At 39.7% G+C, this 115,343-nt stretch carries 103 protein-coding genes, 1 other RNA gene, 2 pseudogenes and 2 riboswitches (1 of these 108 running past the window's edge); of the genes and pseudogenes, 34 read left to right on the forward strand and 72 right to left on the reverse strand.

Annotated elements, in window-relative coordinates:
- Nucleotides 1-151: 151 nt before the first annotated feature.
- Nucleotides 152-348: non-coding RNA, 6S RNA (ssrS, locus tag HHO41_RS02495), on the reverse strand.
- A 180-nt stretch (nt 349-528) separates the two neighbouring features.
- Here ssrS and HHO41_RS02500 point away from each other — a divergent pair.
- Together HHO41_RS02500 and HHO41_RS02505 are read left to right on the forward strand one after the other, a co-directional pair.
- Complete coding sequence (locus tag HHO41_RS02500; RefSeq protein WP_169095268.1) at nt 529-1,560, forward strand: LLM class flavin-dependent oxidoreductase; 1,032 nt, start codon at nt 529-531, stop codon at nt 1,558-1,560.
- Nucleotides 1,557-2,180 carry a DapH/DapD/GlmU-related protein gene (locus HHO41_RS02505; RefSeq protein WP_169095269.1) on the forward strand — a complete coding sequence of 208 codons (624 nt, stop codon included), beginning with the start codon at nt 1,557-1,559 and terminating at the stop codon, nt 2,178-2,180. The genes HHO41_RS02500 and HHO41_RS02505 overlap by 4 nt, the downstream gene beginning before the upstream one ends.
- 66 nt (nt 2,181-2,246) lie before the next feature.
- On the opposite strand, the gene crcB (HHO41_RS02510) is transcribed toward HHO41_RS02505, so the two are convergent.
- The 5 genes from crcB (HHO41_RS02510) to gltB form a co-directional block, all read right to left on the reverse strand.
- Nucleotides 2,247-2,606: a fluoride efflux transporter CrcB gene (gene crcB, locus HHO41_RS02510; protein ID WP_169095270.1), complete on the reverse strand. Its 360-nt coding sequence runs from the start codon at nt 2,604-2,606 to the stop codon at nt 2,247-2,249.
- Nucleotides 2,606-2,992, reverse strand: coding sequence for a fluoride efflux transporter CrcB (gene crcB / locus HHO41_RS02515; protein ID WP_169095271.1), 387 nt, complete (start codon nt 2,990-2,992; stop codon nt 2,606-2,608). The genes crcB (HHO41_RS02510) and crcB (HHO41_RS02515) overlap by 1 nt, the downstream gene beginning before the upstream one ends.
- Nucleotides 2,993-3,218: 226 nt before the next feature.
- A complete protein-coding gene (locus tag HHO41_RS02520) occupies nt 3,219-3,497 on the reverse strand; it encodes a hypothetical protein (RefSeq protein WP_211171013.1) in 279 nt (92 codons plus the stop codon).
- 139 nt (nt 3,498-3,636) lie between these two features.
- Nucleotides 3,637-5,121 (reverse strand): glutamate synthase subunit beta, encoded by a 1,485-nt coding sequence (locus HHO41_RS02525; protein ID WP_169095273.1) that lies wholly within the window; start codon nt 5,119-5,121, stop codon nt 3,637-3,639.
- Nucleotides 5,122-5,137: 16 nt separating this feature from the next.
- Nucleotides 5,138-9,703, reverse strand: coding sequence for a glutamate synthase large subunit (gltB, locus tag HHO41_RS02530; RefSeq protein ID WP_169095274.1), 4,566 nt, complete (start codon nt 9,701-9,703; stop codon nt 5,138-5,140).
- 122 nt (nt 9,704-9,825) lie between these two features.
- On the opposite strand from gltB, the gene gltC reads away from it, so the two are divergent.
- Nucleotides 9,826-10,728: a glutamate biosynthesis transcriptional regulator GltC gene (gltC, locus tag HHO41_RS02535; protein WP_169095275.1), complete on the forward strand. Its 903-nt coding sequence runs from the start codon at nt 9,826-9,828 to the stop codon at nt 10,726-10,728.
- A gap of 188 nt (nt 10,729-10,916) precedes the next feature.
- Entirely contained in the window at nt 10,917-11,897 is a 981-nt protein-coding gene (locus HHO41_RS02540; RefSeq protein ID WP_211171014.1) for an NAD(P)H-dependent flavin oxidoreductase, read from the forward strand.
- A gap of 57 nt (nt 11,898-11,954) precedes the next feature.
- On the opposite strand, the gene HHO41_RS02545 is transcribed toward HHO41_RS02540, so the two are convergent.
- Nucleotides 11,955-12,737: an NRDE family protein gene (locus HHO41_RS02545; protein WP_348981211.1), complete on the reverse strand. Its 783-nt coding sequence runs from the start codon at nt 12,735-12,737 to the stop codon at nt 11,955-11,957.
- A 143-nt stretch (nt 12,738-12,880) separates the two neighbouring features.
- Here HHO41_RS02545 and HHO41_RS02550 point away from each other — a divergent pair, with 143 nt between their 5' ends.
- Nucleotides 12,881-13,147 (forward strand): hypothetical protein, encoded by a 267-nt coding sequence (locus HHO41_RS02550; protein ID WP_169095277.1) that lies wholly within the window; start codon nt 12,881-12,883, stop codon nt 13,145-13,147.
- A gap of 61 nt (nt 13,148-13,208) precedes the next feature.
- Here the strand turns inward: HHO41_RS02550 and HHO41_RS02555 are convergent, their stop codons facing one another.
- From HHO41_RS02555 to thiW, 7 genes are all read right to left on the reverse strand, one after another.
- The gene (locus tag HHO41_RS02555; RefSeq protein WP_169095599.1) at nt 13,209-13,661 is read right to left on the reverse strand and encodes a flavin reductase family protein; all 453 of its coding nucleotides are present in this window, start codon (nt 13,659-13,661) and stop codon (nt 13,209-13,211) included.
- A gap of 81 nt (nt 13,662-13,742) precedes the next feature.
- Nucleotides 13,743-14,756 (reverse strand): ABC transporter substrate-binding protein, encoded by a 1,014-nt coding sequence (locus HHO41_RS02560; protein ID WP_169095278.1) that lies wholly within the window; start codon nt 14,754-14,756, stop codon nt 13,743-13,745.
- Nucleotides 14,757-14,758: 2 nt separating this feature from the next.
- Nucleotides 14,759-15,505, reverse strand: coding sequence for an ABC transporter permease (locus HHO41_RS02565; protein ID WP_169095279.1), 747 nt, complete (start codon nt 15,503-15,505; stop codon nt 14,759-14,761).
- A complete protein-coding gene (locus HHO41_RS02570; RefSeq protein ID WP_248278346.1) occupies nt 15,502-16,284 on the reverse strand; it encodes an ABC transporter ATP-binding protein in 783 nt (260 codons plus the stop codon). The genes HHO41_RS02565 and HHO41_RS02570 overlap by 4 nt, the downstream gene beginning before the upstream one ends.
- The gene (gene tenA / locus HHO41_RS02575; protein ID WP_169095281.1) at nt 16,277-16,951 is read right to left on the reverse strand and encodes a thiaminase II; all 675 of its coding nucleotides are present in this window, start codon (nt 16,949-16,951) and stop codon (nt 16,277-16,279) included. Before tenA ends, HHO41_RS02570 begins: the two co-directional genes overlap by 8 nt.
- Entirely contained in the window at nt 16,941-18,248 is a 1,308-nt protein-coding gene (locus HHO41_RS02580) for an acetylornithine deacetylase (RefSeq protein WP_169095282.1), read from the reverse strand. Before HHO41_RS02580 ends, tenA begins: the two co-directional genes overlap by 11 nt.
- A 33-nt stretch (nt 18,249-18,281) precedes the next feature.
- Nucleotides 18,282-18,800 carry an energy coupling factor transporter S component ThiW gene (gene thiW, locus HHO41_RS02585; RefSeq protein WP_169095283.1) on the reverse strand — a complete coding sequence of 173 codons (519 nt, stop codon included), beginning with the start codon at nt 18,798-18,800 and terminating at the stop codon, nt 18,282-18,284.
- A 102-nt stretch (nt 18,801-18,902) separates the two neighbouring features.
- Nucleotides 18,903-19,012: riboswitch (TPP riboswitch) on the reverse strand.
- A gap of 177 nt (nt 19,013-19,189) precedes the next feature.
- Here thiW and HHO41_RS02590 point away from each other — a divergent pair.
- From HHO41_RS02590 to HHO41_RS02605, 4 genes are read left to right on the forward strand one after another with little or no spacing between them, the layout of a single operon-like run.
- Nucleotides 19,190-20,785 (forward strand): spore germination protein, encoded by a 1,596-nt coding sequence (locus HHO41_RS02590; protein WP_169095284.1) that lies wholly within the window; start codon nt 19,190-19,192, stop codon nt 20,783-20,785.
- A gap of 28 nt (nt 20,786-20,813) precedes the next feature.
- Nucleotides 20,814-22,010 (forward strand): Ger(x)C family spore germination protein, encoded by a 1,197-nt coding sequence (locus tag HHO41_RS02595; protein WP_169095285.1) that lies wholly within the window; start codon nt 20,814-20,816, stop codon nt 22,008-22,010.
- 2 nt (nt 22,011-22,012) lie between these two features.
- Nucleotides 22,013-22,246: a hypothetical protein gene (locus tag HHO41_RS02600; protein ID WP_169095286.1), complete on the forward strand. Its 234-nt coding sequence runs from the start codon at nt 22,013-22,015 to the stop codon at nt 22,244-22,246.
- A 16-nt stretch (nt 22,247-22,262) separates the two neighbouring features.
- Complete coding sequence (locus HHO41_RS02605) at nt 22,263-23,387, forward strand: endospore germination permease (RefSeq protein ID WP_169095287.1); 1,125 nt, start codon at nt 22,263-22,265, stop codon at nt 23,385-23,387.
- Between the two features lie 24 nt (nt 23,388-23,411).
- On the opposite strand, the gene HHO41_RS02610 is transcribed toward HHO41_RS02605, so the two are convergent.
- Nucleotides 23,412-23,909 (reverse strand): competence protein ComK, encoded by a 498-nt coding sequence (locus HHO41_RS02610; RefSeq protein WP_169095288.1) that lies wholly within the window; start codon nt 23,907-23,909, stop codon nt 23,412-23,414.
- A gap of 432 nt (nt 23,910-24,341) precedes the next feature.
- Here HHO41_RS02610 and HHO41_RS02615 point away from each other — a divergent pair, with 432 nt between their 5' ends.
- Nucleotides 24,342-25,601 (forward strand): cation:dicarboxylate symporter family transporter, encoded by a 1,260-nt coding sequence (locus HHO41_RS02615; protein WP_169095601.1) that lies wholly within the window; start codon nt 24,342-24,344, stop codon nt 25,599-25,601.
- Between the two features lie 31 nt (nt 25,602-25,632).
- On the opposite strand, the gene HHO41_RS02620 is transcribed toward HHO41_RS02615, so the two are convergent.
- Nucleotides 25,633-26,529, reverse strand: coding sequence for a mechanosensitive ion channel family protein (locus tag HHO41_RS02620; protein WP_348981216.1), 897 nt, complete (start codon nt 26,527-26,529; stop codon nt 25,633-25,635).
- A gap of 320 nt (nt 26,530-26,849) precedes the next feature.
- Here HHO41_RS02620 and qoxA point away from each other — a divergent pair, with 320 nt between their 5' ends.
- From qoxA to HHO41_RS02645, 5 genes are all read left to right on the forward strand, one after another.
- Nucleotides 26,850-27,824 carry a cytochrome aa3 quinol oxidase subunit II gene (qoxA, locus tag HHO41_RS02625; RefSeq protein ID WP_169095290.1) on the forward strand — a complete coding sequence of 325 codons (975 nt, stop codon included), beginning with the start codon at nt 26,850-26,852 and terminating at the stop codon, nt 27,822-27,824.
- Complete coding sequence (gene qoxB / locus HHO41_RS02630; protein ID WP_169095291.1) at nt 27,814-29,793, forward strand: cytochrome aa3 quinol oxidase subunit I; 1,980 nt, start codon at nt 27,814-27,816, stop codon at nt 29,791-29,793. The genes qoxA and qoxB overlap by 11 nt, the downstream gene beginning before the upstream one ends.
- Nucleotides 29,783-30,388 carry a cytochrome aa3 quinol oxidase subunit III gene (qoxC, locus tag HHO41_RS02635; RefSeq protein ID WP_169095292.1) on the forward strand — a complete coding sequence of 202 codons (606 nt, stop codon included), beginning with the start codon at nt 29,783-29,785 and terminating at the stop codon, nt 30,386-30,388. Before qoxB ends, qoxC begins: the two co-directional genes overlap by 11 nt.
- A 1-nt stretch (nt 30,389) precedes the next feature.
- A complete protein-coding gene (gene qoxD / locus HHO41_RS02640; RefSeq protein WP_169095293.1) occupies nt 30,390-30,689 on the forward strand; it encodes a cytochrome aa3 quinol oxidase subunit IV in 300 nt (99 codons plus the stop codon).
- Nucleotides 30,690-30,902: 213 nt separating this feature from the next.
- Nucleotides 30,903-31,175 (forward strand): hypothetical protein, encoded by a 273-nt coding sequence (locus HHO41_RS02645; RefSeq protein ID WP_169095294.1) that lies wholly within the window; start codon nt 30,903-30,905, stop codon nt 31,173-31,175.
- Between the two features lie 12 nt (nt 31,176-31,187).
- Here the strand turns inward: HHO41_RS02645 and HHO41_RS02650 are convergent, their stop codons facing one another.
- Nucleotides 31,188-31,934, reverse strand: a complete 747-nt coding sequence (locus HHO41_RS02650; RefSeq protein WP_169095295.1) for a Cof-type HAD-IIB family hydrolase — start codon at nt 31,932-31,934, stop codon at nt 31,188-31,190.
- Nucleotides 31,935-32,207: 273 nt separating this feature from the next.
- Here HHO41_RS02650 and HHO41_RS02655 point away from each other — a divergent pair, with 273 nt between their 5' ends.
- From HHO41_RS02655 to HHO41_RS02665, 3 genes are all read left to right on the forward strand, one after another.
- Nucleotides 32,208-34,034 (forward strand): hypothetical protein, encoded by a 1,827-nt coding sequence (locus HHO41_RS02655; protein ID WP_169095296.1) that lies wholly within the window; start codon nt 32,208-32,210, stop codon nt 34,032-34,034.
- A gap of 26 nt (nt 34,035-34,060) precedes the next feature.
- Nucleotides 34,061-35,449 (forward strand): LPXTG cell wall anchor domain-containing protein, encoded by a 1,389-nt coding sequence (locus tag HHO41_RS02660; RefSeq protein WP_169095297.1) that lies wholly within the window; start codon nt 34,061-34,063, stop codon nt 35,447-35,449.
- Between the two features lie 92 nt (nt 35,450-35,541).
- Nucleotides 35,542-36,165, forward strand: coding sequence for a class D sortase (locus tag HHO41_RS02665; protein WP_169095298.1), 624 nt, complete (start codon nt 35,542-35,544; stop codon nt 36,163-36,165).
- A 26-nt stretch (nt 36,166-36,191) separates the two neighbouring features.
- On the opposite strand, the gene HHO41_RS02670 is transcribed toward HHO41_RS02665, so the two are convergent.
- The 6 genes from HHO41_RS02670 to HHO41_RS02695 all read right to left on the reverse strand — a co-directional run bounded on the left by HHO41_RS02670 (nt 36,192) and on the right by HHO41_RS02695 (nt 42,353).
- Nucleotides 36,192-36,953 carry a GTP cyclohydrolase II gene (locus HHO41_RS02670; RefSeq protein WP_169095299.1) on the reverse strand — a complete coding sequence of 254 codons (762 nt, stop codon included), beginning with the start codon at nt 36,951-36,953 and terminating at the stop codon, nt 36,192-36,194.
- A gap of 91 nt (nt 36,954-37,044) precedes the next feature.
- On the reverse strand, nt 37,045-38,139 hold the full coding sequence (locus HHO41_RS02675; protein WP_169095300.1) for an FAD-dependent monooxygenase: 1,095 nt from the start codon (nt 38,137-38,139) through the stop codon (nt 37,045-37,047).
- A gap of 171 nt (nt 38,140-38,310) precedes the next feature.
- Nucleotides 38,311-39,408, reverse strand: coding sequence for a GerAB/ArcD/ProY family transporter (locus tag HHO41_RS02680; protein ID WP_169095301.1), 1,098 nt, complete (start codon nt 39,406-39,408; stop codon nt 38,311-38,313).
- On the reverse strand, nt 39,405-39,626 hold the full coding sequence (locus HHO41_RS02685) for a hypothetical protein (RefSeq protein WP_169095302.1): 222 nt from the start codon (nt 39,624-39,626) through the stop codon (nt 39,405-39,407). Before HHO41_RS02685 ends, HHO41_RS02680 begins: the two co-directional genes overlap by 4 nt.
- 4 nt (nt 39,627-39,630) lie before the next feature.
- A complete protein-coding gene (locus HHO41_RS02690) occupies nt 39,631-40,788 on the reverse strand; it encodes a Ger(x)C family spore germination protein (protein ID WP_169095303.1) in 1,158 nt (385 codons plus the stop codon).
- Nucleotides 40,785-42,353, reverse strand: a complete 1,569-nt coding sequence (locus HHO41_RS02695) for a spore germination protein (protein ID WP_169095304.1) — start codon at nt 42,351-42,353, stop codon at nt 40,785-40,787. Before HHO41_RS02695 ends, HHO41_RS02690 begins: the two co-directional genes overlap by 4 nt.
- 147 nt (nt 42,354-42,500) lie before the next feature.
- Here HHO41_RS02695 and HHO41_RS02700 point away from each other — a divergent pair, with 147 nt between their 5' ends.
- From HHO41_RS02700 to HHO41_RS22790, 7 genes and pseudogenes are all read left to right on the forward strand, one after another.
- Nucleotides 42,501-44,168: a glutamine--tRNA ligase/YqeY domain fusion protein gene (locus HHO41_RS02700; RefSeq protein ID WP_169095305.1), complete on the forward strand. Its 1,668-nt coding sequence runs from the start codon at nt 42,501-42,503 to the stop codon at nt 44,166-44,168.
- A 115-nt stretch (nt 44,169-44,283) separates the two neighbouring features.
- Nucleotides 44,284-45,072: a formate/nitrite transporter family protein gene (locus HHO41_RS02705; RefSeq protein WP_169095306.1), complete on the forward strand. Its 789-nt coding sequence runs from the start codon at nt 44,284-44,286 to the stop codon at nt 45,070-45,072.
- Nucleotides 45,073-45,142: 70 nt separating this feature from the next.
- Nucleotides 45,143-46,135 carry an NADPH:quinone oxidoreductase family protein gene (locus HHO41_RS02710; protein ID WP_169095307.1) on the forward strand — a complete coding sequence of 331 codons (993 nt, stop codon included), beginning with the start codon at nt 45,143-45,145 and terminating at the stop codon, nt 46,133-46,135.
- Nucleotides 46,136-46,307: 172 nt separating this feature from the next.
- Nucleotides 46,308-49,007 (forward strand): DUF4084 domain-containing protein, encoded by a 2,700-nt coding sequence (locus HHO41_RS02715; RefSeq protein ID WP_169095308.1) that lies wholly within the window; start codon nt 46,308-46,310, stop codon nt 49,005-49,007.
- A gap of 1 nt (nt 49,008) precedes the next feature.
- A complete protein-coding gene (gene desB, locus HHO41_RS02720; RefSeq protein WP_169095309.1) occupies nt 49,009-50,103 on the forward strand; it encodes a Delta(10) desaturase DesB in 1,095 nt (364 codons plus the stop codon).
- Nucleotides 50,104-50,337: 234 nt separating this feature from the next.
- Nucleotides 50,338-50,826 (forward strand): annotated as a pseudogene (locus HHO41_RS22785) (MCP four helix bundle domain-containing protein); the annotation flags it as partial.
- Between the two features lie 807 nt (nt 50,827-51,633).
- A pseudogene (locus tag HHO41_RS22790) lies at nt 51,634-52,473 on the forward strand (methyl-accepting chemotaxis protein); the annotation flags it as partial.
- 33 nt (nt 52,474-52,506) lie between these two features.
- Here HHO41_RS22790 and HHO41_RS02730 read toward each other — a convergent pair.
- From HHO41_RS02730 to HHO41_RS02845, 24 genes are all read right to left on the reverse strand, one after another.
- Nucleotides 52,507-53,238: an ABC transporter ATP-binding protein gene (locus tag HHO41_RS02730; RefSeq protein ID WP_169095311.1), complete on the reverse strand. Its 732-nt coding sequence runs from the start codon at nt 53,236-53,238 to the stop codon at nt 52,507-52,509.
- Nucleotides 53,235-54,005, reverse strand: a complete 771-nt coding sequence (locus HHO41_RS02735; protein WP_169095312.1) for an ABC transporter permease — start codon at nt 54,003-54,005, stop codon at nt 53,235-53,237. The genes HHO41_RS02730 and HHO41_RS02735 overlap by 4 nt, the downstream gene beginning before the upstream one ends.
- Nucleotides 54,002-54,292, reverse strand: a complete 291-nt coding sequence (locus HHO41_RS02740; RefSeq protein ID WP_169095313.1) for a thiamine-binding protein — start codon at nt 54,290-54,292, stop codon at nt 54,002-54,004. Before HHO41_RS02740 ends, HHO41_RS02735 begins: the two co-directional genes overlap by 4 nt.
- A 12-nt stretch (nt 54,293-54,304) precedes the next feature.
- The gene (locus HHO41_RS02745) at nt 54,305-55,309 is read right to left on the reverse strand and encodes an ABC transporter substrate-binding protein (protein WP_169095314.1); all 1,005 of its coding nucleotides are present in this window, start codon (nt 55,307-55,309) and stop codon (nt 54,305-54,307) included.
- 107 nt (nt 55,310-55,416) lie between these two features.
- A riboswitch (TPP riboswitch) is annotated at nt 55,417-55,525 on the reverse strand.
- Between the two features lie 81 nt (nt 55,526-55,606).
- The gene (locus HHO41_RS02750; protein ID WP_169095315.1) at nt 55,607-55,843 is read right to left on the reverse strand and encodes a group-specific protein; all 237 of its coding nucleotides are present in this window, start codon (nt 55,841-55,843) and stop codon (nt 55,607-55,609) included.
- Nucleotides 55,844-55,946: 103 nt separating this feature from the next.
- Nucleotides 55,947-57,890, reverse strand: coding sequence for a lipoteichoic acid synthase (ltaS, locus tag HHO41_RS02755; RefSeq protein WP_169095316.1), 1,944 nt, complete (start codon nt 57,888-57,890; stop codon nt 55,947-55,949).
- Between the two features lie 301 nt (nt 57,891-58,191).
- The gene (locus tag HHO41_RS02760) at nt 58,192-58,494 is read right to left on the reverse strand and encodes a hypothetical protein (RefSeq protein ID WP_169095317.1); all 303 of its coding nucleotides are present in this window, start codon (nt 58,492-58,494) and stop codon (nt 58,192-58,194) included.
- 171 nt (nt 58,495-58,665) lie between these two features.
- Nucleotides 58,666-59,289, reverse strand: a complete 624-nt coding sequence (locus tag HHO41_RS02765) for a CAP domain-containing protein (RefSeq protein ID WP_169095318.1) — start codon at nt 59,287-59,289, stop codon at nt 58,666-58,668.
- A 171-nt stretch (nt 59,290-59,460) separates the two neighbouring features.
- Nucleotides 59,461-60,219 carry a sirohydrochlorin chelatase gene (locus tag HHO41_RS02770; protein WP_169095319.1) on the reverse strand — a complete coding sequence of 253 codons (759 nt, stop codon included), beginning with the start codon at nt 60,217-60,219 and terminating at the stop codon, nt 59,461-59,463.
- Between the two features lie 22 nt (nt 60,220-60,241).
- Nucleotides 60,242-60,844 carry an adenylyl-sulfate kinase gene (gene cysC, locus HHO41_RS02775; protein WP_169095320.1) on the reverse strand — a complete coding sequence of 201 codons (603 nt, stop codon included), beginning with the start codon at nt 60,842-60,844 and terminating at the stop codon, nt 60,242-60,244.
- 20 nt (nt 60,845-60,864) lie between these two features.
- Nucleotides 60,865-62,013 carry a sulfate adenylyltransferase gene (sat, locus tag HHO41_RS02780; protein ID WP_169095321.1) on the reverse strand — a complete coding sequence of 383 codons (1,149 nt, stop codon included), beginning with the start codon at nt 62,011-62,013 and terminating at the stop codon, nt 60,865-60,867.
- A gap of 106 nt (nt 62,014-62,119) precedes the next feature.
- Nucleotides 62,120-63,196, reverse strand: coding sequence for an inorganic phosphate transporter (locus HHO41_RS02785; protein WP_169095603.1), 1,077 nt, complete (start codon nt 63,194-63,196; stop codon nt 62,120-62,122).
- Between the two features lie 16 nt (nt 63,197-63,212).
- Nucleotides 63,213-63,878, reverse strand: a complete 666-nt coding sequence (locus tag HHO41_RS02790; RefSeq protein WP_248278354.1) for a phosphoadenylyl-sulfate reductase — start codon at nt 63,876-63,878, stop codon at nt 63,213-63,215.
- 233 nt (nt 63,879-64,111) lie between these two features.
- Complete coding sequence (locus tag HHO41_RS02795) at nt 64,112-64,510, reverse strand: RDD family protein (RefSeq protein ID WP_169095322.1); 399 nt, start codon at nt 64,508-64,510, stop codon at nt 64,112-64,114.
- Nucleotides 64,511-64,660: 150 nt separating this feature from the next.
- The gene (locus HHO41_RS02800) at nt 64,661-65,452 is read right to left on the reverse strand and encodes an ABC transporter ATP-binding protein (protein ID WP_169095323.1); all 792 of its coding nucleotides are present in this window, start codon (nt 65,450-65,452) and stop codon (nt 64,661-64,663) included.
- A gap of 378 nt (nt 65,453-65,830) precedes the next feature.
- Entirely contained in the window at nt 65,831-65,989 is a 159-nt protein-coding gene (locus HHO41_RS02805) for a hypothetical protein (protein WP_169095324.1), read from the reverse strand.
- A 193-nt stretch (nt 65,990-66,182) separates the two neighbouring features.
- Complete coding sequence (locus HHO41_RS02810) at nt 66,183-66,557, reverse strand: group I truncated hemoglobin (RefSeq protein WP_169095325.1); 375 nt, start codon at nt 66,555-66,557, stop codon at nt 66,183-66,185.
- Nucleotides 66,558-66,569: 12 nt separating this feature from the next.
- Nucleotides 66,570-66,764 carry a hypothetical protein gene (locus tag HHO41_RS02815; protein WP_169095326.1) on the reverse strand — a complete coding sequence of 65 codons (195 nt, stop codon included), beginning with the start codon at nt 66,762-66,764 and terminating at the stop codon, nt 66,570-66,572.
- A 61-nt stretch (nt 66,765-66,825) separates the two neighbouring features.
- On the reverse strand, nt 66,826-67,329 hold the full coding sequence (locus HHO41_RS02820) for a QcrA and Rieske domain-containing protein (protein WP_169095327.1): 504 nt from the start codon (nt 67,327-67,329) through the stop codon (nt 66,826-66,828).
- On the reverse strand, nt 67,326-67,895 hold the full coding sequence (locus HHO41_RS02825) for a 4Fe-4S dicluster domain-containing protein (RefSeq protein ID WP_169095328.1): 570 nt from the start codon (nt 67,893-67,895) through the stop codon (nt 67,326-67,328). Before HHO41_RS02825 ends, HHO41_RS02820 begins: the two co-directional genes overlap by 4 nt.
- A 15-nt stretch (nt 67,896-67,910) precedes the next feature.
- Nucleotides 67,911-70,046, reverse strand: coding sequence for a formate dehydrogenase subunit alpha (gene fdhF, locus HHO41_RS02830; RefSeq protein ID WP_169095329.1), 2,136 nt, complete (start codon nt 70,044-70,046; stop codon nt 67,911-67,913).
- Nucleotides 70,024-71,166 carry an MFS transporter gene (locus HHO41_RS02835; RefSeq protein WP_169095330.1) on the reverse strand — a complete coding sequence of 381 codons (1,143 nt, stop codon included), beginning with the start codon at nt 71,164-71,166 and terminating at the stop codon, nt 70,024-70,026. Before HHO41_RS02835 ends, fdhF begins: the two co-directional genes overlap by 23 nt.
- Nucleotides 71,167-71,555: 389 nt before the next feature.
- A complete protein-coding gene (locus HHO41_RS02840; protein ID WP_169095331.1) occupies nt 71,556-73,340 on the reverse strand; it encodes a TIGR04190 family B12-binding domain/radical SAM domain protein in 1,785 nt (594 codons plus the stop codon).
- A gap of 423 nt (nt 73,341-73,763) precedes the next feature.
- The gene (locus tag HHO41_RS02845; protein WP_211171016.1) at nt 73,764-75,350 is read right to left on the reverse strand and encodes a class I adenylate-forming enzyme family protein; all 1,587 of its coding nucleotides are present in this window, start codon (nt 75,348-75,350) and stop codon (nt 73,764-73,766) included.
- 270 nt (nt 75,351-75,620) lie between these two features.
- Here HHO41_RS02845 and HHO41_RS02850 point away from each other — a divergent pair, with 270 nt between their 5' ends.
- Nucleotides 75,621-76,688 carry a hypothetical protein gene (locus HHO41_RS02850; RefSeq protein WP_169095332.1) on the forward strand — a complete coding sequence of 356 codons (1,068 nt, stop codon included), beginning with the start codon at nt 75,621-75,623 and terminating at the stop codon, nt 76,686-76,688.
- A gap of 647 nt (nt 76,689-77,335) precedes the next feature.
- Here the strand turns inward: HHO41_RS02850 and HHO41_RS22690 are convergent.
- Nucleotides 77,336-78,313 (reverse strand): DUF3231 family protein, encoded by a 978-nt coding sequence (locus tag HHO41_RS22690; protein WP_348981217.1) that lies wholly within the window; start codon nt 78,311-78,313, stop codon nt 77,336-77,338.
- Nucleotides 78,314-78,419: 106 nt separating this feature from the next.
- Here HHO41_RS22690 and HHO41_RS02860 point away from each other — a divergent pair, with 106 nt between their 5' ends.
- Nucleotides 78,420-79,238 (forward strand): GDSL-type esterase/lipase family protein, encoded by an 819-nt coding sequence (locus tag HHO41_RS02860; protein ID WP_169095333.1) that lies wholly within the window; start codon nt 78,420-78,422, stop codon nt 79,236-79,238.
- A 285-nt stretch (nt 79,239-79,523) separates the two neighbouring features.
- Here the strand turns inward: HHO41_RS02860 and HHO41_RS02865 are convergent, their stop codons facing one another.
- Nucleotides 79,524-82,724, reverse strand: a complete 3,201-nt coding sequence (locus HHO41_RS02865) for a DEAD/DEAH box helicase (protein ID WP_169095334.1) — start codon at nt 82,722-82,724, stop codon at nt 79,524-79,526.
- Nucleotides 82,725-82,970: 246 nt separating this feature from the next.
- Here HHO41_RS02865 and HHO41_RS02870 point away from each other — a divergent pair, with 246 nt between their 5' ends.
- Both HHO41_RS02870 and HHO41_RS02875 read left to right on the forward strand, forming a co-directional pair.
- Complete coding sequence (locus tag HHO41_RS02870) at nt 82,971-83,588, forward strand: RraA family protein (RefSeq protein ID WP_169095335.1); 618 nt, start codon at nt 82,971-82,973, stop codon at nt 83,586-83,588.
- Nucleotides 83,589-83,665: 77 nt separating this feature from the next.
- Nucleotides 83,666-84,643, forward strand: a complete 978-nt coding sequence (locus HHO41_RS02875) for an MBL fold metallo-hydrolase (RefSeq protein WP_169095336.1) — start codon at nt 83,666-83,668, stop codon at nt 84,641-84,643.
- Nucleotides 84,644-84,698: 55 nt separating this feature from the next.
- On the opposite strand, the gene HHO41_RS02880 is transcribed toward HHO41_RS02875, so the two are convergent.
- Nucleotides 84,699-85,148, reverse strand: a complete 450-nt coding sequence (locus tag HHO41_RS02880) for a branched-chain amino acid aminotransferase (RefSeq protein ID WP_169095337.1) — start codon at nt 85,146-85,148, stop codon at nt 84,699-84,701.
- Nucleotides 85,149-85,312: 164 nt separating this feature from the next.
- Here HHO41_RS02880 and HHO41_RS02885 point away from each other — a divergent pair, with 164 nt between their 5' ends.
- Nucleotides 85,313-85,948 carry a pentapeptide repeat-containing protein gene (locus HHO41_RS02885; RefSeq protein WP_169095338.1) on the forward strand — a complete coding sequence of 212 codons (636 nt, stop codon included), beginning with the start codon at nt 85,313-85,315 and terminating at the stop codon, nt 85,946-85,948.
- Between the two features lie 74 nt (nt 85,949-86,022).
- Here HHO41_RS02885 and HHO41_RS02890 read toward each other — a convergent pair whose 3' ends face one another.
- The 14 genes from HHO41_RS02890 to HHO41_RS02955 all read right to left on the reverse strand — a co-directional run bounded on the left by HHO41_RS02890 (nt 86,023) and on the right by HHO41_RS02955 (nt 99,062).
- On the reverse strand, nt 86,023-86,799 hold the full coding sequence (locus HHO41_RS02890) for a TSUP family transporter (protein ID WP_169095339.1): 777 nt from the start codon (nt 86,797-86,799) through the stop codon (nt 86,023-86,025).
- A 67-nt stretch (nt 86,800-86,866) separates the two neighbouring features.
- Nucleotides 86,867-87,994 carry an MBL fold metallo-hydrolase gene (locus HHO41_RS02895; protein ID WP_481747082.1) on the reverse strand — a complete coding sequence of 376 codons (1,128 nt, stop codon included), beginning with the start codon at nt 87,992-87,994 and terminating at the stop codon, nt 86,867-86,869.
- Nucleotides 87,995-88,062: 68 nt separating this feature from the next.
- Entirely contained in the window at nt 88,063-88,458 is a 396-nt protein-coding gene (locus tag HHO41_RS02900) for a DsrE/DsrF/DrsH-like family protein (protein WP_169095341.1), read from the reverse strand.
- A gap of 1 nt (nt 88,459) precedes the next feature.
- Nucleotides 88,460-89,056: a sulfurtransferase TusA family protein gene (locus HHO41_RS02905; protein WP_169095342.1), complete on the reverse strand. Its 597-nt coding sequence runs from the start codon at nt 89,054-89,056 to the stop codon at nt 88,460-88,462.
- A gap of 50 nt (nt 89,057-89,106) precedes the next feature.
- Nucleotides 89,107-89,403 carry a rhodanese-like domain-containing protein gene (locus tag HHO41_RS02910; RefSeq protein ID WP_169095343.1) on the reverse strand — a complete coding sequence of 99 codons (297 nt, stop codon included), beginning with the start codon at nt 89,401-89,403 and terminating at the stop codon, nt 89,107-89,109.
- 171 nt (nt 89,404-89,574) lie between these two features.
- Nucleotides 89,575-90,216: a 3-oxoacid CoA-transferase subunit B gene (locus HHO41_RS02915; RefSeq protein WP_169095344.1), complete on the reverse strand. Its 642-nt coding sequence runs from the start codon at nt 90,214-90,216 to the stop codon at nt 89,575-89,577.
- A 40-nt stretch (nt 90,217-90,256) separates the two neighbouring features.
- Entirely contained in the window at nt 90,257-90,958 is a 702-nt protein-coding gene (locus HHO41_RS02920; RefSeq protein WP_169095345.1) for a CoA transferase subunit A, read from the reverse strand.
- Between the two features lie 219 nt (nt 90,959-91,177).
- Nucleotides 91,178-92,722 (reverse strand): acyl-CoA carboxylase subunit beta, encoded by a 1,545-nt coding sequence (locus tag HHO41_RS02925; protein WP_169095346.1) that lies wholly within the window; start codon nt 92,720-92,722, stop codon nt 91,178-91,180.
- 89 nt (nt 92,723-92,811) lie between these two features.
- Nucleotides 92,812-93,594: an enoyl-CoA hydratase gene (locus HHO41_RS02930; protein WP_169095347.1), complete on the reverse strand. Its 783-nt coding sequence runs from the start codon at nt 93,592-93,594 to the stop codon at nt 92,812-92,814.
- Nucleotides 93,595-93,621: 27 nt separating this feature from the next.
- Entirely contained in the window at nt 93,622-94,527 is a 906-nt protein-coding gene (locus HHO41_RS02935) for a hydroxymethylglutaryl-CoA lyase (RefSeq protein ID WP_169095348.1), read from the reverse strand.
- A gap of 39 nt (nt 94,528-94,566) precedes the next feature.
- Nucleotides 94,567-94,782, reverse strand: coding sequence for an acetyl-CoA carboxylase biotin carboxyl carrier protein subunit (locus tag HHO41_RS02940; protein ID WP_169095349.1), 216 nt, complete (start codon nt 94,780-94,782; stop codon nt 94,567-94,569).
- A 12-nt stretch (nt 94,783-94,794) separates the two neighbouring features.
- Entirely contained in the window at nt 94,795-96,162 is a 1,368-nt protein-coding gene (locus tag HHO41_RS02945; RefSeq protein ID WP_169095350.1) for an acetyl-CoA carboxylase biotin carboxylase subunit, read from the reverse strand.
- A 22-nt stretch (nt 96,163-96,184) separates the two neighbouring features.
- On the reverse strand, nt 96,185-97,828 hold the full coding sequence (locus HHO41_RS02950; RefSeq protein WP_169095351.1) for an AMP-binding protein: 1,644 nt from the start codon (nt 97,826-97,828) through the stop codon (nt 96,185-96,187).
- 94 nt (nt 97,829-97,922) lie between these two features.
- Nucleotides 97,923-99,062, reverse strand: a complete 1,140-nt coding sequence (locus HHO41_RS02955) for an acyl-CoA dehydrogenase (RefSeq protein WP_169095352.1) — start codon at nt 99,060-99,062, stop codon at nt 97,923-97,925.
- Between the two features lie 302 nt (nt 99,063-99,364).
- Here HHO41_RS02955 and HHO41_RS02960 point away from each other — a divergent pair, with 302 nt between their 5' ends.
- The gene (locus HHO41_RS02960) at nt 99,365-101,188 is read left to right on the forward strand and encodes a helix-turn-helix domain-containing protein (protein ID WP_169095353.1); all 1,824 of its coding nucleotides are present in this window, start codon (nt 99,365-99,367) and stop codon (nt 101,186-101,188) included.
- Nucleotides 101,189-101,239: 51 nt separating this feature from the next.
- Here HHO41_RS02960 and HHO41_RS02965 read toward each other — a convergent pair whose 3' ends face one another.
- Nucleotides 101,240-102,688 (reverse strand): tryptophanase, encoded by a 1,449-nt coding sequence (locus tag HHO41_RS02965; protein WP_169095354.1) that lies wholly within the window; start codon nt 102,686-102,688, stop codon nt 101,240-101,242.
- Between the two features lie 236 nt (nt 102,689-102,924).
- Nucleotides 102,925-103,293, reverse strand: coding sequence for a 2Fe-2S iron-sulfur cluster-binding protein (locus HHO41_RS02970; RefSeq protein ID WP_169095355.1), 369 nt, complete (start codon nt 103,291-103,293; stop codon nt 102,925-102,927).
- Nucleotides 103,294-103,458: 165 nt separating this feature from the next.
- Here HHO41_RS02970 and HHO41_RS02975 point away from each other — a divergent pair, with 165 nt between their 5' ends.
- Nucleotides 103,459-103,923, forward strand: coding sequence for a hypothetical protein (locus tag HHO41_RS02975; RefSeq protein ID WP_169095356.1), 465 nt, complete (start codon nt 103,459-103,461; stop codon nt 103,921-103,923).
- Nucleotides 103,924-104,186: 263 nt separating this feature from the next.
- Here HHO41_RS02975 and HHO41_RS02980 read toward each other — a convergent pair whose 3' ends face one another.
- From HHO41_RS02980 to HHO41_RS02990, 3 genes are all read right to left on the reverse strand, one after another.
- Nucleotides 104,187-105,035 (reverse strand): family 1 encapsulin nanocompartment shell protein, encoded by an 849-nt coding sequence (locus HHO41_RS02980; RefSeq protein ID WP_169095357.1) that lies wholly within the window; start codon nt 105,033-105,035, stop codon nt 104,187-104,189.
- 16 nt (nt 105,036-105,051) lie between these two features.
- Nucleotides 105,052-105,687 carry an IMEF encapsulin system ferritin-like cargo protein gene (locus HHO41_RS02985; RefSeq protein ID WP_169095358.1) on the reverse strand — a complete coding sequence of 212 codons (636 nt, stop codon included), beginning with the start codon at nt 105,685-105,687 and terminating at the stop codon, nt 105,052-105,054.
- Nucleotides 105,688-105,816: 129 nt separating this feature from the next.
- A complete protein-coding gene (locus HHO41_RS02990) occupies nt 105,817-107,037 on the reverse strand; it encodes an MFS transporter (protein WP_169095359.1) in 1,221 nt (406 codons plus the stop codon).
- A 329-nt stretch (nt 107,038-107,366) separates the two neighbouring features.
- Here HHO41_RS02990 and HHO41_RS02995 point away from each other — a divergent pair, with 329 nt between their 5' ends.
- Together HHO41_RS02995 and HHO41_RS03000 are read left to right on the forward strand one after the other, a co-directional pair.
- Complete coding sequence (locus HHO41_RS02995; protein WP_211171025.1) at nt 107,367-108,560, forward strand: TIGR04053 family radical SAM/SPASM domain-containing protein; 1,194 nt, start codon at nt 107,367-107,369, stop codon at nt 108,558-108,560.
- Nucleotides 108,561-108,808: 248 nt separating this feature from the next.
- Nucleotides 108,809-110,038 (forward strand): NAD(P)/FAD-dependent oxidoreductase, encoded by a 1,230-nt coding sequence (locus HHO41_RS03000; RefSeq protein ID WP_169095360.1) that lies wholly within the window; start codon nt 108,809-108,811, stop codon nt 110,036-110,038.
- Nucleotides 110,039-110,121: 83 nt separating this feature from the next.
- On the opposite strand, the gene selB is transcribed toward HHO41_RS03000, so the two are convergent.
- The 3 genes in view from selB to HHO41_RS03015 are tightly spaced (at most 55 nt apart) and all read right to left on the reverse strand, a layout consistent with a single transcriptional unit that may run on beyond the window.
- Nucleotides 110,122-111,978 (reverse strand): selenocysteine-specific translation elongation factor, encoded by a 1,857-nt coding sequence (selB, locus tag HHO41_RS03005; RefSeq protein ID WP_211171026.1) that lies wholly within the window; start codon nt 111,976-111,978, stop codon nt 110,122-110,124.
- Between the two features lie 55 nt (nt 111,979-112,033).
- Entirely contained in the window at nt 112,034-115,171 is a 3,138-nt protein-coding gene (locus tag HHO41_RS03010; protein WP_169095362.1) for an AAA family ATPase, read from the reverse strand.
- 1 nt (nt 115,172) lies between these two features.
- Nucleotides 115,173-115,343, reverse strand: partial view of an exonuclease SbcCD subunit D gene (locus HHO41_RS03015; RefSeq protein ID WP_169095363.1) — the final stretch only. Its footprint extends 972 nt past the window's final position; only the last 171 of its 1,143 coding nucleotides appear in the window; the start codon falls outside the window, past its right edge; its stop codon occupies nt 115,173-115,175.

The raw sequence follows: 115,343 nt of genomic DNA on the forward strand, positions 1-115,343 counted from the left end.
CGCTCTTTTGTTTACCCATATCCATTCCCCTAAGGATTTATACGAACAGTGTATCGAACAGTTATCCACAAGTCGAGAATTTTATAATTTCCTAAACAATAAAAAAACCAGGTTCCTTCATCAGGAATCTGGTTTGATTGTTTTATAAAAGGTACAAGCCACCTTTGCCGTAACTTTATTAAGAAAGTTTTAAACCACCACTCCTCAAAGTGGGTGTTCTCAGATACCTAATCCGTATGTCCTCCCTGTCATATAGACGAAGGCTTGTCGGAGGGGCACCGATGTTAAACTCCCTAACCAAGTATAAAGGTTAAAACTTTATTATCGTTACGAACAACGTAGCTTATGGTCTTATATTACATAAATACTACGCGCGAGTCAATTACAACTACTGGAATTTTTCGTATATCATTAACAATTTTTCAAATTTTGTCTATTGCCTTTTGAGCATATTTTTATGTGAACAGAATTCGTTTGGTTACAATATATTTATCCAACATTAATACATCAAGAAAGAAGCTGACGTAAATGGAACAATCAAATATTACTCATATACGTAAACCACTAAGTTCAGTACCGTATTCGGTGTTGGACCTTGCACCCATTATCGAAGGAAATAAAGCACAACATGCGTTAAAAAACACATTAGATTTAGCACAACATGCTGAAAAATGGGGTTATCGACGATATTGGCTTGCAGAACACCACAATATGCCGGGTATCGCAAGTTCAGCAACCGCCGTTGTGATTGGTCATGTAGCAAGTGGTACATCTGAAATTCGCGTCGGCTCAGGCGGAATCATGCTCCCAAACCACGCAAGTCTTGTCATCGCAGAACAGTTCGGGACTCTCGAATCATTATTTCCAGGTCGAATCGATCTAGGTCTTGGTCGGGCACCTGGGACAGATCAACTAACGGCACATGCATTAAGACGCAATCTTAACCATGATGATTTCCAACAACAATTAGCTGAGTTGCGCGGTTATTTTAATGCCAACACAAAGAAAGCAGTGCGAGCGATTCCGGGTGAAGGATTGGATATTCCGATTTGGTTGTTAGGCTCAAGCGGCTACAGCGCCAGATTAGCTGGACAACTCGGGCTTCCGTTTGCCTTCGCGAGCCATTTCTCACCTGAATATACGGTGCCAGCTTTGGAATTATATCGTAAAAGCTTTAAACCTTCTGAAGTTCTCACCGAACCATACGCAATAGTTGGTTTAAATATCGTTGCTGCTGATACAGATGAACAAGCTCGCATACTAGCTAGTTCAATGCAACAGCAATTCCTTAACTTGATTCGTAATCAACCAGCTAAATTAGCTTCACCGATTGAAAACATTGAGGAAATTACGACAGATTATGAAAAATCACTCCTGCAAGAGCGACTTGCCACTTCCATTATCGGTGGTCCGAAAACTGTCAAAGCTAGTCTTGGAGCGTTTCTAAACCAAACAGGTGCAAATGAAATAATGGTGAATGCGCAGATTTTTGACCACCAGGCACGGCTACGCTCTTATGAAATCGTTGCAAATATAATGAAAGAGAAGAACAATACATGAAAAATAATGATATTTTAAAGCAATTAAATCAATCTAAAAAGAAGACGTTAACAAAGGCCTTTATTCAAGGACGAATCAAAGCAATTGATTTTGGTAAGGACTGTCAGGTTATTGATATGGGTGAAGGCGGAATTGTCATCGGCGACTGGGAAGAGATTAAACTCGCACTAGAAACCTTTTCAGATGTGATTGAAAAGGTTCATATCGAAAATGACCGTCGCAATTCGTTAATTAATCTATTAGACACAAAGGATATAAACGCCCGAATCGAGCCAGGTGCTGTCATTCGTGAAGGTGTGAAAATTGGGGATGCTGCTGTCGTAATGATGGGTGCCTGTGTTAATATCGGTGTCTCAATTGGCTCAAAAACGCTGATTGACATGAACGCTGTTATTGGTGGGGGTGCTCAAATTGGAGCGGGCTGCCATATCGGTGCTGGAGTAGTGATTAAAGGAGTGATTTCCTCTCCTGATGCAGAACCAGTTGTTATTGGTGATGGAGTTATTATCGGACCTAATGCGGTGATTATGGAGAATGTGGTAATTGGTGATGGTGCGGTAATTCGTGCAGGAGCTATTGTTTCAAAAAATATCGGTGAAGGAGAAGTTTTTCCTAAATAAAATAATAAAGCTGGACACATGACCTAGCTGTGACCAGCTTTCCTTTCGATCCCTCTTAAATAATTATTATATTTGAAAACCTAAAAGTGCTGCTATAGCACCAGTAACAACTGATGTACAAACATATGTAATGACTAGACCTATCTTTCGATTTAGAACTAATGAAATCGTCTCATACCCAAACGTTGAGAAAGTTGTAAATGCCCCACAAAAGCCTACCCCGCCAAAATACCAAGCCCACTCAGGTAATTGGTGATTCAGTTCAAAATTAGCTAAAAGACCTAATAGAAACGACCCTGAAATATTTATTAGCCATGTACTAAGCGGAAATGGCTGTTTTAATTTCACGTGCTGCTGAAATTGTAGTCCAATCCAATACCGCAATGCGGCACCAATTGAACCCCCTAAACCAATCAACCAGATCATTAGGCCTCACCACCTTCCCTTCTCGTTAGCAGAGCTGTTTTCCAGCCAAAGAAAGTAAATAACAGCCCGATGAAAATGGACCCAAGTACATAAAGGACTGCCACCGAAGTCATTCCAGAATGTATTAACTTAATCGTTTCGACTGAGAAGGTCGAAAAAGTCGTAAACGACCCAAGAAAGCCTGTTCCTGCTAATAATACAATATTTGTTGGAATATTTTTTTTCATTGCTGCAGTGGTTAGGAGCCAACCAAGTGCGAAACAGCCAATGATATTAATCACGAAAGTCCCAGTCGGAAAGCTGCTATCCGTCATTAACCATTTCCCGATTCCAAAGCGACTTATACTACCTAAAAATCCGCCGATCATCACAATCAATATCTTCATAACTTCACCTTATGTATGATTAAAATTTTTCTTTCACTCATGATAAGAGTTTACATGAAATTTTCCCATTTCGTAAAGCTACTGGCATTAGAAAATGAATGCCGCTTGGCTCCTGGAATTGGCAGAAGCTAAGGCGACATTCATTTCTGATTCTTATTTTTGCCGATTATAAATTAGACAATTGTCCAAACAACCGCATATTTCATGACCTGACAGAATCCAGCGATTAGGATTCTTTTTTGTCATCACGATTGTAGCCCCAATAACCCTGTCCTGGATAAAAACCGCCTTGACCATGATGATAGCCCATTCCTGGATAGTATCCGCCATGACCGTGATGATAACCCATTCCTGGATAATATCCGCCATGACCGTGGTGATAGCCGTGTCCTGGATAATAACCCCCGTGACCGTGATGGTAGCCACCTTGGCCGCCGAAGCCACCTTGACCACCAAATCCGCCTTGGCCACCGAATCCTCCACCAAACATTTGTCTTTTTTCCATATCCATCCACCTCCTATTTCCGATATACAATACTATATGTGGATAATAAAAAGTGGAGTGGTTACTTGTCCTTATTAAAAATAATATTTTGAAAAAGAAAAAGAAGGGATAGCAAACACCCTTCTTCTAAAAACATAAATTAAGGCAAATTCGAGCTGCCCATTAAATAGCGGTCAACTTCACGTGCAACTTCGCGACCTTCGTTAATGGCCCAAACGATTAGACTTTGTCCACGTCGAACGTCTCCAGCTGCAAACACACCTTCTACATTCGTTGTAAATTTACCGTATTGAGCTCTTACTTTATTATTCACTGTTTCAACTTCAAACTGTGTTAATAGTTGTTGCTCTGATCCTTCAAAGCCGATGGCAATCAACACCAATTGTGCTGGCCACACCTTTTCAGTTCCTGGAAGTTCGGTGAAGACGGCTTTGCCATTTTCATCAAAGGATTTCTCCATTTGAATCGTATGCAACTCCTTCACATGACCGTTTTCATCAGCGACAATTTTCTTCGTTTGGATACAGTATTGACGAGGATCCCCGCCAAAAGCTGCTTCCGCCTCTTTATGAGCGTAATCAATTGTAAATACTTGCGGTTGCTCAGGCCACATATTATCAGCATTACGGGAGCCAGGTAGCTTAGGATGCTTTCCGAATTGAACAACGCTATTACAGCCTTGACGTACCGCCGTTGCCATACAGTCTGCACCTGTATCACCGCCTCCAATGACAATAACATCCTTGCCATTCGCATCGATATATTGACCGTCTTCAAAATTAGAATCTAGTAAGCTTTTTGTTGCCTGAGTTAAATAATCCATCGCAAAATGAATGCCTTCAGCTGAACGACCTTCCAATACTAAGTCACGTTGCTTTTGGGCACCGATTGCCAAAATAACGGCATCATATTGTGCTTGTAACTCAGCGGCTGTAACATCCTTACCCACTTCTGTGTTTGGAACGAAGTGAATTTCTTCCTCAGCTAATAATTCAATCCGGCGCTGCACGACATCTTTATCCAACTTCATATTTGGAATTCCGTACATAAGCAAGCCACCGAACCGGTCATCCTTTTCATAAACCGTAACGCTGTGGCCAGCTTGATTTAATTGATCAGCCGCTGCTAATCCCGCGGGACCTGAACCGATCACTGCCACTTTTTTGCCTGTCCGAACCGCTGGAACTCGTGGTGTAATCCATCCTTCAGCAAAACCTTTATCGATAATGGCACGTTCAATATTCTTAATGGCTACTGCTGGTTCATTTGTTAAGTTAACAGTACAAGAACCTTCACAAGGTGCCGGACATACTCTACCTGTAAATTCTGGAAAATTATTTGTCTTTGAAAGACGTTCTAATGCTTCTTGCCATCTGCCTTTAAATACTAAATCATTCCACTCTGGAATAAGATTGTGCAGTGGACAACCTGAGGTTAAACCATTTAGCTCCATACCCATGTGGCAGAAAGGAGTCCCGCAATCCATACAGCGGGCCCCTTGTCTCATTAATGCGTCATCGGAGAAAGGTGCAGAGTATTCATTCCAATCGCTTACACGTGTTTTTGGATTGCGTTCCTTTGCCTCTTCACGAACAAACTCCATAAATCCGGTTGCTTTTCCCATCTTCCTCTCCCCTTCCTTAATTTCCTACTGTTTCCAGTAATTCTTTTTCATTTGAAGGGGCTTTCTGTTCACTTACATTTGCTTCAAATGCTTTCATTACTGCCTCTTCACTCGTTAATCCGCTCTGCTTTTGTTTCTGAATTTGCTGGATCATTCGTTTGTAATCCTTTGGAATAATCTTCAAGAACTTACCGACAAAATCATCCCAGTTATTCAAGACATCATTAGCCAATGGACTACCTGTATATTGATGATGCTTTAGCACCAATTGCTTTAATTCAGTGATTTCCTGCGCGTCAGTTAAAGCTTCGAATTCAATCATCTCTTGATTACAAAGTTTTTTCGTAGCTTCATGGTCGTCTGATAATAGGTAAGCAATTCCGCCTGACATACCCGCAGCAAAGTTTTTACCAATCGGGCCAAGTACTACGGCATGACCACCAGTCATATATTCACAGCCATGATCTCCTACACCTTCGACAACCGCATCAGCACCACTGTTTCGAACACAGAAGCGTTCACCTGCAAGACCGTTGAAATATGCTTCACCACTTGTTGCACCGTATAGAGCAATATTTCCAGCGATTACGTTCTCTGCTGAATCTAGAGCAAGTTCCGCTTTTGCTGAAACAATAATTTTCCCGCCAGATAGGCCTTTACCGACGTAATCGTTGGCATCTCCTGTTAGGTACATCGTCATCCCATTTGGAATAAATGCGCCAAAGCTTTGACCTGCAGAACCGGTAAAACGAAGCGTAATGGTATCTTCAGGCAATCCATCAAGGCCATATTTTTTGGAAATTTCACTTCCGACAATCGTACCTACAACACGATCAATATTTTTAATAGATAGAGACATATCAACCTTATCTTTGTTAAGAAGTGCCGCTTGAACAGCTGGTAAAATCTCACGCATATCCAATGATTTCTCAATTTTATGATCCTGTGGCGAGCTGAATGTACGGTTTCCTTCTGGTTGTACTAATAATGTAGTTAAATCAAGGTATTTCGCCTTCCAATGATTTTGCGCACGTTCGCTCACCTTTAGTACATCAGTACGTCCAACCATTTCTTCAACTGTTCTAAAGCCTAACTCAGCCATCATTTCTCTTACTTCCTGAGCGACAAATGTGAAGTAATTAACGATATAATCAGGGTCACCAACGAATTTTTTACGTAATTCTGGGTTTTGCGTTGCTACCCCAACCGGACAAGTATCCAGATGACAAGCACGCATCATGACACAACCAAGGACTACAAGCGGAGCCGTTGCAAATCCAAATTCCTCAGCACCGAGTAATGCTGCCATGACAACATCGCGACCAGTCATTAATTTACCATCCGTCTCAAGAACAACCCGATCACGCAAGCCGTTAAGCATGAGCGTTTGATGAGCTTCGGCTAAACCTAGCTCCCAAGGCATACCAGTATGTTTGATACTTGTTTTTGGTGAAGCTCCTGTACCACCATCATAACCACTGATGACAATAACATCTGCCGCACCCTTTGCGACACCGGCTGCGATTGTTCCCACACCTGCTTTTGAAACAAGCTTGACGCTAATGCGAGCATCGCGATTAGCATTTTTCATATCATGGATTAATTGAGCTAAATCTTCAATTGAATAAATATCGTGATGCGGTGGCGGTGAAATTAAGCCTACTCCCGGCGTAGAGCCGCGTACCTCAGCAACCCAAGGATATACTTTATTTCCAGGGAGCTGTCCCCCCTCACCAGGCTTTGCACCTTGTGCCATTTTAATTTGAATCTCATTGGCATTCACTAAGTAATGACTTTTAACGCCGAAACGACCAGAAGCAATTTGTTTGATGGCACTGCGACGAGAATCACCATTTGCATCAGGGATGTATCGGGCAGGATTTTCGCCACCTTCACCGCTATTGCTTTTTGCTCCAATTCGATTCATCGCAATTGCCAATGCCTCATGTGCTTCTTGGCTGATAGAGCCAAATGACATGGCACCAGTCTTAAAGCGATGCAGGATCGATTCGACTGATTCTACCTCTTCAACAGATACAGGTTGACGATCTTCACTAAATGTAAATAAATTTCGTAAAAAGCCCATACGCTCTTCGTTAGCTGCATTTGAGAACTGTTTATAGATTTGATAATCATTTTTACGAGTAGATAATTGTAATGTGTGTATCGTTGTTGGATTGAAAGCATGATGCTCTCCGTTTTTACGCCATTGGAACTCACTACCTGAATCAAGCGTTTCATCCACATTTGCTGTATAGGCTTCTTCATGGCGCAAGCTGGCTTCCTTGGCGATTACGTCTAAATCGATACCGCCGATTTGAGAAGCTGTGCCAGAGAAATATTGTTCAATCAAATCATAGCCAAGTCCAACCGCTTCAAAAATCTGCGCACCACGATAGCTCTGTACCGTAGAAATTCCCATTTTAGACATCACCTTTACAACGCCTTCAGTGATTGCCTTCATATATTTTTCAGCTGCATCCCTGTAGCTTAAAGAAAGAATTCCGTCTTTAATTGCTTTTTTATAAACTTCAAACACGAGATAAGGATTAATGGCATCGACCCCGTAACCTAACAATGCTGCAAAATGATGAACCTCACGTGTTTCACCAGATTCAACAATAATGCTCACTTCGGTTCTGCTGCCGCGACGGACCAAATGCTGGTGCAGCGCACTAGCAGCAAGTAAAACTGGAATTGCCACCTTTTGTGTGTCCATATTTCGATCTGATAAAATTAGTAATTTGACTCCGTCAACAATTGCTTGCTCTGCTTCTTCACAAATTTCGACTAGTCTTTGTTTTAAATTACCAGTGAATAAGCTTTCTATTGTCCGACTAGTGAAATTCTCTGTAAATCCAGTTTTAAGCTGATCAAGTTGATCATTTGACAATACAAATGAATCTAATTCGATCCGACGTGCATTTTCTTCATTCGGGTGAAGCAGATTCCCCTCCGCACCTAATAGGGTTGATGTCGAAGTGACGATGTGCTCACGAATGGCGTCAATTGGCGGATTTGTTACCTGTGCAAATGATTGTTTAAAATAATTAAACAGTGATTGCGGACGTTCAGACAATACCGCAAGTGGAGTATCTGTACCCATCGAACCAAGCGGATCTTTCCCTTCAGTCACGACTGGAATTAAATATTTGTTAATATCCTCATGGGTATAACCAAAGGCCTTTTTGCGAACCCGTAATGTCGGTAACGGCTCAAGATTACTTTCATTGAATTCATTGTTTAATTTTACAAGATGTTGATCAAGCCATTGTTGGTATGGTTTAGCATTTGCCATTTCTGATTTTATTTCTTCATCAGCAATGATTCGGCCTTGTTCCAAATCAATCAATAGCATTTTTCCTGGGCTTAGACGTTCTTTATATAGAACGTTTTTCTCTTCAACATCAACTACCCCTACTTCTGAAGAAAGAATAATATAGTCATCTTTCGTCACATAGTAACGAGCCGGACGAAGACCGTTTCGATCTAAAATTGCCCCAATTTGCTTTCCATTCGTGAATGAAATCGCTGTTGGACCATCCCATGGTTCCATTAGCGAACTGTGATATTGATAGAACGCTCTTTTCTCCTCAGAAATATGTGGATTCTCAGTCCATGGCTCAGGAATTAACATCATTGCTGTATGAGCTGGTGAACGACCTGCTAGAACGAAAAATTCAAACGCATTATCTAGCATCGATGAATCACTTCCTGTTGTATCTAAAACCGGAAGTACTTTATGCAAATCATTGCCGAATGCCTCTGATACAAATTGCTGCTCACGTGCTTTCATCCAATTGATATTTCCACGAAGCGTATTAATTTCACCATTATGAATCAAATAGCGATTCGGATGGGCTCTTTCCCAGCTTGGAAATGTATTCGTGCTAAAGCGAGAATGCACTAAAGAAAATGCTGAAACAAATGCCTCATCTTGAAGATCAAGATAAAATTCATCAACTTGATCAGGAGTTAACAAACCTTTATAAACGATTGTTTGTGAAGAAAGGCTTGCAAAGTAAAGTCGAGCTTCTCTTTCTTGTGCAAAAAATTCTACTTGCTTGCGAATGACATATAATTTACGTTCAAACGCTAATTCATCAATAAGATCTGGATTGGCACCAATAAAAACTTGTCGAATAAACGGTTGACTCTCTTTTCCGACTGTTCCAAGTTTTTCGACATTTACAGGCACATCTCTCCAACCAAGTACCGTCTGACCTTCAAATGCAACGAGATTATTAATATAATCTTCTATATCATTTCGCGATTGAACATCATTAGTAAAGAAGATCATTCCAACACCGTAACGTCCCTTTACAGGTAAGCTAAGCTCCGGACATGCTTTTCTAAAAAATTCATCAGGGATTTGAACCATGATTCCCGCGCCATCTCCAGTAAGCGGATCGCTACCTTGACCACCGCGATGATCCAACTTACAGAGCATTTGTAATCCCTTTTTGACAATATCGTGCGAAGCTTTTCCTTTAATATTTGCATACAATCCGATTCCACATGCATCGTGTTCAAAATCCGGACGGTAGAGACCCTGTGCAATTGGAAGTTGATTAAACGACATTTTTTTCTCCCCCGTTTCACTTTTTGTTTCCTAAAACAATACTATCTGTTAAGATTGATATTAACAATATATAATTTCGATAGAATTGTTCTCAAAACGATATATATGATGAGGTGTAGGTAATGGAAGTTCGACAATTACGCTATTTTTGCGAGGTTGCAAATCGGGAACATGTATCAGAAGCCGCGCAATTTCTACATATTGCGCAATCGGCGATTAGTAGACAAATCACCAATTTAGAAACAGAACTTGGAGTTCAATTGTTTGAAAAGGATGGACGAAATGTTAAATTAACGCCAGCAGGACGGCTTTTTTTGGAGCATGCCGAAATTGCATTGAAATCTATTGATTATGCTAAAAAACAGATAGATGAATATTTAGATCCCGAAAGAGGAACAATCAAAATTGGCTTTCCTACTAGTCTTGCCAGTCATTTTTTACCTACAGTTATTTCCGCGTTTAAAGAGCGCTACGAAAATGTCGGCTTTCAATTAAGACAGGGATCTTATCGTTTCTTAATTGATGCGGTTAAGAATAGAGAGATTGATATTGCGTTTTTAGGGCCAGTTCCCCTAGACGATGCAGATGTCGAAGGGCATGTATTGTTTACCGAAACCATTTCTGCCCTTGTTCCGATTAATCATCACCTTGCTAAACGCCAAAAGCTGCGTTTAAACGAGTTGCGATACGATGAATTTGTGCTTTTTCCAGAGGGGATGATTTTACACAATATTGTTATAGATGCCTGTAAGCAAGCTGGTTTCACACCGCGAACCTCAACAATTGGCGAGGATTTAGACGCCATTAAAGGATTGGTTTCTGCGGGCATGGGTGTTGCGTTGCTACCAAAGAGCACCATCTTCGATTCCACACCGCCACTTACTGTAAAAATACCAATTACCTCCCCTACGGTGAAACGTACGGTAGGGTTAATCGTTCCGAAGAAACGCGAGCTTGCTCCATCAGAGAAAGTATTTTTTGACTTTGTAAAAAAGTTTTATTACCAACTTGAGCAATACAGATAGTTATATAGAAAGAAACCGTTTTCAAAAAGGACTCATTTTCCTCACAAAAAATTTTTTGACATTCCGTAATCTGTGTCGATTTATGGTATAATGTTTATGTTACCAAGTTTTAGTACCTGGTAATAGTTGGGGCTTGCTTTTGAGTTCAAAACCAATTATGTTCAAAGGAAGTATACCAATTATTATTTTTGAAAAGGGGTATTATGTTGAACTTTCCACAACTAACAATAGGACATATGACGCCAAAAGTTCCAATTATGCAAGGCGGTATGGGGATTGGCATTTCTTTAAGCGGCTTATCTGCTGCAGTTGCCAATGCAGGCGGTATCGGGATTATTTCCGGAACTGGTATTTCTGTAGATGAAATGCGTTACCATATTCGTCGTGCACGAGAACTTACTAATGGCCAAGGATATATAGGTGTAAATGTTTTGTTCGCTATGAACGATTTTGCAGATAAAATGAAGGCAGCAATCGAAGAAAAAGTTGATTTCATTATTTCCGGCGCTGGAATCTCAAGGGATATGTACGCATGGGGTCGTGAAGCAGGTATTCCTGTACTTTCGATTGTTTCTTCAGGTAAGTTAGCACGAATCTCTGAAAAACTTGGAGCTGCTGCTGTTGTGGTGGAAGGCTTTGAGGCTGGTGGACACTTAGGCACAGACCGTCCAATGTTTGATATTCTTCCAGAGGTCGTAGAAGCGGTAAAGATTCCTGTCATTGCTGCTGGTGGAATTTTAACAGGTGCGGATATTAAGAAGGCAATTGATATGGGAGCAGCGGGTGTCCAAATGGGTACACGTTTCGTTGCATCCGTTGAATGCGATGCGCCTCAAGTGTTCAAACAGCGCTATCTTGATGCAACCGAAGAAGACATTGTTCTTGTAAAAACAACGGTTGGCTATCAAGGACGTGCATTAATTAACCAGTTCACAGATTCTATCAGTGATAACAAAAAGGTTAGAGTCAAAAAATGTATCGACTGTTTAAAGAGCTGTTCACATCGCTTCTGTACACTTGATTCACTTGTCACTTCTGTTGGCGGTGATGTCGAGCATGGTCTTGTATTTGCTGGAGCACGCGTTGCTGAGATTCACGATATTCTCCCAGTCCAAACGATTATCGAAAATCTTACAGCTGAATATGATGCTGCTGCACAAACTGCATAATTCCAAATATGAACAAAAATCCAATTCCTGTTGATGTGGAATTGGATTTATTTACGTTCACTTATATTTAACAGTGAATGTCTGTTCAATTATTCTTTCTTTTGCATAAACTTTTTCTTTAAACTCGATTTCAGCATCAGTCATTTTCAAGATAGTCGAACTCCGAGTTCCGTAATTCTCCGATTGGATAAACAGAGCTGAAAGCACACGCTCCCATTCGAGTGTTACACCAGTTTTCGGGAGCTCGATATCAGGTGCTTCGTCAGCATTTTGCAATAATGCAAACAATTCCTCATCAAAATTGTCACCACCTGTGCTGATTATTTTTTGTAAACCAGCCTTTCCAATTTTGACCTTAGGCCATTCTGTATTTAGCAAATGATTACTTAGGCCGTACACTCCTGGTTGAAGCTCGTGAATTTCATTCTCAATATTAGCATAATAAAATAACTGATTAGCATCTCCAACTAACAGATTAAAGCCTGGATAATCATCCTTATTTTTAGCAACTGATTCTAAATAGTTTTGTGGAGGGAACTCCTCTTTTAGAAAATTGCCGACCAGCTCACCGCGCGACCGATTCCCGTCAGTTATTTCACTTGGGTCTCGATAATTCGTTAACGCCGCAAATTTTCCCGATTTAGTAATCCCCATCCAAGTTCCCATTTGTTTTAAATCTCTACCAGCGAGAATATCAGGATGGTCCTCCCAAAACTGGGCAGGCGCAGTTGGTCTTGCGTAAAATTCATCCCGATTGGCAGCAACAATCAGTTTATATTTCGGATCGACCTGATAAGCAAATAGGATTAAACACAAAACAATCACAACTCTCTTGTTCATTTTATTATGTTTTCTTTTTTTACTCGCGATTTTTGTCCACTACATAGTTTGAAGCCTTTTGTGACATGATAAAGCTATCATAGCAAAATCCAGCTTGAATCGCATTTTTTTGGTTTCATCCAAGACACTGGAGGTTTTTTCGAATGGGTAGAGAACCGAAATACTCTAATTTGAATACTGAGGAAAAACAACATGAGTTTTTGACGACGGAGGAATTTCCTGAGGGTCCATATGGCTCACCGGTTGGAGTAAATAATCCCGTCGAGAATAAATCAACACCATGGCAAGATGGTCAGCAATTTTTTAGCGCATTTACTTATGAAAATCGGAACTTACACCAAGACTTGCCACGCCAATACCCTGGTGCTCATCCGACTCATGATGATAAGAATAGTGAGGTTGATTCATAAAAATTGGGCACTTAAGAGGAAACATATTATCCTCTTAAGTGCCCTCATCCCAATACCCCCCCTATCGATATTGCCCGTTCACATATAAGAGTGGCTCACCCTCATCGACCACTGCCAAATCCGCAACCTTGCCGATAAACAAAGTGTGATCGCCTTCAACATGCGTATTGACGACCTCACAGACAACCTGCGCCAACGCTCCATCAAGCACCGGTTGCCCACTAAACCGGCTAAACTCCACATCTCGTTTATCTTTGATTTGCCCAGCAAAAATCATCGAGAGTTCTTGCTGATTGCTTGCTAAAATATTGACTACATATTTTTGACTTTGTTTTATTTTAGCGAGCATTTGCGACCTTTCACCAATAGATACAACAACTAGCATCGGATTAAGCGACACAGACATAAACGCATTTGCCGTCATCCCATGAACCTGCCCGTCCACTTCCGTTGTGATTACCGTAACGCCGGTTGCAAATTTCCCCATTGCCTTTCTGAACGAACGCTCATCCATCACAAGACAACCTCCCGTCTATTGAGTAAACCACCAACGTCATTAGGAAAGTCAGATTACAAAAACCATTCTCGTATATGATTATTCTGCCAGATTGACAAACATGTCATCGATTGCAGGGGATTTCTTAATGACACCCTTTTCTTTGAACCAATCAGCTGATTTTTGCCATGACTCTTTTGTTTGGCTTCCAAAGCCAGCTTCTGATTCCATTTTCGGAAGCAAGATTTCGAGGCTCTCCTTCTCGATTTTTTCATCTAATGGATAGTTCGCTTCGTCTTGATATTTCAACAGAATCGCCAATGCCTCATCTGGATTTTTCTTCGTAAATTCATAACCTTTTGTTGCCGCACGCCAGAAGGCTTTAATCTCATCTTGTTGATTTTTCCATGTCTTATCACCAGTAACCGCCACTAATTCATAAAAACTAGGGACACCGTAGTCAGTGGGATCAAAATAATCGACTTTGCTTCCCTTCGCATTTAAAATCGGTACTTCATGGTTCACATAGGCGCCAATCACCGCATCAGTTTTCTTTGTCGCAAGCGATGGTACCAATTCAAAACCAACATCAACTAATTTCACTTGATCAGGGTTACCACCATCATGCTTTATCATCTCAGCAAGGTAGACTTCGTTTAACGGAGTTCCAGGATAACCAACCGTTTTACCTTCTAGGTCTTTAGGCGTTTTTATTGAGCTGTCCTTTAGATAAACTACCGAATTTAGCGGAGAACGGACAATCGCACCAATCGATTTAACCGGTACCCCTTCGTTTGTACGCGCCATAATTACATCAGGTTGGTAATAAAGACCAATCGTGATTTTTCCTGCTGCTGCAAGATTCAGCGGATCGGTTGGATTTGCTGGAAACTGGATGTTTACCTTCAGGCCTTCTTCTTTAAAATAACCCTTTTCCTCCGCTACATATAAGAAACTGTGAACGGCATTTGGATACCAATCTAGCATAATATCAATTTGCGAAAGATCTTCAGACTTTCCAGCCTTAGTCCCGCCATTTTGCTGTTTCGCTCCACATGCTGTCATTACTAATACCAACAGTAACGAAACGCTTACTATCATCCATTTTTTCATGTCTACTTCCTCCATCTAAATGATCTTTTTTCGATTAAAATGACAATTAAAAACAACCCAATTCCAAGCAGTGATAAGAGGATGATTGGCGCAAAAACACCAGCACCATCAAACTGCGTCATCATTCGTCTGCTAAAATATCCAAGTCCAGCTTGAGCACCGAGCCACTCACCAATCGCCGCACCAATGACACTTAACGGGAAGGCCACCTTCAAGCCTGAATAAAAGAAAGGCAGTGCTGAAGGGATATCCAGTTTTAGAAAAATATCCTTTTTCTTTGCCCCCATCGTCAGCATCAGTTCACGTAACTCTTTATTGCTCGACCTTAAGCCATCGAAAGTATTGACGGCGATAGGAAAAAAAGTGATCAGGACGGTGACGACGACCTTGCTCCAGATTGAATAACCAAACCAAAGCACAAAGATGGGCGCCAAAGCAATGGTCGGTATCGTTTGTGACACAATCATCAACGGGTAAACAGCACGTTCAATCGTTTTACTGGCATGCATCCACACACTTAAGCCCACACCAAGCACAATTGAAATACCAAGTCCAATCACAACGATCAGTAATGTAGCCGGCAAGTGATCAAATAAAAGCGTCGAGCGCAGCACCCATAGCTTATTCGCAATTTCTGACGGCGCCGGCAAAATATAGGGCATGGCCATCAATCTCGCACCAATCTCCCAACAGAATACTAATACTAAAATCAACAAACTTGGGGCGAGATACGAACTTCGAGCTTTCATTGCCCCACCTTCAATCTCAATTGATCCAGTAAATATTCTTTCAACGATATTAACTCCGGCTTATGTAAATCTTTCAATGTACGTGGTCGATTCAACGGTACAGAAATTTCCTCCAATTGAGCACCCTGTGTATTTGTAAACACCAGAATTCGATCGGACAAAAATAGCGCTTCGTCCACATCATGAGTTATAAAAAGCACTGTCTTTTTTCGCTTTTCCCATTGGAATAGAAGCCATTCTTGCATCGAGAGTCTTGTTATTGCATCCAAGGCGCTGAACGGTTCATCCAGTAGTAGTACATTACTACCAGTTAATATGGTTCGTAAAAACGAAACCCGTTGTCGCATTCCACCAGATAAATCACTTGGATGGTAATCCCCTACTTTTGCCAACCCAAATTCATCAAGGAGTGGAAGGATCTGTTTTTCTGCGACTTCCTTTTTAATTCCCTTTAATTCCAACGGTAACATTGCATTCTCAACAATCGTCCGCCACGGCATCAGCAAATCCTGCTGTGGCATATAGCCCACTTGACCTAGCCGGTTCTTGTGTATCTGACCGTTTATCAACACATCCCCTTTCTCTGACTCTTCCAAGCCGGAGATAAGTCTAAATAATGTGCTTTTCCCACAGCCACTAGGTCCTATTACACTGACAAACTCCTTGTCAAATATATCGAGATTAAAATCAGTTAAAATTTTCGTCCGCTCCCGTTTTGAGCCGGTTTCATAGCTGAAGCTCACATTCGTAAACTGCACAGCAAGATTTTGTTTACACATCGGTTGGCCACATCGTTTCATTCCAGGCCATATCCCAGAACATGAATTCATAACGAGTAGTATTAAGGAAAATCTCTTCTAACCGAACTAGTTCCTGTGCCGATTTTCCAATAGTCAACTCATCAAGTAAGTCAATACACCAAGTTGCTAGTGTTCCGAACTCATCTGAAGCGTAATTATTAATCCATTCGCCATATAGCTCATGCGCACTTGCTCCAGGAATTTCACTAAGTTCCTTGCCTATCTCCCAATAACTCCACATACAAGGAAGGAGTGCTGCAACGAGTTCAGCCAACGTTCCATTGTTAGCAACATGGAGCATATAATGAGAGTAAGCTAAAGTGATAGGCGAAGGTTTGGCCTCCTCTAGCTCGCTTGCACTAATACCAAATTTTTCAGCATAAGAGCGGTGCAACGCCATTTCTTCATTTAATGTTGAATCAAGCAATCTCGCAAATTTTGCCATCGTTTCAACATCAGGCGCTTTGACTGCTCCAAGCGCAAATAATTTTGCATAATCAATTAAGTATAAGTAGTCTTGTATCATGTAGAAACGAAACTTTGATTGCTCCATTGTCCCATCACCCATTCCTTTTACGAAAGGATGGGCATGATTTTGGCGCCAAATCGGTTTTAATTTTTCATATAAGCGTTCACTAAACTTCATCTCTTGTCACCTCTTTTGGTGTATGGCACCACTCATAAATGAATTTCACCATAACCTTTGTAAAATCAAGCAGTTGCTTAATCCTTACTTGTTCGTTCATGCGATGAGCATTATCCAAATCACCTGGACCATAAATCGCAGCCGGGATACCAGCTGCTCCAAACCAGCCCCCATCGGTAACTGATGGTGAAACCGTAAGTTTTGCCTGTTCAGATGTAACTGCAGCATGTGAATTAGCGAGCAATTGAACAGCAGCATGTTGTGGGTCCAATTCTAATGATGGAAAAATTTCACCGCGGTCTTCAATCATCGACCGTCCCCCCCACTTGAAACTAGGTGGATTTTCCCTTAACCAAAAATCTCCATCACATACCCGCAAAATATGTTCCTCGATTTCCTTTGTAATTTGTTCATGATGCTCGTTCGGATAATAATGCACTGTAATCCATAAGCGACATTCATCAGCAATAAACGCTGCATGTCTTCCTCCTTCAATAACCGCTGGATTGATTGTATTCGTTCCAGGAATAAAGCCAGGATAACTTTTTGTGATTGCCCAATGCCGCTCCAAATCCTGAAGGCCACCGATGATTTTCATCATTTTTTCAATCGCACTTGCAGCCATTAATCCACCGCCAGCATGAATCATATTTCTCCTTGTGGCATCATGATAGGATTGCTTGCTTTTTACTGTAATCCAGCCTGTTATGACACCACCTTGACCTTGAATTTCCAGATCACTCGTATCCACAACAACAGCAAAATCAGCCGTAAACCCACGCTCGCAACATTGCAATGTTCCAGCCTCACCAACTTCTTCACCAATTACCGACTGGAACAAAAGGTTTCCTGGTAACTCCACTCCTGCTTCAAGCAATAACCGAATCGCAAATAATGCACCCGCAAGTCCGCCCTTCATGTCGCTTGCGCCCCTGCCAATAATCGCACCATCCTTCACAACGGGTGTGAATGGATCGCTTTTCCACTCCTCTTCCTCACCAACTTCAGCCACATCAACGTGTCCATTAATAATCAAGCTCTTATACTGATCAGGATTAGTTCCTGTTAAGGTCCCTACTACATTCGGATCATTTGGATAGACATCCCACATATCGATGGAAAAACCTAATTCTGTTAGATATTTTGTGATATAGGTTTGAGCCTCAACTGTATTGCGAGCAGGTGGAGCGGGCGTCTTATAAGAGATTAATTTCTTCACTAACTCGATTATTTCATCTTGACGATGTTCAACCATATCTAATAGCCCTTGCAACTCTTGATTGGCTATTGGCCCCATTGAATTCACTCCTTCAAAAATATATCTAGATTGTTAATCTTTTTTTGGAACCCTTGCTTCTAATAAGGTCTGTGCTGTTACAGGATTTTTCATAAAAATCTTTAAGAGTAAATACCCTAGCGATGCGCCAACGAAGGAACTTAAAATAAACGCTGGAATGAATCCGAATAATGTAGCTTCTTTTCCTAAAAACAGCACTGAGATTGGATAACATAACATAGCCCCAAGGATACCCGTGCCGAATACTTCACCAACGTAAGCAAACAATACTTTTCCTGATTTTTCAAATAAAATGGCAGCCAAAAAAGCACCAACAATGCTGCCAGGAAAAGCAAAAACGGAACCTGTTCCCATGATGTTCCGCAAAATTGAAACAGACAAGGCTTGCGCCACCGCATAATACGGCCCAAGCATGACAGCGGATAGAACATTAATAAAATGCTGAATCGGAAACACTTTAATGACCCCTAGTGGGATAAAAAAGACGTGACTAGTCAGTGTTCCTATGGCAACCAACATCGCTGAAAGTGTAAGTTTCTGAGTTTTACGCAAAAAAATAACCTCCCTGTATTTACACACTGGGAGGCAGAACAAACTCTGCAAATTGGAGTCCAAATAAAAAACAGACTCCAGCATGAGGAATCTGTAAATGTATACAAAATGAATACACTTCCCTACGCTGGTATTACCCAGATCAAGTTTAAGGGTCAAAGAAATGGATCTTTATCTCAGCCGGCCAACCCCCGGCACCCCCAGTGTGAAATGATTTAATATTCAATTTATAACTACCTTAACATAATTTCTACATCTTTCAAGTGTTTTCTACTAATCTTGATAAAATTCGCTTGGAAAACATTACTGTAAAAGCCAAAAATTTAGCATGATTTTTTAAATTGAGGGAATTCCTATTATAAAGAGAACTCGAAAGGAATATTGCTCGAATGCGAAGGTTTCGAAAAATCGTAAAACCCACTAAACTAAAAAGTCCCATACAAGAGGATGAAACAGTTTTAGCTGATTCTGTTGATTCTGTTGATTCGATTGAGTCTACAAATCTGCTTTCTGGTATATTTGATCAAGATTTACAACACATCAAAAAAACATTTGAAAAGAGCTCGGATATCATCATTAGGGAATTTCGTATTGGTATGGGGAAGAAAATCAAATCTGCCGTTATCTATACAGATGGTTTAGCTGATTCAATGATGATTCAACATTTTATTTTGACATCATTGATGAACGAGCCTTTTGAAGTTCACTCACTTGATGAAGGTGTTCGTTCAACAAAAATCATTGATTGGATTGAAAAATGTCGACTAACCATTGGGGCGATTTCAGAAATACAAAATTTTGACCAACTCTTTAATGCGGTTCTTTCAGGAAATACCGTCATCTTAATTGAAGGCTGTAAAGATGCCATTTCCGCTTCGACGATTGGATGGGAGGACCGCGGTGTCACAGAGCCGGCATCACAAACAGTTGTCCGTGGTCCTCGTGAAGGCTTTTCTGAAAACTTTCGAACAAACACTGCGTTGATTCGGCGAAAAATAGGCGATCCAAATCTCTTATGTGAAACGAAAAAAATTGGCAGAGTCACCAAAACTAATATTGCTGTGATGTATATTAACGGAATTGTTAACGACAAGATTGTCGAAGAGGTACATCGTCGCTTAGATAAAATTGATATTGATGGAATACTTGAGAGTGGCTATATTGAAGAATTAATCCAGGATGAAACATATACACCCTTTCCGACCATTTATAATACAGAACGACCTGATGTGGTTGCTGGCTGTTTATTAGAAGGTCGGGTTGCAATCATTGTGGACGGCACTCCGTTTGTTTTAATTGTTCCAGCGTTGTTTATTCAAAGCTTTCAAGTGGCAGAGGACTACTATCAGCGTGCTGATATCGCCACCTTATTAAGAATACTGCGAATCATCTGTTTTTTAATCGCCTTGGTTGGACCTTCCTTCTATATTGCGGTAACTACGTATCATCAAGAAATGCTGCCGACCCAATTACTCATAAGCTTGGCAGCTCAACGTGAGGGTGTTCCATTTCCTGCCTTCGTTGAAGCCATCATGATGGAAGTAACCTTTGAAATTCTTCGTGAAGCTGGAATCAGAATGCCTAGAGCAGTTGGTCAAGCGGTATCTATTGTTGGGGCATTAGTACTTGGTCAAGCTGCGGTTGAAGCAGGAATTGTTTCCGCTTCGATGGTCATTGTCGTCTCAATTACAGCGATAGCAAACTTTGTATTTCCTGCTTATAATATGGCCATTTCAGTTCGGATGTTACGATTTGGGATGATGGCGTTAGCTGCTTCTTTTGGTTTATATGGAGTCACGCTAGGTTTATTAGCTCTCCTGTTACATTTAAATAGCCTTAGATCTTTTGGAATTCCTTATATGGCGCCATTTGGACCTTTTATTTTAGAGGATCAACGTGACACGTTATTCAGAGTACCCCATTGGAAAATGCTTTCTAGGCCGCGCTTGATAAACCAGAAAAACATGAAACGGCAACAGGACTAATCGATTGAAAAGGAAAGGAACGAAATGAATGAAGAAATTGTTATTTTTCTTGATCTTTATTCCTTGCCTTCTGATGGTTACAGGATGCTGGAACCGACGGGAATTAAACGAACTCGCTTTAGTAGTCGCAATGTCAATCGATAAATGTGAAGAAGGGTATGTAATCACCGCACAGGTTGTTGAGCCAAATGAAGTCGCCTCTCAAAAAGGTGGAAGCGGACGCTCACCCGTCACTACCTATACCGAGAAGGGAAAATATATTTTTGAAGCCATTCGCCGCATGACAACGGTTAGCCCCCGCAAGCTTTATTTTTCCCATCTACAAATGCTTGTCGTTGGCGAGGAAATAGCGAGAGAGGGAATCAGTAAACCGTTAGAGTTGTTGACACGCGATCCGGAATTTCGAAAGGATTTTTATATTGCAGTTGCGAAAGGTGTAAAGGGTAATGAGATTCTCGAGAATCTAACGTCCATCGAAAAAATTCCAGCTAACAAGCTCCATTCTTCACTGGAAACTTCAGAAAAAGCATGGGCCCCGACCATTGCGGTCCAAATGGATGAATTAGTTAATGATTTGACAAGTGAAGGAAAGAATGCAGTTCTGACTGGTATCACGATAAGAGGAAATGTAAACAAAGCCGCCTCAATGGAAAATGTAACGAGAATCGAGCCTTATGCCCGGCTTAAATATAAAGATATTGCTGTCTTCAAAAAGGATAAATTAATTGGCTGGCTCAATGAGAAGGAAAGTAAGGGCTATAACTATATTACTGACAATGTCACCAATACAGTTGGTGATGTTCCTTGTCTAGAAGATGAAAAACTTGTGGTAGAGATTATTCGCTCTAAATCAAAAATTTCCGGAAAAGTTATCAATGGAAAGCCAAAAATAAATGTCGATATATTTGCTGAGGCTAACGTTGGCGAAGTAGCCTGTAATATTGATTTAACAAAACCTGAAACGATTCGTAAACTAGAAAAATCCGTCAATCAAGTTAACGTCAATATTCTCCAAACATCTATAAAAAAAGCGCAAAAACTAGGTGTGGACATATATGGATTCGGGGAAGTCATCCACCGTGCAGACCCAAAAGCCTGGAGAACACTTAAAAAGGATTGGAATAGCCACTTTATTGAATTAGATGTTAATATCCATTCAAATATCAAAATAAGACGGACTGGCGTTTCAAATGAATCATTTATCAATAAGATTAGAGGAGAATAAAATTGATCCCATCAGCCGGTATTCTTATCATTAGTTTGCTGATTGCTTGGTTTGAAATCCCAAAGCTAAAACAGGATAAGGCAACAAAAGAGATGATTGTGTTTTGCTTTTTCCTTATTAGTGGTACGGTATTAAGTATTTTATCTGCGCTAAGGATAACCATTCCAAACCCTGTTAATTGGCTCATTTTCCTATTTGAGCCCGTTAGCAAATGGATTGAACGCCTACTTACATAAGAAAGGAGGATTCGCAGTGATTGAACAAGGAAAAATATCCAACCTCCAATTATCGGTAATCATCATCGCATACACAATTGGTACTTCGATTATTACCGTTCCGACAATCACATCTACTTTTTCCAAACAGGATGGGTGGCTTTCATCGATTTTATCATTAGGCTGTGGCGTTCTACTGGTACTTCTTTATGGTTACATGTCAGAGCGTTATCCCCAAATAACACTTACACAATTGTCTGAACAAATTTTAGGAAAGTGGATTGGCGGAGCAGTTTCAATCCTTTTCTTTATATTTTATTTATTCATTACTTCAATATTTGTCCGTATTTCAGGTGACTTGATTACCACGCATATTTTACCTGAAACACCGATTCAAGCAATCGAGATATTATTTTTATTTGTAATTATCATGGCAGTAAGATTGGGACTTGAGCCAATTGCTAGGACAACAGAAATGCTCTTCCCCCATATCTTTATGTTAATTTTATTCGCTATCTTGTTTCTGCTCCCCCATATAAAGATTGTAAATCTTACACCCTTTTTAGAATTTGGTATGAAGCCTGTACTACATGGGACCTTCGATATTCTTGGGGCACCTTATTTAAATTTATTTGTAATTTTAATGATAACTCCTTTTATAAATAAACCTAAAAGGGTTAAACTGAATTTTGTTTTATCGACTATTATCGGCGGAATAATCATCATTATTATCACTACACTATCCATTGCTGTACTTAGCGCACCTGTTACTTCGAGATTAAACTATTCACCATATATGCTTGCGCAAAAAATTGACATTGGGAATTTCATACAAAGAATTGAAATTGTTGCTGGGGCATTTATTTTTATCACGCTATATTTAAAAGCCGTCATTAGTTTTTATGCTATGGTATTAAGTATTGCACAAACATTTCGATTAAAGAATTATAAAATACTGACATTGCCGCTTGGAATGATCGTCCAAGTTCTATCAACGCTCCAATTCTCCAATATCATAGATTTTCATTACTTTGTACGATCTTATTGGACATTGATATCAGCCGTAATGGGATTATTTTTTCCACTCATGTTGTTATCGGTTGATATTGCAAAATCAAAATTAAGAAAAAATAAACAAAATGAAGTCTCCAAACCTCTTTAAGCATCAAAAAAAAGAAAACCCAGTCTAAGACCAGATTTTCGATTTTGTAGCTGCTTTTCTCATCCTTTCTTCTGTGACATATCTCAGTTGGGATGCTCGCTGCCATTTTCTTTCAAATCGATCCTTTTTCATGGCCAAAGTAATGGTTTGACCAGTTTTTGTATAGACTATGGTGTTCTTTTTTTCCATTGCTTCAAAGTTCCGAATATGTTTGACAGAAAACCAAATACAGTCTAAGCGATGTGGAGAAAAGCTCGGAAACATGTAGAGATCTAATGGCGCGTAGATTACTAGAGGTAGCATACTAATATTTCCTAACACAGATCGCGCACCCTCACTTGCTCCCTTTAAGCTAGAGCAGTAAAAACGCAAGCTCGTATCGACAATATCAACCGGACTCATTCTTACCGAAAAATCTTGATCACACTCTATAATCATTGAGTATGGACGATTGTAATCATCGATTTTCCCCTTAATACAAACAGTATTTTCATTGATTACATATTTTTCCCTACACTTCAAATAATTAGTCCCCCTACCTTAAATGTTATATTCCAATCATAAAATAAAAGGAGTATACTAATCATAGTTGGCCTCATGTCCAACTTACCAACCCCTTAGGACCAGTTTTCCAGACGAGTTCCTAAGGGTTTAATTTTGGCACGACCCACTCAACAATACACCACCACCTAATAAATATTAATATTTCCAAATAAATTATAAATTTCCTATAAATAGGTTTATCCATCCAACAATAATTTTCTAAAATAATACAAAAACATATGAAGATTTATTTACAATTTAATCGAATTGTACAAAAAGGCAATTTCTTCTGAATTATTTTATTTATTCGTTTCTTGAATTTTGCCAATTCTTGCATTTGAAAATTGTCCATTTTCTGATAGGATATATTTTTGTAGAATAATAAAATAATAACAAAAGGAAGTGATAATGATGAAAAAGTACGGATTAGCCATTCAGATTTTTATTGGCTTACTTTTAGGTATTGCCGTAGGTGCCGTTTTCTATGGAAATCCTGCAGTTCAAACCTACTTGCAGCCAATCGGCGATATATTCCTCCGCTTAATTAAAATGATTGTGATTCCAATCGTCGTTGCGAGTATTATTGTCGGAGTTGCCGGAACTGGTGACATGAAGAAGCTCGGAAAGCTTGGTGGCAAAACAATTCTTTACTTCGAAATTGTTACAACCATCGCCATTGTCGTTGGATTATTATCAGCGAATATCTTCAAACCTGGTAGTGGCGTTGATATGTCCGAGTTAACCAAAACTGATATCACAAAATATGTTGAGACCACTGAGACTACAGCACAACATAGCTTTGTAGATACTTTTGTCAACATTGTGCCAACGAATATTTTCCAAGCACTGATGAATGGTGAAATGCTTGCCATTATTTTCTTTTCCGTTTTATTTGGGATCGGAATTGCTGCAATTGGAGAAAAAGGAAAACCAGTGTTGAATTTCTTTAAGGGCACTGCTGATGCAATGTTTTATGTTACGAACCAAATTATGAAATTTGCTCCATTCGGGGTTTTTGCTTTAATCGGGGTTACCGTTTCTAAATTTGGCGTCACATCACTTATTCCTCTTGGAAAACTTATTTTAGTTGTTTATGGAACAATGTTATTTTTTGTTTTCGTTGTACTAGGAGGAATCGCAAAAATGCATGGAATAGCCTTTTTTAGCATGTTAAAGATGTTAAAAGATGAGTTAATCCTTTCATTCAGTACCGCAAGTTCTGAAACCGTCCTACCAAAATTAATTGAAAAAATGGAAACCTTTGGTTGTCCAAAATCAATTACTTCTTTCGTAATACCTACCGGATATTCCTTTAATCTTGATGGATCTACCTTGTATCAAGCATTAGCAGCAATCTTTATTGCGCAAATGTACGGAATTCATCTGCCGATTACAGAACAAATTACCCTTATGTTAGTGTTAATGCTTACCTCAAAGGGAATTGCAGGTGTACCAGGCGTTTCATTCGTCGTTTTACTAGCTACACTTGGCACAGTCGGCATTCCCGTTGAAGGTCTTGCTTTCATTGCTGGTATTGACCGTATTCTTGACATGGGACGAACAGCTGTTAACGTTGTCGGGAACTCATTATCTGCTGCAGTCATCTCAAAATGGGAAGGCGAATTCAGACCTCAAAAAGCGATTGTTCATGATGTGGAAAAAGTATCATAACAAAATAAAAAAGCTGCCACGTGCAGCTTTTTTATTTTGTATATGACTTTTCATGCTCTGGTTGACTTTGCAAGACAATCTGTTGCGCAGGCATGAGGATATTGTGATCATGCATTTTTTGCGCTAGCAGCTCCTTTGTTTCACGCGCCGCCATGATGTAATTGACATCATTAACGGAAGCTGTGATCGAGAATTTATACCCAATCGGGCTTGCATCCAATGAATGTAGGCCATAAAATTGATACGGTTCCCGATACTCCCCTGTTATTGGATCAATTAACAAATAATCCTTATGCCGTTCATTTAATTCATCACATACCGCTAATAATAACTGTTTTACCTTACCCGGGTCTTCATTAAATGAGACAATCAGACTTTCAAATACTCGCCTCATATTGACTGATCCATTGACAAGTTTGCGAATTTCGCCATTAGAAATGGTAACTAGTTTTCCATTTAACAAGCGAATTTTGACCACTCGAAAGCCTAATTCTTCTACCGTTCCACCCTCTTGCTCATCATTGATATTGATAAAATCCCCTTTTTGAATGGTGCGTTCAAAAATAATAAACATTCCGCTCAGCAAATCATTAATAACCTTTTGTGCCCCAAAACCAACAACCGCAGCAATGATTCCTCCAGCCATAATAAAGTCTTTTAAATTACTTACAAACGGCTGTATCGCAGCAAATAAAATCACAAAAAACAGCACATAATTAGCGGTGTTTCTTACGACACTTTCGATCGTATTCTCTTTCTTTTCATCGATAATATTGGTCCGCTTGAATAATTGATGAAGGGAAAATCGCAACAATCGAATCACAAAATAGGAAGTGATACCAGTCAAAAATATTGAAGCAAAATAATCCTTTACAGTACCCCAATCTATTTCAAAGAACTCCAGTAATTTATCAGTCCAAATGTCCACTATCAATAATTCCTCTCCCATTGTTATTTATTATAAAAATTATAACGCTTTTTGAATTAAACATGGTCAATTTTCAGATTAAATACCTCTTTTTATCATGATTTATGTAGCAAAAAAACCCTACATATCCAAATATATTTTAAAGTGACCTTCGTCACAAATTAGTCATATTTTGTTCACTTTTCGTCCTTTTTTACCTAGTTTTTTATGTTATCATCATACATATGTTGTTAATAATAATTATTGAATAATAATTAATTGAATTTAAGATTTTGAATTGTTTTAAATTAATTTTTCACAAGATCGAAAGGAGAAGAACAATGAAATCCGCGAAACGCATTACCCTGACATTGCTCACCATCATTTCTTTGCTATTAATGAGTGGGTGTGAAAAACTGGTTGTATTTGACCCTCAAGGTCCTGTAGCTCGGGACATTTTAGATTTAATCAACTGGTCCCTTATCTTTATGTTATTGGTTGTTGTCGTTGTATTTGCCCTATTCGGTTACATCGTTTGGAAATATCGTGAGAAAGAGAGCAATAAGGACTATACTCCTCCAGAAGAGCATGGAAGTACCTTACTGGAAATTATTTGGACTGCCATCCCTATTGTGATCGTTATTGCCTTAACGATTCCAACTGTGAAAACAATCTACGCCCTTGAAAAGGTTCCTGAAGGGTATGAAGAAAAAGAGCCTTTAGTTATTCATGTTACATCTGCCGATTGGAAATGGATCTTTAGTTATCCAGAACAAGAAATTGAAACAGTAAACTACGTAAACATTCCTGAAGATCGACCTGTTCAATTTAAACTGACCTCTGCAGGAACAATGCAATCATTCTGGATTCCTGCCCTTGCTGGTCAAAAATACACAATGAACAAAATGGAAACACAAATGTATGTTGTCGCTGATCATCCAGGCTCATACTTTGGCCGCAACACAAATTTTAACGGACGAGGATACGCCGAAATGGAATTTGAGGTATTGGCGCAGACAGAAAAAGACTTTAACAACTGGGTCAAGGATGTAAAAAAGACTGCACCAAAGCTTACAGAATCTAAATACGAAAAACTATTAGAGCCAACCCATTTAGGCAGACAAACCTACTCTAATTCACACTTAGAATGGGTGAATCACGCTGATATGGACTCTAAAACCTATACAAATCCTGAACTCTATAAAACACATGGCTACCAGGGTGAAATCTTTAAAGAAGAAGAAGGTTCAAAAGACGGAACTGAAACTAAAACTGAAATGAACCATGGTAATGGAGGTGAACAGAATGGACATTAATTGGAAAGAATTTTTCATGCTGAATGGAGATCCATTAATTATAGGATCACAGATTGCTATTTTACTATCAATGCTTGGTATTGTAGCTGGGATAACTTATTTAAAAAAATGGCGATGGTTATGGACTGAATGGATTACAACTGTTGATCATAAGAAAATTGGGATTATGTATATCCTCGCTGGTGTATTAATGTTTTTCCGCGGTGGTGTTGATGGGTTACTTATGAAAGCCCAAACCTCACAACCTGAAATGCAATTTTTAGATGCTCAGCACTACAATGAAATTTTCACCACACATGGTGTGATTATGATTTTATTTGCAGCAATGCCGCTATTAGTCGGGATTATGAACGTCATTATACCGCTGCAAATTGGCGCACGGGATGTTGCCTTTCCCCAACTAAATGCATTAAGCTTTTGGCTTTTCTTCGTCGGGGCAATGCTGTTTAATATTTCCTTTGTTGTCGGTGGGTCTCCAGATGCCGGTTGGACTTCTTATTTTCCGCTTGCCGGAAAGGAGTTTACACCGGGAATCGGGAACAATTATTATGCCATTGCCTTGCAAATAGCCGGTATCGGAACATTAATGACCGGTATTAACTTTATCGTAACAATTTTAAAAATGAGAACAAAAGGTATGACGTTAATGCGGATGCCGATGTTCACCTGGACATCCTTTATCGCTTCAGTGATCATTGTAGCTTCATTCCCAATTTTCACCGTAGCCCTTGCATTAATGACCTTTGACCGTATTTTTGGAACACATTTCTTTACCCTCGCTGGTGGCGGGATGGATATGCTTTGGGCGAATTTGTTCTGGTTATGGGGTCACCCGGAAGTATACATTGTCGTCCTCCCTGCTTTCGGGATGTTTTCAGAGGTAATCTCCACATTCTCACGCAAAACCTTATATGGTTATAAATCAATGGTTGTTTCAATAGTTGCCATCGCCGTACTAAGTATGCTTGTGTGGGTTCATCATTTCTATACGATGGGTGCAGGTCCTGGAGTTAACTCTGTATTCTCAATTACCACGATGATGATTGCGATTCCAACCGGGGTAAAAGTTTTCAATTGGCTTTTCACAATGAGAAATGGACGGATCAAATTTACAACAGCCATGCTTTGGGCACTAGCGTTTGTACCGTGCTTTATCATCGGTGGAGTTACTGGTGTCATGCTTGCAATGGGTGCTGCCGATTATCAATATCATAATACCCTATTTCTTGTAGCCCATTTCCACTATGTCCTCATACCTGGCGTTGTGTTCGCTGTATTTGCAGGATTGTATTACTGGTGGCCAAAAATGTTCGGCTTCATGTTAAATGAAAAAATCGGTAAGTGGCATTTCTGGTTATTTGTGGTTGGTTTTAATGTAACGTTTATGCCAATGTTCTTCCTTGGTTTGGATGGCGCTGTCCGTCGTGCCTACACCTATTCAGCAGAATCAGGTTTTGCTCCATTATTCTTAGTTTCAGCAATTGGCTCGATTATCCTTGCGGCAGGCTTTGCTGCTTTAGTTTACAACATATACTGGAGCGCCCGATTTGCTGACCGCAATATCTCATCTGACCCTTGGAATGCCCGCACACTTGAATGGGCAACAGCCTCTCCGGTTCAGCATTATAACTTTGCGATTCAACCGGAAGTTAATACGCTCGATGCATTTTGGAATATGAAGAAAAATGCCATCGACATGCATTACAATGAGAAAGATTACAAAGAGATTCATATGCCGAGCAACACTGGCTTACCGTTTATTATGAGTGTCATCTTTGGTGTCGCAGGCTTCTTCCTTGTGTTTGAATGGAAAATTGCTGCAGCAGTTGCAACGATTGGTATTTTCGCTTGTCTAATTGCTCGCTCGTTTGATTACAACGACGGCTATCATGTATCTGTCGATGAAATCATTAAAACTGAGGGTGCTTGGAAAAAGGTTGATGAAGAGGTGAAAAATCATGTCAGCTAAACTAGATGCTACATTGCCATTAGAATATCAAACAGAGCAAAATCGCTTAAACATCTTTGGCTTCTGGATTTTCTTAGGTGCTGAAATTATCCTATTCGCTACCCTATTCGCCGTTTACGGCGTATTAGGTGAGCGTTATGCAGGTGGACCAACACCACAAGAAATCTTTGTTTTAAAAGACATTATGATTGAAACCATTCTGTTATTGACTAGCAGTTTTACTTGTGGTCTTGCAATCTATGAAATGCGTCGCGCTAATCTGAAGGGCTTGCTTACTTGGTTAGTCATTACATTATTGCTTGGTGGCGGATTTATCTATATGGAAATCTCCGAGTTCGTACATTACGTGGGTGAAGGAGCAACAATGCAAACGAGCGCCTTCCTTTCTAGCTTTTTTGTCCTTCTCGGCACACATGGTGCGCACGTTTCTTTAGGTATCGGTTGGGCGCTTCTTATCATCATCCAGCTTTTACATCGGGGGCTAACTCCTGTTACAGCTCGGAAAGTGTTTATCATCGGTTTATATTGGCATTTTCTTGATGTCGTCTGGATTTTCATTTTCACATTCGTTTATTTAGCAAGGATGGTGGCTTAACATGGAAAAGAATGCACATCGATTTCCGATCAATCATGTTCTCGGCTTTTTGACGTCTTTGTTCTTAACATTTGCGGCAGTGTTTTTGGCGTTTGAAACCTCACTCCCTGTTAAAACCATCATCTGGGTTATCGGTTCGTTGGCTGTGATTCAAGCTTGTCTACAGCTATATATGTTCATGCACATGAATGAAGGCGAAGACGGAAAAGCAAATGTCATTAATATCGCTTATGCCTTTTTCATCGCCATCGTCACCGTTGTTGGCTCCATCTGGGTCATGTCATTTGGACATATGATGTAAAAATAAAAAAGCAGTAAACTTCAGTGATGAAATTTACTGCTTTTTCTTATAGTTTTAGTGTAATTGTGGCAAAAATATGGAATCGGCAAATAAAATAGGTAAATTGGCAAATTAGCTGGTAGAATTGGCAAATAAACTGGCGAAGTCGGCAAATAACGCAAAAGCTGCTGATTGATCAATCAAATTATTCATGAAAGGAAGCATGTTACAGCTATGTTGATCTCTATCCTTTATACTTTTCTCGTTGGAATTCCCCTCATCATCATTTTTATGTACACTAACGACCTACTTTTTGGAGAAAAGCGTGACAAACAGCTCAAAAAACTTGAGAAACGCTTTGCCAAGCAAAGTGTCATAAAAATCGAAGTTCTTGATCACGAACCGAAAAAATTCACCATTTTTCAAGTAAAAACCAAAGCAGGTACTGAGAAAATTAAGATGAAACCAGGCTACAAAATCATCAAGTTAGTAAAAAAGAAAAAATAATTACTTTACTACTTATTTCAGAACCCACTTACGAATCGCAACAGCGACACCATCATCCATATTAGTCGTCGTCACCCAATCGGCTTTCTTTTTCACATCGTCCTGAGCATTGCCCATCGCAATGCCTAGTCCTGCTGCTTCAATCATCGGTAAGTCATTTAAACTGTCACCGATTGCCATTACTTGATTCATACCGATATTGAGGCGCTCGCAGACAACTTCAACTCCGTGTGCCTTATTAACACCCTTCAAATTGATTTCAATGTTAATCGGGCTAGAATTACTTAATTCAAACAAATCATTCTTTCTTTGCAAGTGGTCTAGAATTGTTGCGCGAACTTCATCATCTGCAATTTCATATCCAAACTTTAACCAGGTGTGATTGGCAATATTAGCTGGCATTTCTCTGCGCCAAACGCGATCGGTAGCCGTGGCCCAATAATGGACACTGTACTCTTTAGCCAATTGGAACATCCAGTTGATATGTTCAGCATCGAGGACTTTGCGCTGGATAAGCTCCCCATTTTCACCCCAAACCTCACTGCCATTAACGGTAACATGATAAGATTTCAACTGTAAATCCTTCACATAATCGCGAGATGTGATAATAGATCTGCCTGTGCTACAAATAACATGAACACCATTAGCTTGAGCAGTTGTAATCACTTCCCTGTTTGCTTCAGATACCTCACCTTTCTCATTTAACAACGTTCCATCCATATCTAAAGCGATAAGCTTAATTTCAGTTTGACTATTCATATGTAATGATCTCCAATCGTATTCAAGATGTCTGCAACTGCTTTAATATTATCATTCCCCGTTCAGAACCACAGCTAAGAAGCATTACCCATTCCTTTTTTAAATAACATTTACAATTTTTCACAAAAAAATTAAAATATTACCATTCTGATGCTAGTAAACTATTTTTTCTATTGAAAATTGTCAGTTTTTTTATTAGACTTGTAACCGAAGTGATTAATGTCACATTCCGACATATACCTTCTTTATTTTAGCGAAAGGAGGTGAAAAAGGATGAAAAAACGGATTTTTTACGTTTTGTCTAGTTTGTTAATCTTTACGGCACCTTCAATGGTTCAAGCTGAAGAAAATGGCGACACTCTCACTAACGAAAAAACGAATTCTTCTCATCAATCTTTATTAGGCATACATACACTTACAAATTTATTAGATGGATTAGGAAGTCTATTAGTGAAAGATTCTGAGCCAACAGCTTCTGAACAAGAGAATCAAACTGAAACAGTCCAAGAGGCTTTACCAGTTGCTGAAACCTTAGAAACTGCGATAGCACCAGTTGAATCAGCTCATCAAGCTGTTACAAAGGACGATCAAACTCTTGTTAACAGCACTGAGGTTGTTGCTGAAAATGTAACAACTACTGATGCTCCAGTACCTGAAGAACAAGCGCTTGGTGCCAATCCTTCTAGTGAAGCTCCTGTGACAGCAGTTGCTGAGCCTAAACCACTATTAAGTCTTGGGTTATTAGGATTAAATATTAATCTATTAGGCGGAAATGCGAGCAGCACTGGCCTACCAAACTTATTAAGTATTGATGCATCAGGCAATTCACTGACATCAAATTCAGATTTACTTAATGTAAATCTTGGCTTGGGTGAGGTAGGAAATGTTGGATTAGATTTACTTTCATTCCCAACATTGACCGAATCAGGTGAGCTTAGTGGGAATTCTGGATTGCTTGGACTCAATGTAACTGAATCTGCACTACTAGGCGACTTAAATGTTGGTCTACTTTCAGGTTCGAAAAATCTTACTGAAGACGGATATACTTCAAGTTTGAGCCTTGCCAATTTAGGGATTAATAATCCATTATTAAATACCAATGTTGGCGTACTCGAACAAAGTAAAAACGTTTCAGGCGATACGACTACCTTTAGCAGTAGCATCGTTTCAGCTGGAGTAAGCGCCCCGTTAATCGGTGAGCTAAATACGACAATTGGCGGAGTTAGCGGTCTAATCAGTCCAGATAGAAATGAATTCCATTCAGGTTTAGTAAGCGCTGATATCAATAACGACATTTTAGGTGACAACCACGTCGGAATTATTGAACATCACGTGATTGAAACTGCGGAAGGAACTACTGAAACTGGCGGATTAGTGATTGTCGACGGTGACCATACCCCAGTTGGAGATATTCACATTGGTGTAGGTGAAGTTGGAAATCCAGTTGTTGTAGTTGTCACTCCAATTCCTGAAGGGCCTACAACACAACCAGGAACAGGTGAAAATGAAACCCCTAGTACTGGCAGTACAACAGACCCAACTACTGGAGGACAAGCTGGTGGTAATGGTAGCGGCAGCTCAACAGATGAAAACCAAGAAAATGGAACTGGTATTGAAGTTATTGTAAAACCTACCAATCCGATTGAATCAAATGTTTTACCTGGAAATATTGAAGATACAACTAATCCAGACCAGGAGTTAGCCTTTAATTCTCAAAATAATGAGTTAGTAAATGGTGACACTTCTGCTGTAGGACAATTCTTTAAAACGTTACTAGATGCTGGTAACCAAACTATCTTAAATCAAGGTGTAGATGAAGCAATTCAATTTGGTTTAGAAATAGAGAAAGCAAACGAAAAAAGCGCCAATACTACAGCCGTTACAACACTAACTGCTCCTTCAACATCAAGCAGCAGTTCCTCTACGGGTTCAGCTAGCATTAGTGGAGGATCAGGTGCGTCTGTAGTCCTTGATTCAGGCTATAACCTTGAAACGCTATTAAATATACAAACACAAAACATATTAAAAACCTTATCTACTCAGTGGACTGAGTCTCCACCAGTTCAGCCACCGATGGCTCCCTTCTTCTTATCCATATAAAAATAATTAAGAAGAAGGAGATAATCATGAAAAAACAAACTGTTGTTAAATCGTTAAAAAGTATTGTCTATACCGGAGCATTTGCTTTGGGTCTAACATTATTCGGAGGTCAAGCAGGCGCAGAAGAACTAGATGTAACGCAAGAGTTATCAAATGTTACACCTGTAGTTGAGCAGGTTGCACCGCAAAATGTGTTATCAACACTAACTGCACCAGTAGCCGCTACTGTAGAAGAAACTACAACTGCTTTACCGGTTCCTGCTATTCCTGAAAAACCACCAGTTGTTACAGGAGATCCTGAAAGATTCGATTCAAATATTACAAGTTATTCTAAAAGTTCACTTGTAAATGTTGACTTAAATCTTCCAATCGTTGGAAACTTAGGTGTTGAACTTCTTGGTAAAGAAGAAGTTGTGACTGAAGATGGTTCAATTACTTCTGGCGGTGTTTTAGGGGCTGATCTTAATGATTCCCTAGTTGGAGATGCACATTTGGGTGTTATCGAAGGTACAAACGCTACTACTGAGGAAGCTACACATACTAAGGGAGGCTTAGTGACTGCTGATGTAACACTTCCAGTTGTTGGCGATGTTCACGCTGGAGTTGGCGAAGTTGAGCACTACCAAACAGAAGACGTTGAGTACACTCATGGCGGTTTAGTACTTGCTGATGTAGATTCACCTGTACTTGGTGATCTTCATACAGGTGTCCTTGAAGGAACACATATTGTAACTGATGACTACGAATATACTCATACTGGTTTAGTAATCGTTGATGCGAAAGATACTCCAGTTGGAGATGCACATGTTGGAATTGTTGAAAATGAAAAAGTTGTTACAGACGAGTACACTTGGGAACATGGTGGTTTAGTAATCGTTGATACAAAAGATACTCCAATTATTGGCGATCAACATGTTGGAATTGGTGAACACGAAGAATACACTGCTACCCCAACAGATGACGACGACGACCAAAACGGTGACGACGACGACCAAAACGGTAACGACGACGACCAAAACGGTGACGATGACGACCAAAATGGTAACGATGACGACCAAAACGGTAACGACGACGACCAAAACGGTAACGATGACGACCAAAACGGTAACGACGACGACCAAAACGGTAACGATGACGACCAAAACGGTAACGACGACGACCAAAACGGTAACAATAACAATAACAACAACAACAACGACAACAACAAACCAGAAGACCAACAGCAAACTCCTAATAGCAACAATACGCAAAACGATAACAACAAGAATAACAATGATGTAAAAACTGTACAATCAGGTAACCAATTACCTAAAACAGGTTCTGCAATGGATTCTAGCTTACTATTACTAGTTTCTGCATTGTTATTATTCGTTGGTATTGCTTTAAGAAAGTTTAATGTCAATAAAGCTTATTAATCAACGTTCATTTTCATTTGTGTAATAAGGTTTAACTTTTTCATCCAGGAGGGCTGATCACCCTCCTATTTTTTTAAAGAGGCGATTATGTAATGAAGAAAATAGGAAATCTGTTTATTTTAACTGGAATAGTAGTGCTCGTTTTTATCCTTTATGCAAAAGGGAAAACTTATTACGAACAGAAAAAATTAATCGAGGAATATACTTCTTTATCCTTTTCGGAGACAGCTCCTGAGGAAAAAGCGGACGTGCCTGCGGAAACAGGAGATATGATTGGAATTTTGGAAATTCCGAAGATTGATTTGAAAACCCCAATGACAGAAGGCGCGGAACCAGAAAATATTCGCTATGCAGTCGGTCATCTGCCGTCAAGCTCATCGACTAATGAACTTGGGAAAAAGAACAAAAATTTTGCTATCGCTGGTCACCGCTCTTATACATATGGGAAATTTTTCAACCGTCTAGATGAATTGGAAAATAATGATGAAGTAACGATTTATTCCCAAAACAAAGTGTTAATCTATAGGGTTTTTGACAAAAAAATTGTTAAACCCTCCAATGTAGATGTGATTAATCCCATCGAAGAGAAATCAATTGTTACTCTCATTACGTGTCATCCGGAATATTCCGATAAACAAAGGTTGATTGTTTTTGGTGAACTTGTTTCAGAAAGAAAAATGGATGGCAGTGAGATCGAAAAAACACTCCAACAATAGCTGATCATTTTTTCGATCTCAATTTTTTACACTTGATCATCCTGATTCCGTAAATGGCCAGAGCGAACGATTTTTGTTTCTAAGTATTTTCGGTTATACTCCGACACATCACCCCATAACGCGACTCTTTTTTCAACATTTGCTCCAGTATTGATTAACGCATCGAGCTTACGTGGGTTATTGGTTATGAGTGTGACAGGTTTTGTTCTTAACGTTTTTAAGACTTGGATTGCATCGTTGTAGTTCCTAGCATCATCTACGAAACCGAGTTGCAAATTGGCTTCAACTGTATCAAGACCATTCTCCTGTAAAATATACGCCATCGCTTTTGAAAATAAACCTATTCCTCTTCCCTCATGATTGGCTAAATAAAATAATGCACCAGCGCCATGATGGGCAATCATTTTCATCGCTTGCTTCAGTTGAAAACCACAATCACATCGCTTACTTCCGAATATATCACCTGTATGACAAATGCTGTGCAAGCGAATTAACGCTTCATCTGCCCCTGCAAAATCCCCATAAACTAGCACACTAGACTGCTGCATTTCCGCTAAATTTGATGAAGACAAGGTTTCAATAATTTTTTCAGTATCATAAGATCCATCATCACAGAAGTGCCCAGCCATGTTTTCACATTTTAGCCAGCAATACCATTGAAAAATAGTTGTTTCTCCATCCAAATTTACTGGCAAATTTATCGGGCCTACTAAATAGACGGATTTACCATTGTTTCTTATTACCGTAATTTTTTCTTTTAAGGTTGCCACCACTTTTGCATCAATCATTCATTTCACCCCAAATTCAACTTATACAAAACAAGAGGATATCTCCCCTATCATGCGATTTATTAACATAAAACATTCATCGCTCCTAGCGTTAGCTAAGTACTAAAAAATGCTCGTTAAACGTGCGCTCTAGCTTAAATTGTTGTTCCTGCAATGCATGAGTAGCTTTCTTACGCTCCTCTTCAAAAATTAACAAGTCAGAACGTGATAGTTCACTAAGTTTATTTGACATAACGAGTTCTTCAGCAAGGCTATCTGCATCCATTAATGAAGCATTAATTCCGAATGCACCGGTTGGAGACATTGTATGGACAGCATCACCAATCATGATAAGCCCTTCTCTTGTCCATTCTTCACTTTGACTACTAAAAACCGATAAAGGTATAAAATCCTCCCAAGAACGAATATTTCGCCTTACCGGTAACTCGAGTTGTGGGAAAGCTGCAATTAATCCGTTAATGAACGGTTCAAACGATTGTTTGCGCAACTTTTGAAAACTTCCCTGATCAATATTCCAACCGATTTGAACAAATCCACCAGCTTGTGTAAACAAAGCCAGTTGGTGTCCGTCAATTAGAGCGAAGCGTATGGTTGGTTCCCAGCCCGATGGAGCAGGAATTTTTGCCCAGAGTAAATCATAGCCATGTTTTCTTACGGATGTTGGAAGATTCGCCAACTTTCTTATCGTTGAAAAACGTCCATCTGCACCGATCACAAGTTTGGCGTCGATTTGTAGCTCAATTCCGTCATGCAATGCTTTAACACCGGTGTATCTCCCCGTTCCATCTTGAATAAGGTCATAAACTGATGTACCTAAAAGTAAACGGTAAGTACCATATCTTTTTGCCTCATCAGTTAATACCTGCAATAGATGATTTTGTGGGATATGAATACTCAAATGTTCTGTTTGGTTATCTGGGAAAACGGTTTTAAGCGGTTGTCCACCTTCCCAGTATTCGATTTTTTTCATCATTAGAATGCCTAATTCACGAACTTTTTCAAAGAGGTTATGCTTCTTCAGGATCATTTCACCCTGTTCATTAATATGTTCTCCTCTAAACGTCTTATCAATTTTTGAATTCCGTTCCAAAACCACTGTAGTAATATTGTTTTTTGCTAGTAAATAGCCTAAGAGAGCACCACCCGGTCCAGCTCCTACAATCACTACATCAGTTTTAATGTTCATTCCTATTTTCACCTCGGTAGGTTTGGTTTTGTTTCGTGGTTTACTATAAGAATACATTGTTTCTTATGTAAATACCACTACAAAGTTCTACCAATCATAATGCTAAAAAAAGCTGTTGGGTGGCTATATCTATTTCCACTCAAAAGCTTTCATCCATCATTTCGTTTTTAGTCAGTTTTCAATCTTTTTATCATACTTTGTTCTAATTCCAACGATGAATAATAAACCCATTAGTAAAAACTCAAACACCATTCCCCCTATGGCCCACGAAAAAAAGGAGTACTCTAGATGGTCGAGATTATTCTTAAACAATGTGACAGAGAGACTTCCCAGTAATAAGCACAAAGGGGTGATGACTAGATTAAATGGTATTTGGTCATTTTGGTAAAAAAGCCCGAACACCTTATTAATTCCATAAAGAGTAAGCGCCAAACGAGCAATATAGGTCGGCAGCCACACTGTAACGATCACTAAATCTAGGCGATCTAAAAAATCAGTAATATTTATTTGTTGAATAAGCTCCAGATTAGGATAGGTGGCTTCTTTGACAATATTCACTCCAAGCACGGCGATATCTAAAAAGGTCAAAATCACAAATAAGAACGTGCCAATTCCAATTCCTAAAACGGTTCCTCGCTTGATCTTTTCTGATGTTTTAACATCTAGGAACAGGATTAACACAATAATTGCCTCTCCAATCCAGGAAAACATTAAAAAGGTGGTTTTAACCATAGAAGAGCCAAAACCAGGACCTCCAATTGGCTCAACATTTTCAAATTTGATTTCATTTAGGAGTAAAAATGGCAACATGAGGACAATGCCACCAAAGACAATGATCTGGATCACCGTAACACGGCTCATCACCTCTAAACCACTAACTGCCATGTAAATGAGCGTAAGCGCCAAGAGAACCATAATCGCATCTCGTGGCGTATTTGGCAGTAACACTGTTGTTAAAAAATCAAGAATGGCTCGGAAATCTTTAATAAAAACAAACATTAAAAACAGACCCATCATAATAATAAAACATTTTTGAAGGATTGTTTTCTTTGATCCTTGAAATGCATTTTGAAGCCGCTTGATTCTATCATTATTCCCCAGCACAAAAACAAGAATGAACGAAATGATAGGAAACACCACTAATGGAGCCATCCATGTGTTTTGTTCGCCAACTTGTGCTGTGATTTGCGGCAATGTATTTAAGATTCCTGATATGATAAAGTTCACGATTAAAGCTACATACTGAAATAACGAAATTTGTTCCTTCATTGCGCAATCACCTGCTTCGCCCAGTTTCCCACCGTTTCATTCAGATATTTTGTACTCGTTCCTAACGAAATGTGGAATCCCATCAGAATGGATACAACTACAGTCGCGCCCACCATCAATAAGACTAAATACCACAGCTTTTTTTCCATTTTTGCGTTTTTTTTTAAAATAACAATATAAACAATTAGACTTAAGATGACACTAATCATTCCGAACATCAAATCATTCCTTTATTTTCAACGCTGAATTTATCGCTTCATCGATTTCAGCCTTGACGTTGATCTTCACGTCGAGCTCTGTTAACAGCTTATTCCAATCTTTTTCCCATTTTTGTTTCCATAAATTACTCTCCTTCCGGGATAAATACCAACCTAGTCCATAAATATCAATTCCCTCTGACATCGAATGTACCAGAATTGCCTCAATTTCTTCTTTTATCTGTGTCTCCATTTTATTTATCGCTTTTCGGTAATTTTTCGGATCATTTAATTCTAAATTCCCCTCATTTTGCATCAAATTGGCTGATACATTCACATTAAGCGTAAAGGATGGTTGGTTATTTTTCAGAGTATATTCCGGTTTAACTTTTGATTTAATGATACCGACATTTATTTCGTCTTGATTTTCAATCGGAAATGTATATCCGCGCCGTTGCATTTGTTCAAGCAGCCACAAGGCTCCATTGGTTTCCTTATAATTGGTGATAAACATTAATTGATCATTTTTTAAAATACCTAATCTATTGATGGAAATTTCTTGTTGCTTTTGGCCCTTTTTATTATTTGTTAATACTGTCTCAACGATAGGTAGCACTGGGTCCTTTCCTGGTCTTGAAATATCGGTTAATACATCCCGAACATCACGATGATAGCCTGCTTTTGTCAGTTCACGAATTGCTTCAGCGGGTAGCTTCTCCAAATGAGGCGAAGAATTTAATATATCAATAGCATCCCCTTTAGTGACTAATACAAAAGTTGTTAAGCGCGACTGCGGCTGTTCAACAATAAGATCCAATGACTTCTTAAATCCTGAGCGCGCAAGTTTTTCACCAAAAACAATAACACGGCGATGAGCAAAATAACTTCTTCGAGACATCCGACTTTGTAGCAAATCATTCGCTTCGCGCACATTTCTACCTACTGTTGAATCAACATAATAAGGTTTATTACCACCGGTGCCTCCTCCCCCTCCACTCGATCCTGCTCCCCCTAAGGCACTTGGGAGTGGAACTTGGATCGATACGCGTATTTGATTTTCTTTTATTAAGTCAAACCCAGTAGCAGTAACAAAAGCTAAGTCATTTATTTCAATACGATCCCAACAACCTGACAACATGAACACGCATATCCAGAGAATGCCCAGAGCTCTTGTCCGTTTCATGACTCGTTCCCCTTATTATCATTAGCTGAACTTCCATTTGTGCCTGGAAATAGGCCTGCTGCTTGTCTGACGACATTCCCTTTTATGACCTGTGTCGGTCGTTTATCTAATGCCCACCAAGGAGCACGGATAAAAACATCCTTTAATTCACTCCAATTTAACGGACCAACTGGGGCAAAATATGGAACACCAAACGAACGTAGCTTGCAAAGGTGTGTTAATAAAAACGTTGAACCGACTACGATTCCAAGGAGTCCAAATGCTGCTGCAAGCATCATCATTGGAAAGCGGAGCAAGCGAATTGATATGGCCATGTTAAACCTCGGTATTGTAAATGAAGCAATCCCTGTAATTGATACAACAATAACCATCGGTGCCGAGACTATTCCGGCTTCGACTGCAGCAGAACCAATCACAAGAGCCCCCAAAATACTTACCGCCTGTCCAATCACCTTTGGCAGACGAATTCCAGCTTCACGCAACGCTTCAAAAGCAAGCTCCATAATCAGAGCCTCAATAAAAGCAGGAAACGGAATGGCCTCACGGCTTGCTGCAATACTATATAGTAATGTTGTCGGAATCATTTCCTGATGATAAGTCGTAATGGCAATGTAGAAGGCCGGCAATGCCAACGCCAATAAAACGAGAATGACACGAAGCCACCTTAAGAAAAACGAAATATGAAATCGTTGATAATAATCTTCACTTGCCTGCATAAACATCCAAAACGTAGCAGGGAGAACTAACGAAAACGGTGTGCCATTGATGAGGATGCATACCCTGCCCTCAAGGAGGTTGGCTGCAACAGTATCAGGCCGTTCTGTGTTTTGAATTTGTGGAAAAATACTCCATGGATTGTCTTCAATTAATTCCTCAATATAACCACTCTCTAATATTCCATCAATGTTAATCCGGTCAATCCGACTGAGCACCTCATCGACAAGTTCTTTTGGAGCAAGATGGTCCATATATAGTATTGCTAGTAAGGTTTTCGTTTCCGTTCCCACCTCTTTGCTAATCATTTTCAAATGGCTGGACCGGATTTTTTGGCGCACTAATGCTGTGTTCACACGAATATTTTCTGTAAAACCCTCGCGTGGTCCACGGATGGAAGTTTCTGTCTCTGGCTCCGAAACACCGCGTCGTATTCCACCTTTAGCACTTAAGACTAGCGCTTCAGGAACTCCATCGACAAGTAACAGTGACTCTCCGTGGAGAATTTTTGTAATCACATCCTGCAAGTTATCTGTTTTATCAACTTGAGCAATCGCAACAATTTTTTCCTTTAACTGTTCAAGCTCAATCCGTTCCCCTTTTGGAAAATCCTGCAACTGTGTTAAACCATGGAACTCAATATCTATTGTTTCCACGATTCCTTCAATAAAAATAAGAACTGCTTCATGTCCCCCGATGAGAAGCGAGCGAAACACGATGTCTGAACAATGTTGAAAAACATCCTTTAAAATTTGTATATTTAATTCTAAATCACTTGCGAACTTCTCTGTACCTACCACTATTGGTTCTTTGAGCTTCGATATTGGCTTTGGTCTCAGTAATTTCTTCATCTTCCTAGGCTCCGATTGTTTTTAGTTAATATTCCCTCGTGATGGAAGTTTATCCTTTAAAAGCAAAGCTTAGGAATAGACAGTGGAAAAATAGTGAAAATACATATAAAATAATAAAAAGTGTACATAAAGAAAGGTTGATTACGTTTGGAACATAACGCCTCAAATTTTATTAAAAGTATCATTAAAGAAGACTTAGAATCCGGAAAAAGAGATCATGTAGTTACTCGCTTTCCTCCAGAACCAAACGGTTATTTACATATTGGTCACGCCAAATCAATTGTTATCAACTTCGGACTTGCCGATGAATTTAACGGTAAGACCAACTTGCGTTTTGATGACACAAATCCGTTAAAGGAAGACCAAGAATATGTTGATTCTATTAAAGAAGATGTGAGTTGGCTGGGCTATGAATGGGACAACTTATTTTTTGCTTCGGATTACTTCGACGAAATGTACCATCGTGCTGTCATTTTAATCAAAAAAGGAAAAGCATATGTTGATGATTTATCTGCCGAGGAGATTCGTAGCTACCGTGGAACTTTAACTGAGCCCGGTAAAGAAAGTCCATATCGAAACCGTTCTGTTGAGGAGAATCTCGACTTGTTTGAACGGATGCGCAGCGGTGAATTCGGAAATGGCGAAAAAGTACTCCGCGCCAAAATTGATATGACTTCCCCGAATTTAAATTTACGAGATCCGGTATTATATCGAATTTCTCACACCACACACCATAATACTGGAGATAAATGGTGTATTTATCCGATGTACGATTTTGCACATCCGCTTGAAGATGCAATCGAAGGGGTTACCCATTCATTATGTACGACTGAATTCGAGGACCATCGCCCCCTTTACAATTGGGTAATTGAGGAATGTGAGACAGAAAGCAAACCTGAACAAACTGAATTTGGTCGTTTAAATATCACCAATACTGTGATGAGTAAGCGTAAACTTAAGCTTCTTGTTGATGAAGGTTTCGTTGATGGCTGGGATGACCCACGTATGCCAACGATCTCTGGTTTGAGAAGAAAAGGTTACACACCAGAAGCGATTCGTGAATTCGTAAAGGAAACTGGTGTCTCAAAAGGGTCAGGTACTGCTGATGCAGCTATGCTTGAGCATTTTGTCCGTGAGGATTTAAAATTGAAGGCTCCTAGAACAATGGGTATTTTGCGACCACTTAAAGTTGTCATTACCAATTACCCAGAAGGTCAAGTCGAATGGCTTGATGCTGAGATCAATCCAGAGGTTCCGGAAATGGGCGTGCGCAAAATTCCATTTTCACGTGAAATTTATATTGAACAAGATGATTTCATGGAAAATCCACCAAAAAAATATTTCCGCCTCTTCCCTGGTAACGAAGTGCGGTTAAAGCATGCCTATTTTATTAAATGTGAGGATGTTATCAAAGATGAAGCAGGTAACGTGATAGAGCTTCATTGCACCTATGACCCTGAAACAAAGAGTGGCACTGGCTTTACAGGACGAAAAGTAAAAGGCACACTGCATTGGGTTGAAGCGAGTCAAGCTATCCCTGCCGAGTTCCGTCTTTATGAACCACTTATTTTAGATCAAAACGCGAATGAAGACGAACAGGAAAATGGCGAAGAAAAGACGTTTCTTGATATGGTCAATCCAAATTCATTACAAATTATAGAGGGCTATATCGAGCCAAATATGCAAGGAATAAAAGCACACGACAAGTTCCAATTTTTCCGTCATGGATATTTTAACGTCGATCCAAAGCTTTCAAACGACGAAAACGCCGTATTTAATCTAGTTGTTTCATTGAAAAGCTCATTTAAACTATAATCAAAGCTAAATCAATCATATTTTGTTTTTGTAAACCCATCATAATACTTGAATACTAAGGATTAAATCAGTAAACATTAGAAGTTATTGAGTAATTATGATGGGTGGAAACAATATGGAATTAAAACCGCTCAAGGAAGTTGAGAGTTTAGCACTAAAAAAGCAAAAAATATATCGACAAAGTAAACTTCGATTCATCTCAAGATCAATGCTAGCAAGTATGTTTATCGGCTTCGGTGTCATCGTAGCTTTTAAAACTGGGAACTTTTTTTATCTTGAGCATTCACCATTAACCTACCCTATGGCAGCCGTAACCTTCGGTGCTGCGATCATTCTGATTACATATGGTGGTGGTGATTTATTCACCGGAAATACTTTTTATTTTACATTTGCAGCACTTCGGAAAAAAATTGCTTGGCCTGAAGTGGTTAAGATTTGGGCGGTTAGTTACTTCGGAAATATTTTAGGTGCCGCTCTCTTTGCATTTGCCATTTATACAACTGGCCTTTTCCATGATGCTGAAGTAAACGGCTTTTTGCTAAGTGTCGTTGAGAAAAAAATGCACGCCCCTTTTATGCAGCTCTTTTTCCGTGCTATTCTTTGTAATTGGCTTGTCTGTTTAGCCTTTTTTATCCCTATGACCTTAACTGGTGACGGGGCAAAAATGTTTGCAATGGTCCTATTCGTGTTCTGCTTTTTTATTTCGGGGTATGAACATAGCATAGCGAACATGTGTACATTCGCCATTGCTTTAGTGCTAAATCACCCAGGAACGATTTCTATTTACGGGACGATCCATAACCTTATTCCAGTCACAGTTGGCAACCTTATTGGCGGGAGCATTTTCATGGGCTGGATGTACCATTATGTCAATAAACCTTTTTTTGATGAACCACCCCAGTAACTCAGGCGTATTTGAATAACGTATGATGTATCTATATAGATTTTGCGGATTTGAGAGGAGAATCACAACAATGGAAAAAGGTTTTCAAGCATTTGTAGTCGACAAAAAAGATGATCAATTTCAAGCAGAAATAAAGAAACTAACTGTAAATGATCTCCCAGACGGTGAGGTTACGATAAAAGTCCAGTATTCTAGTGTTAATTACAAGGATGGGTTAGCTAGCATTCCAACTGGGAAAATTGTCCGCTCCTATCCCTTTATTCCTGGTATTGATTTAGCCGGCGTGGTTATCCACTCCACAGATGATCGCTATAAAGAAGGCGATGAGGTCATCGCGACGAGTTATGAAATTGGGGTTTCCCATTTTGGCGGATTTAGTGAGTATGCCCGAATTCCTGGTGATTGGATTGTCCCAAAACCACAAGGATTAACCTTAAAAGAGGCAATGATTTACGGTACCGCTGGCTTTACGGCTGCCCTTTCGGTCGATCGGTTAGAAAGCATCGGTTTAACACCTACAGACGGAAAAGTACTGGTGACTGGAGCTACTGGCGGTGTTGGCAGCATTGCCGTTGCGATCCTTGCTAAACGCGGTTACCACGTGGTGGCAAGTACCGGCAAGCAACAGGAACATGATTTTCTTAAACAGATCGGTGCAAAAGAAATCCTCTCGCGCGAAGAAATTGTTGGTGAAAAAATTAAACCGTTAGACCAACAAATATGGGCTGCCGCGGTAGACCCAGTTGGCGGGAAGACGTTATCAGCTGTCTTAAGTAAACTTCAATACGGTGGTTCAGTGGCTGTCAGTGGTTTAACTGGAGGTACCGATTTACCAACTACAGTGTTTCCGTTTATTCTCCGTGGTGTTAATCTATTGGGGATTGATTCAGTCTATTGTCCAATGGAAACAAGATTAAAGGTATGGAACAGAATGGCTACTGACATGAATCCTGGCGCTAATCTTGAGTTAATCAAACATGAAGTTCCTTTTACTGAACTAAAGAAGTCGCTTTCAGAAATTCTACATGGACAGGCTCGTGGACGTAACGTTGTCGTTTTCTAAAAGAATAACCTAAGCTGTGCTCCGATGATGACTCATTGAGAGCACAGCTTTTTTTAGTTAAAAATACAAATATTATTTAATTTTCTGATATAATTATTTATGTAAGGTTTGAAAAGTTTACAAAAACTCACATGTCTAATATTTTCATCCCGAGTTAAGGGGCGATTTGCAAATGAGTTTATTATTATTCAAACGACCTAAAATCATTTCCTATATTACCCTCTTTTTTGCCATGCACACATTATGGATATATTCTATGAAACAAAACGATTCACTGGTATTTGGAGGAGATATGTTTTCAACCGTTGCTGCACTGATTGCGACAATTGCTTTATTCATCACTTATTTTCAAAATCCCCAGATAGGAAAACCGTTTTGGCTTTTGCTTGCCCTTGGTAGTGGCAGCTTTTTTATCGGTGATCTTATTAGATTTTATCATGAATGTATTCTCGATCATAACGTCCCCTTCCCTAGTAATCGAGATGTATTCTTAATGCTTCAATCCATCGTGACTTTAACTGCGTTATTCTATCTTTTTTTTAAACATAAGGGGTACTATCAATTTATCACCTTAATTTTTGACATTATCCTCCTTATCATAGTCATCGGAACAATCAGTTGGGTATATGTAATCAGCCCCATATTATCACTTCAAGAACTTACTCCCGTCATGCTCCTGATTACTTTTAGCTATCCGATTATTGATTTATTGTTAATCATCATGTTAATTGGAATCTATGTTGGTTTTGAAACTGTCATCATTCGCAGAGATCTCATTTTCTTATTTATAGGTGTCCTTATCAAATTTATAGCTGATTCAATCTATCTCATATTGCTATTCACGGATCATTATGATTCAGGAAATCCGGTAGATTCTTTATACACCTTAGCAATTCTCCTCATCGGTTTTACAGGTTGGCTTGGGATCCCAAATACCGCAAACCAAGCTGCCCACCCTACTACAACAAATAAGTGGCTGAATTCTCGAGTTCACCTCTTAAGACCGTTTATTCCATACATAAGTGTGATTATTTTAATAACTGTCATTTTATTTGAAGCAAAACACCTAAACCTCCTTCAGATTGGAGCGTTTATTGCCGTCATGCTTGTTTTAAGCAGACAAATTGGCTTTATTATTGAGAATAATAATCTTCTAGTTCAGTCTCAACAACGGACGAATGAACTTGCCATCAATGAAGAAAAATATAAATCACTATTTTATTACCATCCAGATGGTGTATTTTCGCTTGACCTTCAGGAAAACTTGATTAGTTGTAATCAGCCATGGGGGAATTTAGTTGGAACCCCTACGTTCGAAATGATTGGAAAACCTTTTTTAGAAATTTTCAGTGATTGTGACAGTCGTTACGTATTCTCAAACCATTTTTCGAAAACAAGAAAGGGCCGGACAGAAAGATATGAGCTCTCCTTTATTAATCATCAAGGTAGATTATGTCATGTACAATTTACAAATATCCCGATTTTTGTAAAGAATGAAATTGTAGGAATCTATGGAATTGGGAAAGATATAACTGAAAACAAGCAAAACGAAGAAAAAATTAAACAAATGGCCCTACATGACTCTTTAACTGGCCTACCTAATCGCATCTTGTTTTCAGAAATCATTCAGGTTGCGCTTGCAGATGCAGAAAGAAACCGAGAGATGCTGGCAATTATGTTGCTTGACTTGGATCGCTTTAAAACTATAAATGATACGTTTGGTCATGATATTGGCGATCAGCTTCTCAAGCAAACTGCTGAGCGGCTACAAGCGTCACTGCGCAAAAATGATACCGTTTGTAGACAGGGAGGCGACGAATTTAGCATATTACTTAAAGGGATTAACAGAATTGAGGATGTCAATGTTATCGCAGCAAAAATTCTTCGTTCCTTAGGCAAACCATATTTTATAAAGGAAAATGAAATCATCACAACACCTAGCATTGGAATTGCCGTGTATCCTAACGATGGTGATACAACTGCAGCACTCCTACAGAAAGCTGATTTTGCCATGTACTCGGTAAAAGAGCATGGACGAAATCATTATCGAGTTTACTCAAAAGAAAAGCATGTTGATTTCTCAAAACAGTATCTTTTAGAGAACGACCTTCATCAGGCGTTGGCAAAAAATGAATTAATCCTTTTTTATCAGCCACAGTTTGATATACCAACTGGAAAAATAATCGGTGTTGAGGCTTTATTAAGATGGCAGCATCCTGAGCATGGAATGGTATCACCGTTAGATTTTATCCCCATTGCTGAAGAAAATGGTAGTATTCTGCCAATCGGAGAATGGGTACTTAATACAGCTTGTCGCCAAGTTAAACAATGGCATATAAAGGGCTTCCCATTAAAAATGGCTGTAAATCTATCTCCACGACAATTTCGCCAACATAATCTGATTAAAATTGTTAAAAATATATTAAATGCATACTCACTTGAGCCGAGATATCTTGATTTAGAAATTACTGAACGAATTGCAATGAAGGATAGCCAGTCTTCAATTGAAAGGCTAAACCAATTAAAAAACATTGGTGTTAGCATATCGATTGATGATTTTGGCACAGGCTATTCATCCTTGTCGTATTTAGCAAATTTTCCAATTGATACGTTAAAAATCGCCCAGGAATTCACACAAAAAATTGGTCAGGATGCGGGTACGGAGGCAATTATCAGTTCAATAATCGGACTTGCTCACAATTTACATTTTAATGTTTTGGCAGAAGGAGTAGAAAAATCCTTTCAATTGCAATTTTTAAAGGATCGAAATTGTAACCAAGTCCAGGGCTTTATGTTTGGAGCACCCATTTCTGCTCACGAATTAGAAAATAACTATCTCTTAAAACACGAGATACATCATGAAAGGAGTTAACATGAAAGAGTTTCAGTCTTTTGGTTGGTACGCAGCCCAAATCAAACCTCATCTACCTCAAGAGGCTTTTAAGCCTGTCCCAACAAGATTACTTGGAGGACTGGCATATTTAATCATCATTTCCGTTTGTATGGTATCGATTAGTTATTTTGACCTAAACGTTTGGCTAAACACTTTGCTTTCATTGGTAATAGGCTTTTGTTTTTCAGGGATTGGTTTTTTAGGACACGAAGTCCTTCATGGTACAGTCATTAAAAATGCCCGAATACGAAATGTCATTGGGGCGATTTGCTTTTGGCCGTTTACAACTGGGCCCCTTCTATGGCGGAAATGGCACAACAGCACCCATCATGTTCATACACAACACGCTGAGAAAGACCCTGATACTTGGTCAACTGCAGAGGTGATTTTGAAAAGTCCCCTATTAAGGGCTCTTTTCCGAATGCCGAAGCTGTTTCGTTCCATCAGCTACTGTTTATTTTTATTCATCAACTTTAATACCCATTCAACAAGGATGTTTATCCGTTTTATTAAAGAATTTAAACCTGAAAATCGACGGACTGTTTGGGTACAATTTGTATTTCCGTGGCTATTCTGGATTGGTTTAATCTTTTTGATTGGACCGGTTAAGTGGTGCTTTGTCTATCTGATTCCTGCGATGATTGGCAATTTTATCGTCAGTAGCTATATCGCAACTAATCACAATTTAAATCCACAAACAGATACAAATGATCCATTAGCCAACAGTCTTACTGTCACGGTTCCTAAATGGATCGATGTGCTACATTATCAATTTTCACTACATACGGAACATCATATGTTCCCAAGTATGAATCCAAAATATTATCCTTTAGTTCAAACCTATATAAAAAAAATGTGGCCAGAGCGCTATCATGAAATGACGTATTGGAAAGCCATGCTTACGCTTATTAGGACACCAAGAATTTATTTAAAAGAGAAACACTTAATTGATTTTCAACAAGGGAAAATCTTTGGCTCCCTAGGTAATGGACTCGATCCAGATCATATTCATTACCAAAAAATTGGTACTGACGAAAGCATCAAAAGCAAAATATCTCCAAAACAATCTACTTAACACGAACTTCCAAAAAACGCCTAAAACATTCCTCCAGTGCTTGTTTTAGGCGTTTTTTTGTCTTTTTCTAGGAAATTTATCCTAGTCCAAAACAAGTGTGATATACATCATAACGGTTTGTTTTTATTTATCGATATATTAAATTTGGGTGCTATTTCACAACATCCTAGGTAGATCTTACATATAGGACATCAAAGAAAAGGAGAATATCATTATATGTTAAAGAATGTGTCAATGAATGTGAAACAAATGGGAAGTTATATCATTATCATTCTTTTCTTTATCGTCATCACGAACACTTCCTACAACAATGTCAATCATCTTCGCGACCAAACCGTTTCAATCGGTGAACAAGATGTTCCAAAAATTGTCTTAATCGGAGAATTAAAAGAAGAGTTTACACGAATAAATCAATACACTGCAAAGTATGCATTTGAACAGGATGTCAATGAAAAAAACAAAATGGCCAAGACTATTTATGATGAAATTGATTTTATAAAAAAGAAAATTAACAAAGCTGATAAGCTAAATTATTCTAAAGCTGATCGGGTACTCCTAAAGGATTTCAGTCAAAAAATAATGGATTATCAAGACCAACTTACTATATTTATAAATCAGTCTAATCATCAAGATTATCCTCAAATCAAAACTGAGATTGAACAACTTAACCTCATCTCAACAAGTGGTTCAAACACATTAGAAAAACTCTATAAATCAGCACAAGCTGAAGCAAAGATCACTCTGGATGATTCCTATAAAGACTCCAATAAGTTCAACTATGAAATATTAATTCTATCTGTCACTGCGTCAATTTTCAGTACCATTATCGCTTATTTTACAACGAGATTAATCTCTAGAACGGTAAAAAGATTTGCCCAGAATGTCGATAAAACGAACAAAGCAGTTGCAGAAATTAAGAAATCGATAGATATTACATCAGAAAGCGCATCTCAGCTAGACGTTTCGATGAACAACGCCAACCATTCCGTTACTGAATTAGTAGAATCGATACAGCAAGTTGCGGTCAGTACGAATGTAACAGCATCAGGCGTCGATGAAATTTCCGCAGCAATAGAACAAATGAGCGCTTCGATCTCATTAGTTGCTGGTAGTGCCAGCACGTTGGGTACATCTGCTGAAGAAACCTCGTCAGCGATTCAGCAAATGATGGCTTCGGTTGAGCAGGTTGCTGACAATGCTGGAAAAGCAAGCTCGGGTGTTGAGCAAATTTCAGCTGCAATCGAAGAAATGAGTCAATCGATTAAAATGGTCAGTGAAAATGCCCGTGGGCTTACCGACACTGCTGAACAAGCCTCTGATGCCATTACACTGATGATACAATCTATCAAACAGGTTGACGAACGAGCACAAACCGTAAATAAATTGAGCAATACTGTTATGCACGATGCTCACGAAGGAACTCTTTCTTTAAATGAAACATTGAACGGAATGAAAGAAATCTCCCATGTGATCGACCATGCCAGTGATGTTATGCAAAACCTTGGCAAGAGTTCAGAAGAAATCGGCAGCATTATTGCTGTTATTGATGAAATCGCTGACCAGACAAATCTGTTAGCACTAAACGCTGCAATCGAGGCAGCTCGCGCAGGAGAACACGGCAAAGGATTTTCTGTTGTTGCAGAAGAGGTTCGCAAGTTAGCTGAACGCTCAGCACAAGCAACAAAGGAGATCTCCATCCTTATTAAAGGCATTCAAGCTGAGACATCTGTTGCGGTAACTTCAATAAATGAGGGCGCTGAAAAGGTAATGATTGGTAACAAGCTTGCTGATAAAACAAAACAAGCCATCGCCAAAATTTCTGAAGGGATTACCCATGTGACAGAAGAAATGGATCAAATCGCCAGAGCAACAGAAGAACAGCAAACAAATAGTGAACTTATCACTAAAGCCGTTAAAAATGTATTGAACCAAACAGAAGCGATGACCCATTCAACAAAAGAACAATCAATAACTGCAGAAGAAATCGTAAAAGGTATCATAACAACCAAGAATATGGTCCAGCAGATTTCTGTTGCCACCAATGAACAAACGCTTGGCGGTAGGGCCATCGTGGATGCGGTTAGCAATGTGACCAGTCAAACGAGTTCTGTAACCAATGCAACGAAGGAGCAAGCTTTTACATCCGAGGAAATTGTTAAAAATGTCAGCAAGATTAAAGAAATGGTGCAGCAAATGATGGTCGCAACGAATGAACAAGCTCGCTACGGTCAAGACATTGCTGTAGAAGTGGATAATGTCCGCAAACAAACTGGTGAGCTCGAAGCAACGATTGAGACACAAACAAAAGAAGTCGAAGATGTCGCTCATGCTATCAATGAAGTTAATGATCAAGTCAAAACGCTGGGATAATAAAGGAAGGCTATCGAGTTACTCGATAGCCTGTTATTTTTCTAATGTATAATAAATCTTTCGCTTCCACATTAGGAATTCTTCATCTAAAAGTAGGCTTTCACGACGTGGTCGCGGAAACGGTATTTTGAATTCAGCTGAAATGGAAGCCGGTTTTGGTGATAAAACAAGAATTCGGTCAGACAGGAACAAAGCTTCCTCAATTGAGTGAGTAACAAATACAATCGTGCGCCGGTACTCTTCCCAAATTGACAACAACCATTTTTGCATGTCCAATCTTGTTAATTCATCTAGCGCTGAGAACGGCTCATCAAGACAAATCAATGATTGTGGACTTAGGAGCGCCCTAATGAACGCGACCCTTTGCTTCATCCCACCGGAAAGCTGTTCAGGTCGTGCGTTGATATAGTCACTTAAACCAGCCTTTTCCAGCATTTTCAGTGCTCTAGACTTATCGCTCTCCCCTTTCAATTCAGCGCCTAATAACACATTTTGCAGAACTGTGCGCCATGGAAGCAAGGCCGGAGTTTGTGGCATATAACTAATTGAACCACGAGAACCAATGATATTATACCCGTCTAGCCTGATTTCACCAGAATCAGGAGTTAACAAGCCACCAATTAGATTAAAGATGGTACTTTTGCCACTACCTGATGGGCCGAGTATCGTAACAAATTCTTCCTTTTCTACTAAAAAATGAAGATCAGTTAGCACCATGTTTTCACTGAAGCTTTTAGTAATATGTTCTACACATAAGTGACTCAATTGGTATCACCACCTTTTTGGTTCCAGCGTATGAAATATTTTTCCATAGCCATGATTACAAAGAAAAATAGCAAGCTTAACAGCATGATCGCAAAGATTGCTACAAACACCTTATCGGTGCGAAATGATGATGAGGCTAATGTCATGTATACTCCAATTCCTTTTTCTGAACCGAGCCATTCAGAAATCACTGCCCCCATCACACTATAGGTTGCTGAAATTTTCAACCCGGAAAAAATAGACGGAAGTGCGTAAGGCCACTCAAGCTTCCAAAATAACTGAAGTCTTGTCGCCCCAGCCATCAGCATATAATGTCGATGATTTGCTGGTACTTGCTTAAAACCATCCAAAGCTGCAACTGAAATCGGGAAAAAGCAAACAAGTGTAATCACGATTAGTTTTGGCAACAAGCCAAAACCAAACCAAATCACTAATAATGGCGCTAGCACAATAATCGGCACATTTTGCGACATGATTAACAGCGGATACATCGCATCGCGTACCCACGGTAGCAAGTGAAGGAGTATTGCAACCATGATTCCGACAATCGCACCAATCATAAATCCTTCAATTGAAATTCCAATTGTTGCAAGCAAATCTGGATAAAACTGATTCCAGCCAGAAATAGCCTCTGACAGTATTTTTGAAGGTGCAGGCAAAAGCCACTCCTCAACATAAAGTTTTTTTACTATAATTTCCCAGAAAATGAATAAAAGGAGGAGAACCACGATGGGTCTCCAACCTTTTGTAAACTTTGTTTTTATCATCTGTATTTCTCCGTCAAGGTATCCATCGTGATACCCTGCGGCTGATAAAGAACTTTTATTTGTGAAATGACATTTGTACTGCCTATTTCAATCATTCGCTCATTCATTTTTTCTATAATTGAAAACAGGTAAGAAAGTTCCCCTTCCATGGTTGTCTCGAGTGGATGAACTTCGTATTTCACACCCGCTGCTTGAATAATGGAAATTGCTTCATCGACATACGGAATCACATCCCCACCATTCGCTGGTTTCGGGATAATTTGTACACTCACTAATGCATTAGCCACCCTTATTTCCCCCTATTCTGGTAAAAACTCATTGGTAAATGCCTTTTTGGCATCAAGCTCTTTTTCTAATAAACCGTGCTCGAGCATCCAATCTGCATAGTTTTCCCATACTTCTTGTTTTTGCTCACCCCAACGCGGCGCATCATCTTGATATTTTGATGCAAGCCATTGCTGACTTTTCTTCACCAATTTAGAGTCCAAGTCTGGGACGTCCTTTATTAATACGTCTGCAGCTTCATCTGGATTTTCTATTGCAAATTCATATCCCTTAGCAGCTGCCTTAACAAAGGCTTTAACTAAATCTGGATCACTCGAAATCATTTTCTCGTTAGTCATTAGTACGGGCGTATAATAGTCAAGCTTATCGGAATAGTCGGTTAAGTAAACCATATTTATTTTTTCTCCACGAAGCTCTGCCTCGACGCCTGTCCAACCATAATAAATCCAGGTAAAATCAATATTCTGCTTTATAGCTGTAAAATAATCCGCATCGCCAATATTTACGATATTTACTTTGCTAACGTCAGCATTTTTTGTTTTCATAAGCGATTCTATTACTGCTTTTTCAGCTGGTGAGCCCCATCCACCATATGATTTTCCTTCAAAATCCTTTGGTGTTGTGATATTTTTTGCAACTGGTGAGGCAAAACCTGATGTGTTGTGCTGGATAACTGCAGCGATTGAAACAAGCGGAACCCCCTGAATACGTGCAAGTGTTACTCCTTCTTGATAGCCTACGCCAAATTGCGCCTTTCCAGAGGCAACCAACTGATCAGCACCTGCTTCACCCGGCATGATAATGTCAACATCTAGCCCTTCTGCTTCAAAATAACCTTTTTCTTTAGCAACGTATAAACCGGTATGATTTGTATTTGGCGTCCAATCCAAGACAACCGAAACTTTCTTTAACTGTTTGGCAGCATCCTTGTCATTCGTATCACTCCCTTGCTCTTTGTCAGCAGCGCAGCCCGAAATCACGATGAGTGAAATGAACAATAAAACCAATATTTTTTTCATCCTACTTCCTCCTTTTTCCTAAACCACAATCAATAAAGTGCATATGTAGAGTTTTCCCGAAAATAAAAAAAGCCTTACTTTCCAAGTAAGGGCGCATACTAACAATTATGTTGTTAAAATATGTTCCCTCCGCTGGTATTAACCAGATCAGGTTCAAAGGGTCATTACCTTCAAGATAATTTCTCAACTGGACCACCAGTTCCCCTACATGACTATGTTCAGTTCCAAATCATACATATTATAGCATTATAAAAATCTTCTGTCAGTAACAAAGTCAAAGTGATGTCATTAAGTAGTTCATTTCGTATGTTTCGTGATTAACATCAGCTTTTCAATCCGCTCATCTTGTTCTTCTTTTGAAACTAAATCAAACTTCTTTAGTAAATGAAACACCTCGTTTAGTAATTCCTGAGTGTGTTCCTTTTGAAAAAACTCATCAAATAACGATTTAAGCTCGTCAGGTAAAAATGAAAGCTGAGATTCATATTTTTTCTTAACATCCTCAAGTGAATGATCTAAATTACATTTGCCCATTTGCTGTCCTCCTTTATGATTCACATTATTATACTAAATATTTTGCGAAAAATAAAAAGAAGAAGACTACATTTCTTATCAGAATGAAGTCTTCTCCTAAATACTATTTATCCGCTTTTGAATTTTTAATGTATTCGTAATCCTTTGGATCAATTGGTGTAAAGCCCTCTGGAGTATAGAATCTAAGTAAGTCCTTCGTCACGATTTCATCGGAAATGCTAAGCTTTGTACTTACTTGATTTTCTAATTCTTTCGTATCTACTCCTTCGACAATTTCACCCGTAGCATTGCTGTAGGTTTTCCCACCTAAAACAGTATATTCAGGAGTTACAAAATTACCATTTCTAAATGGAACAACTTGCTGATGAGCAGGGGACAAAAGGTCCGTTCCCATTTGCATATAATCCTTTGTATCAATTCCAAGTAAATGAAGGACGGTTGGCATTACGTCTACCTGTCCGCCGTAAGCATCAATCACGCCACCTTTTACACCAGGGGCTACGATAAACACCGGTACGCGCTGCAATTGAGCCGTATCAAATGGAGTAATCTCTTCCTTACCCAAAACTTCTGCCATTGCCTCATTATGATTCTCAGAAATTCCGTAATGGTCACCATATAATACAATGATTGTGTTTTCATATAAACCAGCAGCTTTTAAATCATTAAAGAATTTTTCTAAAGCTTGATCCATATAATGTGCAGATTGGAAATAGCTGTTTACGACATCATTATCCGCAAAATCTCCCTTAGGAAAATCGGTATCCCCTTCATCCATTTCAAATGGGAAGTGGTTAGAAAGCATAATGAATTTAGAATAAAACGGTTGTTTAAGACTTGTTAGCATTGGCATAGATTGTTCAAAAAATGGAATATCCTTCATTCCGTAATTTTTTGTATTTTCTTCACTCATATCATAATATTCAGCATCAAAGAAATCATCATAACCAAATGCTTTATACATTACGTTTCGATTCCAAAACGTCTTATAATTCCCATGGAATGCTGCTGATGTGTAGCCATAACCTTTTAAAATACCAGGCATTGCTTGATAGGTATTTTGTGCCTTATTGACGAAAACAGCTCCTTGTGACATCGGGAACAAGGAATTTTCCATCATAAATTCTGCATCAGATGTTTTTCCTTGTCCAGTTTGGTGGAAAAGATTAGGGAAATAAAATGCTTCGCCACTATGAACAAGTGAATTTAAATATGGCATTACTTCTAAATCATTGATTTTGTAGTCAATGATGAATGATTGCAATGATTCCATCGAAACATAAATGACGTTCTTACCCGCTGCCTTCCCAAAGTATTCAGGATTTGGCGCAGCGTGATTGGCTTTGATATAGTTTTCGACATCGACAATATCACTGCTATCAGCCATCGCCCGCTGGCTAGATGAACGGGCATTTTGAACGATATCGTAAATGGTAAAGTTGTATGCACCGAGATATTTCACTAAATAGTTTCGGTCAAAAGAACGAGTTAATAAATCTGGACGATCCTTTTCTGCTAATCCTAGGTTGAATAAAAATACAATGACAGCAGCTGCCAAAACAAATCCAGCTGGTCTACGATTGTTACCATGAAGTGGTTTAACTTGCTTAAACACTAATAACAAGATTAGTAGAATCGTATCTGTAAAATAGAATACGTCCCAAAGTGACATCAGTGAAAGAACACTATCTCCAAGCTGCCCTGCATTTGTCTTAGTTTGCAGCAATACCGGAACGGTGATGAAGTCACTGAAGAACCGATAATAGACAATGTTCGCGTATAGCAAGAAAGACATAATAAAATTAATGGTTAATAGCATTGCGTTTTGTCCGCGTTTTTTGAACAATAACGCAAAACCTAAGAATAGTAGAGTTGAGCTTAATGGATTAATAAATAACAAAAACTTTTGGATACCGTTATCTATTCCCAAGTCAAATTCAATTTGATACGCAATATATGTTTTTATCCAAAAAAGGATTACCGCTAAGAAGAACAAAGACAACGTTCCGCTTAGAAGCATTTTAGGAGACTTGATAAGCTTCTTCATTTTTTGCACCTCGATTATTACATGTAAGCTAATTCAATGTAATCTACATTACCATATTCTTTTGTGGATGAAAACGAATATTCTCAGCTTTTCATCAATGTGTCGTTTTTACCCTACTTTATATTAGACGAGAAAACAAAAGAAAAGTTTCACTTTTTTAAAATTTTGTTCGTTATAAAAAATTATTTGTAGTCTCCTAAATGATTTTATCACGATTAAAGTAAACTTCAAGTAAAACCGATGGTCTTCTAGGAAAAATGTGCTATTTGGACTAGAGGATAAATTAGTCCTGTTACCCTAGTTAATTCCAATCTTGGATGACAACAACTCCATCAGAAATATCTATAGTATTGAATTCTCCTTCATAATATAGCTTGCCATTATCCTCAATCAGCAAATTTTCAAACGTTTGCAGTTCCCTACCTTCTGGAAGCTTTACGACTACCTTTCGTCCTAGATCGATTTCTGGTGCCTCAATCTTAATTTGGCTTTTAAGATAAAAATGAATCGCGACAATAAGTCCTGCTAAAAGAAGCAGCAAAATGAGTATTTTCGTTTTAAAGTAACGAAAGGTTTGTTCTTCCAACTTGTCTATTTCGTTCATTAGTTCTCCCCGTCTTTTCAAAATTTACAATAGTTTTTTATCCAAATTAATCTATGCGTAGTGGAGAAAAAAATTGACTATTTTTTGATGAAGCTAAAAAGGAAAAAGGCCTGAATCATATTCCGCATTAGTGCGGAGTACGATTCAGGCCTAGTTTACGATATAGTTTGTTTATCGCGTTTGAATAAACATTTGTACCCAGGCACCATGATAGAAGCCGACGCCAATTGCATTGTAATTGCGATTTAAGATATTAGCACGGTGACCAGAGGAATTCATCCAAGAATTCATAACTTGCTGCGGAGTTGTTTGCCCCTTGGCGATATTTTCACCAGCACTTGTATAAGCTATGCCAAACGTTTTCATCATATCAAATGGTGAACCATAGTTTGGACTTGTATGTGAAAAGTAATTCGAGTTTATCATATCCTCAGCTTTTTTCTGAGCCACATTTCGTAAATCAGCACGGTGGGTTAATGGTCCAAGTCCATTTTTCGCACGCTCCTGGTTAACCAATTGAACAACTTGATCTTGGAACGTACTTGGACTACCAGCGGAAGCCTTTAAGCGAATGATTTCACCAACATGCATGTTGAGGGGATCGACATTCGGATTTAACGCCATTAATTGCTTATAATCCAAGCCATAGCGCTGGGCAATAAACCAAAATGAATCACCAGATGATACTTTGTAAAATTCAAATGGCGGTTCCTTGAACATGGTTATTTGAGCTTGTGAAAATGCTGGTAGCGACATGCACAGCAAAAACACGGAGAAAACGATTTTCTTCAACATTTTTAAGACCTCCAATTGACCTTTGAAAAGTTGTACTTTATCATTTTCTTCTATTAATAAAAAATTATTTCTGGAGATTATGTCCAATAAACACTTGGTACAAGATTTTGATATTTTCCATTCGACAAAAAAACATGTTCGAAATGAGCTCATTCGTGAACATGCTTTTAATTAAGATATGATCTGTTTACTTCCTTTAAGCTGCGCTTCTTTGACTCGTTCCAGTAAAATCTTGCTTAAAATTGGATGATAACCTAGATAATTGCCTAAAATGATTTGCTTATTAGTTTTTTCATTGTAGCTTTGAATCGTTTTCGCCAATTTGCTCATTAACAGCCCAGTAAATAAAATATAAGGAATGACGACTATTTTCTGGTAAGAGCTGTTTACAGCGTTTTGTAGACTTTCTTCAAAACTGGGTGTAGCAGCAACTAAAAAACTGCTTTCTACGTTCTTTATTCCACTCTCTTGTTGTAAAGCCTTTGCAATCCTCATTAAATCCCTTTTTACCTCAGGATCGCTGCTCCCTCTCCCCACTAAAAGGACCATCGTATCGTCGGAAATAAGCTCGTTTGTTTCGCTAATTCGTTCGACTAACAATTGGCTAATATCAGGGTGGACTCCGATTGGGTTCCCCAGAACAACTTCAACCCCAGGAAATTGCACCATAAGCCTTTCCATTTCTAATGGGATATCAAGTTTTGCATGACCTGCAGTTAATAGTAGAACGGGAACGGTAAGAATTTTAGTCGCACCCTTTTCAATACACTTTCTAAACCCTTGTTCTATCGTCGGGGTTGCGAGCTCAAGAAATCCATATTCCTGTATCGGAACTGGATTCTCGAGCATACATCGGTGAACAAAGGCAGCTGCTTCTTCTTGTGCTTTTTTCAGGCGACTGCCATGACAAATATATAAGACAGCTTCCATTTGGTCACTCCCCTTATTTTAACTAAATCGCATTTCTTTGTGACAAATATTGAATGATTTGCTCCACACATTCTTCCACAGTTGACTCGCTTGTATTCACAACTAATTCCGGATTATGCGGCTCCTCATACGGTGAATGAATTCCGGTAAAATCAGGGATGAGGCCTTTTCGTGCTTTATCATATAAGCCTTTTGGATCCCGTTTTTCGCATTCCTCAAGCGGGCAGTTAACGTAAATTTCAACGAATTCATCTTCTTCAAGTAAATTGCGAACAAGTTCACGATCAACAATAAATGGCGAAATAAACGCTGTCAGCACCACTTGTCCACTATCAACGAATAACTTCGCAACCTCGCCAATTCGACGAATATTTTCAGTGCGATCTTCATCTGAAAAGCCTAAATCTTTATTTAAGCCATGGCGAACATTATCACCATCCAACACATAGTTACGAATGCCTGTTTCAAACAATTTTTGGGCAACAGCATTCGCTACAGTTGATTTACCTGAACCAGACAAACCAGTGAACCATAACACAAAGCTTTGATGACCATTTTGCTTGCGACGAGATTCCTTAGACAAGGATAACTCATGCCACGTAATATTTGTACTTTTACCCACCATAATTTCCCCCTATTTTCGAGTTATGCTTTTAATGCGTGCTCACGCAAACCTTTTATCAACACTTCTACTACCTCTTTACGGCTAAAGGTGCTTGGTGGAATTTCACCATTACGTAGCAACTGGCGAACCTTTGTACCTGACAAAATTGCATGGTGCTCCTTACCATGTGGGCAAGTTTTTGTCGAAGCCATGTTTTCGCATTTTGAGCAATAGAAACTGTGTTCAAAGAACATTAAATTAATACCAAGCTCTTCGGCAGTGAAATGACTGAAGATAAGTTGTGCATCGTATGTTCCGTAGTAATCACCAACACCTGCATGATCACGACCAACAATAAAATGTGTGCAGCCGTAGTTTTTACGAACCATCGCATGGAAAATTGCTTCTCTTGGGCCTGCATAGCGCATCGCCGCTGGGAATACCGCTAGATACACGCGATCTTCTGGGTAATAGTTTTTTAATAGTACTTCATAGCTTTCCATCCGAACATCAGCCGGAATATCGTCTGATTTTGTTTCCCCAACTAAAGGATTCAAGAATAAGCCATCAACAGTTTCTAATGCAGTTTTCTGAATATATTCATGAGCACGGTGAACAGGGTTGCGTGTTTGGAATCCAACAACTGTGTTCCAGCCCTTTTCTTCAAAAATCACTCTAGTTTCAGCTGGGTCTAAATAATAGCTCTGGAATTGTTCTCTTTCTAGACGTTTGACAAGGATGATTTTTCCACCAATATAAACATTGCCACGATCAAACATTTTTTTTACGCCAGGATGAGCTAAATCGGAAGTACGGTAGACGTTTACCGCTTCTACTTCTTTATTAGGTGTGAATTTGTCGTTAACTTTAATGACACCGTATGTTTCTTTTTTAAATACAAGTCTATATTCTTCACCGATGTTAATTTCTTCAGCTTGAGCTTCAGAAACAGGTAATGTAATTGGAATACTCCAAACATGACCATCGGCTAAACGCATGGTTTGGACAACAGACTGATAATCGTCTTGATTTAAAAATCCATCAATCGGACTGTATGCACCTGTTGCAATTAGTTCTAAGTCACTTAATGCCATATTATCAATTTGAATTTCTTTTTTGATACTTTCAACGTTATACTCCGGATTCCAACGATTTATTAATGTTCCGCCATGTGGTTTACTTAATGCCATGATAAAATACCTCCAAAAATGTTTTTTGATGACTATCCCTATGTTTTTAGTGTGATTTTGCGAGTTAATTACTCTATTAAGCGCATCATAATAGTGGGGTTTATAGCTATATTCCTCCCCCACTTTCATAAATAGAACGGGCGTCTTCGCGGATAGTTTTGATTAAACTAATGATTCCAAGGGTAGCTGCACATACACTGAATAATACAATGATGGAATAAATGTCGCTATCAACAAATAATTTTACTAGTCCATAAGATATGACGAGCGAAAGGATCGGCGATACAAGCCACACTTTTAAAATTTTACTAATGATGTTTTTCTTTAATGCATTTGCCCCGTTTTGGACAGTACTAATGCCCATGATTGCTGTACTCGTTACTTGAGTCAATGGAACTGGTAAGCCAAAAATAGATGCTAAGCTAACCAAGAACGCGCCGGTACCTGACACTGCTCCACCTTCGAGCAATGAAAACTTGGTAATTTTTTTCCCATTTGTTTCTAGGACTCGACCACCAAGCGTCATTGCCCCTATCGCTATAAAAAACCCGCCTACTATTGTTCCAGTGTTGATCGAAATTAACCCCGCCCCAACCATCGGCCCTGCTGCATTAGCGACATTATTCATGCCTGCTGAAAAGGCTTCACAAAAGCCAACAATAATAACAAATATGGATAACACACGCTGGTGTTTACTACTACTTAAACTCGGGAATCGATTTTCTAATTTTCTGATAATCTTACCCAAAATGATCGCAATCACAAATGCAATAGCCGGAACAATTACCCAGAAACTTACAATAACCAAGATGTTATTAATAAATAAGGCCTTGTAAGCAACGCCAACACCTACTACCGAACCAACGGTAATTTCACTGGTCGAAAGCGGTATTCCGATAAGATTGGCGATAAATAATGATAGTGCTGCTGAAGATAAAATGATTAAAACAATCTTTGCGTTCAATAGCGATTGGGGAATAATATCTGAACCAATTGTTTTAGTTACTTCAGCACCGCCAATTACCGCACCTGCAAATATGGCAACGCCACATAATAACAATGCCTTTTTGCGGCTGGAAATAGCGCCAGACCCGTAAGCGACGCTTACAGAAGCAGCAGCTCCACTAGCCCCAATATTCATCGCAAAAAATAAGGCAATCGCACCAGCTACATAAGTTAACATCATCGTTCGCTCCCTCTTATAGATGAAGTCCGCACTCAGTTTTACCCGTGCCAGTCCATCTGCCTGAGCGTAAATCATCGGCATTGAAGGCAGGTTGCGTACAAGGCTTGCAGCCAATACTTGGATAGCCATTGTCATGCAAAATATTGTACGGTAAACCATTTTTATGTGCGTATCTCCAAATATCCTTCCATGTCCAATGAATTAACGGACAAATTTTAATTGATTTAAATTTTTTGTCTTGATTAAAAAAGTTCGTAGTTTTTCGTGTTTCTGATTGCTCTCGTCTTAACCCTGAAAGCCATGCTGTTGTTCCGGAAAGTACCTCATTTAGCGGAATTACTTTTCTAATCTCACAGCACTTATTTGGTTCGCGCTCCCAAAGTTCATCTCCGAATTGTGCGGCCTGCTCTTCAAGACTCAAACTTGGTTTTTTAAGCTCAATTCGGAGTTTCGGATAACGTTTTTTTACTTCGTCAATCAGTTTGTACGTTTCCTCAAAATGAAGATCCGTATCTAGAAAGACTATTTTGGCAGAATCGTTTACCTTCGAGATTAAGTCGATCAATACAATTCCCTCAATCCCGAAACTACAGGCATAAACCAATTCCTCATCAGAATAGTGATTGTAAGCCCAGGATAAAACATTTAATGCCCCTTTTGTCTGGTCATCTTCGACCATTTCGATTTGAGGGTATGAGTCAAAATTGTCAAATGTCAGCGTTTCGGTCAAGCACATCTCCTCCATTCATTTTGAAACTTCAATTCAATTATTTTAAATTTTAACACAGTTTACCCCTATGTCAATATTATTTCTATGAGTTTACTAGGAATTAAAACAAAGAAAATTTACAACATTTCCTCATCTTTAACGCAGTAAAGCAGCGGGGGACAGTCCCCCGCTGCTTTACTGCGTTAATCTAATGTTACGTATGTTCCGGCAATAAAATCATGGATTGCCCGTTTGTCTTTGCGCATTCCGACCATAAATGCACTAACAATTAAGCCAATTCCTAACGTGATAGCATAAACGATGGCCGCCACAATCGTCCGAATAAACATCGTTCCAAAACCGACCGAATCACCGTTCACCTTCACAATCCTGACTCCAAGAATCCGCTTCCCAAGCGTATATCCCGACCAAACCACTGGGAGAATGATGGCATATAACAATTCTACAATCGAAACAACTGAATTTGTAGCGGACTCGCTTAAAAACAGTGCAAATATAAAGGATAAAGGAACGCTTATAATAATACCATCAAGAAGACCAGCACCGAATCTTCTCCAAAAACCTGCTGGATTTGAAACCATACGATTTCCCCTTTCATCTTGTAAATAGACGGTTCAAAAAACCAAGTAAAACCGAGAAAACTACAAGGATGATTGCTGGAATCGTCACAAAAATGTATGGAGGAATATTACAACCTATTCTAGTTTATTGCGGCTTCTAAGATAATATCACTATTTTACTGCCAACTTATTTTTTGTCAGCAGCGGACGCCCGTCCTTCCAGATGACCTGAACATCTAGACCAAAATAGTTTGAGAGCATCTCACAAGACATCATCTCAGCTGTTTTGCCCGCAGCAAAGACCTCACCTTTTTTTAGTAGTAGTGTATGCTCAAACTCTGGCAAAATCTCTTCTGCATGATGAGTGACATAAATGATGGTCGGACCGTCCTCACGCTTTGCAATTTTCTCAACGGACTCAAGCAGTTGTTCTCTTGCTAAAAAATCAAGCCCATTAGTTGGCTCATCTAAAATGAGCAGCTCAGGTTCAGCCATTAAGGCCCGAGCAATTAAAACGCGTTGTCTTTCCCCTTGCGATAGTGTTTCATAATTGCGATTTGCATAATCAAAGCATCCTAATTCTTGCAATAGTGAAATGGCTTGTCTACGCATTTCATTTGTCGGTGTTTCGTATAAGCCAATCGAAGCAAATGCACCACTTAATACAATTTCAAAGGCATTATCACCGTTGTGGAGTTTTTGCTGAAGACTTTGTGATACAAGTCCGATTTGTTTCCGCAAACTTTCAGCCAATGGCGCCTTTCCAAATTCCCGATTGAGTACGGTGATTTTCCCCTTTGTCGGATATTCATAGGCATTTAAAACATTGAGCAACGCTGTTTTTCCTGCCCCATTTAGGCCAAATAAGACCCAATGTTCGCCTTTGTTTACTTTCCAATTAATATTATTGAGGATCCAATTTCCATTTCTTTTTAAGGTGATATTGTTCAAATCAAGAATCATAGTGATACATCCTTTCTTTAGCAATTTCCCATGACACCCTATCTCTTTATTCTTTGGCGATATGTCAAAAAAGTCAAATTTTTGATAACAATAGATGAGATAATGAAGGATGTTGTTATCGGCTGAGTTGATTGAAGCGGAAGGCACGAAGACTCCTGCGGGAGCAGCGGGACAGGTGAGACCCCACAGGCGCTTTTAGCGCCGAGGAGGCTCACCGCCCGCCCCTAAGGTGCGCGAAGTGCCTGGAGCGGAAATCAGCAACCCCGTTAAAAAGCCAAATAAAAAAGGATAACGCCACAAGGCATTATCCTTTCTGAAATTTATGATTTCCTTCATTTATATCTATATAAAACTAAATCACCAATTCATATCAATCAGTTAAACTGCAGCTAGTTCAAAACATGGATCATTGAAATAAATAACCTCTGACAGAATCTTACAACCTTTGATTTCCTTGAAAGCTTCTCGTGCTTCCTTTTCAGTCTCAAATTCGTACATTGTCGTCTGATCCTTTGTATGAACCGTGATAACCCACATTATAATAAGATCTCCTTTGTTTTTTACTCCTGGAAACGCCTAACCTTTTACACTATGTTAAAAGGAGTAATTTTTTTTGGTCGGACTCATTATAACACCATTTTCTGGGCTTTTATGTTACAACAATTTGACAATCCAATAAAGAATTAATGAAGGAAAATAAAGCTAGTTTTACAATCTCAACAACATTATATTAAGATAACTCACCCTTAACAACATCCTGCTTATACGCTAATATCGACTCAACTACTATATCCATTTCAGCTTGTCCCATATCATGGTTTTCCATTGTGTGTCGCAAATGTTTTACAAAGGAATCAAAATGTTCTCCCGTTGTATTAATTCCGTCATGCGCCTCCGATAACGCTCTTCCAGAATAATGATTGGGTCCTCCCATAGCAGCACTGAGGAAATGAGTTTGATGGCTTTTTTGTGTCTCAATATCGACTTCATGGAAAAACTTCGCCAGTGAAGCATCCTCTAGAACACTTTTGTAAAAATCACCCACCATTTCCCCTACTTTCTCATGTCCGCCAAACCTGTCATATAAGCTTTCCTGCTGCTCCATTGATAACACTCCTTATTCTTCGCTGACTTTATCCGTTTTTTGAAAGAAAAGATAAATGAGAATCCCACATAAAAAGACAAAACCCAATGCCCCAAAATAGTAAACTAATTCGTCATATTCCTCGGCTAAATATTCCTCTACCATGTATTGCAGGAAAATGATTTGAATGGATAACAGCGCCATAAACAGCCACCAGGCCATCCTCATTGATATCACTCCTTCAATCGATCATGCTTATCAAATCTTTAACTTGTTAAAAATAGACAACTCAAACCGTACGACCTTCCATTCCGACAGCATAAATACCATCTTGACGCTGTTCGAGTCGAATCGATGGCAAAGGCCTCTGCGGTGGACCAGCAATAACAGCCCCGTCTTCGACCGAGAAAAAGCCATGATGACACGGACATACCATTTGATTCGTCGGTTTATCATAATACACCGGGCATTGCAAATGGGTGCATTTAATGTTGTAAGCTCGATATTCATCGGCATTGGTACGAATTAACAACGCTGGTTCATCCTCGTCTAGATACGAAAATGTTTTGCTATCACCAACCGCCAATTCATCCAACTCAGCAATCTTTACTGTTTTTTCCGATTCCTGCGCATTTTCTTTACCAGCCTGACTTACTAACGGGATGCTTGAAACAAACATCAACCCCATTAACCCCATGCTCGATGCGATAAAACCGCGCCGATTTAAATCGATTTCCTTATCCCTCCGCACATTGAACGTAAGCTGCTGTAGAAATTGATCAAATTTTTTCATTGTCTATCACCTTGAACATCGTAGTATCCATACTTGTGGGTTTTTGTATCAGGTATGCCAATCACTGTTCTCGTTTCAATTTGGGTATCTCCAAAATTCCAAACATATTGAACTGGCTTCTTAGCCATTTTCTTAATCGTTTCCTCCTCAACAAATTGAATCGTATCGGTAGGGCAAACACTAACGCACATCGGTGGACGTCCCTTAGAGGTCCGGTCATAACATAAATCGCATTTATACATGAGCTTGCGGTCATCATCAACACGTGGAATACCAAATGGACATGCATAGGTACAATTTTTACAGCCAATGCATTTTTCATGTGAAGCTGAAAGAACCGTCCCATCAGCCGTGAGTTGAATCGCTTGAACTGGACATGACTCAGCACATGCAGGGGTATAACAATGCATACAAGGAGTCGGTGACTTTGCAACCGTCTCACCGGGCATGAGTTCATCGACGAACATTCTTGATAAATGGTCATGACCGCTGCACTCTTCACAGCCAATCATGCATGCTTTACAGCCAATACAACGTTCAAAATCGATAAATAGAACCTTTGTCATGGAAAACTCCTTTACTTAAGTTTTTTCAATTCGAACCGCACACACCTTAAATTCAGGAATTTTCGATTTTGGATCCAGGGCGGGATTCGTTAAATGATTAATCGCCATCGTTTTCCCCCAATGATATGGCACAAAGAACGTATCCTCGCGAATGATTTTCGTGATTTTTGCCGGAACAGTTAGTTCACCACGACGGCTTACGAGCTTCACCAATTCCTGATTGTTGATTCCTAATTTCTTCGCTGTGTTAGGATGAATTTCCACATACGGTTCTGGGCAAAACTTATTTAACGCTTCAATTCTCCTGGTTTGATTTCCACTTAAATAATGGTAGACGACACGACCAGTTGTTAAAATATACGGAAACTCAGCATCTACCTTTTCATTGGCTCCCGTATATTCAAATGCTAATAAACGTGCCTTACCATCTGGAAACTGAAACTGTAAATCTTCGAACAATCGCGGTGTTCCTTCATGTTCCTCTGATGGACACGGCCAAAACACGCCATCCATCTTTTCAAGCTTCTCATATGTAATACCTGAATAATCCGCTTTGCCTCCTTTGGAAGCCGTTCTTAGCTCATCAAAAATTTCGCGCGACGAATTATATTGAAAATACTTTCCTCTACCAAGGCGATCAGCGATTTCGCATAAAACCTGCCAATCACGCTTTGCCTCTCCTGCCGTGCGCTCAATTCCCTTTAAAAGCACCACCCGTCCTTCGACATTTGTCGTCGTTCCCGTATCCTCAATCCAAACTGTTGATGGTAGCACAACATCAGCAAGCTCGGCTGACTCTGATAAAAACATATCCATTGCCACAAAAAAATCCAATTTTTCTAGATACTTTTTTACATCGCCTACAGATGGTGCTGAAACCATCGGATTACTGCAGATTAATAGCAAACCCTTCACTTCATCGCCCAGTGAGCGAAGCAATTCGAATGCTGACATTCCCGGACCTGGTATCTCCTTCTCATCAACTCCCCAAACACTAGCAATATATTGGCGAGCATCAGGATCAGTAATTTTTCGGTAGCCTGGTAATTGATCGGCTTTTTGCCCATGCTCTCGGCCACCTTGGCCGTTTCCTTGCCCCGTAAAAGTCGCAAACCCTGCGCCTTTTCGGCCAATTTTTCCCGTTAATAATGATAAATTCACATAGCTTGAAACTGTGTCCGATCCATTTGAATGCTGTTCAATTCCCCTTGCAAACAGGACAAAGCCATTCTTCGCCTGGCCAAACAGACGTGCCGCTTCGATAATCTTGTCCACTGACACCCCAGTAATCTCAGAAACCTTCTCGGGTGTATAAGCTTTCGTTAGTTGCTCAAGTTCAGAAAATCCCACGGTGTGAGAATCGATAAAGTTTTGATCGATCATTTTTTCTTTTATTAAAAGATGAATCAAACCGTTGACAAGGGCGATATCGGTTCCAGGACGAACGTCAAGATGTACATCAGAAACCAACGCCGTTTTCGTTTGGCGCGGGTCAACCACGATCAGCTTCGCTCCTCTGTCACGCGCTCCCCAAATATACGGCATCGAAAGCGGATGGCATTCAGCTGTATTGGAACCGGCAATTAACAGGACATCGGCAAATTTTATGTCCGACCAAGGATTGGTCGAACCTCGGTCAATTCCTACACTTTGATTAAAGCCAACCGCTGCGCTAGACATACAATAACGACCATTGTAATCAATGTTCTTCGTGCCCAAGCCAATCCGGGCAAACTTCCCAACCAGATAGCATTTTTCATTCGTCATTGACGATCCGCTATAAATACCAAAAGCATCTTTACCGTGTTTCGCTTGTATGTCTTGGATTTTGGAAACGACCAAATTCAGCGCTTCCTCCCAAGAGGACTCAACTAGCTGACCATTTTTGCGGATTAACGGTTGCTTCAGGCGATCCCCCAATTCTGCCTGACGATATGCTGACGCCCCTTTTGGGCATAATCTGCCACCATTCATCGGAAAGTCATAGCGCGGCTCAACGCCGACCACTTTCTTTGTTTCTTTTTCAACCCGGATATTCATGCCGCATTGCATACCGCAAAAGCAACAATGTGTCGCAATATTTTCTTCTCCTTCTCGTAAAATGGCATCAAATTCTCGCTGAGCGTAATCAGCGTTTTGTGGATGACCCATTGTCAACCCCTCCCTGTTTGTGTAAAACTAACCCGTTTTGTCCGTTGCTAGAAACATGTATACCTGCCTGACCAAAGTGAACTGGCGTTCCAAACGCGGCTAAGCGATTCGTAACCCGGCGACATTCTGAACAAAGATCGGACATATGCAAATCAGTTTGCTCTATTGGTACGGACAAGCTTCGTTTATTAAGTGCAAGCTGGATATCTTCAATCTGTGTTTCCGTTGCATATTCTATCCCACAGCGTGAGCATTTTTTCTGATTCTCTAAAGCGTGATACGCAGGAATGACAATCGCCAGAAACCGTAACGGAATATGCCAAAACTTGCCGAATGGAAAATAAAGCAAAAAAATAATCACAGCCATTTGATGACTAAGTGAAATCCCTGTATAAAAACGTCCTTCCATCACATAAGTCGAAAACGTTAACAAAGAACCTGTTACAGAGATGACAATCAATAAAATTAATGGAAAGAAATCATATTCTTTCGCTTGTTCAACAAGCTTCTTTTCTTCAAAATACCTTCTGTACATCGCCATTCCACTGCCGATTATCACGGCAATCCCTGTCCAGTTTAACCCATGGTAAATCAGGAATGCTAGTATCGAATCGACAGGCATTCTAAAAGTCGGAATTCCAAATACAACCACTTGGTAGGTTCTCACATCAACTAATTCAAAATGAAGCCAACTAAACACGAGTGAGAAAGTAATCGCAAACGAAAGCAACACTCCCCAAGAAATCAACATATGCTGTAACCAGCGGTACGTGGAACGCTTTGAAATAAACTTTTGTGCCCCAATATTTTTTCCTAAGGCACCAAACATGAACTTCCAGCCCGCCTTTTTCGAAAACATCCGTCTGCCCTGCTGCCATAACCGTCTTGTAGGTGGTCGCAGCGTCCAAGCAGTAATTCTCACGGTTAATAAAAGAAAGCTAAGAATGGATGCCCATAAATAACCGTAAAGTGCCATATCCAAATGACTGAACGCTTCTGACCCGATATAAATAGATAAAAACAATACAACAGCGACAATAAATGCATTCCTAGCAGCCTTTTTGGCAAACATCCCATTTGAGATTGTAAATGCTTGATAATTTCTTGGATTACCGTTCATGCCTATCCCCCATGTCAAATTCTTGCTAATCGGTATTATTCTACCAAGAAAAAACAATATTATTCTTTGCTAAAATTACATACCAAAAAAGGCCTGAAGCCAGTTCGTCGATAACAGCTAGCTTTTACTAGCAACAATCGGTGAACTGGTCATCAGACCTTTAATATAACTTTAAAAATTGGCTCTGTTAAATTTGATTGTTGATTTCCGTTCCAGGCGCTTCGCTTTCCGCGGGGCGGGCAGTGAGCCTCCTCGGCGCAAGCGCCTGCGGGGTCTCACCTGTCCCGCTACTCCCGCAGGAGTCTTCGCGCCTTCCACTCCAATCAACAAAAGTGTTAAAAATCAACCTTGATCTTTAACAGAGCCTAAAAATTAAAAACGGTTATTGGTTATTTAATTGTAACTTTATACCGATCAACTTTACCAAACTGGCATTTCACATTTCTCACCATTTCATCAAGTAGTAGCTCCATTCCGATCACTGTTAACGAAGCAAAATTGGCATAAAGCTTTTTCGTTTCCCACTTCAATTCATTCTTACCGCAAATACTGTGACGGTTTACCTCTAACACCTCACGTTTAATTTCAGCAAGACCTGCCTCACGTTCGGCAGCTGGTAGTGCCAGAATATTATCAATTCGATCAATGAATTCTAGCGATTTCGTAATTTTTGTTTCAATATCATCATATGCCGCTTGATCAATCAATCCATATTTTAGTTTAAATTGGTTTAAAAGCAACGCAGAATCGTAGGTTCCTTTAACAATTTCTTCACGACTCATTTGCTCGGTTTCATAACTTAGCATATATTTCCATGATGGTTGAGCCATGGCCTTCCGGAACTCTTCAAGCTTGGTATAGAACTTTTTATAGCCATACTTCTCAGGGTTTTCAAAGGCCGGGCTACCAGGATCAAGGAACGGTGACAGTGGTGCTACGAAATAAGCCAACCGCGGATCCTCATTACACACCTTGTGAACCTCTTCACAAAACGCAATGTTATTTAAAGCACTTTGATATGTTTGTCCAGGAATACCAACCATGAAGAATAAGTCGATTTTGGCACAGCCGTAGTTCAAAGCGTGCTGAAGTGTCTCTATGATTTTTTTGTTAGAACAAGGAAGCTTACCGTTTAGACGGCGCAAATCCTCATCTGATGTTTCAAGTGTTAGTTCAATACTATATTTCGGAATCGCGTCTTGAAGTTTTTTAAAGAATTTTTCATCGGCGAATTGAAATAGCTCAAACACAATTTCATTTTTCAATTCCATTTTCTTTAGGCCAGTCAGGAATTCTTCAACGTAATCAGGCCCACCTTGCCTTATGTCATTTAATAAGAAGATTGGCGCACGACTGAAACGCTGGATAAACGCTATGTCATTTAACATTTTTTGTGGCGACTTCATCACAATTCGCTTGCGATTGCAGTTTAGATCATAGGCGGTTCTTGAGCCACCGCAAATTAAGCAATTATATGTACAACCCTTTGATGTAAGCAAGGCGGTGTTTGGATATTGGAGCCACCCTTTATACGGTAATGGGTCAAGTAAATTTCGATACTTAAATACCGAACGTATGACATATCGATAACCAGGATGCTCAAATTCATCTAAATCATCCGGCACGTATGTGATTGGATTAAAATGATACTCACCATCTTTTTTCCATGTCAGGTTTGGAATTGAAGCAAACTCCTTTTGTCCGTTCTCAAGACGATTTAAGAGCATTAACAATGGTTTTTCGGTCGTATCACCACGCATGACAAAATCAATATAAGGATATTCAATCAGTTCCTTATGAAAATAAGTCGATGACAGACCACCAAAAATCACGGGCACATTGGGGTGGAGCTTTTTGACTACCTTTGCCAATTCAACACTTCCATGTGCATGTGGCAACCAATGCAAGTCAATTCCAAATGCCTTCGTTTTAATCTTTCCAAGCTTTTTTTCGACGTCAAAATTGGGATCTAATAGCATTCGATTTGCTATATTGATAATTTTCACCTTTAGGCCATATCGTTCTAGATAGTCTCCAATACTTGTTAAGCCAATTGGGTACATTTCAAAAACCGGCGATGAAGGGACGACGTCACTGATGGGACCGGTAAAAATCATTTCCTTCCGAAAATCGTAGACTGTCGGTGGATGCAACAGCACCAGGTCGTAAATCATTGGATCACCCTCTATATAATATAGTAGGAAAATAATATTTCCTTAAATTTACTATAACCTATCTTTGTTAGAAATGGTCGTGAACATTCGTTGAATTAACTTACAATTCTAACAACTTATTTATGTTTAATAACCATAATATGTGATTATCTTCACAAACTAAAAACAGGATAGCTTTTCACCAAATATGGCTTTGGTAAAAGCTATCCTGTCCAGGAGTATTTGATTAAAGGTTATTTTAAACATAATTGTTGATTTCCGCTCCAGGCACTTCGCTTTCCGCGGGGCTAGTTGGGAGCCTCCTCGGCGCATTCGCGCCTGTGGGGTCTCCCATACCAGCTACTCCCGCAGGAGTCTTCGTGCCTTCCGCTCCAATCAACTTGGGTAAAATCAATATTATACATTTAAACAGACTATCAAAAATTATCCTAAATCTACTGCAATTACATTTCTTAATTGATTTTGTAAAAACATTTTTCTAATTTTCCCACTGGCTGTCATTGGAAATTCTTTCATAATAATGAGCTTATCAGGCACTTTATAGTCGGCAACTCGGGGTTTAACATAATCAATTAAACTTTTAGCATCAACGATATAGTTTGGTTTTAGTTTTACACACGCGCAGGAAATTTCACCAATCGCAGTATCGGGTAAACCTACAATTACTACTTCTAAAACGGCAGGATTCGAATACAGAATTTCTTCAATCTCACGTGGATAAATAATAAAACCCCCTTTATAAATGACTTCAACTTTTCTGCCAACAACGCGTAGGTTGCCTTGATGATCAATGGTACCAAGGTCTCCCGTCGCAAACCAACCATCTTCCCCGAGTACCTGCCTTGTATCCTCCAGCATCTCATAATACCCCTTCATGACTCCAAAGCCGCGACAATTGATTTCGCCCACTTCCCCAGGTAAGGCTTCATCACCGCTACTATTCAAAATCGAAATTTCTGCTCCTGGTAACGGCTTGCCCACGGTCTCTGCTCGGGTAATATCATCATCGGTAAAAGAGGTCATCGTCAGAATTTGCGAAGTTTCACTCATGCCATATGCCACGACAATCTCACAGCCCATCTGTGACCGGATTTGTTTTACCACTTCAACCGGACAAGCTGCACCAGTGATAATTCCCGTCCGTAAGGAAGCTAAATCATAATTTGGAAATTCGTAAAGACTTAATTCCGAAATAAACATGGTAGGATAACCGTTTTTAATCGTAACCTGTTCTGATTCCATCAGCTCTAACGCAGCCTTTGGTTTATATTCCTCCATTAGCACCATTCTAGCCCCAATAGCGATCGTACTAAGAATGGTTGGAACAATGCCAAATACATGAAAGGCTGGGACTGCAACTAGAAAGACGTCGTTTGCAGTACAACTTAATTTGATTGCTGAATTTTGGGCTGTATGAACGACATTCGAATGGGTGAGCATAACTCCGTTTAATGTACCAGTTGAATGTTGTGTATATAAAATTACAAATATATCTTCGTCTGGTTCAATTGAAGCCTTAGGGAACTCATTGATAGCAGTTTTCGATTGAATTAACTCATGGTAGCAATGCCAGCCACTTATCTCACAACGCACCGTGATAAAAAGCTCAAGTGTTGGCGCATCCTTCCAAGCAAGCATCAGCCTTTTCGATAAATCTACCCCATTAAATTCACCTGTGAAAAACAAAGCCTTTGCACCGGAATGTTTGACAATATGACTTATTTCTTCTTTGCTAAGCCCATGGTAGAATGGGACTACAATTGCCCCTAGGTGGGCAATCGCCATATAAATGACAATATATTCATTCCAATTTGGTAAACATACCGCAACTCGGTCTCCTTTTTGGATGCCGAGGTCAGTTAACGCTGCCGCCAGTGATTGTGATTGTTCCCACAGCTCCCGATACGACAACCGTGTGTTTCCATCATAGGAAGCTTCATGCTCCGGACAGTTGATGTAAACGCTTTTAAGTAATTCCGTAACATTTTGCTCCCTGCTTATGTCATGCAATGTACTCCCACCTCCAACCTAATCGAAAATAATGATTCATATGTGATGCGGTTTTAAAGCAATCCTCTTGTTGATTTTTTAAATGTAATGGCTTACATTAATTTGCGAAAAAACAAGGTGTTGTTTTAATATTTTGAATATTCGTAATTTATTATACTACTTCCATGAAATTTTTTACACTTTTTTTATTGTTTTTCTTCACTGATTTTCCCTAATAATACTTTCCAGACATTGGAAAAATTTAGTATACTGTGATGTGAGGTGATATATATGAATGACTCCATCAAAAGACCGAAATTCATCCTATATTTCGGATTATTAGCCTTAATCCTTTTAAGTAACTTCTTCTTATATCGTATGCCATTTATGCAACCACTTCCAAATGGAGCAGTTCTTGGCTCAATTTTTGATTTCATGTTTATGATTCCGTTATTAACATATCTATTTATCATCAGAAAACGCTTCTCGTTAAAATATATCGGACTTGTCATTTTGGCTGGCTATGGAGCTGCCTCTTTCATTATTCCAAATCAACATCTGCAACAATATCCTTTTATCCATTATATCGTCGCTATTTCGGAAGGTTCATTCGTCATATTAGAGCTTTATATTTTCTATAAAGTCCTAACTAAACTGCCTGCGTTGATTCGTGAGTATCGCAACATTCGGCTACAAAATTCATTTTTTCAATACAATCTGAGAATGGCGATTGACCGGCACCTTATCAATTTGCCTATGTTCCATGTGTTTCTCTCGGAACTTTCCATTTTTTATTATTCTTTATTTTCTTGGCGTACCAAGGTTACTGCCGTTAGCGGGCATAACTTTACCTATCATAAAAAAACGAGCACCATTGCCGTATATATACTGCTAATCCATGCAACCGTATTAGAATCAGTCGGCTTCCATTATTTATTACACTCTTGGAATGTTATCGCCGCTTATGTCCTATTATTTATAAATGTGTACGGTGTTCTTTATTTTCTTGGTGAAATTCAAGCGACAAGGTTGACACCTTTTTATTTGACTGATCACTCCCTTTATCTTCAGGTCGGGCTATCAAAATCGATTGAGGTACCACTTGATAAAATCAAATGTATTAAGCAATACGATGGTCCGGAAAAAATTAGTCGAAAAGATGCAAAGAACATTTTTGATGCCCGTCCTGCTGACTTTATGATGGAAAAACCGATGTTTGAGATCCAATTATTTCAACCAAGAATGGTCCGCTTAATGTACGGTTTAAAAAGCAGTGCAGATCGAATCATTTTGAATGTAGATGAGCCTAATCTATTTTTAAAAGAACTAAATAAAGCAATTAAAAAAAAGGAAGGTTAGTCTTTCCTCAGATTGTTGAGAAAAGGTAATTTTCTCGACAACTTTCATTTTTATTAGTGCTTTGATACACCTATTTCTTTTTTACTGACCAAAACCCATAGATGTAATCGCTAAAATGGTCACAGATTTACCTCTTGTGACCAAAACTCATCGTTAAAATCGCTAAAATGGTCACAGACTAAGCTCCTGTGACCAAAACCCATCGTTAAAATCGCTAAAATGGTCACAGACTAAGCTCCTGTGACCAAAACCCATCGTTAAAACCACTAAAATGGTCACAGACTAGGCTCCTGTGACCAAAGCTTATCCTTAAAATCGCTAAAATGGTCACAGACTAAGCTTCTGTGACCAAAACCCATCGTTAAAATCGCTAAAATGGTCACAGACTAAGCTTCTGTGACCAAAACCCATCGTTAATATCACAAAAATGGTCACAGACTAAGCTCCTGTGACCAAAACCCACCGTTAAAATCACAAAAATGGTCACAGACTAAGCTCCTGTGACCAAACCTACTTAAGTAATCGCTAAATATATAGCTCTAATGACCTTGATCGGTGCTTTTTTTGCGAAGCTAATTGGAAAGGGACATCTCAAAGCCGCGAACAGCTTTCTCGACAGCCGGAGGAAGGTTAGTCCTTCCTTTTTTTCATCTATCTAGATTCGATTTCGCTAATTCGTCTCGATCAAATGCAATGGGTGGCTGTTCCATCCATTTGTTACTTATCAAAATATTGGACCCATCCTCAGAATAAAGCTGAATCTCTAACATTAATCTGTTATACATAACCCCAATATCCACCCTCGGACTTTGAGCAATACCTGTTCCATAATATCCGATACTTAACCCAATTAATGAGTTTGTAAAAAACATGATTAATTTATCAGAAAAGGTATAATCAGTGCTATCGGTGATTTCTGTTGCCCAAGTTGCGGGAACTGAGAGATAGCTATCTTCGAATTTTTCCCCAAATAATTTTATGTGTTTTATAGTAATTTCTATTCCTTTTATTAAGAATTGTTTCACTTCTTTATCCTGAGCAACCTGACAAAATCCCGCTAAAGTCGCTGCTCCTAACGCATTTCTCTGTATGTTAGAAAATAAGTTTGCAATTTCAGAAGCAATTAGTGGTCTTTTTTCTCCGATAATATCCCATACAAACCCCTGCTTCTTCACATACGCTCTTTGTGAATTCGGTAAATACGGTGGCCGAAAATACAGACCTTTTGATAAGAGCAAGTCTTTTGACTTTTTAAAAAGCTGCATCGTCTCCGAAATACATTCCATGTAATAATCTGTTATGTCCGCTCTAGTGGACCCTGATAAACTTCCTGAATATGTAGTCAGTCCAATCATAGACATCTGATGAATAAAATTTAATACATAGTTGTCAGAATATAATCTAGGCGCTGTTAAATCAACATCATCCTTAATATTAAAGCCATGAGGAATGGCACATTTTTCTTCGGTAAAAATGGACGATAGGTTTTCTAGATGCTTTTTTGAAAGTTCTAGCGCAAATTCAATGATAGGCTTAATTTCTTCGTCTTCTGCTTTTTCGCTAAAATATGAAAGGATGCAGGCACTTCCACTATCATTCATATACTGTGCCCAAAGTTGAGCAATTTCTTAAGACGTCAATCTTATTTGCTTTTCTTTCCATGGAAACAAGCACCTAATTATCATTTTTATTTTCATTGTTATAATGTTGTTTTGGAGAGGAGGCAAACTAGTGAAGATTTTGAAATACAGTCTTCTTTTAATCATCATTATTGGCATTAGTAGCGCTGCCTGGATCTATTATCCACAGTTTAAAATAAATAAGCTCAAACAGGAGTCAGTGACAGTGGAAAAAACAGAAAATACCATTTCAATTTTTGAGCACTTTAGACAACTTGATCAGGATGAGATTTATCATTTAGCGCTTGGTGATTCAGTTATCCGTGGTTATGGAGTCAATGAAAATGAAAACTTTGTCAGTAGATTTTCTCATCAGTTATCAATATTGACAGGAAAAAAGGTTCATTTTTCAAATGCCGGAATAAACGGAAGTACCAGTAATGAATTAATGAGCATAATTAAGGATGGTCAACTCGATGCTGAAATTGCCAAAGCCAATATCATTACGATTAATATTGGGGGAAATGATATATTAAAAGGCGCAAAAAATCTTAACTATACGAAGGCGCTGGAAGGCTTCAATCAGATTCAATCAACATTTACAGAAAATCTTTCTTTGGTTTCAAGCAGAATTAAACAAATAAATCCAAATGCTACAGTTTTGTTTTTAGAATTATATAATCCAATGAATCCAAATGATAGTCTTTATTCAATTGCCGATCGACTATTACCCAAATGGAATATCAACATTTATGAGGTCGCTAAAGAGCACCCAGGTTCGTTGGTGATTGAGACCACAGAAGTCATCAATGGGAAAAACCTTCAAAACCTTTCTGACGATGGAATCCATCCGAATTCGAATGGTCATGCTGCGATTTCTGAGCTGATGATAAATCAATTGAAGAGAATCCGTATTAGTGCAGCTGTGTAAAGGAACTTGTCTACGTGGTTTTTTCATTTTTTTATCTAAAAATAGCTCATGAGTCCACTTCTTACATTTTTTTGACCTGTTTTGGTCTTATGAAAGGCTCATAAGACCATTTCTGACATTTTCTCAACCTGTTTTGGTCTTATGAAAGGCTCATAAGACCATTTCTGACATTTTCTCGACCTGTTTTGGTCTTATAAAAGGCTCATAAGACCATTTCTGACATTTTCTCGACCTGTTTTGGTCTTATAAAGCCTGAAACTTCGCACTCCACTTGCATCTACAATTCTAAATCATCAATATCTCCCGGATATCTTCATCTGTTAGAGTTGTTAGGCGTTTGTCGGCTGGATCAATGATTTCGCTAATCATGTCCTTCTTTTTATTCTGAAGTTCATTCATTTTTTCCTCAATCGTACCACGAGCAACAAGCTTGATGACCTGGACGACCTTTTCCTGACCCATGCGATGGGCCCGGTCAGCAGCTTGGGCCTCTACCGCTGGATTCCACCAGATATCATATAAAATAACCGTATCCGCCCCAGTTAAGTTGAGCCCGGTTCCCCCGGCCTTTAAGGAAATTAAAAATAGATCACGTTCCCCGGCATTGAATCGATTGCATATTTCAACGCGCTCGCTTGGTGGCGTACTCCCATCCAAATAGAAAAACGAATCACCGGCCTGGGTGAGTCTTCGCCCAATTAAATCGAGCATTTTTGTAAATTGCGAAAAAATCAAAACACGACGCTGTGACGCCTTTGCTTCCTGCAAAATCTCAAACAACAATTCAAATTTTGCCGAGCTGCCTTGATATCCATCAACGAACAAGGCTGGGTGACAGCAAATCTGCCGTAAACGTGTTAAGCCCGCCAGAATCTTGATTCGATTCTTTCGAAGTGTATCTTTGTCCAAATGCTTAAGGGTATCATGACGAAGCTTTGCTAAATAGGCGGCATATAATTGTTTTTGTTCTTGAAGAAGTTCCGTCGTTTCAAGCGACTCGATTTTCTCAGGCAGCTCACTAAGGACATCTTCCTTCAAGCGCCGCAATAAAAACGGCCTAATTCTCCGTGCAATTGCCTTCCGCGTTAAATGGCTATAATCCTTTAGCCCTTGGAATAGTTCCGGAAACACCACATGATAGATTGACCAGAGCTCCTCGATCGAGTTTTCAACTGGTGTTCCAGTTAGAGCAAAACGGTGATTTGCCCTCAGCTTCTTTACCGATTTCGCTGTTTGGGTAAGCGGATTTTTAAACGCCTGGGCTTCATCAAAAAACACCGTATGAAATGACTGTTTTTCAAACCAATGGATGTCTTTTCGCAATAACGTATACGAGGTGATTAGTACATCGATACTGGACAATTCTTTATGAATTTTCAGCCTATCATCCTGTGCTCCATCATTAACCACTGCTTGAATTTCCGGAGCAAATTTCATGAATTCACTTAGCCAGTTGTAGCTTAGTGAAGAGGGACATACGATTAACGCCGGCTGTTTCGTAGTACGAATCACATCAAGCTCAGATAAAATAAATGTAATCGCCTGCACCGTTTTCCCCAAGCCCATGCTATCGGCGAGAATTCCACCAAAACCGTAGCCCGCCAACGCTTTCATCCATTTAAACCCGTGAACTTGATAATTTCGCAAAATAGAGCTTAAGCTATTTGGCACAACAAATTCCAATCGCTCTGGATGATACAATTTTTCAAGAAACTCTCGGAACGATTCCTCTTTTGAAAAGACACTTTCACCCTCAAATTGGTCTAAAAAGCGGATTCCAGTTAAGATCGGCACGTTCAAACCAGCCTCTAAATCCTCATTTTGTACTGGTAAAGCCTTCAAAAACCGTTGAATTTCTTCGAATTCTCTCGTTTCCAAAGAAAGCAACGCACCGTCACGCAGGCGGTAATATTTCCGTTTCTCCTCTAACGCCTTCAAGACATCGCGAACTTGTTGCTCAGGAATCCCGCTCAATTCAAACTTAAATTCCAGCCAATTCATCCGTTCTTTTTTCACCTTCACCTTGATAAGCGGTTTCGAGTTTCCTTTAAAAATTCGATTTCGAATCGCTGTCGTCGCAAAAACCTGAACATGCTTTTGCAGCTTTGGCAAAATGTGATACAAAAACTGATATTCCAACTCTTCATTGTGGAGGTAATAGCCGCCCTCCGTTTTCGTGAATTCTCCTTCGTCCATTAGACCGAGGATGGTTTCTTCCTTTTTCAAATCACGAATCATCACGGTACTGAACGTCGACTCCTCCAAGGGATTTATACATTCGTTATCGTATTGAAACTCAAGACCTGCCAGAAGACGACCCTTGACACGGTCTAAATATAATTTGGCAACTAACGCCGCCTTCTCGATTCGATTCAACATCCGTCCAGAAATTGTCACGTTCCCCAAAGACTTTAAGCTTGGGATTACTTTCTCCAAAAAGGCTCCTTGCTGCGCAGCTGGAATTGGGATGTAAGGAGTGCTTGATTGACTTAATAATTGTTTAAAATATGTCAGGCGCCGAGAGTCATCGCGGTTAAGCTTGATCATTTTCTCACGCAAAATAGCAGTATCATAATCAGGGAAAAGTAAGACATCATCAAGTCCCATAATAGATAGACCGAAATCCCCATGCTCCCTTTCGGAAAAATCAAACTGAAGTCCTAGGTCAAAGAATTCATAAAAGACACCTGAAAAGGTTTCGCCCTGATATAGAAGCATAACAGCTGGCGCCTTTGCGAGAGCCGGTTGCACTCGTTCCCAAGCTGATGGTGGAATAGTCAATATCGCTAAATTCTGATGTGGTTCATGACCATATACGCTTTCGTCTGCAACCACTTTGATGAGTTCACTTACCACGGTGCTGTTTTCTTTTGAAAAGCACTGCTGCTGCGGGTCAAAGCTAACCTCATCCTCGTGAATAAATTGCTGGCCTTCTCTAAGCTTGTTTAAAAATATTCGAGCATTTGAAACCTGCTCATTGGCCAATTTTATGGCAATTCCTAGCATTGAGGCTCCTGAGTCAGTAGTGATAGGTCTAATCGTGAATTCAACATCAACCATTTTTCGATTTTCAAAAAAATGCTGGTGACTGCTTGAACGAGGAGCTTTTTCAGTAAATAAGTTTAATAAGCCTGATGGCAACAAAGTGTTCGTAGTATCCGCTTGCTCCTCAGCTACACCTGAAATAGTTGGAAGTGTTCCGTTGCGTTGATGCTCATACAGTTTTAATAATACTGCAGCAATATGTTGACAATCCTTCTGAAACGAAGCAAGCTTCGGGCAGCTGCAGCTTGCCTGAAAGCTCCCGTCGCCATTTATGTTTATTTGAACGAGAAAATTCTCCGTACCATTTACTATCGCTTCACAATAATCTGAATGATACTGAGTGAACGTTACTTTATTTGCACGACAAAAAGAGTCTCCTCTTTTGAAGGAGACTGTGCCACACATATCTTGAATGATTTTATGATTTAATTTGATATTCAATGTGCCTACTCCTTCCGTTGTCTTCATTATATTATATCACACGGAGGAGCATGATTTCGAAATGAACTTAACCCTTGGTTACACCTAGGTGTACATATGGTGGTTACTTGTTTAGGTTGCCCAATTATTTTAATTCGCTAGTATTAATTTTTCTTATGAAGTTTTATAGTTTTTTTGTAATTTTCAATATAATCAGAATAGGTGTATAATTATCCAAGGACAATACATATGTTAGGAGAATGAAAAATGGACGAACTAGTATTAAAATTTCAAGGGATTCCAACAACTGCCATTTCTGATGCGTTAGATGGCTTATTTAACTTGGATCCTTCCATCAAGCCTTTAAAGGAAGAATACTCTTTTGCCGGACGTGCATTAACGGTTAAAACCGCGGTTGGTGACAATCTTGCCGTTCAAAAAGCAATTCGTGAAGCAAAAGAAGGCGATATAATCGTTGTCGATGCCAAAGGTGACCAATACCGGGCAATGGCGGGTGACTTTGTTGTTGGTATGGCCCAAACAATGGGTGTTGCCGCTATGGTGATTGACGGGGTGATTCGTGACGTTGTCGCGATTAAAGGATTAAATTTCCCTGTTTTCGCAAAAGGAACGACTGTTGCAGCCAGCGGCAAAGCTGGAGTTGGCGAAATCAATGTGCCCATTTCTTGTGGCGGCCAAGCTGTAAACCCTGGCGATATTGTCGTGGGTGATGCAGATGGCGTTGTCGTGATTCCGCAGGCAATAGAACAAGAGGTATACGAGAAAGCTGTCCATAAAATCAAGAAAGACGAAGAGCGCGAGGCAAAGATTTCTGGCAATCGTGAAGCGATTATTGCTTTTATCGATAAAAATTTAGGGCAATAGGAAACGCTAGCTAGACACAAAACTTTGTTAAGGGTGACCGATTCATTGGTCACCCATTTATTGAGGTGAATAATTTTTTGAATTTCAACGCAAATAACATAAAAGTCATTCCGGTTATCGTTCCTGTTGATGGCGGTCTCAAGAGTCTTAATTTTTACATTGTGAACCATGGCCAATCACTTTCATTAATTGATGCAGGGCTAAATAATGATGCTTGCTGGGACGCTTTGAATTCGACTTTGCTCAAGCACGGTTGGAGCATGAATGATTTAACTGAGATTATTCTTACCCACCATCATTACGATCACATTGGCATAGTCAATCGCATTGTTGCGAACCACCCAATCCCAGTATACGCCTCGCCCCTCTCACTTCCACGTTTACAACGAAAGCAAGATTTTCTAGAAATGCGGATAGAGTTTTATGCTAGGCTTTATGAGGAAATGGGCTGTGGTGATGTTGGCAGACAGCGTGTGGAGTTCTTGCAAAAGGCAATCGAAACAAATAAAGATCAAGCGATTAACGCTGAGATTCGTAAAATCACTGGGAAGCAATTATTCCATTTTGATGTGCTTGAATACCCTGGACACGCACCTGACCAGCTCGGTTTTTATGACCGACAAGTTAAAGCGCTATTCGCAGGTGATTTGCTCATTCAGCATATTTCCAGTAATGCGCTCGTTGAACCCGATTACTTCGGGACCAGATTACCCACTTTAAGTCAGCATGTCCAATCGCTTAAGCAATGCCGTTCTTTGGAGTTAGAACTTGTGTATTCCGGACATGGCGAATTAATTCGTCAGCCTTACGAACTGATTGAGAAACGTTTGGCCGGCATTTCGGAAAAATCGGAACGGTTTCTTAGCTTAATCCAGTCTGGAATCTTAACCGCAAATGAACTCGCTCAAACATATTATAAAAAAAGATATATCCAGCTGTTTTCACTTGTCATGTCAGAAATCATTGGACATTTAGACTATTTAGAGGTAAATGGTAAAGTTGAAAAAGAATGGGTACATGGAGTTTGGCATTATTTTGCAAAAAATACGAAATAAAAGGAAATCTCCCATCGTTGTGGTGATTTCCTTTTTTCATTATGTATAAATTAAATCATGATTTTACTGTTTTAACTAAATGTTTCAAATACGCATACACGAGTTTGTATGCCTCTTTAATGGTGAGCTCGTCCTTAAAGCCCTCCACGTGATTCAAGCCAAAATTCAAATCCCAAAGACCATCGTCACCATTAAACATGAGACTAAATTGTGCCTCGTCGCCTTGAAGTGTGCTGTGCAAATAGTCCTTTATCGCTGCTTGGTACTTTTTTTGCAATCTTAATCCTAGTAACATTTCATATGTACCAAATACATCATCGACCTCAAATGAGAGTCCATCCACACCAAGTTCTGTAAATGCTGCGGATTCTAAGTACATAAATTCGTTTTTGTGTTGTTGAAAATAGGCAATTGGCTGATTTAAGAACCCATTATCTTCTTCTGCCAATAATTCTTCTGTTTCTTTATCGAGGCGCTCAATATAAGCATCCTGAAATTCGGTCATTAATCGGTTACCCCCTTTAATGTTGTTTGAAATCCATTATGGTCACTCCTACAGTATAGCGCATTTTGACCTATTTTTCACAATTGACACAATCAATTAAGTTGGTATGATATACTGAATTTTGCTCAGTCGATAGCTATTTAATAGTTGAAAGAAGGTTTACGATGAAGATTGATAGCCCTAAAATTTCCCAAACGCTAACTGCGAAGAATTTTAATGAGATTTTTTATGAAGAAGATCCTATACTCGAAGATTGTATCATCACTGAATCTATTTTTGAAAATGAGACAGTCGGAAGGGTACGTCTATATAATGCAGTGATAAAGAATTCAAGGTTCAATGGTACGGATTTTAGTGATATTGATTTAACAGATGTATGTTTTGAAAACTGCGATTTATCGAATGCCGATTTAAGCAAATCATCGATTCATAGAGTTGAGTTTAATAATTGTAAATTAGTTGGAGTTAATTTTTCTGAAGCTCGCATGGGCAATGTTCAATTTAACCAATCTGTCTTAAATCTAGCGACATTTGGAGAATCCAAACTTGAAAAGGTAATTTTTAAAGATACTTCGCTAAAAAGCACCGACTTTTATAACTGTAAGTTAAAAAAAGTGGAATACCTGTTATGTAACCTTGATGGTGCTAGCTTTGATGGAACCCTACTAAAGGGAATTGATATTAGTTCATCTACGTTCGAGACCCTTACCGTTTCGATTGAAGGATTAACAGGCTGCACAGTCTCATCCTATCAAGCGATTCAATTTGCCTCACTAATGGGATTGATTGTAAAGGATTAATTGTAAAAAGAGTGCCAATTACAGTTCGGCACTCTTTTCTTTATCTTTCAAAAGTTTGCGTTTGAGAAGCTAAGTTACAATATATCAATCCAAATCTTCCCAGCCGTTGCGACGATTAACAGTGCTAAGACCACTTGCAACACTTTCGTATTTATCTTTTTACCTGCAATAGCTCCCAGAGGTGAGGCAATGATACTGGCGATGACCATAATGAACGCTGGAAAATAATCAACTTGACCAGTCGTTACCTTTCCAATCGTCGCCCCAATTGACGAGATAAACGTTATTGCTAGTGAAGAAGCAATTGTCATTCTCGTTGGAATCTTTAACACGACCAACATTATCGGCACTAACAAAAATGCTCCTGCCGCTCCTACAATACCTGCCCCAATCCCGACAATTAGCGAAAGCCCTGCTGCCAGCCCCTTATTAAATTTCACCTGGTCGAAAGGGATATCATCGATGCCTTTTTTTGGAATAAACATCATAACAGCTGCAATTAACGCCAATATTCCATAAATGATATTAATGCCACCTTCACTCATTAGCTTAGAGCCATAACCACCAATAAAGCTTCCGATTAAGATGCTACCACCCATATAAATGATTAACTGCTTATTTAAATAACCACCTTTACGGTACGCCCAAACACCAGAAATCGTTGCAAAAAATACTTGAACGGCACTTATTCCTGATACTTCATGGGCTGTAAAGGCTGCATAGCCCATTAATGGTGGAATGTAAAGCAGCATTGGATATTTAATAATCGAACCGCCAATTCCTAACATTCCAGAAATGTATGAGCCGAAAAATCCAATTAAAAAAATAGTGATAATAAATCCATAATCCACGATTTAAGCCCCCTATTATGCGAAGGGAACCAAGACTAGTTCCCTCGTTAAAGTTTTCAAACAGATATTAATGAGTATGGTGCACCGCACAACGGTTTGGCCCAATTTCTAATTCTTGCTGCTCTTCCGCTGTCGCTGCTTTTACTCCTCTGTTGATTGCGACAATATCTTCATAATTAGGAGGTGTGTCAGTAGCCGCCGATGCAGCTACATGATCAACGAACTCTTCGACTGTTTTCCCAGCCATCATTTCATTGATTTTGCGAATATTTCCTAATGTATCACCGATATAGCCTTGCTCGTTAATTTCTCCATGAAAATCAGCATAGTGGCCTGGCAGCACAATGACGTCATCAGCAATTTGAGATACCTTTTGATAAATGGAGTCATATAAATCAACTGCCCATTCACGTGCTTTACCACCTAAATCTGGTCGTCCTAGGCCCGATACAAAAATCGTATCTCCAGAGAACAATAATTTGTCATTCACAAAGAATGAAACACTTCCAGGTGTGTGTCCTGGTGTTTTCACAGCCAATACCTCTAATTTAACATTGGCAAATTCGATTTTTTCGTACTGTTCAAGATGTTCAAACTCAAAAACAGCTCCTTCAGACTTCATTAAGTAATATTTTGCACCGATTTTTTCAGCCAGTTCACGTCCGCCGGTAATATGGTCTGCGTGTAAATGTGAATCAACAATATGAGTAATTTTCACTCCTTGAGCTATGGCAAAATCAGTGTACGCATTAACAAATCGTGACGGATCAACCACCAATGCTTCTTCACCTGAAGTCACGATATACGACAAACAGCCTTTACCGACACGAATGAACTGGTGGACTGTAATATCTTCATCTTCATACACCTTAGTAGGATATAAATACTCACTCCATGTTTTCATGCCGCCTTGTAAATAGGAAACCTCAAGGCCCTTATCAGTTAGCATCTCAGCAATCATCATCGAAGATCCTTCTTTAGCACAAACGACAATGATTGGTTTATCAGTTGGAATCTGCTCTAAGATTGGCTCAACGCCATCAATCAAATCGAAATATGGAACATTTAAATACTCAATATTCTCTCCTTCGATTTTCCAATCCTTAAAATCCTCTTGATTTCGAACATCCAGCATAAAGACTGGTTGTTTATTTACAATCAACTGATTAATTTCCTTAGCAGAAATGGCTTTCATCGACAATTCCTCCTTATACCCATTAGGGTATTATTTTTTATAAAAAAAATTACGTATTGTTCTATCGATTAAAATGTTAACGTTACATTAGCATCCTTCGCATACTCAAGGAAGGTTACCGCTCCGCCTACTTCAATTCCGTCAACAAGATCAGCAAGATCTAATCCCATTACATCAATCGTCATTTGGCAACCAATAAAGTTAACGCCGAGTTCTTTGGCAATTTCAATTAATTCCGGAATCGCTGGGACATTTTCCTTTTTAAAACCTTCAGCATAATGCTCTTTTCCTTCTGGGATTGGCAGTTGCTGGTTTGCCTGTTGATGGATTAGATTAAGCCCCTCAAATGTAAAGAAAATCGAGACATCTTGGTCCATAGAGGCTGCCGCAGTGGCTATATTGAAAACCTTATATGCATCGAATAATCCGCCGTTACTCGCAATAATCGCTACTTTTCCACTCATCTTATTTCCCCCTCGATTCTGTTAAGTTGTTCACACCGATTGTTTTACCTGTCCACTCACTCATCCCTGGGACGACATTGTATACGTTAGAAAAGCCATTTTCTGTTAAGAGCTGTGCTGCAAAATCGCTTCTATTCCCGGTACGGCAAACAACATAAATGACATCTTCTTTATTTAATTCCGTTAAACGTTCTTGTAATTCTCCCAATGGTATAGAAACGGAATTTGGGATATGGTCAAAAGCATATTCTGCTGCTTCCCTCACATCAAGTACAACATTGTTGTTATCTGCCGCTAGCTTCTCAGCAAGCTCTTCGTTACGGACAACATTAGGATGTTTTTTCTCAACGTTGTCGTCATTTGAAGCCTTTCGAATGTAATGGACAATGACACCGTCTTCCTCTATTAAGCCTAAATATTGATGCCCAGCATTTTTTGACCAGGCCTTTAAATCTGCTTTCGAGCCTTTATCTGTAGCTTGAATTTCAATCACTTGCCCTTCGGTTAATCCGTCCATTGCTTTCTTCGTTCTCACAACGGGCATTGGACAAGCAAGTCCTTTTGCATCTAATACTAAATCCGTTTTGATTGGTTCCATAAAATCCTCCAAACTTTTACCCCGCAGGGTATATTTTTAACTAAAATTTTTTATTCAACTGCACCTGTCCAAGCTAGCATTCCGCCTCTCATATTGCTAACTTGATAACCTTGATCTTTAAGAAACTGAGTAGCACGACCACTTCGAGCTCCAGAGCGACATACGACAATGTACTCTTTCGCTGGATTAAGTTCGTTTAATCTGTCGGCAATGAAACCTAAAGGAATGTTTACAGCACCCGGAATTTTCCCTGTTTCAACTTCAGCTATTTCACGAACATCTATAAGATTTAATTGCTTTCCTTCTTTTAATAATTCTTCAACTTCTTTAGGTAAAATTTCTCTCATGATAATCCTCCTCGTTTATTTCTTTTATATACCCCTATGGGTATATTACGATGAATAATACATATTGTCAACATGTTAATCTGAAAATTTCCCAACAAAATCTTAATTGCATTTTAATACTAAGAAAACCTGCCATCGTAGCAGGTTTTCTTATATTACTTATCATTGTTTTTAACTTGAAACAGCAACTTTAAAGCTTGCTTCAGTGTTCTCGATTACTTCTTCAACGGTCACTCCTGGTTGTGTTTCAACAAGTAACATACCCTCTGGAGTAAAATCGAACACAGCTAGGTCGGTAATTAAGCGATGAACGACAGCCTTACCTGTTAATGGAAGTGTACATGCCTTTTTCACCTTTGATTCACCATGCTTGTTAACATGTTCCATGATGACAACGACCCGCTTAGCACCATTGACTAAGTCCATTGCACCGCCCATACCCTTCACCATTTTCCCAGGAATCATCCAGTTAGCTAAATCGCCAGATTCAGAGACTTCCATACCACCTAGAATAGCAAGGTCGATATGACCTCCGCGAATCATCGCAAAAGATTCAGCACTGTCAAAATAAGAAGCGCTAGGTACTGCAGTAACTGTTTCTTTTCCGGCATTAATTAAATCTGGATCTTCATCACCGGCAATTGGGTAAGGTCCAATGCCTAGTAAGCCATTCTCTGATTGTAGTAACACATTATAATCACTAGGAATTTCGTTCGCAATTAGAGTTGGAATCCCAATTCCTAAGTTTACATTCATTCCATCTTGTATTTCCTTCACGGCACGTTTGACGATGATTTGGCGTGTATCTTTCATAAACTACTCCCTCGTCTCTTTTGTTATTTTTCACAAAAAATTAAGCTTGAATGACTGTGCGACGTTCAATGCGTTTTTCATAGTTAGTGCCTAGTAGCACACGTTGAACGTAAATACCAGGTGTGTGGATTTCATCTGGATCTAATTCGCCGATGCCAACGATTTCCTCAACCTCAACAATCGTGATTTTCCCAGCAGTTGCTGCCATTGGGTTGAAGTTACGGGCAGTTTTGCGGAAAACAAGGTTTCCAAGTGGATCTGCCTTCCATGCTTTTACTAATGCAAAATCGCCCACGATTCCTTCTTCAAGCAAGTAAGTACGACCGTTAAATTCCTTATGTTCTTTGCCTTCTGCTATTGGTGTACCAACACCAGTTGCTGTATAGAAGCCTGGGATTCCAGCACCGCCGGCACGAATCCGCTCAGCAAGCGTGCCTTGTGGTACTAGTTCCACCTCAAGCTCACCGCTTAAGAATTGAGTCTCAAAGATTTTGTTTTCGCCTACATATGATGAGATCATTTTTTTGATTTGTTTGTTGGCAAGAAGGAGGCCTAAGCCCCAGTCATCGACACCGCAGTTGTTGCTGACGACGGTTAAATCTTTTGTACCTTGGTCACGTAATGCGAGAATGGCTTTTTCGGGAATTCCGCATAGTCCGAAACCGCCAACGATGATGGTATCACCATCTTTAATATCCTTAACGGCTTCAGCAAATGAATCGACTACTTTACTTTTTGTCATTTTCCTTACCTCCTCTTAAATACTTGTCTGTTGAAACTGGGAGGTTGATTTCCGTTCCAGGCACTTCGCTTTCCGCGGGCGGTAGCGGGGAGCCTCCTCGGCGCTATGCGCCTGCGGGGTCTCCCCTGCCCCGTACTCCCGCAGGAGTCTTCGTGCCTTCCACTCCAATCAACCTCCGAAATAAAACGGACCAAGCATTTAAAACATTTATTGTTAATATTAAACCGGATATACCGGGTGTTTGCGATCGGTGAATTGAACGTATTTGGATGAATAGGCTTCGTAACGCTTCGTTAATTCATCGCGAAGTGAAGTAACTGGGATGATACCGTCAATTACCATTTCTGATGCTAGTCGGTAAATATCAATGTCTTTCGTGTATTCTTCACGTTTTTCAGCAATGAATGTTGCACGCTCTTCTTCAGGTAATGCTGCAATTTTATTGGCATAAACAGCGTTTACAGCTGCTTCAGGTCCCATAACGGCAATGGAAGCAGATGGTAAGGCTAAGCATGCATCTGGTTCAAAGGCTGGGCCGGCCATAGCGTACAGACCTGCACCGTATGCTTTACGAACGATGACTGAAATTTTTGGCACAGTTGCTTCAGACATAGCCGAAATCATTTTCGCACCATGACGGATAATACCAGCGCGCTCAACAGCTGTTCCAATCATGAAGCCTGGTACGTCAACTAAGAACAAGAGCGGAATATGGAACGCATCACATAAGTTAATAAACTTCGCTGCCTTATCAGCTGTATCGTGGAAAAGCACACCACCTTTAACTCGTGGTTGGTTCGCAATAATTCCTACCGCTTTCCCATCAATGCGCGCAAGACCCGTAATTAATTCGCCTGCAAATAGCTTCTTAATTTCGAAGAATGAACCTTCATCAATGATTCCGTTAATAAGATCTAACATGTTGAAAGCTGCATTTTGATTGGCTGGAATGATTTCTTCCAACGGTTTCTTCAATTGCTTTGGCGCTACCGCTTCTTGTACAGGCGGTTTTTCTGAGTAGTTAGCTGGGAAGTAAGAAAGATATTTTCGCGCTAAAGAAATCGCTTCTTCTTCATTTTTGGCCAATACATCACCACAGCCTGATACTGAACAGTGCATGCGGGCGCCACCCATTTGTTCTAATGTTACTTGTTCACCGATAACCATTTCAGCCATCCGCGGTGAGCCAAGATACATGGAAGCATTTTTATCAACCATGATCACGATGTCACAGAAAGCTGGTATGTATGCACCACCCGCTGCTGAAGGTCCGAATAAAAGACATACTTGTGGAACACGACCAGAAAATTTAACTTGATTGTAGAAAATCCGTCCAGCACCGCGGCGCCCTGGGAACATTTCAATTTGGTCAGTGATACGAGCACCTGCTGAATCGACTAAGTATAGTAATGGAACTCGTAGTTTTTCTGCTGTTTCCTGAATGCGGATAATTTTTTCAACTGTCCGTGATCCCCATGAACCAGCTTTAATCGTTGAGTCATTAGCCATTACGCACACAAGTTGGCCGTTGATTTTCCCCATACCAGTGTAAACACCATCAGCCGGAAGGTCTCCAGCGAGGCAGTTCGCAAATAGCGCATCCTCAAGCTCAAAGCCAGGGTCAAATAAAAGCTTTAAGCGATCGCGGACGAATAACTTGCCTTGCTCAGTGTTTTTTTCGTGGTATTTTGGCGCACCGCCCTTTTTAATTTGGTCTACTTTTTGTTCAAGCGCTTTCTGAAGGGACTGAACATCAACTGTCATTTCTATCTCTCCTTCTTTCATTAAATTTCTATTTATCTTCAAACGAGCTTCGGGCCCGGGATATGCCTTTGAACGAGCCCTCGCTCAGCTTATTCTCCAATATAAACAGGTGGTCGCTTTTCTTTGAATGCTTGCAGACCTTCGAGGCGATCTTTTGTTGGGATTGTAATTTCGTATGCATTTTGCTCGATTGCAAGCCCTGTGTTAAGGTCTACATCATAGCCCTTGTCAATCGCAAATTTTGCTTGCGCTACAGCGATTGGTCCATTTTTCACGATTTGCTCAGCCACTTCCATTGCTTTTTCAAGCAAGCTGTTTGCCGGTGTCACATATTCAACTAAGCCGATTTCCCGTGCTTCCCAGGCATCAATTCTTCTTGCTGTGAAAATAAGTTCTTTGGCACGACCTTTACCAACTAATCGTGGTAAACGCTGTGTGCCGCCAGCACCTGGAATAATTCCGAGCGCTGTTTCCGTTAAGCCCATTTTCGCTGTTTCGGAGGCGATGCGAATATCACAGGCTAAGGCAAGCTCCGTTCCGCCGCCAAAAGCAACCCCATTAACAGCTGCAATAACAGGCTGTGGTAATCCCTCAATCGCATTGATATTTCCGCGAATTAAGGCGACGGTTTTTTTGACTTCGACTGGTTCCATTCCGGCGCGTTCCTTCAAGTCGGCTCCAGCACAGAAAGCTTTCTCACCGTCTCCGGTAATGATCACACAGCGGACATTTTTATCGAATTTTATGTCATTGATTGTTTCTTGAAGTATTTTTAACATTTGTACAGATAAGGCATTTGCCGCTTCTGCGCGGTTTAGCGTGATGATGGCCACACCATTATCTGTTTTCGTAACCAATACAGGGTTTCCCATCGATCCTTCCCTCCCTAAAAATCAATCCTACTTTACGGCTGAGCATGCAACCTGCAGGCTTTTACTAGGTAATGGCTTCCCGATTTTCTCTTGTATATATCTTGAAGCGTTTAGGAGCTTTTCCTGGTTAATTCCGGTTTGAACTCCCATTTGCTCAAGCATATAAATGAGATCATCTGTCGCCACGTTCCCGCTTGCTCCCGGTGCGTATGGACATCCACCCAAACCGCCGATTGAAGCATCAAGGGTCGTGATCCCCATATCTAAGGACACCAATATATTCGCTAAGGCTGTTCCACGAGTATCGTGGAAATGCATCGCTAACTTATCAATCGGGAATCGTTTTAATAAAATATCTAATACCTCAGCAACCTGCTTGGGATTGGCAACCCCAATCGTGTCACCGAGTGAGAGCTCGTCAATTCCCATCTCGAACAAGTTTTCAGAAACGCGAATGACTTGCTCAACATCTACTTTTCCTTCATAAGGGCAACCGAATACAGTAGAAACATAGCCTCTAGTTTGCTTTCCTGCTGAAATCGAATCCTGGACGATTGCTTTTAAAATGGGAAAGGTTTGCTCAATGGACTTATTAATATTTTTTAGATTATGAGTTTCACTTGCCGACATAAATACAGCGATTTCATCTATGTTAGCGGCAAAAGCTCGCTCCAAACCTTGTTGGTTTGGAACAAGTGCCGAATAGATCACACCTGGTGCCCGCTTGATGCCTGTTGCAACAGCCACAGCATCCGATAGCGCTGGAATCCATTTTGGATTCACAAATGAGGTGATTTCAATATGCTTTAAACCTGTATCAGACAGTTGGTTGATCCAAGCGATTTTATCTTCCGTTGAAATAAATACTTTTTCGTTTTGCAATCCATCTCTTGGTCCTACTTCTTTTATCGTGACATTTTGGGGGAACTTCATCGGTCGTCCACCTTCTTTCAAAAAAGTTCGCTGTGTCGATTACTCCTCGATTTCGACGATTACATCGCCTTCATTAACGAAGTCACCTTCGTTAATCTTTACTTCTTTAACCGTTCCATCGCACTCAGCAGCGATTGGAATTTCCATTTTCATAGATTCAAGAATCACTACATCTTGACCCTCTTCAACTTGGTCGCCCGGCTTAACTAATACCTTCCACACGTTTCCTGCCATGCTTGCATATACTTCATTCATCCTGATTTCCTCCTATTTCACGCTTTTTGCGGATTTTTTGTTCGGTTGTAAGTGCTTTTCTACAAAGTTTGTTTGGGTATCACCTGCACGAAACGCTTCATGCGCCACAACCTCTTTAAGCATTGGAATGTTTGTTTTAATTCCTTCAACCTCGTATCCTTTTAATGCTTCGAGCATGTTTTCAATTGCTTCATCACGCGTTGAGCCTTTCACGATTAGCTTTGCAATCATTGGATCATAAAACGGAGTGACCGCTGATTGATCGTGAACTGCCAGTTCATGGCGAACTCCCGCACCTTGTGGCAACACTAATTTCGTAATTTTTCCTGGTGATGGGAAGAACGTTTTTGGATCTTCAGCATATATTCTTACTTCAATGGCATGTCCATAGCGTTTAATATCCTCTTGAGAGAAGCGTAGTGGTTCTCCATGAGCAATGAGTAATTGTTGTTCGACTAAATCCAAACCTGTGATTTCTTCTGTTACAGGATGTTCTACTTGTAAGCGGGTGTTCATTTCTAAAAAGTAGAAATTTTGTTGTTCATCTACTAAGAATTCGATTGTACCGGCATTTTTGTAACCGATCGCTTTGGCTGCAGTAACGGCTGCCTGTCCCATTTTTTGGCGCGTCTCTTCAGTAATGAAGGAAGATGGTGCTTCTTCGACTACTTTTTGATGACGTCGCTGCACGGAACATTCACGTTCCCAAAGGTAAACGGTACTTCCTAATGCGTCTGCTAAGATTTGAATTTCGATGTGGCGTGGATTTTCAACGTATTTTTCAACATACATCGCCCCATCTCCGAAAAAATCGGTCGCACGTTTGCGATTTCCTTCGAAGGCTTTACGAATTTCATCGTCGCTTTTAACAACCTGCATTCCGATTCCACCGCCACCGGCTGAAGCCTTCAGCATTACCGGATAGCCAAAAGTGTTAGCAACTTGAACGGCTTCCTCAGCATCAGCTAATGGATAAGTAATCCCAGGGACGACAGGAACACCTGCGTCCTCCATTACTTTGCGGGATTCAATTTTTGAGCCCATTTGCGAAATGACTTCAGGAGAAGGACCGATGAAAACTAGTCCTTCTGCCTCACAACGCCGTGCAAACTCGGCATTTTCTGATAATAATCCATAACCTGGGTGGATCGCTTCTGCACCTGAAAGCTTGGCAACCTCTAAAATTTTATTAACATTTAAATAGCTTTCGGCAACTCGGGAACCGCCGATGAAATACGACTCATCCGCCAATTTCACATGTGGTGCCTCTTGATCTGCTTCTGAATATACGCCAACAGTAGAAATCCCTAACGCTTTACATGTACGCATCACCCGTGCTGCAATTTCACCGCGGTTAGCGATTAGAACTTTTTTGAACATTGATTTTTCACCCATTTCTTAATTATTTAAGTAGGTTCAACGCTTTTTCAGCATTTTCGCGAAGCTTAAACTTCTGAATTTTTCCAGATGCTGTCATTGGGAATGAGACACAAAACTCAATATATCTTGGGATCTTAAAACGAGAAATTTTTCCTTTGCAATATTCCTTAATTTCATCAACTGTTGCTGTTTCGTTTTCCTTTAATTGCACCCAAGCCATTACTTCTTCGCCAAATTTCGGATCAGGCACACCAACGACCTGAACATCAAGAACTTTTGGATGAGTGTATAAAAATTCTTCGATTTCACGCGGATAAATGTTTTCACCGCCACGGATTATCATATCTTTTAGACGACCGGTAATTTTGCAGTAACCGTTTTCATCCATTTCTGCTAAATCTCCAGTATGCAACCAACCTTCTTCATCAATGGCCGATGCTGTAGCACCAAGATTTTTATAATAACCCTTCATTACGTGATATCCTCTTGTGCAAAGCTCACCTGATTCTCCAACCGGAACTTCTTCATTAGTTGTCGGGTCGACAATTTTCACTTCAACATCTGGCATGGCTCTTCCAACTGAACCAACCCGTAAATGAAGCGGATCATTCGTTCTAGTCATCGTAATACCTGGTGAAGATTCTGTTTGACCGTAAGTAATCGTGATTTCACTTGCTCCCATTGTTTCTGTTACGGCCTTCATGACTTCCTCTGGGCAAGTGGACCCGGCCATGATTCCGGTGCGAAGAGAAGATAAGTCAAATTTTGCAAAATCAGGATGGTTTAGTTCAGCAATAAACATCGTTGGAACTCCATGTAATGCAGTACATCTTTCTTTTTCTACAGCTTGTAAAACTTCTAATGGATTAAATTCTTGAACAGGCACCATTGTTGCGCCTACTGTTACACATGTTAGCGTTCCAAGCACGCAGCCAAAGCAGTGAAAGAACGGAACTGGAATACACATGCGATCTTTATATGTTAAATTCTGACATGCTGCAACATTCACTGCGTTATTCACTAGGTTACTATGGGTGAGCATAACCCCTTTTGGAAATCCGGTTGTTCCAGATGTATATTGCATATTAATGACATCATCAGGTTCAAGTGAAGCCATTCTCGCATCTAGTAATTCCTCTGAAACCTCATCTGCCATCTCCAATAAATCAGACCAGTTATACATGCCTGGATAAGAGTTTTCACCTAACACGATGACATTTTTCAAGTATGGTAGCTTCGCAGAATTTAACTGACCTGGTACTGATGTTTTCAGCTCTGGGATAATGCTATATAGGGTATCGATGTATGACGTTCCGCGATATTCTTCCATTAATACAAGCGTAGTAGAATCAGATTGCTTTAATAGATACTCAAGCTCTGCTGATTGATAGCTTGTATTAACCGTTACAAGAACAGCTCCCATCTTACCGGTTGCAAATTGAGTCGTTACCCATTCTGGATAATTTGTAGCCCAAATCGCCATATGATCGCCTTTGTCTAATCCAAGCTTCATATATCCCTTTGCCACTTTCCGGCAAAGCTCATCGAATTGCTTATATGTGTAGCGAAGATTGCGATCAGGATAGACTAACGCTTCGTGGTCTGGTCTTTCCTTTGCAACATTTTCAAGCAATTTACCAACCGAAATTTTTAAAATCTCACCCATTATGAAGTTCCACCTCTTATTTAAAATTTTTTATTTTGATTGAAAAAATTTAAAGTTTTCGCAACCATCAGGATGCTTACGATATAAGAGATTTCTAACAGCCAATTTGTTTTGCAATGACTATGCGTTGAACTTCAGATGTACCTTCACCAATTTCTAATAGTTTTGCATCACGGAAGAAGCGTTCTACTTGGTATTCCTTCATGTAGCCGTATCCACCATGGATTTGGACAGCTTGGTCACAAACCTTCATACAAATTTCAGAAGCAAATAATTTTGCATAAGCTGCTTCTTTTTTGAAGTTCTTTCCTTGGTCCTTCAACCATGCTGCTTTGTAAACTGCAGTTCTAGCAAGATCGATATACATCGCCATATCTGCTAATTTGAATTGGATTGCTTGGAAGTTAGATAGGCTTTTACCGAATTGCTTTCTTTCTTTTGCATATTGAAGCGCTTTCTCATAAGCTCCTTGAGCAAGACCGACAGCCATTGCGCCGATACCGATACGTCCACCATCAAGAGTAGCTAGGAATTGTTTGTAGCCATTTCCTTCTACGCCTAAAAGGTTTTCTTTTGGAATCCGAACATTTTCCAAAATTAATTCTGTTGTATTTGAAGAGTGAAGACCCATTTTTTCATAATTGCTGATGACAGTGAAACCAGGTGCATCTGTTGGCACGATGAATGCTGAGATTCCGTTAATTCCTTTTGAACGATCAGTAACCGCTGTTACAGCAAGATGTTTTGCATAGCTAGCATTTGTAATGAAGCATTTAGAACCGTTAAGAACCCACTCATCACCATCAAGAACAGCAGTCGTTTGTGTACCAGATGCATCAGATCCAGCATTTGGTTCAGTTAATCCAAACGCACCGAATGATTCGCCTGTACAAATTGGAGTTAAGTATTTTAGTTTCTGCTCATGTGTACCAAATAAGTTCAGTGGTGCTCCACCTAATGAAATATGTGCAGAATATGTAATCCCTGTTGATCCACATACACGGCTTAATTCTTCAACCACAATCGCAAAGCTTGTTGTATCAGCATCCCCACCGCCATATTGTTCTGAGAAAGGGAGACCCATGATACCTAGTTCAGATAATTTCGCAAAAATCTCTTTTGGGAATTCTTTTGTTCGGTCACGATCGTCGGCACCTGGTGCTACTTCTGCCTCTGCAAAATCACGGATAAGCTTACGGATCATTTCTTGTTCTTTTGTTAGTTCAAAGTTCATCTATAATACATCCCCTTTTTCTTAATATTCTGACTTTTTTCGACACAATTTCACATATTCTAGCAAAATAACAATAATTCTTTAATTTAGCGATAAAGGATTTTGTCAAAACACCTCAGAAATCCTTATATATCAACTCCTTTCATTATTTTCAAAACTTTCTTATAATTATAACAATTAGAAAATAGAATACTATGTTTAATCCTCTGAATATATTCTTCAGAATTTTGTGTAATTTACACAAATATGTATTTTAGTAATTTTTTGTAAAAAAATACCACAACAGAGAAGGATGATAGAATTTGCAAGATACGCTCACACATCGGCAGTTGAAGTCTTTAATCCATGTTTCCAACGTCATTAACTCATCTTTTGATATCGATATCATTATTGATTCTATTATGATAGAAACAATTTCTGTTGTAGAAGCGGCAGGTGGAGGGTCTTTTTGGTTATATAATAAAGAAGAAAATTGCCTAGTCGCACAATCAGCCCAAGGAAATTTTTATCCACATATCTTCAGACAAATCCGACTGAAGCCTGGAGAATCCTTGACCGGGACAACCTTTGCAGCAGGAAAGGGTCTTCATTATCCAAACGAAGAGGTAATCAAAAAAGCGCTGACAACGTTAAGACCTCATAATCGTGGATTGTTAGATCAATCGATTGCCAACAACTTTCATTTTACATCCGTCATTTCCTCTCCTATCATCTTAAAGGGAGAATGTATTGGGGTCATCACACTGGACTCTTTTCAGGATTCGTTAACGTTTAAACAAGAAGATATCAAACTATTAGAGGCGATCGCCCATCAGGCTGCGATTGCCCTCGATAAATCAAGTCTGTACCACGAAAAGGAAAAAACGGTGCAGATGCTCACCAATTCTATTAATATTCATACAAGCTTGGCGAATCTTGTGTTAAACGGTGAAGGCTTACAATCAATTTTGAGCTACATTCAACAAACAATCGGTGAACCAACCTTTTTATTTGATGACCTCGGTGAATTGATTGCATCTGCTTACGACCATTCGCTTTCAACTGATACGATCAACTATATTAAGCTGCAGGCGATTCAATTTATTCTTTCGCTTGAAAATTCTCGTTCGGTAACCGAAATCGAGATTTACGGCGAATCGTATCAGCTTGTTGCCCTATCGCTAGGTTCAAAACCAAAGTCGTTAGGAATTTTGTTGATTTTATCCAAACAAAGAATGAGTCAACTCGACATTGCCGCCCTAGAGCATGCCTGTACTGTCATATCATTGGAGTTGGTGAAGGAACAGGCCATTTTTGATACGCAGCAAAGATTGCGCGGGGATTTTGTCAGTAAGCTTTTATCAGGTCAAATGGACGAAACACTCCTGCAACGAGCGAAAAATTTAAATCTGGATCCAAAGCGAAATTATGTCACCTTAATGATTAATTTTGGTGATTCGAATAAGCTGAAAATCAATCGTGAAAATATGATGCGCAACCTGCTCCATTATGCTAATCAAATCTTCCTTCAATACAATCCACAAGGAATGGCGGTTCCAATTGATCAGCAAATTGTTGTGTTGTTGTCTTTTGATAGCAAGATGTCAGCATCATCGATTAATTCGCAATTGAAAGCGTTAGCAAAATCGTATTTGAAGGAAATCCAAGTGAAGTATGATTTAGAGGGGTCAATTGGGATTGGACGAGTTAAATCCGGTTTGATTTATGGACACCAATCGTTTAAGGATGCGACGAAATGTATTAATTTTATTGAAAAATATCATTTTGATGATAACGTCCTATGCTATACTGACTTGGGCGTGCAAAGGTTCATTCTCCAAAATTCTGAGGAAGAATTGGTGGACTTTACCCACGAGGTGCTTGGTTCACTGATAGAATATGAAAAATCGCGCAAAGCTGAATTGCTGCAAACACTATTTGTCTATTTTGATCAAAATCAAAATATCAAAAAAACCGCTGATACACTTCATATTCACCCAAATACGCTAAATTATCGCTTAAAGCGGATCGAAGAGATTCTCTCCGTTGAATTAATAGATAATAAACAAATTTTCAATATCCATTTGGCTATTAACATCTATCAATACGTGAAGGATCGACCAAGCTTCCAATTGCAAAATAGCTAATAGAAAAACTCCAGGTCTGACGCTGACCTGGAGTTTCTAAATAATCTTGTGCTATAAACTATCGCCAAAATCGGCTCTAAATTTCGCTACTAGTTCCTGTTGCCAGTCAGAAGTCGTGGTTAATTTTCCAAAGAAGAATCGTAACACACTAGGCTCCTCAATAAACTTCAATCCGCCGATTAAGTGACGATTTTCATAAAGCCAAACAACACGGTCAACCGCATATTTCACTTGTGATAGCGTAAAAACTCGACGCGGCATCGCTAGTCGAACTAACTCCATTTGCGATAATGTTTCGTTGCCATTCTCGTCACGTTGCTCAGATAAGGTTCCGCGTTCCATTCCACGTACGCCACTAACAATGTATAACGCTGCAGCTAGTGCACCAGCAGGATACTCCGTTTGCGGAATATGGTCAACAAATTTTGATGCATTGAGATGACAGCCCAGACCACCTGCAGGTGTCACAACCGGAACTCCGTGTTTTAGCAATTCCTCTGTCATATAAGCAATAAATTGCGGTCCTTGATTGATCATATTTTCGTCCATCGTTTCTTCCAGACCAACCGTTAATGCTTCCATTTCACGTACGGACATTCCACCGTAGGTTAAGAATCCCTCATATAGCGTGATATATTCCCGCATTTTCATATAAAACTCTTGGTTGCTCGTGCAGATACCGCCACCACGGGCACTGCCTAATTTACGTGCAGAGAAATAAATAATATCAGAGAGGTCCGCAATATCACGGGTAATTTCACGGATACTCTTATCCTGATAGGCTTCCTCTCGTTCTTTTATAAAATAGAGATTGTCGGCTAATAAACTCGCATCTAGGACGAGCATGATCCCGTGCTCATCACAAACCTTGCGCACTTCCCGCATGTTTTCAACAGCGAAAGGCTGACCGCCAATTAGGTTGGTTCCTGCTTCCATGCGAATAAAGGCAATTTTATCAGCACCATTTGTTTCAATAAGATCTGTTAACTTGGCAATATTGATATTCCCTTTAAATGGGTTGGTGCTTTCAGTATTTAATGCTTCATCACCAAAGATTTCTTCAACTCGTCCACCATTAAGAACAATATGAGCCTTAGTGGTTGTAAAATGGTAGTTCATAGGCACGATTGAACCCTTTGTGACGAAGGCCTGAGAGATGATATTTTCACAGGCGCGTCCTTGGTGTGCTGGAAGGAAATAGTCTTTACCGAAAATTTCCTTTAATTTATTTTCAAGTTTAGTAAATGTAGCTGAACCCGCATAACTGTCATCTGCTTCAAGCATAGCTGCCTGCTGCTTATCGCTCATCGCATTTACACCGCTATCAGTAAGCATATCCATAAATACATCGACATTTTTTAAGAGAAACGTATTGTAGCCTGCTTCTTCCATCGCTTCGAGCCGACGCTCAATAGGTGGTAGATTTAATTTTTGCACAATACGAACCTTGTGCATTTCCAATGGAACATTTTCCCCAGAATAAAACTTAACTTTTGACATTACTTTCCATCTCCTCAAATGAATTGTATGTCGAATCAAGGATGTTAGGCTTACCTGATTACCATGTCGTTTGTGATCTAGTTGCTTTTTCACTATTATCAATTTTACCGCTACACCGCTTTAAAGCGTTTTCGCAAAAACCTTCGTCATTATTCTACATTATTTTGCAAATATTTTAAAGAGTCAATTAAAACACTTCAGCACAGTAAAGCGGTGGGGGACAGTCCCCCACCGCTTTACTGTGCTGAAGCTTGGCAGGCTAGGCGAAAACCTGCGTTAAGTTGATTTTCCAGTTTATTAACCTCTGTTTGATTTGGTTCACATAAATAGTTTTGGCCGCTAACAACGCGTAGCTTACATTTGCCACACGTGCCTTTTCGGCATTTATATTCTAGTGCAACACCTTGTTCAATTGCCGCATCAAGAATTTTTTGCCCTGAACCAATTTCAAACTTGAAGTAATTCTGTTTTTGTTCAATTTCCAGAATCCGTTTTATTTCTCGGAAAGCTTTCTTGGCAATAACAATAGAATGTACTTGCGTTTCTTTTAACGCTAAAGTCTCACTTGCCTCCGCCTTTAAACTCCCAATCGTTAATCTCTTCATCCTTACCCCTCTATTTTCCAATAAAATCGTTAACAAATTCGTCACGATGAATTCTATTGACCGATAATGATTATCATTGTAGAATAAACTTATATTCGAAATTGATAACCGTTCTCATTTAATTCATTTCATTAAAAATACTATCCTCTCATAGGAGGTCTCAACATGACTTATCAAATTAATGGTTTAAAGGATATCCATAAGCTGCTTGTAAATGAACGAAAAATTGGCGGTGTAATTGAAGTTGGCGCACTTCGTCTCCGCACAGGCGAAACATACCAAAATGCGGTCATTACCAACGTCGATTTACTTGGATTATCGATTTATTCCATCGGATTTGTTACTGCTGAAGGCCAAAATCTTATCATTAACATTTCAGAGTTAGGCTTGCTTCATGAACCAAAACATAAACGGATTTACGAGCTTAACAATGAAGCGTATAAGCAAACAAAAACTCTGGAAAAGTTGAAATATTTAAAGCGTTTATTTGAAGTAAACGAAGGAAGCCCGACGCCGATCTTCCGAGAAGAAGCAAAAATGATTATTGAAGATATTGGTCTACCTGCCGCTAATAAGGAAGTCGATACAAGTATGGTTTATCCTAAGGAAAAATTAGTTTCCATTGCCTAAGGTGGAAAAGTTCATGTCAACTCTTTAATTTGTGGGGGTACAATGAAGTTTGTACCCCCACATTTTTTTGTTGCGGACATTTAATCCGTTATTTTCACCAAAAGTGCTATTTTGCCAAACTAAACGGACAACAGGTTCGTTATTTGATAAAAAATTGGCATTCATCATGGATTTATAGTGAAATAGAGGCCTCCGTGTCCCCTTAAGCCAAAAAAAGGGTTATTTTATCAAAATAAGGTACTTAATGTCCGAAAGATATCAGGTTATTCATTAAAATCCTCTAATGTACAGATAGCGGTTGGGCGTTTGATTCTTGGGACGATTGCTTCGTATACGCGGAAATGATAGTTCATATTATCCAAATCTAGGAATACGGTGTCGAAGTCACTGGCAATAGCTAAATCAAGATTTTGCCTACCTGCATCGACGACGACACCAGTCCCGCTTTTAATCATCGGTGATTGGTATACCCCAGCAGTCATCAGCTCACGAATATGCTCAATCTCAAGCACATGTGTCCCTTGATGAACACGGTGTACGAGTGCATATAATTCCGGAGATAATACTAAAGCATATGGTCCCGTATGCCCCATCCTCAGCAATTTATTTCGTGCTTCAACAACATCACCGAAGGCATTACCTGATCCCATCCAATCGCTGCGAATGTGCGATAACTTCCCCTTCACATTCATGATTCCTTGAATATGAAAATCCTTCGATCCGTTAAAAATGATATCATCCTCAAGCAAAGCACATTGCTGAGCAGCATTGGCCGAAGCAGAAAAATCAATCGGACTTCTTAACGTCTTTGCTTGCTGAATATCACGCCAATACAGAACAAAATCCTTATAAAGCATCGGAATCGTCAAGTTCACGCGGCGCGACGGCACCGATAATTCAGAATCCTCACCATGAAAACTAATCGCTCCCGATTCAGGGTTTTCATAAATATCGTTTGTAACTGACTGTACCCCTTCGCCAAGTGGACCATAAATATCAATAAATCTTCTTCCAACCAGTTGCTTCTTTACACTTTCAAAAACCGTTTGTTCAAGTTCATGCCATTCCGCTTGCGTTAGCGGTGCTTCTGGAAAGACATTCGTTTTATCCATATCGTTCACTCCCTTGTTATTGTTTTAAACTGCCGACGGTTAAGCCTCTTTTCGTATACACTTGCGCTGCTTCTGTATTTTGTCCAGTGGCACTAGATGCTTGACCATGGTCATGGTCATGGTCGTGATCATGCTCTTCTCCGACATACGCGGCAATTTTTAATTGCTCACTTATACCTTCTTTTTCATCAGTCGGAACCGAAGTGTTAAATTGAATTCCGCCCTTAAACTCTTGGTTAAGGACATCCAAAATCACCTTCATCCGCTGGTAATCTTCATAAGTAAAATCTCGCAATTCCTGAATTCTTGGTTCGACTTCTGTGCCTTTAAATTGAAACAGCGACAGGTCTAAATGTTCAAGAAAATTATGTAATCCAAACTTCTCCAAACTGATATCTTGAAGCAGGTGCAAAAAATCACCATGCTTCTCGCCTAGATTAATTCCTTCATTAATGATTTCTTCAAGCTTTGGCATGAGTAGGTTTAAACGATCCGAGCGATGATCCTCCTCTTCATAAATGTGATGCCAGTAGAGTCTTTCATGATCGTCCGTCGCATGATCAATAATCGGCGTAATCATGCTCATGAATTCATTTAAAGCCTGTCTGGTCCGTGTGAATATTTCATCCATTTCGGAAAAAGTTGATTCCAAGACGATTTCCCCTCCACTAATAAAAATAGTTATTAGCAAATATAGCCAAGATTTATTGAAAATAAACCTTGGCTATCGTCTGTCTTATTCAATTATTCGTTATTGAAATATCCACACGGACTGACACCATTAACCATTGACCTTTGACTGATACTGAGATATAGCTGAACTTGAATGGCTTCTTTCAATGAGATAAACAATACTAAACGCAAATAGCATTAACATCGATACAAACCCAATCACACCACCCCAATGATGGTGCTGCCAAAAAAAGCCCCCCACCGAGCCGACAATACTTGAACCTATATAATAGGAAAAAAGATAAAGAGATGAGGCCTGAGCTTTATTTTTCAAAGCAAACTCCCCCATCCACGAGCTTGCTACAGAATGACTCGCAAAAAAGCCAAATGTAAAAATAGCAATTCCAACTACTTTCCCAACAAGTGAAGGTAGCATCGTCACGATTGCGCCTAAAATCATGATCGTAAGGCTCATTTTGATCACGACGCTTGATCCATACAAATCAGCTTTTTTGCCCATATAAACTGAGCTAAAAGTTCCGAATAAATATAAAATAAATATAAAACCAATCGCCGTTTGACTTAAATGATACGGCGGTTCTTTCAATAAAAAACCGATGTAATTAAACAAGGTCACAAAGCTGCCCATTAACAAAAACGGAAGCATGATCAATAGCAATAAAGGTTTATTTTTAACATGATCCACATACGCATGAAAGCCCGTTTTTTCAAGGTGTGGACGGTTCGCTTGTCGCCGTGGTGCTGGCAAACTGATGTAAAACAAAACACTTAAGCCAAGGGTAATGATTCCAATCGCAAGGATGGCAAATCGCCACGAAAAGGCATCGGTGAGCACGCCCGTTATGATGCGTCCGGCCATGCCCCCAATGCTTGTACCACTTATATAAAGCCCCATCATTTTACCAATGCCATTTGGGTTAAACTCTTCAGCAACATAAGCCATCGCAATCGACGGAACACCGGCAATAAATATCCCTAAGGACGCCCTAAGCAATAATAAAATGAAAAAATTTGGACTGTACGCAGTCAGTATGCTGAGAATGGACGTCGAAAACATCGAAAAAACCATGATGTTTTTCTTGCCTACTTTGTCAGAGAGTGATGCTGCTCCAAGCATTGCCACTGCCATAACACCTGTCGATAATGACAAGGTTAAACTGGCAAGCGGTGCCGAAACATGAAATTCCGCTGCGAACTCCGGCATTAACGGTTGAGTGGTATATAAAATCGCAAACGTAACAAATGCTCCGATAAACAGTGCACCACTTGCTCGTTTATATTCTGCTGATCCTGTTTCGATATAAGACATACCCTTCCTTCTTTCTTATCAGCAAAGTTGAATTAATTTTCAGAAAATGTTCTTTTTATTTTATCAAGATGAAGAAGATATCGTCTAGCTTTCGGTCTTTTTGGTCTTCCGAAAAATTAGAACTATATTTGTTCACAAAATTGGTTCATTTCTGTAGCAATTTTGTAATAACCACTACCGTCATTTAGTTTTCGTTAATTTTATAATGAAGAAGGTAAGAGATAAACTGTTAAACTACATGCCAATAGTGTTTGGTGTAATACAAAACTAGTAAGGTTTGGTGATAAAATATGAATGGACATCCACATGGAATGGGGCATCCACATAGTATGGGACATCCGGGCGGACACCCAGGTGGTCACCCAGGCGGACATCCTCATGGTGCCGCAGCTCAAATTGATTATAATGAAAATCCATTTATTGTTATTTGGGAAGTAACTAGAGCCTGTCAATTGAAATGTGTTCACTGCCGTGCTGACGCACAGCTTACTCCAGATCCACGTGAGTTAACACATGAGGAAGGCATTAATCTTATCGACCAAATCTATGATATGAATAATCCAATGCTTGTTTTTACAGGCGGAGATTGTATGATGCGCGAAGATTTATTCGAGTTAGCTGATTACGCTGTTAAAAAAGGCATGCGTGTCTCAATGGTACCTAGTGCCACTGCTAACGTAACAAAAGAAAAAATGATCAAAGCGCAAGAGGTTGGTCTATCTCGTTGGGGCTTCAGCTTAGACGGTCCTACACCTGAAATTCACGACCAATTCCGTGGAACTCCTGGTTCGTTTGATTTAACGGTTGAAAAAATCAAGGAGTTAGTTGAACTTGGAATGCCTTTACAAATCAATACGGTAATTTCTCGTTACAACTATGATCACCTTGAAGAAATGGCAAAATTAGTGGCTGACCTTGGTGCGATTATGTGGTACATTTTCTTGCTTGTTCCAACAGGTCGTGGACAAGAGGATGCTTGTATCACCCCTGCGGAGCACGAAAAGGTATTCCGCTGGTTATACGACTTAAGTAAAACCGCTCCTTTCGATATCAAAACTACCGCTTCTCAACATTACCGCCGCGTTGTGTTCCAACAAAAGGCGCGCGAGCATGTTGATGGCGTAGACAAGCATGATATCAATTATGAAGATACTCTAACAAAAGATATGGCTTCAAAAATTGACGGCTTAAAACGTGCACCAAAAGGGGTAAATGATGGGGTTGGTTTCATCTTCGTTTCCCATACTGGTGAAGTACTGCCTTCCGGACTCCTTCCAATTGTTGTTGGAAATGTTCGTGAAAAATCGCTAGCTGAAATTTACCGTGAATCCCCTGTGTTAAAAGAACTGCGCAACCCTAACCTATACAAAGGAAAATGTGGAGTTTGTGAATTCCGCTTCGTTTGTGGAGGATCACGTTCACGCGCATATGGTGTAACTGGAGATTATCTCGAAAGCGAACCATACTGTGTTTACATTCCTGAAGCCATGCGCAAGAAGGACAAAGAACCAATTAATTCTTAACATCTTACTCAGGCATCAAGATCATCACGATTTTGATGCCTGCTTTTATACTAAGTTTGTGAATTAATTAATTTGTCACATTTACTTGGTTTTACACCTTGTCAGAGTGATATTGGTATCGTAATATTTATACATACTTAATTGTGAATCACTTCACAAAAATATTTGTATTTATTCGTACTTATTTTTTTCATTTTGAATGTGAATACTTTCACATTAACGGACCATTAAAAAGGAGAGAGATTAACATGGCAAAAACAAGAATCGTCATATTAGGAGCAGGTTACGGCGGTATTATGACCGCGAAAAATTTAGAAAAACTATTAAATCCAAACGAAGCTGAAGTTTTACTTATCAACAAGCACGACTATCACTATGTGACAACTCAGTTACACAAAACTTGTGCGGGCACTGCTTCAGATGAAAAAATCGCGATGCCAATCCGCGACTTAATTGATGCAAGCAAAACCACTTTCAAAAAAGCAACTGTTGACTCACTTGACTTTGACCATAAAAAGATTCTTTTCGAAGGCGGCGAAGCAATTAGCTACGACTATTTGCTTGTAGCTCTCGGCTTTAAAGTTGAAACATTTGGTACACCTGGAGTGAATGAGTATGGCTTCAACCTAAGAAGCTTCCGCACTTCAAAAACAGTTTTTCCACATATTCTTAAACAATTTTCTCTATACAAACAAGATCAAGATGAAACCCGCCTAACTTTTGCAGTTGCAGGCTCAGGTTTTACTGGTATTGAAATGGTTGGAGAATTAATTGAGAAGCTACCGGAAATCGCAAAAACATACGGCGTTCCGTACGATAAAGTAAAAATCGTTAATATTGAAGCTGCTCCTACGATTTTACCTGGTTTTGAAAAAGAAGCAGTTGAGTACACAAACAAGCTTTTAATTGAAAGCGGCGTTCAAGTCATGACTTCTACAAAAATTCTTGAAGTTGCTGAAAACTATGTAAAAGTAGCTCCTGGTATTGAAATCCCAACAAAAACGCTCATTTGGTCTTGTGGAGTTCGTGGTCATGAGCTATTCGAAAAAGCTGGATTAAAAACTATTCGCGGTAAATTACCAGTTGATAAGCAATTACGTGTTCCAGAATTAGAAAATGTTTTCTGTATCGGTGATAACGCTTGGTTTATGAAGGACGAGAAGACTGCGCTTCCGCCAACTGCACAGGTTGCACTACAACAAGCACCAGTTTGTGCGAAAAACATTGTTGCTGCTATCCGTGGTGAACAATTAGAGGCATTTGAATACCATCATAAGGGTTCTGTTGCTTCAATCGGTGGCGGACATGCTGTCGGAAAAGTTGGACCACTTGTCATTAAAGGAAAGTTTGCAGCGTTTATGAAAGAAGTAATCGAGTGCAGATACCTATTTTACTTAAATGGCCCTTCATTCATGATCAAGCAATTCATGAAACGCAAGCCACAACCAACCGAAGTTCAGGTTAAACAGGCTCAATAATAGATGCATAAAAGGGGCTGTCCGAGAAATCAGATGATGATTACTCGGACAGCCCCTCTCTTTTTTATTAGTACCTTTAGTTTCTATTTCTGCCAAACCCGCTTATTTTCAATCCGCTTTGTGTACCCCTTCGCATCAAGACGTTCTAAAAACGGTATCATATATTTTCGGGAAAGGTCCAACACATCTTTGGCATCGCCAACCTCAAACTCAGGTCCTGTCTTACTCTGCAGCGTTTCAACTGCATGATTAAACAAGTCACCATACCAGTAGTATTGATCATCCAGTGGCACAATCAGTCCCTGTTCTTCAAGAAATCTTCTTAAATCACCTGTTAGCGAATCCGGAATTCCTGCTTCCTTCAAATAATCCTGAAGATAGCGGACCTTTAAGCCATCCTTTTTGATTACTTGTAGCATATTCTCAGTTCGTTTTGCCCAACTTTGCGGAACATGAGGTGCGAAATCCTTCTGGAACACAAATTGCTCTTTCCGGCCAAACGTGCCGTTACTGACACCCTGTTCGATAACATAATCAAGCAAGGTTTTCGGATAATGTTTCTGCAATGATTGCAGGATTTCCGCTTTATTGATTCCCTGTTTCATCGAATGCTCGCGGTGATAGTCACCCAAACGATCATAAATTTCATCCTCAATTAATAATACCAGCGATTTAAGGGTATACTCTTTGCCATTATAAAGAAGAAAGTCCTCGTTGCTTAGTTCACTTGATAGAGTTTCATCATCCAATGCGGTTCGTTTAATTAAATCAGCTAAACCAAGGCTTTTCCCTTCAGTCAATGCCGCTACAATCCGCTCATGAGGCGTTCCTACCTTCTTCTTTTCGAGCTCTTCGATTGTTTGGACGCCGTAACGGTATTTTTCACCACGTGGATCAATGACCCAGCCGCCCCCTACCGTTTCCTGCGGACTTGGACGCCGAATGATAAAGCGGTCACCCCGCTTCGTTACAATTTCCTCATCCAAACGCAACTGGCACAAAATTTCATCATTTTCCTCTTTCAGTTCATTACGATCGAAAAAGACGATTCTTCCCATTACTTCAGCTGTACCGATATGGCATTTAATTGGCATACGTTGCTTTACCATGTAGTCTAGGTCCTCGACAACACGGATTGCCACGTCTATCGTTCTCGTTACGTTAAAGTGCTCAGACGACACGACAACATCGCCGCGCTCCAAATCCTCCTTAGACACATTGGAAAGATTAATGGCAGCCCTTTGTCCGGCAAAAGCCTTTTTGGCTGGCTTATGATGGACCTGCAATTGTCTTGCCCGTACTTCAATTCCCTTTGGCAGAATCACTAATGGTTGGCCTTCTTCTACTGTTCCTTCATAAACCGTTCCACGTACAACCGTCCCCTGCCCTTTTACCGTAAACACCTGGTCAATCGGCAGTCGAAATGCACCTTTTGCATCGCGCATTTCTTGTTCCTTCAAGGTATCAATAATTAATTGTTTCAAATCATCGATCCCTTTTTTGGACAGACTATCAACGAGTACGAACGGAGAATGTTCGAAAACAGTTCCCTGTAATTCTTCAAAAATATCATCTTTTACTAAATCAATGAATTCCTCGTCAACTCGGTCGATCTTGGTAATTGCGACAACGCCGTTTTTAATTCCGAGAAATCCAAGGATATCTAAATGTTCCCGCGTTTGCGGCATGACACCTTCATCTGCCGCAACAACCAAAACGACTAAATCAATCCCAGCCACTCCTGCAATCATCTGACGAATAAACCGTTCATGACCTGGTACATCAATAACCGATATTTGGATTTCTTCGTCTTCATATAGCGGGGCAAACCCTAATTCGATGGAAATTTGTCGTTCCTTTTCCTCTTTCAACCGATCTGTATCAACGTTTGTCAGCGCTTTTGTGAGCGAGGTTTTTCCGTGATCAATATGACCGGCCATGCCGATGGTAAAATATCTTTTGTGCTCCAATTTTGACACCTAACCTTCTATCTTGTTAATTCATTAGCTGAAATTCTGTACGGCTTCCGGTCTGAGTCGCAAATACTTCGAGACGGGCATCGATTCTTTCTTTTAGCTCAGGAACGTGCGAAATGATTCCCACAAGACGTCCGCTGCTTTGGATATCTATTAATGATTCAATCGCTTGATCGAGTGATTCAGGGTCTAAGGTACCAAAGCCCTCATCAATAAACATCGTCTCTAATGATACACCTCCAGCATAGGCCTGAACAACCTCAGCAAGGCCTAATGCAAGTGCTAATGCCGCTTTAAAGCTTTCACCGCCAGAGAGTGTTTTGACATGACGCTCTTGACCAGTATATTGGTCAAAAACGAGCAATTCCAAACCACTTTGCCCCGCACCTTTTGAACGATCAGTTTTTCGCAGTAATTGATAGCGACCACTAGTCATTTTCGTCAAGCGAGCATTGGCTTGAGTGAGGATATCATCCAAAAATGAAGCTAAAACAAACCGCTCGAAGGTAATTCGATACGTATTTTGTCCCTTAGCGATTTCATGTAAATGGCCAATTAGTTTGTAGCGATCTTCCAATTCCTTCAGCTGCTGATTTATTGCATTCACTTTATCGAAAATTTCCTCATTTGTCCTTTTTTGCATAAATAGGCTTGTATATTGTTCCTGAAGCATGCTTAATTGCTGCTTCAGGTCAGCAAATGCTTCCGTAAGCATGTCTAAATCAGGAGCTTTTACATCTTTCAAAAGCTCTTCAAGTTCATGATAGCGGTCTGTGACAGAGCGTAACTCTTCACGATAGGCACGTAGCATATCCGAAAGGTTTTTTAGTTCTTGTTCCGATTTTTTGGCTACCTCATAGTCATTGTAGGTTGCAAAACCTTGCTTCGTTAACTTTTCTAGAAAGGCTGCACGCTCCAGTTCCAGCTTGGCAGTAGTGGTTGTCACCTGAGAATTTACCGTCTCTAGTCGTGCTGTTTCTGTGGCAAAGCTTTCTCGTGCCTTCAGATAATCTTGACTGACTTTTTCAAAGCGGGTTTGTAATTCAGCATTCTTAGCAACGGCTGCTTTAACTGCTGCCTCATAGGCTTGAATGGTTCTGAGCTCCTCAGGAATTTGATCAACCATTCTTTCCAAGGTTGTCCGATTTTGCGTATGCTCAATGGTCAATTGATGGATTAGTTCCGTCAATTGTTTCATTTTTTCACTGTATTGCTGTTTTTGCTTTTCTGTTAAGTCCATTTGCTTCATTATGCTGCTTAACTGATTGATTTTAGCTTGCAATTGCTGCTGTTTTTCTTTTAAGTCTGCCTGTTCAGCCTGGATCATATTCTTGAGAGGTTCAAAGCTTTCCTCGGTAAAATCAGGACGATTTTCGCCAATTTCAGCTTTCAACTCGGTTAATGATTGAATTAAAGTACTTTGCCCAGACTGGTATTGGTAAAGGTTTGATTCCGCCTTCCCCTTTTCAGCTTCTAACACGGAAACTTGTGATTTTGCTGCTTTAAGATCCTCTTGTGACGGAACAAGGTCTTCTCTATGTAGTGCTGGTTGCGGATGATGTGGTGAGCCACATACTGGACACGCATCCCCTTCTGTTAAGGTGCTAGCTAGAATAGCGGCTTGACTTTGAAGCCACTTTTGCTCGAGCTCTTCGACTAATGCTTTGGCATCAGCTAGCCGAAGGACTGCATTTTCAAAATGTTGCTTTGCTTGAGCTACGATCGGTTTTGATTTTTCAATCCGGCCGAATAATACCTCATATTTCTGAAATTGCTCGATTTCCGCACCGAGTAATTCAATTTTTCGTTTGTTTTCAAGGTAGGTTATTTGCCCTTCGTCAATGAGCGATTTTTCAACTTGAAGTTTTACGAAATTTCCGTTCGCTTTGTTAATGTTTTCATCGTTTATTTGTCGCTCTTGTTTTGCGGTCGATAATTGATTATCAAGTTGCTGCACCGTCGCTTCAAGCTTGGCAAATGAATAGACATCCTCCTTCATTTGTTGGAGTCGGTTTACATAGTCACTCGCTTCTTGCCGTTCGGGCTCACGGGCTTTTTCCTGTTCAAGCTGCTCTTTATGTTGGATAACTAAAGTGTTTAGCTTATCAACATTTATTTGTAATTCTTTAGCCGCTTTCTGTGCTTCGTCAAGCTCTGTTTTTAAATGAGTGCAAATTTCTTCTTGCTTGGCTAAAATTGTAGCCTTTTGACCTAGCTCGACAGTTTTTTCAATTTTGGCATAGTGATCCTGTTGACCTTCAAGCTGCGTTTTTTTTATCAAAAGCTCTTGTTTCGTATTTAGCTGCTTAACAATGAGTTCAGCCTCATAAATGCTCTGTTGGAGGTTATCTCGCTCAACTTGCTTGCTGTCAGTCTCGACTTTAATTTCTGCTAATTTTGTCCTTTGGACGTTTATTTCTTCGATGAGCAAAGGAAGAATAAGCGTATCATTGACACTATCAGCAGCCAAATATTCCTTTAATTCTTCGTTTACGAGCACTTGAATCCCGCGAATCGTTTGATTTCGAGTTTCAATCTGTTTCTCAACGGTTCGCTTTAGTTCAGTCGCTTCCTCTTTAAGCTTTTCCTCAATTCTTTTATACATTTCTGTATGGAACAATCGCTGTAGGATTACTTCCTTATCTTTACTGTCAGAAATTAACAGCTTGCGGAATTCACCTTGAGGAATCATCAGGATTTGCCGAAACTGATTGCTATCGATTAACATAAGCTCTTTTATCCGCTCGTCAACATCGCGGACATTGGCTGCGAGCAGCTGTTTCGAACCGTTCTCATCATATTCATAAAGTTCAGCTTTGGCATTGATCGTTGTAAATCCATCGCCGCTCTTTTTCTTCTTCTGCTGTTGTGGTGAACGCCAAATGTAATAACGTTTCCCCCGTAACGTAAAATCGAGCGCAACCTCGGTTGGATCATCTTCCTGTGCAAAATGGCTGCGCAATTCGGGGCCGTTCCGATCTTCTCCACTAGCTTTTCCGTAGATGGCATAGCTAATCCCATCAAAAATCGTTGTTTTTCCTGCACCGGTTTTACCAGAGATGACGAACATCGTCCGATTTCCTAATAGCGAAAAATCAATTTCTTCCTTACCGGCGTATGGACCAAATGCTTGCATCATTAAATGAATCGGCTTCATCCTACACACCTTCCTCTTTGTGAACCTTATTAATCACCTTGGTCATCACTGCACGTTTTTCATCAGAAAACTCAGCGGTTGTCATTTCTTGATAAAATTGTTCAAATAGCTCTAATTCTGATTTTCGTTCTTCTTTTTGAATTGAAAAAGATACCTTTTTCTTCATGTCCGT

Origin of the sequence: Bacillus sp. DNRA2 (genome assembly GCF_012843265.1) — a bacterium.
GTDB lineage: Bacteria > Bacillota > Bacilli > Bacillales > Cytobacillaceae > Bacillus_BU.

Excerpts from the sequence above, each read along its gene's own strand:
- HHO41_RS02995 (WP_211171025.1), top strand. The coding sequence starts at position 107,367 with ATGGGACATCCGGGCGGACACCCAGGTGGTCACCCAGGCGGACATCCT.
- gltC (WP_169095275.1), top strand. The coding sequence starts at position 9,826 with ATGGAAGTTCGACAATTACGCTATTTTTGCGAGGTTGCAAATCGGGAA.
- HHO41_RS02765 (WP_169095318.1), bottom strand. The coding sequence starts at position 59,289 with ATGTTGAAGAAAATCGTTTTCTCCGTGTTTTTGCTGTGCATGTCGCTA.
- HHO41_RS02760 (WP_169095317.1), bottom strand. The coding sequence starts at position 58,494 with ATGAACGAAATAGACAAGTTGGAAGAACAAACCTTTCGTTACTTTAAA.
- HHO41_RS02970 (WP_169095355.1), bottom strand. The coding sequence starts at position 103,293 with ATGAAGAGATTAACGATTGGGAGTTTAAAGGCGGAGGCAAGTGAGACT.
- HHO41_RS02525 (WP_169095273.1), bottom strand. The coding sequence starts at position 5,121 with ATGGGAAAAGCAACCGGATTTATGGAGTTTGTTCGTGAAGAGGCAAAG.
- HHO41_RS02715 (WP_169095308.1), top strand. The coding sequence starts at position 46,308 with ATGAGTTTATTATTATTCAAACGACCTAAAATCATTTCCTATATTACC.
- HHO41_RS02910 (WP_169095343.1), bottom strand. The coding sequence starts at position 89,403 with ATGAGAGAAATTTTACCTAAAGAAGTTGAAGAATTATTAAAAGAAGGA.
- HHO41_RS02710 (WP_169095307.1), top strand. The coding sequence starts at position 45,143 with ATGGAAAAAGGTTTTCAAGCATTTGTAGTCGACAAAAAAGATGATCAA.
- HHO41_RS02645 (WP_169095294.1), top strand. The coding sequence starts at position 30,903 with ATGTTGATCTCTATCCTTTATACTTTTCTCGTTGGAATTCCCCTCATC.
- HHO41_RS02930 (WP_169095347.1), bottom strand. The coding sequence starts at position 93,594 with ATGGGAAACCCTGTATTGGTTACGAAAACAGATAATGGTGTGGCCATC.
- HHO41_RS02790 (WP_248278354.1), bottom strand. The coding sequence starts at position 63,878 with ATGGTCGAAGATGACCAGACAAAAGGGGCATTAAATGTTTTATCCTGG.
- HHO41_RS02660 (WP_169095297.1), top strand. The coding sequence starts at position 34,061 with ATGAAAAAACAAACTGTTGTTAAATCGTTAAAAAGTATTGTCTATACC.
- qoxA (WP_169095290.1), top strand. The coding sequence starts at position 26,850 with ATGAAATCCGCGAAACGCATTACCCTGACATTGCTCACCATCATTTCT.
- HHO41_RS02785 (WP_169095603.1), bottom strand. The coding sequence starts at position 63,196 with ATGTTAACTTATGTAGCTGGTGCGATTGCCTTATTTTTTGCGATGAAT.
- HHO41_RS02945 (WP_169095350.1), bottom strand. The coding sequence starts at position 96,162 with ATGTTCAAAAAAGTTCTAATCGCTAACCGCGGTGAAATTGCAGCACGG.
- HHO41_RS02685 (WP_169095302.1), bottom strand. The coding sequence starts at position 39,626 with ATGTTCGGAATGATTAGTGTCATCTTAAGTCTAATTGTTTATATTGTT.
- HHO41_RS02880 (WP_169095337.1), bottom strand. The coding sequence starts at position 85,148 with ATGACCGAATTTCAGGATGCTTATATTGAGCGCCTCGATAAAGAAACA.
- HHO41_RS02505 (WP_169095269.1), top strand. The coding sequence starts at position 1,557 with ATGAAAAATAATGATATTTTAAAGCAATTAAATCAATCTAAAAAGAAG.
- HHO41_RS02965 (WP_169095354.1), bottom strand. The coding sequence starts at position 102,688 with ATGTCAAAAGTTAAGTTTTATTCTGGGGAAAATGTTCCATTGGAAATG.
- HHO41_RS02670 (WP_169095299.1), bottom strand. The coding sequence starts at position 36,953 with ATGATTGATGCAAAAGTGGTGGCAACCTTAAAAGAAAAAATTACGGTA.
- HHO41_RS02825 (WP_169095328.1), bottom strand. The coding sequence starts at position 67,895 with ATGACAAAGGTTCTATTTATCGATTTTGAACGTTGTATTGGCTGTAAA.
- HHO41_RS02815 (WP_169095326.1), bottom strand. The coding sequence starts at position 66,764 with ATGAGGATGGCCTGGTGGCTGTTTATGGCGCTGTTATCCATTCAAATC.
- crcB (WP_169095271.1), bottom strand. The coding sequence starts at position 2,992 with ATGAAGATATTGATTGTGATGATCGGCGGATTTTTAGGTAGTATAAGT.
- HHO41_RS02590 (WP_169095284.1), top strand. The coding sequence starts at position 19,190 with ATGCGAAGGTTTCGAAAAATCGTAAAACCCACTAAACTAAAAAGTCCC.
- HHO41_RS02560 (WP_169095278.1), bottom strand. The coding sequence starts at position 14,756 with ATGAAAAAATGGATGATAGTAAGCGTTTCGTTACTGTTGGTATTAGTA.
- qoxB (WP_169095291.1), top strand. The coding sequence starts at position 27,814 with ATGGACATTAATTGGAAAGAATTTTTCATGCTGAATGGAGATCCATTA.
- HHO41_RS02905 (WP_169095342.1), bottom strand. The coding sequence starts at position 89,056 with ATGGAACCAATCAAAACGGATTTAGTATTAGATGCAAAAGGACTTGCT.
- HHO41_RS02520 (WP_211171013.1), bottom strand. The coding sequence starts at position 3,497 with ATGGAAAAAAGACAAATGTTTGGTGGAGGATTCGGTGGCCAAGGCGGA.
- HHO41_RS02940 (WP_169095349.1), bottom strand. The coding sequence starts at position 94,782 with ATGAATGAAGTATATGCAAGCATGGCAGGAAACGTGTGGAAGGTATTA.
- HHO41_RS02810 (WP_169095325.1), bottom strand. The coding sequence starts at position 66,557 with ATGGAGCAGCAGGAAAGCTTATATGACAGGTTTGGCGGACATGAGAAA.
- HHO41_RS02820 (WP_169095327.1), bottom strand. The coding sequence starts at position 67,329 with ATGAAAAAATTTGATCAATTTCTACAGCAGCTTACGTTCAATGTGCGG.
- HHO41_RS02955 (WP_169095352.1), bottom strand. The coding sequence starts at position 99,062 with ATGAACTTTGAACTAACAAAAGAACAAGAAATGATCCGTAAGCTTATC.
- HHO41_RS02795 (WP_169095322.1), bottom strand. The coding sequence starts at position 64,510 with ATGGTTTCAAATCCAGCAGGTTTTTGGAGAAGATTCGGTGCTGGTCTT.
- HHO41_RS02800 (WP_169095323.1), bottom strand. The coding sequence starts at position 65,452 with ATGATTCTTGATTTGAACAATATCACCTTAAAAAGAAATGGAAATTGG.
- HHO41_RS02925 (WP_169095346.1), bottom strand. The coding sequence starts at position 92,722 with ATGACAGTTGATGTTCAGTCCCTTCAGAAAGCGCTTGAACAAAAAGTA.
- HHO41_RS02745 (WP_169095314.1), bottom strand. The coding sequence starts at position 55,309 with ATGAAAAAAATATTGGTTTTATTGTTCATTTCACTCATCGTGATTTCG.
- HHO41_RS02555 (WP_169095599.1), bottom strand. The coding sequence starts at position 13,661 with ATGGATGAGCGTTCGTTCAGAAAGGCAATGGGGAAATTTGCAACCGGC.
- HHO41_RS03010 (WP_169095362.1), bottom strand. The coding sequence starts at position 115,171 with ATGAAGCCGATTCATTTAATGATGCAAGCATTTGGTCCATACGCCGGT.
- fdhF (WP_169095329.1), bottom strand. The coding sequence starts at position 70,046 with ATGGGTCATCCACAAAACGCTGATTACGCTCAGCGAGAATTTGATGCC.
- HHO41_RS02650 (WP_169095295.1), bottom strand. The coding sequence starts at position 31,934 with ATGAATAGTCAAACTGAAATTAAGCTTATCGCTTTAGATATGGATGGA.
- HHO41_RS02665 (WP_169095298.1), top strand. The coding sequence starts at position 35,542 with ATGAAGAAAATAGGAAATCTGTTTATTTTAACTGGAATAGTAGTGCTC.
- HHO41_RS02915 (WP_169095344.1), bottom strand. The coding sequence starts at position 90,216 with ATGAAAGATACACGCCAAATCATCGTCAAACGTGCCGTGAAGGAAATA.
- HHO41_RS02570 (WP_248278346.1), bottom strand. The coding sequence starts at position 16,284 with ATGTGTAAACAAAATCTTGCTGTGCAGTTTACGAATGTGAGCTTCAGC.
- HHO41_RS02950 (WP_169095351.1), bottom strand. The coding sequence starts at position 97,828 with ATGGGTGAGATTTTAAAAATTTCGGTTGGTAAATTGCTTGAAAATGTT.
- HHO41_RS02835 (WP_169095330.1), bottom strand. The coding sequence starts at position 71,166 with ATGAACGGTAATCCAAGAAATTATCAAGCATTTACAATCTCAAATGGG.
- qoxD (WP_169095293.1), top strand. The coding sequence starts at position 30,390 with ATGGAAAAGAATGCACATCGATTTCCGATCAATCATGTTCTCGGCTTT.
- HHO41_RS02675 (WP_169095300.1), bottom strand. The coding sequence starts at position 38,139 with ATGAACATTAAAACTGATGTAGTGATTGTAGGAGCTGGACCGGGTGGT.
- HHO41_RS02870 (WP_169095335.1), top strand. The coding sequence starts at position 82,971 with ATGGACGAACTAGTATTAAAATTTCAAGGGATTCCAACAACTGCCATT.
- HHO41_RS02805 (WP_169095324.1), bottom strand. The coding sequence starts at position 65,989 with ATGTGGGTTATCACGGTTCATACAAAGGATCAGACGACAATGTACGAA.
- HHO41_RS03000 (WP_169095360.1), top strand. The coding sequence starts at position 108,809 with ATGGCAAAAACAAGAATCGTCATATTAGGAGCAGGTTACGGCGGTATT.
- HHO41_RS02980 (WP_169095357.1), bottom strand. The coding sequence starts at position 105,035 with ATGGATAAAACGAATGTCTTTCCAGAAGCACCGCTAACGCAAGCGGAA.
- HHO41_RS02885 (WP_169095338.1), top strand. The coding sequence starts at position 85,313 with ATGAAGATTGATAGCCCTAAAATTTCCCAAACGCTAACTGCGAAGAAT.
- HHO41_RS02990 (WP_169095359.1), bottom strand. The coding sequence starts at position 107,037 with ATGTCTTATATCGAAACAGGATCAGCAGAATATAAACGAGCAAGTGGT.
- crcB (WP_169095270.1), bottom strand. The coding sequence starts at position 2,606 with ATGATCTGGTTGATTGGTTTAGGGGGTTCAATTGGTGCCGCATTGCGG.
- HHO41_RS02655 (WP_169095296.1), top strand. The coding sequence starts at position 32,208 with ATGAAAAAACGGATTTTTTACGTTTTGTCTAGTTTGTTAATCTTTACG.
- HHO41_RS02690 (WP_169095303.1), bottom strand. The coding sequence starts at position 40,788 with ATGAAACGGACAAGAGCTCTGGGCATTCTCTGGATATGCGTGTTCATG.
- HHO41_RS02735 (WP_169095312.1), bottom strand. The coding sequence starts at position 54,005 with ATGATAAAAACAAAGTTTACAAAAGGTTGGAGACCCATCGTGGTTCTC.
- qoxC (WP_169095292.1), top strand. The coding sequence starts at position 29,783 with ATGTCAGCTAAACTAGATGCTACATTGCCATTAGAATATCAAACAGAG.
- HHO41_RS02550 (WP_169095277.1), top strand. The coding sequence starts at position 12,881 with ATGGGTAGAGAACCGAAATACTCTAATTTGAATACTGAGGAAAAACAA.
- HHO41_RS02545 (WP_348981211.1), bottom strand. The coding sequence starts at position 12,737 with ATGAACAAGAGAGTTGTGATTGTTTTGTGTTTAATCCTATTTGCTTAT.
- HHO41_RS02850 (WP_169095332.1), top strand. The coding sequence starts at position 75,621 with ATGAATGACTCCATCAAAAGACCGAAATTCATCCTATATTTCGGATTA.
- tenA (WP_169095281.1), bottom strand. The coding sequence starts at position 16,951 with ATGAAGTTTAGTGAACGCTTATATGAAAAATTAAAACCGATTTGGCGC.
- cysC (WP_169095320.1), bottom strand. The coding sequence starts at position 60,844 with ATGGTGGGTAAAAGTACAAATATTACGTGGCATGAGTTATCCTTGTCT.
- HHO41_RS02705 (WP_169095306.1), top strand. The coding sequence starts at position 44,284 with ATGGAATTAAAACCGCTCAAGGAAGTTGAGAGTTTAGCACTAAAAAAG.
- HHO41_RS02615 (WP_169095601.1), top strand. The coding sequence starts at position 24,342 with ATGAAAAAGTACGGATTAGCCATTCAGATTTTTATTGGCTTACTTTTA.
- HHO41_RS02900 (WP_169095341.1), bottom strand. The coding sequence starts at position 88,458 with ATGAGTGGAAAAGTAGCGATTATTGCGAGTAACGGCGGATTATTCGAT.
- HHO41_RS02580 (WP_169095282.1), bottom strand. The coding sequence starts at position 18,248 with ATGGGGCCAATAGCCAATCAAGAGTTGCAAGGGCTATTAGATATGGTT.
- gltB (WP_169095274.1), bottom strand. The coding sequence starts at position 9,703 with ATGTCGTTTAATCAACTTCCAATTGCACAGGGTCTCTACCGTCCGGAT.
- sat (WP_169095321.1), bottom strand. The coding sequence starts at position 62,013 with ATGGCATTAAGTAAACCACATGGCGGAACATTAATAAATCGTTGGAAT.
- HHO41_RS02770 (WP_169095319.1), bottom strand. The coding sequence starts at position 60,219 with ATGGAAGCTGTCTTATATATTTGTCATGGCAGTCGCCTGAAAAAAGCA.
- HHO41_RS02895 (WP_481747082.1), bottom strand. The coding sequence starts at position 87,994 with ATGAAAGCCATTTCTGCTAAGGAAATTAATCAGTTGATTGTAAATAAA.
- ltaS (WP_169095316.1), bottom strand. The coding sequence starts at position 57,890 with ATGAAGAAGCTTATCAAGTCTCCTAAAATGCTTCTAAGCGGAACGTTG.
- HHO41_RS02935 (WP_169095348.1), bottom strand. The coding sequence starts at position 94,527 with ATGAAGTTCCCCCAAAATGTCACGATAAAAGAAGTAGGACCAAGAGAT.
- HHO41_RS02695 (WP_169095304.1), bottom strand. The coding sequence starts at position 42,353 with ATGAAGAAATTACTGAGACCAAAGCCAATATCGAAGCTCAAAGAACCA.
- HHO41_RS02680 (WP_169095301.1), bottom strand. The coding sequence starts at position 39,408 with ATGAAGGAACAAATTTCGTTATTTCAGTATGTAGCTTTAATCGTGAAC.
- HHO41_RS02565 (WP_169095279.1), bottom strand. The coding sequence starts at position 15,505 with ATGAAAGCTCGAAGTTCGTATCTCGCCCCAAGTTTGTTGATTTTAGTA.
- HHO41_RS02750 (WP_169095315.1), bottom strand. The coding sequence starts at position 55,843 with ATGGGCAAATGTAATTTAGATCATTCACTTGAGGATGTTAAGAAAAAA.
- HHO41_RS02840 (WP_169095331.1), bottom strand. The coding sequence starts at position 73,340 with ATGATTTACGACCTGGTGCTGTTGCATCCACCGACAGTCTACGATTTT.
- selB (WP_211171026.1), bottom strand. The coding sequence starts at position 111,978 with ATGGCCGGTCATATTGATCACGGAAAAACCTCGCTCACAAAAGCGCTG.
- desB (WP_169095309.1), top strand. The coding sequence starts at position 49,009 with ATGAAAGAGTTTCAGTCTTTTGGTTGGTACGCAGCCCAAATCAAACCT.
- HHO41_RS02920 (WP_169095345.1), bottom strand. The coding sequence starts at position 90,958 with ATGACAAAAAGTAAAGTAGTCGATTCATTTGCTGAAGCCGTTAAGGAT.
- HHO41_RS02595 (WP_169095285.1), top strand. The coding sequence starts at position 20,814 with ATGAAGAAATTGTTATTTTTCTTGATCTTTATTCCTTGCCTTCTGATG.
- HHO41_RS02500 (WP_169095268.1), top strand. The coding sequence starts at position 529 with ATGGAACAATCAAATATTACTCATATACGTAAACCACTAAGTTCAGTA.
- HHO41_RS02975 (WP_169095356.1), top strand. The coding sequence starts at position 103,459 with ATGACTTATCAAATTAATGGTTTAAAGGATATCCATAAGCTGCTTGTA.